This is a genomic window from Methylobacterium sp. NPDC080182 (assembly GCF_050281105.1).
Taxonomy (GTDB): domain Bacteria; phylum Pseudomonadota; class Alphaproteobacteria; order Rhizobiales; family Beijerinckiaceae; genus Methylobacterium.
The window spans coordinates 1-111,410 of sequence record NZ_JBNNWO010000008.1 but is presented as its reverse complement, the minus strand read 5'-3'; the positions used below and the strand labels follow the sequence as shown (position 1 = coordinate 111,410).

Annotated in this window: 101 protein-coding genes, 1 tRNA gene and 1 pseudogene (1 of these 103 running past the window's edge); 41 read left to right on the top strand and 62 right to left on the bottom strand. The window is 71.0% G+C overall.

Translation table 11 applies throughout. From position 1 onward, the window contains the following. From ACQKQD_RS15465 to ACQKQD_RS15440, 6 genes and pseudogenes are all read right to left on the bottom strand, one after another. A protein-coding gene (locus ACQKQD_RS15465; RefSeq protein WP_427508789.1) for a LysR substrate-binding domain-containing protein crosses the window boundary here: on the bottom strand, window positions 1-83 show its 5' end (the start). The gene continues 805 nt to the left of window position 1, outside the view; the window shows 83 of its 888 coding nt (coding positions 1-83); its start codon is at window positions 81-83; its stop codon lies beyond the left edge, outside the window. 34 nt (window positions 84-117) lie between these two features. Continuing rightward, entirely contained in the window at window positions 118-1,335 is a 1,218-nt protein-coding gene (locus ACQKQD_RS15460; RefSeq protein WP_427508788.1) for an MFS transporter, read from the bottom strand. A gap of 302 nt (window positions 1,336-1,637) precedes the next feature. After that, window positions 1,638-1,734: pseudogene (locus ACQKQD_RS15455) on the bottom strand (isocitrate lyase/phosphoenolpyruvate mutase family protein); the annotation flags it as partial. A 174-nt stretch (window positions 1,735-1,908) separates the two neighbouring features. Continuing rightward, complete coding sequence (locus ACQKQD_RS15450) at window positions 1,909-2,643, bottom strand: ABC transporter ATP-binding protein (protein WP_103984763.1); 735 nt, start codon at window positions 2,641-2,643, stop codon at window positions 1,909-1,911. Next, window positions 2,624-3,361 (bottom strand): ABC transporter permease, encoded by a 738-nt coding sequence (locus ACQKQD_RS15445; RefSeq protein WP_427508787.1) that lies wholly within the window; start codon window positions 3,359-3,361, stop codon window positions 2,624-2,626. The genes ACQKQD_RS15450 and ACQKQD_RS15445 overlap by 20 nt, the downstream gene beginning before the upstream one ends. A gap of 60 nt (window positions 3,362-3,421) precedes the next feature. Then, on the bottom strand, window positions 3,422-4,402 hold the full coding sequence (locus ACQKQD_RS15440; protein WP_100251230.1) for an ABC transporter substrate-binding protein: 981 nt from the start codon (window positions 4,400-4,402) through the stop codon (window positions 3,422-3,424). A gap of 184 nt (window positions 4,403-4,586) precedes the next feature. Between ACQKQD_RS15440 and ACQKQD_RS15435 the strand changes: the two genes are divergently transcribed. Further along, a complete protein-coding gene (locus ACQKQD_RS15435; RefSeq protein ID WP_020092026.1) occupies window positions 4,587-4,964 on the top strand; it encodes a 4a-hydroxytetrahydrobiopterin dehydratase in 378 nt (125 codons plus the stop codon). 15 nt (window positions 4,965-4,979) lie between these two features. Here ACQKQD_RS15435 and ACQKQD_RS15430 read toward each other — a convergent pair whose 3' ends face one another. The 4 genes from ACQKQD_RS15430 to ACQKQD_RS15415 all read right to left on the bottom strand — a co-directional run bounded on the left by ACQKQD_RS15430 (window position 4,980) and on the right by ACQKQD_RS15415 (window position 10,665). Then, window positions 4,980-5,201, bottom strand: coding sequence for a hypothetical protein (locus ACQKQD_RS15430; RefSeq protein WP_012319732.1), 222 nt, complete (start codon window positions 5,199-5,201; stop codon window positions 4,980-4,982). A 178-nt stretch (window positions 5,202-5,379) separates the two neighbouring features. Next, the gene (locus ACQKQD_RS15425; RefSeq protein WP_020092024.1) at window positions 5,380-8,445 is read right to left on the bottom strand and encodes an efflux RND transporter permease subunit; all 3,066 of its coding nucleotides are present in this window, start codon (window positions 8,443-8,445) and stop codon (window positions 5,380-5,382) included. 22 nt (window positions 8,446-8,467) lie between these two features. Continuing rightward, a complete protein-coding gene (locus ACQKQD_RS15420) occupies window positions 8,468-9,565 on the bottom strand; it encodes an efflux RND transporter periplasmic adaptor subunit (protein WP_427508786.1) in 1,098 nt (365 codons plus the stop codon). Next, window positions 9,562-10,665, bottom strand: coding sequence for an efflux RND transporter periplasmic adaptor subunit (locus ACQKQD_RS15415; protein ID WP_427508785.1), 1,104 nt, complete (start codon window positions 10,663-10,665; stop codon window positions 9,562-9,564). The genes ACQKQD_RS15420 and ACQKQD_RS15415 overlap by 4 nt, the downstream gene beginning before the upstream one ends. Window positions 10,666-10,762: 97 nt before the next feature. Between ACQKQD_RS15415 and ACQKQD_RS15410 the strand changes: the two genes are divergently transcribed. After that, the gene (locus ACQKQD_RS15410) at window positions 10,763-11,326 is read left to right on the top strand and encodes a TetR/AcrR family transcriptional regulator (RefSeq protein WP_020092021.1); all 564 of its coding nucleotides are present in this window, start codon (window positions 10,763-10,765) and stop codon (window positions 11,324-11,326) included. A gap of 10 nt (window positions 11,327-11,336) precedes the next feature. Here ACQKQD_RS15410 and ACQKQD_RS15405 read toward each other — a convergent pair whose 3' ends face one another. The 3 genes from ACQKQD_RS15405 to ACQKQD_RS15395 are packed head-to-tail and all read right to left on the bottom strand — an operon-like array spanning window position 11,337 to window position 14,730. Next, a complete protein-coding gene (locus ACQKQD_RS15405; RefSeq protein ID WP_020092020.1) occupies window positions 11,337-12,401 on the bottom strand; it encodes a sensor histidine kinase in 1,065 nt (354 codons plus the stop codon). Next, entirely contained in the window at window positions 12,398-12,850 is a 453-nt protein-coding gene (locus tag ACQKQD_RS15400; RefSeq protein WP_427508784.1) for a response regulator, read from the bottom strand. The genes ACQKQD_RS15405 and ACQKQD_RS15400 overlap by 4 nt, the downstream gene beginning before the upstream one ends. Further along, complete coding sequence (locus ACQKQD_RS15395; RefSeq protein ID WP_427508783.1) at window positions 12,850-14,730, bottom strand: MHYT domain-containing protein; 1,881 nt, start codon at window positions 14,728-14,730, stop codon at window positions 12,850-12,852. Before ACQKQD_RS15395 ends, ACQKQD_RS15400 begins: the two co-directional genes overlap by 1 nt. 438 nt (window positions 14,731-15,168) lie before the next feature. Here ACQKQD_RS15395 and ACQKQD_RS15390 point away from each other — a divergent pair, with 438 nt between their 5' ends. Beyond that, entirely contained in the window at window positions 15,169-15,861 is a 693-nt protein-coding gene (locus ACQKQD_RS15390) for a hypothetical protein (RefSeq protein ID WP_020092017.1), read from the top strand. A gap of 5 nt (window positions 15,862-15,866) precedes the next feature. On the opposite strand, the gene ACQKQD_RS15385 is transcribed toward ACQKQD_RS15390, so the two are convergent. Next, window positions 15,867-16,145: a hypothetical protein gene (locus ACQKQD_RS15385; protein WP_012319741.1), complete on the bottom strand. Its 279-nt coding sequence runs from the start codon at window positions 16,143-16,145 to the stop codon at window positions 15,867-15,869. A 468-nt stretch (window positions 16,146-16,613) separates the two neighbouring features. Between ACQKQD_RS15385 and frc the strand changes: the two genes are divergently transcribed. Both frc and ACQKQD_RS15375 read left to right on the top strand, forming a co-directional pair. Beyond that, a complete protein-coding gene (gene frc, locus ACQKQD_RS15380; RefSeq protein ID WP_020092016.1) occupies window positions 16,614-17,891 on the top strand; it encodes a formyl-CoA transferase in 1,278 nt (425 codons plus the stop codon). Between the two features lie 189 nt (window positions 17,892-18,080). Then, window positions 18,081-19,013 carry a methionyl-tRNA formyltransferase gene (locus tag ACQKQD_RS15375; protein WP_427508782.1) on the top strand — a complete coding sequence of 311 codons (933 nt, stop codon included), beginning with the start codon at window positions 18,081-18,083 and terminating at the stop codon, window positions 19,011-19,013. A gap of 12 nt (window positions 19,014-19,025) precedes the next feature. On the opposite strand, the gene ACQKQD_RS15370 is transcribed toward ACQKQD_RS15375, so the two are convergent. Further along, window positions 19,026-19,697, bottom strand: coding sequence for a class II aldolase/adducin family protein (locus ACQKQD_RS15370; RefSeq protein WP_427508781.1), 672 nt, complete (start codon window positions 19,695-19,697; stop codon window positions 19,026-19,028). A gap of 105 nt (window positions 19,698-19,802) precedes the next feature. Beyond that, a complete protein-coding gene (gene oxlT, locus ACQKQD_RS15365) occupies window positions 19,803-21,080 on the bottom strand; it encodes an oxalate/formate MFS antiporter (RefSeq protein ID WP_427508780.1) in 1,278 nt (425 codons plus the stop codon). Window positions 21,081-21,558: 478 nt separating this feature from the next. Here oxlT and ACQKQD_RS15360 point away from each other — a divergent pair, with 478 nt between their 5' ends. The 4 genes from ACQKQD_RS15360 (at window position 21,559) to ACQKQD_RS15345 (ending at window position 24,627) form a co-directional block, all read left to right on the top strand. After that, window positions 21,559-22,251 carry a GntR family transcriptional regulator gene (locus ACQKQD_RS15360; protein WP_020092012.1) on the top strand — a complete coding sequence of 231 codons (693 nt, stop codon included), beginning with the start codon at window positions 21,559-21,561 and terminating at the stop codon, window positions 22,249-22,251. Window positions 22,252-22,649: 398 nt separating this feature from the next. Further along, complete coding sequence (locus tag ACQKQD_RS15355; protein WP_020092011.1) at window positions 22,650-22,796, top strand: hypothetical protein; 147 nt, start codon at window positions 22,650-22,652, stop codon at window positions 22,794-22,796. A gap of 109 nt (window positions 22,797-22,905) precedes the next feature. Continuing rightward, a complete protein-coding gene (locus tag ACQKQD_RS15350) occupies window positions 22,906-23,979 on the top strand; it encodes an HD-GYP domain-containing protein (RefSeq protein ID WP_427508779.1) in 1,074 nt (357 codons plus the stop codon). A gap of 153 nt (window positions 23,980-24,132) precedes the next feature. Further along, complete coding sequence (locus ACQKQD_RS15345; RefSeq protein WP_056528692.1) at window positions 24,133-24,627, top strand: CAP domain-containing protein; 495 nt, start codon at window positions 24,133-24,135, stop codon at window positions 24,625-24,627. A gap of 12 nt (window positions 24,628-24,639) precedes the next feature. Here the strand turns inward: ACQKQD_RS15345 and recJ are convergent, their stop codons facing one another. The 7 genes from recJ to ACQKQD_RS15310 all read right to left on the bottom strand — a co-directional run bounded on the left by recJ (window position 24,640) and on the right by ACQKQD_RS15310 (window position 33,665). Continuing rightward, entirely contained in the window at window positions 24,640-26,457 is a 1,818-nt protein-coding gene (gene recJ, locus ACQKQD_RS15340; RefSeq protein ID WP_427508778.1) for a single-stranded-DNA-specific exonuclease RecJ, read from the bottom strand. A gap of 131 nt (window positions 26,458-26,588) precedes the next feature. Continuing rightward, window positions 26,589-27,986 carry an NAD(P)(+) transhydrogenase (Re/Si-specific) subunit beta gene (locus tag ACQKQD_RS15335; protein ID WP_020092007.1) on the bottom strand — a complete coding sequence of 466 codons (1,398 nt, stop codon included), beginning with the start codon at window positions 27,984-27,986 and terminating at the stop codon, window positions 26,589-26,591. A gap of 4 nt (window positions 27,987-27,990) precedes the next feature. Further along, window positions 27,991-28,446 carry a proton-translocating transhydrogenase family protein gene (locus ACQKQD_RS15330; protein ID WP_020092006.1) on the bottom strand — a complete coding sequence of 152 codons (456 nt, stop codon included), beginning with the start codon at window positions 28,444-28,446 and terminating at the stop codon, window positions 27,991-27,993. Between the two features lie 24 nt (window positions 28,447-28,470). Then, window positions 28,471-29,700 carry a Re/Si-specific NAD(P)(+) transhydrogenase subunit alpha gene (locus ACQKQD_RS15325; RefSeq protein WP_427508777.1) on the bottom strand — a complete coding sequence of 410 codons (1,230 nt, stop codon included), beginning with the start codon at window positions 29,698-29,700 and terminating at the stop codon, window positions 28,471-28,473. Between the two features lie 207 nt (window positions 29,701-29,907). Continuing rightward, the gene (locus tag ACQKQD_RS15320) at window positions 29,908-30,201 is read right to left on the bottom strand and encodes an aa3-type cytochrome c oxidase subunit IV (protein WP_020092004.1); all 294 of its coding nucleotides are present in this window, start codon (window positions 30,199-30,201) and stop codon (window positions 29,908-29,910) included. Between the two features lie 122 nt (window positions 30,202-30,323). Continuing rightward, a complete protein-coding gene (locus ACQKQD_RS15315; protein WP_020092003.1) occupies window positions 30,324-31,685 on the bottom strand; it encodes an ABC1 kinase family protein in 1,362 nt (453 codons plus the stop codon). A 108-nt stretch (window positions 31,686-31,793) separates the two neighbouring features. Next, on the bottom strand, window positions 31,794-33,665 hold the full coding sequence (locus ACQKQD_RS15310) for a M3 family oligoendopeptidase (RefSeq protein ID WP_427508776.1): 1,872 nt from the start codon (window positions 33,663-33,665) through the stop codon (window positions 31,794-31,796). A 250-nt stretch (window positions 33,666-33,915) separates the two neighbouring features. Between ACQKQD_RS15310 and ACQKQD_RS15305 the strand changes: the two genes are divergently transcribed. The 3 genes from ACQKQD_RS15305 to ACQKQD_RS15295 all read left to right on the top strand — a co-directional run bounded on the left by ACQKQD_RS15305 (window position 33,916) and on the right by ACQKQD_RS15295 (window position 39,328). Next, window positions 33,916-35,400 (top strand): sigma-54-dependent transcriptional regulator, encoded by a 1,485-nt coding sequence (locus ACQKQD_RS15305; protein ID WP_020092001.1) that lies wholly within the window; start codon window positions 33,916-33,918, stop codon window positions 35,398-35,400. 246 nt (window positions 35,401-35,646) lie between these two features. Continuing rightward, window positions 35,647-37,671 carry a L,D-transpeptidase family protein gene (locus ACQKQD_RS15300; RefSeq protein ID WP_427508775.1) on the top strand — a complete coding sequence of 675 codons (2,025 nt, stop codon included), beginning with the start codon at window positions 35,647-35,649 and terminating at the stop codon, window positions 37,669-37,671. A 142-nt stretch (window positions 37,672-37,813) separates the two neighbouring features. Beyond that, window positions 37,814-39,328, top strand: a complete 1,515-nt coding sequence (locus tag ACQKQD_RS15295) for a DUF882 domain-containing protein (protein WP_427508774.1) — start codon at window positions 37,814-37,816, stop codon at window positions 39,326-39,328. An 82-nt stretch (window positions 39,329-39,410) separates the two neighbouring features. Here the strand turns inward: ACQKQD_RS15295 and ACQKQD_RS15290 are convergent, their stop codons facing one another. The 15 genes from ACQKQD_RS15290 to ACQKQD_RS15220 form a co-directional block, all read right to left on the bottom strand. Further along, window positions 39,411-39,662: a hypothetical protein gene (locus ACQKQD_RS15290; RefSeq protein ID WP_020091998.1), complete on the bottom strand. Its 252-nt coding sequence runs from the start codon at window positions 39,660-39,662 to the stop codon at window positions 39,411-39,413. 192 nt (window positions 39,663-39,854) lie between these two features. Further along, complete coding sequence (gene ppdK, locus ACQKQD_RS15285) at window positions 39,855-42,545, bottom strand: pyruvate, phosphate dikinase (protein ID WP_427508773.1); 2,691 nt, start codon at window positions 42,543-42,545, stop codon at window positions 39,855-39,857. 165 nt (window positions 42,546-42,710) lie between these two features. Beyond that, on the bottom strand, window positions 42,711-42,854 hold the full coding sequence (locus ACQKQD_RS15280) for a DUF3096 domain-containing protein (protein WP_012319762.1): 144 nt from the start codon (window positions 42,852-42,854) through the stop codon (window positions 42,711-42,713). A 109-nt stretch (window positions 42,855-42,963) separates the two neighbouring features. Then, a complete protein-coding gene (gene pufC, locus ACQKQD_RS15275) occupies window positions 42,964-44,067 on the bottom strand; it encodes a photosynthetic reaction center cytochrome PufC (protein WP_056528659.1) in 1,104 nt (367 codons plus the stop codon). 10 nt (window positions 44,068-44,077) lie between these two features. Continuing rightward, a complete protein-coding gene (pufM, locus tag ACQKQD_RS15270) occupies window positions 44,078-45,058 on the bottom strand; it encodes a photosynthetic reaction center subunit M (protein ID WP_427508772.1) in 981 nt (326 codons plus the stop codon). Between the two features lie 80 nt (window positions 45,059-45,138). Beyond that, window positions 45,139-45,963 (bottom strand): photosynthetic reaction center subunit L, encoded by an 825-nt coding sequence (gene pufL / locus ACQKQD_RS15265; protein WP_427508771.1) that lies wholly within the window; start codon window positions 45,961-45,963, stop codon window positions 45,139-45,141. An 80-nt stretch (window positions 45,964-46,043) separates the two neighbouring features. Further along, window positions 46,044-46,235 (bottom strand): light-harvesting antenna LH1, alpha subunit, encoded by a 192-nt coding sequence (pufA, locus tag ACQKQD_RS15260; RefSeq protein WP_020091993.1) that lies wholly within the window; start codon window positions 46,233-46,235, stop codon window positions 46,044-46,046. A gap of 10 nt (window positions 46,236-46,245) precedes the next feature. Then, entirely contained in the window at window positions 46,246-46,482 is a 237-nt protein-coding gene (pufB, locus tag ACQKQD_RS15255; RefSeq protein WP_012319767.1) for a light-harvesting antenna LH1, beta subunit, read from the bottom strand. Between the two features lie 127 nt (window positions 46,483-46,609). After that, window positions 46,610-46,831: a hypothetical protein gene (locus ACQKQD_RS15250; RefSeq protein ID WP_170868014.1), complete on the bottom strand. Its 222-nt coding sequence runs from the start codon at window positions 46,829-46,831 to the stop codon at window positions 46,610-46,612. Window positions 46,832-46,866: 35 nt separating this feature from the next. After that, window positions 46,867-48,333 (bottom strand): chlorophyllide a reductase subunit Z, encoded by a 1,467-nt coding sequence (gene bchZ / locus ACQKQD_RS15245; protein ID WP_427508770.1) that lies wholly within the window; start codon window positions 48,331-48,333, stop codon window positions 46,867-46,869. After that, window positions 48,333-49,862 (bottom strand): chlorophyllide a reductase subunit Y, encoded by a 1,530-nt coding sequence (gene bchY, locus ACQKQD_RS15240; protein WP_427508769.1) that lies wholly within the window; start codon window positions 49,860-49,862, stop codon window positions 48,333-48,335. The genes bchZ and bchY overlap by 1 nt, the downstream gene beginning before the upstream one ends. A 5-nt stretch (window positions 49,863-49,867) precedes the next feature. After that, window positions 49,868-50,872: a chlorophyllide a reductase iron protein subunit X gene (locus ACQKQD_RS15235; protein ID WP_020091989.1), complete on the bottom strand. Its 1,005-nt coding sequence runs from the start codon at window positions 50,870-50,872 to the stop codon at window positions 49,868-49,870. Further along, window positions 50,869-51,807: a chlorophyll synthesis pathway protein BchC gene (gene bchC / locus ACQKQD_RS15230; RefSeq protein ID WP_091976542.1), complete on the bottom strand. Its 939-nt coding sequence runs from the start codon at window positions 51,805-51,807 to the stop codon at window positions 50,869-50,871. The genes ACQKQD_RS15235 and bchC overlap by 4 nt, the downstream gene beginning before the upstream one ends. Window positions 51,808-51,901: 94 nt before the next feature. After that, complete coding sequence (locus ACQKQD_RS15225; protein WP_427508768.1) at window positions 51,902-53,029, bottom strand: methyltransferase; 1,128 nt, start codon at window positions 53,027-53,029, stop codon at window positions 51,902-51,904. 29 nt (window positions 53,030-53,058) lie between these two features. Then, on the bottom strand, window positions 53,059-53,928 hold the full coding sequence (locus ACQKQD_RS15220; protein ID WP_091926646.1) for a polyprenyl synthetase family protein: 870 nt from the start codon (window positions 53,926-53,928) through the stop codon (window positions 53,059-53,061). Window positions 53,929-54,034: 106 nt separating this feature from the next. On the opposite strand from ACQKQD_RS15220, the gene crtD reads away from it, so the two are divergent. Both crtD and ACQKQD_RS15210 read left to right on the top strand, forming a co-directional pair. Further along, window positions 54,035-55,570, top strand: a complete 1,536-nt coding sequence (gene crtD, locus ACQKQD_RS15215; RefSeq protein WP_427508888.1) for a 1-hydroxycarotenoid 3,4-desaturase CrtD — start codon at window positions 54,035-54,037, stop codon at window positions 55,568-55,570. Then, window positions 55,567-56,427: a carotenoid 1,2-hydratase gene (locus ACQKQD_RS15210; RefSeq protein ID WP_020091984.1), complete on the top strand. Its 861-nt coding sequence runs from the start codon at window positions 55,567-55,569 to the stop codon at window positions 56,425-56,427. Before crtD ends, ACQKQD_RS15210 begins: the two co-directional genes overlap by 4 nt. Here the strand turns inward: ACQKQD_RS15210 and ACQKQD_RS15205 are convergent. After that, complete coding sequence (locus ACQKQD_RS15205) at window positions 56,387-57,715, bottom strand: glycosyltransferase family 87 protein (RefSeq protein WP_427508767.1); 1,329 nt, start codon at window positions 57,713-57,715, stop codon at window positions 56,387-56,389. The genes ACQKQD_RS15210 and ACQKQD_RS15205 overlap by 41 nt on opposite strands. A gap of 148 nt (window positions 57,716-57,863) precedes the next feature. Between ACQKQD_RS15205 and ACQKQD_RS15200 the strand changes: the two genes are divergently transcribed. From ACQKQD_RS15200 to ACQKQD_RS15165, 8 genes are read left to right on the top strand one after another with little or no spacing between them, the layout of a single operon-like run. After that, on the top strand, window positions 57,864-59,114 hold the full coding sequence (locus tag ACQKQD_RS15200; RefSeq protein ID WP_427508766.1) for a glycosyltransferase family protein: 1,251 nt from the start codon (window positions 57,864-57,866) through the stop codon (window positions 59,112-59,114). Further along, entirely contained in the window at window positions 59,111-60,391 is a 1,281-nt protein-coding gene (locus tag ACQKQD_RS15195; protein ID WP_427508765.1) for a glycosyltransferase family 4 protein, read from the top strand. Before ACQKQD_RS15200 ends, ACQKQD_RS15195 begins: the two co-directional genes overlap by 4 nt. Then, window positions 60,379-62,331, top strand: a complete 1,953-nt coding sequence (locus ACQKQD_RS15190) for a glycosyltransferase (protein ID WP_427508764.1) — start codon at window positions 60,379-60,381, stop codon at window positions 62,329-62,331. The genes ACQKQD_RS15195 and ACQKQD_RS15190 overlap by 13 nt, the downstream gene beginning before the upstream one ends. After that, window positions 62,328-64,169, top strand: coding sequence for an ABC transporter ATP-binding protein (locus tag ACQKQD_RS15185; RefSeq protein ID WP_427508763.1), 1,842 nt, complete (start codon window positions 62,328-62,330; stop codon window positions 64,167-64,169). Before ACQKQD_RS15190 ends, ACQKQD_RS15185 begins: the two co-directional genes overlap by 4 nt. Then, window positions 64,169-65,035 carry a hypothetical protein gene (locus tag ACQKQD_RS15180; protein ID WP_427508762.1) on the top strand — a complete coding sequence of 289 codons (867 nt, stop codon included), beginning with the start codon at window positions 64,169-64,171 and terminating at the stop codon, window positions 65,033-65,035. The genes ACQKQD_RS15185 and ACQKQD_RS15180 overlap by 1 nt, the downstream gene beginning before the upstream one ends. Further along, window positions 65,032-66,999, top strand: coding sequence for an ABC transporter substrate-binding protein (locus ACQKQD_RS15175; protein ID WP_100251207.1), 1,968 nt, complete (start codon window positions 65,032-65,034; stop codon window positions 66,997-66,999). The genes ACQKQD_RS15180 and ACQKQD_RS15175 overlap by 4 nt, the downstream gene beginning before the upstream one ends. Then, window positions 66,996-68,012: an ABC transporter permease gene (locus ACQKQD_RS15170; RefSeq protein ID WP_056528616.1), complete on the top strand. Its 1,017-nt coding sequence runs from the start codon at window positions 66,996-66,998 to the stop codon at window positions 68,010-68,012. Before ACQKQD_RS15175 ends, ACQKQD_RS15170 begins: the two co-directional genes overlap by 4 nt. 11 nt (window positions 68,013-68,023) lie before the next feature. Continuing rightward, window positions 68,024-69,172, top strand: a complete 1,149-nt coding sequence (locus ACQKQD_RS15165) for an ABC transporter permease (protein WP_020091975.1) — start codon at window positions 68,024-68,026, stop codon at window positions 69,170-69,172. 24 nt (window positions 69,173-69,196) lie between these two features. Here ACQKQD_RS15165 and ACQKQD_RS15160 read toward each other — a convergent pair whose 3' ends face one another. Beyond that, on the bottom strand, window positions 69,197-71,413 hold the full coding sequence (locus ACQKQD_RS15160) for a sensor histidine kinase (RefSeq protein ID WP_427508761.1): 2,217 nt from the start codon (window positions 71,411-71,413) through the stop codon (window positions 69,197-69,199). Between the two features lie 55 nt (window positions 71,414-71,468). Next, window positions 71,469-71,810, bottom strand: coding sequence for a SelT/SelW/SelH family protein (locus ACQKQD_RS15155; RefSeq protein WP_234082982.1), 342 nt, complete (start codon window positions 71,808-71,810; stop codon window positions 71,469-71,471). Between the two features lie 258 nt (window positions 71,811-72,068). On the opposite strand from ACQKQD_RS15155, the gene ACQKQD_RS15150 reads away from it, so the two are divergent. Both ACQKQD_RS15150 and ACQKQD_RS15145 read left to right on the top strand, forming a co-directional pair. Continuing rightward, window positions 72,069-72,143 (top strand) — tRNA-Val (locus tag ACQKQD_RS15150). Between the two features lie 156 nt (window positions 72,144-72,299). Then, window positions 72,300-73,832 (top strand): acyl-CoA carboxylase subunit beta, encoded by a 1,533-nt coding sequence (locus ACQKQD_RS15145; protein WP_020091972.1) that lies wholly within the window; start codon window positions 72,300-72,302, stop codon window positions 73,830-73,832. Between the two features lie 43 nt (window positions 73,833-73,875). On the opposite strand, the gene ACQKQD_RS15140 is transcribed toward ACQKQD_RS15145, so the two are convergent. The 3 genes from ACQKQD_RS15140 to ACQKQD_RS15130 form a co-directional block, all read right to left on the bottom strand. After that, a complete protein-coding gene (locus ACQKQD_RS15140) occupies window positions 73,876-74,337 on the bottom strand; it encodes an ABC transporter ATPase (RefSeq protein WP_427508760.1) in 462 nt (153 codons plus the stop codon). A 77-nt stretch (window positions 74,338-74,414) separates the two neighbouring features. Beyond that, the gene (locus tag ACQKQD_RS15135; RefSeq protein WP_091976565.1) at window positions 74,415-74,969 is read right to left on the bottom strand and encodes a TerB family tellurite resistance protein; all 555 of its coding nucleotides are present in this window, start codon (window positions 74,967-74,969) and stop codon (window positions 74,415-74,417) included. Between the two features lie 191 nt (window positions 74,970-75,160). Continuing rightward, on the bottom strand, window positions 75,161-76,081 hold the full coding sequence (locus ACQKQD_RS15130) for a metallophosphoesterase (protein WP_427508759.1): 921 nt from the start codon (window positions 76,079-76,081) through the stop codon (window positions 75,161-75,163). Window positions 76,082-76,264: 183 nt separating this feature from the next. Between ACQKQD_RS15130 and hemC the strand changes: the two genes are divergently transcribed. Further along, a complete protein-coding gene (hemC, locus tag ACQKQD_RS15125; protein ID WP_427508758.1) occupies window positions 76,265-77,188 on the top strand; it encodes a hydroxymethylbilane synthase in 924 nt (307 codons plus the stop codon). Between the two features lie 10 nt (window positions 77,189-77,198). Then, a complete protein-coding gene (locus ACQKQD_RS15120; RefSeq protein ID WP_427508757.1) occupies window positions 77,199-78,110 on the top strand; it encodes a PhzF family phenazine biosynthesis protein in 912 nt (303 codons plus the stop codon). A gap of 50 nt (window positions 78,111-78,160) precedes the next feature. Here the strand turns inward: ACQKQD_RS15120 and ACQKQD_RS15115 are convergent, their stop codons facing one another. The 4 genes from ACQKQD_RS15115 to ACQKQD_RS15100 form a co-directional block, all read right to left on the bottom strand. Beyond that, the gene (locus ACQKQD_RS15115; RefSeq protein ID WP_427508756.1) at window positions 78,161-78,289 is read right to left on the bottom strand and encodes a hypothetical protein; all 129 of its coding nucleotides are present in this window, start codon (window positions 78,287-78,289) and stop codon (window positions 78,161-78,163) included. 22 nt (window positions 78,290-78,311) lie between these two features. Then, window positions 78,312-79,382, bottom strand: coding sequence for a phytoene/squalene synthase family protein (locus ACQKQD_RS15110; protein WP_427508755.1), 1,071 nt, complete (start codon window positions 79,380-79,382; stop codon window positions 78,312-78,314). Further along, complete coding sequence (locus tag ACQKQD_RS15105; RefSeq protein ID WP_427508754.1) at window positions 79,363-80,886, bottom strand: phytoene desaturase; 1,524 nt, start codon at window positions 80,884-80,886, stop codon at window positions 79,363-79,365. Before ACQKQD_RS15105 ends, ACQKQD_RS15110 begins: the two co-directional genes overlap by 20 nt. 74 nt (window positions 80,887-80,960) lie before the next feature. After that, window positions 80,961-82,520, bottom strand: a complete 1,560-nt coding sequence (locus tag ACQKQD_RS15100) for a hypothetical protein (RefSeq protein WP_427508753.1) — start codon at window positions 82,518-82,520, stop codon at window positions 80,961-80,963. 321 nt (window positions 82,521-82,841) lie between these two features. On the opposite strand from ACQKQD_RS15100, the gene fcl reads away from it, so the two are divergent. The 3 genes from fcl (at window position 82,842) to ACQKQD_RS15085 (ending at window position 85,615) form a co-directional block, all read left to right on the top strand. Next, window positions 82,842-83,813, top strand: a complete 972-nt coding sequence (fcl, locus tag ACQKQD_RS15095) for a GDP-L-fucose synthase (RefSeq protein ID WP_427508752.1) — start codon at window positions 82,842-82,844, stop codon at window positions 83,811-83,813. Window positions 83,814-83,890: 77 nt separating this feature from the next. Beyond that, window positions 83,891-84,913, top strand: a complete 1,023-nt coding sequence (locus tag ACQKQD_RS15090) for an SGNH/GDSL hydrolase family protein (RefSeq protein WP_427508751.1) — start codon at window positions 83,891-83,893, stop codon at window positions 84,911-84,913. Between the two features lie 3 nt (window positions 84,914-84,916). Then, the gene (locus ACQKQD_RS15085; protein ID WP_427508750.1) at window positions 84,917-85,615 is read left to right on the top strand and encodes a GDSL-type esterase/lipase family protein; all 699 of its coding nucleotides are present in this window, start codon (window positions 84,917-84,919) and stop codon (window positions 85,613-85,615) included. Here the strand turns inward: ACQKQD_RS15085 and ilvD are convergent, their stop codons facing one another. Continuing rightward, the gene (gene ilvD, locus ACQKQD_RS15080) at window positions 85,616-87,445 is read right to left on the bottom strand and encodes a dihydroxy-acid dehydratase (protein WP_427508749.1); all 1,830 of its coding nucleotides are present in this window, start codon (window positions 87,443-87,445) and stop codon (window positions 85,616-85,618) included. A gap of 127 nt (window positions 87,446-87,572) precedes the next feature. Here ilvD and ade point away from each other — a divergent pair, with 127 nt between their 5' ends. Beyond that, window positions 87,573-89,294 (top strand): adenine deaminase, encoded by a 1,722-nt coding sequence (gene ade / locus ACQKQD_RS15075; RefSeq protein WP_427508748.1) that lies wholly within the window; start codon window positions 87,573-87,575, stop codon window positions 89,292-89,294. Between the two features lie 104 nt (window positions 89,295-89,398). Next, a complete protein-coding gene (locus tag ACQKQD_RS15070; protein WP_020091957.1) occupies window positions 89,399-89,824 on the top strand; it encodes an organic hydroperoxide resistance protein in 426 nt (141 codons plus the stop codon). A 114-nt stretch (window positions 89,825-89,938) separates the two neighbouring features. Here the strand turns inward: ACQKQD_RS15070 and ACQKQD_RS15065 are convergent, their stop codons facing one another. The 6 genes from ACQKQD_RS15065 to ACQKQD_RS15040 form a co-directional block, all read right to left on the bottom strand. Continuing rightward, the gene (locus ACQKQD_RS15065; protein WP_427508747.1) at window positions 89,939-90,772 is read right to left on the bottom strand and encodes an FAS1-like dehydratase domain-containing protein; all 834 of its coding nucleotides are present in this window, start codon (window positions 90,770-90,772) and stop codon (window positions 89,939-89,941) included. A 1-nt stretch (window position 90,773) separates the two neighbouring features. Then, the gene (locus ACQKQD_RS15060) at window positions 90,774-91,922 is read right to left on the bottom strand and encodes an acyl-CoA dehydrogenase family protein (protein WP_427508746.1); all 1,149 of its coding nucleotides are present in this window, start codon (window positions 91,920-91,922) and stop codon (window positions 90,774-90,776) included. 10 nt (window positions 91,923-91,932) lie between these two features. After that, window positions 91,933-92,682 (bottom strand): SDR family oxidoreductase, encoded by a 750-nt coding sequence (locus tag ACQKQD_RS15055; protein ID WP_427508745.1) that lies wholly within the window; start codon window positions 92,680-92,682, stop codon window positions 91,933-91,935. A gap of 34 nt (window positions 92,683-92,716) precedes the next feature. Continuing rightward, window positions 92,717-93,862 carry a CaiB/BaiF CoA transferase family protein gene (locus ACQKQD_RS15050; RefSeq protein WP_427508744.1) on the bottom strand — a complete coding sequence of 382 codons (1,146 nt, stop codon included), beginning with the start codon at window positions 93,860-93,862 and terminating at the stop codon, window positions 92,717-92,719. Between the two features lie 236 nt (window positions 93,863-94,098). Then, the gene (locus ACQKQD_RS15045) at window positions 94,099-97,263 is read right to left on the bottom strand and encodes an efflux RND transporter permease subunit (RefSeq protein ID WP_427508743.1); all 3,165 of its coding nucleotides are present in this window, start codon (window positions 97,261-97,263) and stop codon (window positions 94,099-94,101) included. Between the two features lie 49 nt (window positions 97,264-97,312). Then, a complete protein-coding gene (locus ACQKQD_RS15040) occupies window positions 97,313-98,566 on the bottom strand; it encodes an efflux RND transporter periplasmic adaptor subunit (RefSeq protein WP_427508742.1) in 1,254 nt (417 codons plus the stop codon). A 255-nt stretch (window positions 98,567-98,821) separates the two neighbouring features. Between ACQKQD_RS15040 and ACQKQD_RS15035 the strand changes: the two genes are divergently transcribed. Together ACQKQD_RS15035 and ACQKQD_RS15030 are read left to right on the top strand one after the other, a co-directional pair. After that, entirely contained in the window at window positions 98,822-99,049 is a 228-nt protein-coding gene (locus ACQKQD_RS15035; RefSeq protein ID WP_042673504.1) for a hypothetical protein, read from the top strand. A 242-nt stretch (window positions 99,050-99,291) separates the two neighbouring features. Continuing rightward, window positions 99,292-99,678, top strand: a complete 387-nt coding sequence (locus tag ACQKQD_RS15030) for a hypothetical protein (RefSeq protein WP_427508741.1) — start codon at window positions 99,292-99,294, stop codon at window positions 99,676-99,678. On the opposite strand, the gene ACQKQD_RS15025 is transcribed toward ACQKQD_RS15030, so the two are convergent. Genes ACQKQD_RS15025 through ACQKQD_RS15015 form a run of 3 tightly spaced genes read right to left on the bottom strand, consistent with a single transcriptional unit; the run spans window position 99,679 to window position 101,748 of the window. Beyond that, window positions 99,679-99,834: a hypothetical protein gene (locus ACQKQD_RS15025; protein WP_020091948.1), complete on the bottom strand. Its 156-nt coding sequence runs from the start codon at window positions 99,832-99,834 to the stop codon at window positions 99,679-99,681. It lies immediately after the preceding gene. A gap of 49 nt (window positions 99,835-99,883) precedes the next feature. Further along, entirely contained in the window at window positions 99,884-100,498 is a 615-nt protein-coding gene (locus ACQKQD_RS15020) for a cysteine hydrolase family protein (RefSeq protein ID WP_427508740.1), read from the bottom strand. Further along, the gene (locus ACQKQD_RS15015; RefSeq protein WP_427508739.1) at window positions 100,495-101,748 is read right to left on the bottom strand and encodes a GNAT family N-acetyltransferase; all 1,254 of its coding nucleotides are present in this window, start codon (window positions 101,746-101,748) and stop codon (window positions 100,495-100,497) included. Before ACQKQD_RS15015 ends, ACQKQD_RS15020 begins: the two co-directional genes overlap by 4 nt. 97 nt (window positions 101,749-101,845) lie before the next feature. On the opposite strand from ACQKQD_RS15015, the gene ACQKQD_RS15010 reads away from it, so the two are divergent. The 6 genes from ACQKQD_RS15010 (at window position 101,846) to ureG (ending at window position 107,143) form a co-directional block, all read left to right on the top strand. Then, complete coding sequence (locus ACQKQD_RS15010) at window positions 101,846-102,859, top strand: LysR family transcriptional regulator (RefSeq protein WP_331300016.1); 1,014 nt, start codon at window positions 101,846-101,848, stop codon at window positions 102,857-102,859. A gap of 123 nt (window positions 102,860-102,982) precedes the next feature. Continuing rightward, on the top strand, window positions 102,983-103,603 hold the full coding sequence (locus ACQKQD_RS15005) for an urease subunit gamma (RefSeq protein ID WP_056528547.1): 621 nt from the start codon (window positions 102,983-102,985) through the stop codon (window positions 103,601-103,603). Between the two features lie 2 nt (window positions 103,604-103,605). After that, window positions 103,606-105,333 (top strand): urease subunit alpha, encoded by a 1,728-nt coding sequence (ureC, locus tag ACQKQD_RS15000; protein ID WP_042673511.1) that lies wholly within the window; start codon window positions 103,606-103,608, stop codon window positions 105,331-105,333. A 12-nt stretch (window positions 105,334-105,345) separates the two neighbouring features. Then, window positions 105,346-105,840, top strand: coding sequence for an urease accessory protein UreE (locus tag ACQKQD_RS14995; protein ID WP_427508738.1), 495 nt, complete (start codon window positions 105,346-105,348; stop codon window positions 105,838-105,840). Next, window positions 105,806-106,516 (top strand): urease accessory protein UreF, encoded by a 711-nt coding sequence (locus tag ACQKQD_RS14990; RefSeq protein ID WP_042673515.1) that lies wholly within the window; start codon window positions 105,806-105,808, stop codon window positions 106,514-106,516. The genes ACQKQD_RS14995 and ACQKQD_RS14990 overlap by 35 nt, the downstream gene beginning before the upstream one ends. A 9-nt stretch (window positions 106,517-106,525) precedes the next feature. Next, window positions 106,526-107,143: an urease accessory protein UreG gene (gene ureG / locus ACQKQD_RS14985; RefSeq protein WP_020091939.1), complete on the top strand. Its 618-nt coding sequence runs from the start codon at window positions 106,526-106,528 to the stop codon at window positions 107,141-107,143. A gap of 39 nt (window positions 107,144-107,182) precedes the next feature. On the opposite strand, the gene ACQKQD_RS14980 is transcribed toward ureG, so the two are convergent. Then, window positions 107,183-107,413 carry a hypothetical protein gene (locus ACQKQD_RS14980; RefSeq protein ID WP_056528533.1) on the bottom strand — a complete coding sequence of 77 codons (231 nt, stop codon included), beginning with the start codon at window positions 107,411-107,413 and terminating at the stop codon, window positions 107,183-107,185. A 198-nt stretch (window positions 107,414-107,611) separates the two neighbouring features. Here ACQKQD_RS14980 and ACQKQD_RS14975 point away from each other — a divergent pair, with 198 nt between their 5' ends. Further along, window positions 107,612-107,815, top strand: a complete 204-nt coding sequence (locus ACQKQD_RS14975) for a DUF3311 domain-containing protein (protein WP_042673517.1) — start codon at window positions 107,612-107,614, stop codon at window positions 107,813-107,815. Next, window positions 107,812-109,272, top strand: a complete 1,461-nt coding sequence (locus tag ACQKQD_RS14970) for a sodium:solute symporter family protein (RefSeq protein ID WP_100251184.1) — start codon at window positions 107,812-107,814, stop codon at window positions 109,270-109,272. Before ACQKQD_RS14975 ends, ACQKQD_RS14970 begins: the two co-directional genes overlap by 4 nt. A 6-nt stretch (window positions 109,273-109,278) precedes the next feature. Here ACQKQD_RS14970 and ACQKQD_RS14965 read toward each other — a convergent pair whose 3' ends face one another. From ACQKQD_RS14965 to ACQKQD_RS14955, 3 genes are all read right to left on the bottom strand, one after another. After that, a complete protein-coding gene (locus ACQKQD_RS14965) occupies window positions 109,279-110,052 on the bottom strand; it encodes an ABC transporter permease subunit (protein ID WP_042673520.1) in 774 nt (257 codons plus the stop codon). Continuing rightward, complete coding sequence (locus ACQKQD_RS14960) at window positions 110,049-111,020, bottom strand: ABC transporter permease (RefSeq protein WP_427508737.1); 972 nt, start codon at window positions 111,018-111,020, stop codon at window positions 110,049-110,051. The genes ACQKQD_RS14965 and ACQKQD_RS14960 overlap by 4 nt, the downstream gene beginning before the upstream one ends. Continuing rightward, window positions 111,017-111,410: TOBE domain-containing protein (locus tag ACQKQD_RS14955; RefSeq protein WP_427508736.1), on the bottom strand; the 394-nt coding region annotated here is incomplete at its 5' end. The genes ACQKQD_RS14960 and ACQKQD_RS14955, both read right to left, overlap by 4 nt.

Sequence of the window (111,410 nt, the reverse complement as noted above, 5' to 3'; positions counted from 1 at the left end):
ACGATGTTCAAGGCCTCGGCCGCGCGGGTGACGTGCTGACGCTCGGCGACCGCCACGAAGATGCGCAACTGATCGAGGGTCATCGACAGGCTCTGCGACCGCGAGGGGCGATCCAGGCTACCACGCCTTCGCGCCGCGCCCTGTCGTGAGCGCGAGCGCCGTCGCGGCCAGCGCCAAGGGCGCGAAGGACACCCAGAGAACCGTGTCCCAGCCGTAGCTCGTCAGCAGGCCCCCCGACGAGAACGAACCGACCGCCACCATTCCGAACACGATGAAGTCGTTGATCGACTGCACCCGCGTCCGCTCCTCCGGGCGATGACAGTCCAGCACCATCGCGGAGGCGCCGACGAAGCCGAAATTCCAGCCGACGCCGAGGAGGATGAGGGACAGCCAGAAATGCCCGACGTCCGCGCCCGCGAGTCCGACGAGCGCGGCCGCACCCGTCAAGGTGAGGCCGGTCGCCACCACGCGGGACGCGCCGAAGCGCGTGATCAGCCGCCCGGTGAAGAAGCTCGGGCCGTACATGGCGATGACGTGCCACTGCAGGCCCAGATTGGCATCCTCCTGCGCGTGGCCGCACAGGCGCATGGCCAGCGGGGCGGCCGTCATGACGAAGTTCATCAGGAGGTAGGACACGGCCCCGCAGATCACCGCGATCACGAAGCGCGGCTGCGCGAGGATGACGGCCAGCGGTCGTCCGCCCGAGACGGACCCGGCGGCCGGCCGCGGCAGGCGAACGCCCGCCAGGATCAGGGCGGCCGCGGCGGCGACGGCGGCCTGGGCCAGGAAGGTGGCGGCGAACAGGTAGGGTGGCCACAGGTTCATGGTGTGGGTGACGAGCTGCGGCCCGATCACCCCGCCGAAGACGCCGCCGGCCATGACGGCCGACAGCGCCCGTGGGCGGCGCTCGGCCGGAACGCAGTCCGCGGCGGCGAAGCGGAACGAGAAGACCACGGCCGCGTAGGCGCCCCCGAGGAACATCGCCGCGCAGAACAGCCAGAAACTGGCCGCGACGATCGCCCAGGCCGAGAGCAGGCCGACGAGCACGCCGCACCCGGTGCCGACCATGAAGGCGGTGCGGCGCCCGTGGCGCTTGGCGATGCTGCCGGTCGGAAGGGCGCAGGCGGCCATCCCAACCACGAAGATCGAGATCGGCAATGTGGCCATGACCTTGCTGGGCGCGAGCATGTTGCCGACGACCGCGCCCGTCGCGAACACGACGGTCGAGTTCGCGCCGGCGAGGGCCTGCGCGACGGCCAGCCTGACCACATTGCCGGTGCCCGACCGGTCGGCGACGGGCGCGCGGTCGATGGCCGAGGGGGACGTGCGGGACATCGGGACGCTCTGGATTCGACAAGGCTCCGCGGCCGGCCGGTCCGGCGTTCATCGCGGCGCGGGGCCGACCTCGGGTGGGCCGGTTCGACGAGGGCACCGGTATAGCGGCGGCGTTCTCGTCCGTATCGCGACGCGATGACAAACCGTGCCGCCCGGTCCTTCGCCGCAACTCGCGTATCCGGGTCGATCGGTGCATGCTCGCCGCAGGATCGCCCGCCGTGCGGCAGCGATCCCGAGCGGTCGCGCCTGCCGCGGCTCTTCAGCCCTGTAGGCTTTCGCCCCGCTGCCCGACACGGCCTCCGCCGCGTCGCTGAAGGTGCCGCGTTCCAGCACCGCCCGCGCCGCGTGCGCGAGACCGCCGAGGACCGCCCGCGCGAACGACCCGCCGATACTGATCCGCACCTCCCTCGGGTGCCCCTACGCCAATCGGGTCCCGCGGGGGGATGGCCTGCCTGGCCGGGGATCGTCCGAGTTTGAGATGGAGGGCGGTTCAACGATCCGTTCGGGAGGTGCGCTGAACGCAGTGGCCGACCTGGACCGATGGCATCGGCCGAACGGCCGGCGCGACACGCGTCACTGCGCGATGATCTCCGGATGCTGCGCGGCGAGGTTCGCCCGCGTCGCCTCGGCCCAGGCGCGGTCGCGTTCCCGGCGCGGCCGGTCGAGGCGGACGTCGGCGATGAGACTGGCCGGGCGCCGCGACACGAGGAGCAGCCGGTCTGCGATCCCGATCGCCTCGGCGACGTTGTGCGTCACCATCAGCACGCTCATGCCGGCCCGGTCCACCGTGTCCACCACGAGGCCGCGCAGCTCCGCGGCGGCGGCGTCGTCGAGGGACACGAACGGTTCGTCGAGGACGAGGACGCGCGGGCCGTCGGCCAGGGCGCGCGCCAGCGCCACGCGCCGCTGCATGCCCAGCGACAGGGCCTTCGGGTAGCGCGTCCGCCACGCCGTCAGGCCGAGCCGCGCGAACAGATCGTCGAGATCGCGCCCGCGCCGTGCCCGGGGCAGGCCGAGGCGGACGTTGTGCTCGACGCTGCGCCAGGGCAGGAGCCGCGGCTCCTGGAACACGATGCCCGCCCGGTCCGCGCCGGAGACGCGGCCCTCGAAGGCGGTGTCGAGGCCGAGCAGGATCCGCAGGGTGGTGGTCTTGCCGGCGCCCGACGGCCCGATCAGGCAGACGATCTCCCCGGCGCCGACGCCGAAGGTCAGGTTCCGGACGGCCTCGACCGCCTCGGCCCGGGCTGGCCGGTACCATTTCGACGCGATCGCGACCTGGAGGACGGGCTCAGCGCCAGCGACGGACATAGGCTTCGAGCCGCTGGAGGAGGAGGACGTCGATGCCGATCATCACGGCCATGAAGACGAGGCTGTAGCCGATGATGGCCGCCACGTCGGTGCTCTGGACGAAGTAATAGTTGATCGCGAAGCCGACCCCGTCCGGGCGCCCGAGCAGCTCCACGACCAGCACGATCTTCCAGGCGAGCGAGAGGCCCGACCGCGCCGCCGTGACCATGTAGGGCTGGAGCTGCGGGATCAGGATGTCGCGGGCCCAGCTGCGCCGGTCGAGCCGGTAGGCGCGGGCCATCTCGTCGAGCCCGGGATCGAGATTCCGCGCGCCCTCGCGCACGATCACCGCGACGTTCGGCAGCTTGTTGAGCACCACCGCCAGGATCGCGGCGGTCTCGGTGAGGCCGACCCAGACATAGGCCAGGACCGTGATCACCAGGGCGGGCGTGTTCAGGAGGACGAGCAGCGGCGTGTCGAGGGTGAGGTCGGCGGCCTTGGACCGTCCGAGCGCGACGCCGAGGAGGACGCCGAGGACCATCGCCACCGTGAAGGAGATCGCCACGCGGAGCAGCGTCATGCCCACGTTGTGCGCGAGGTCGCCGCGCTCCGCCTCCTGAACGATGAAGCGCAGCACCGCGAGGGGCACCGGCAGCAGGCGGGAGCCCGCCTCCATCGCGGCGAACTGCCAGGCGGCGAGGAGCACGGCCAGGGACGCGATACGGGTCAGCGCGCCCATGCGGTCCCGATGATCCTGATAGTCTTGACGGTCGACACGCGCGCCCGCCGGGCGGCCGCCTCAACCATTGCGGCCGGTGTAGTAGAGGTCCGGCGGGAGCGCGTTGCCCTTTCCGACGAGGCGGGCGCCGCCGAGCCGCGCCATCACCGCGTAGAGCTTCTCGGCGTCGGCGCGCTCCTCCGCGATGGAGCGGCGCGGAATGCCGGCCAGGAAATCGTGCTTCAGGGCCTCGAAGGTCGCCTCGTCCTCCGCCGCCATCAGCGGGCGCACGATCTCCCACGTGCTCGGGTCGGAGGCGAGCATGTCCTTGGCGGCGCGCGAGGCCCGGGCGAAGGCCGCCACGGCCGCGGGCTTCTCCTTCACGGTGGCGTCCTGGAACAGGTAGCCGATCAGCGCCACGTCGCCCGGGACCCCGAGGGCGTGCATGATGTCCTCGGCCCCGACCAGCTGCCGATAGCCCTTGGCCTTGAGGCGGGCGCAGTAGGTCCAGTAGGTCAGCGCCGCGTCGAGGGCGCCCTGCTCCAGCTTCAGCGTGATCAGCGGCGGGGCGCCGTAGGCGATCTCGGCGGCCTGCTCGAGGTCGATACCGGCCGCGTCCTTGGCCTGTGCCCGGAGGAGGAGCCAGTTCTTGTCCAGGGGGCCGCCCGCCACCCCGAGGCGCTTGCCCGCGAGATCCTTGAGGCTCTTCACCGGGCTGCCGCCCGGTACCATCACGCCACCCTCGGAGGTCGAGTACGGTATGAAGCGGACCGCCTGGCCGTCGTTGCCGAGGCGCGCGGCCCAGAGCAGGTCGCCGATGATCGTGTCGACCTGCCCGCCGATGAAGCTGATCCGGGCCGCGTCGTTGCCGGCGAGCTTGACCGCGTCGAGCTCGAAGCCGTTGGCCGTGTCGAGGCCGCGGGCCTTGATCACCGCCGCCTCCCAGGTGGACGTGCCGAAGGGCAGGCTGCCGAGGCGGATCGTCGGCACGTCGGCGCGCGCCGCCCGCAGGCCGAGGCCACCGAGCAGGCCCCCGGCGAGCATCGCGCGCCGTGACAGCATCACGCCTTCTCCCATCGTATTGCGCAGTCTTCAGCGGCGGCAGACTGGAGTGCCGATCGAGCCGGACGCCATTGCCAAAAGGTCATAGGGCTCACACTGGTTTCCGTCCACCGCGGCAAACACGCTTGCGCGCAACCGGCCGCGGCGGCACCCTCGGCAGCGACGGTTTCATCGGAGATGGATCATGAGCGAGCGACGCGAGGGCGCACTGGACGACGCGACCGTGGAGGCGCGGCTGAAGGCCGAGCTGCCCGCCTGGCGGCTGGAGGACGGGTGGATCCGGCGCACCTACAAGACGTCCGGCTGGAAGAGCACCCTGATGGTGATCAACACGGTCGGCCACCTCGCCGAGGCGGCGTGGCACCATCCGGACATCACGGCCTCCTACGCCTGGGTCGAGGTCCGGCTGATGAACCACGCGGCCAAGGGCATCACCGACAAGGATTTCGCCCTCGCCCGGAAGATCGAGGAGGTCGTCTCCTGGCAGCCGGGCCTGGAGGGACAGGGGCTCGAAGGCACCCCGACCGATCCGCGCTTCGCCTACATCAAGTACGAGAAGTAGCGGCCGCCGCGTGCGTCACCGCGGCTCCTTCACCCGGCGGCACTCCGTCTTCAGGTAGGCGGTCTTACCGATCTCCTCGCGCAGCTCGGTGCGGGCGATGATCTCCTGCCAGCCGGTGGCGCAGCCGAGTTCGTTGGCGACCCGGACCTTGCGGACCTCGAGCGCCTGGGCGTCCGTGCAGGAATCCTGGGCGATCCCGTTGGCGCAGACCAGGACGACGGCGATGAAGGCGTTCATGGGCGGGACGGTCCTCGTTTCCGTCGCACCCTACGCGCCGGAACACCGTCGGGTTTCCGGCGGTGTGGCCCCGCTCGCGTGAAATATCGTCACGGTCGGCCCGCCCTGAGGGGGCGGAGGGGCGGGCCGACCGTTTCTCGCAGCGCCCGCGGGCGCCGCGATCGCGTGAGCCGGCCGATCAGCCGGCGTGGGCCGCCGGCGCGCCGCCCGTCTCCGGGCGGATACGGTAGCAGCCGACGTAGAGCGCGGGCAGGAACAGGAGCGTCAGGAAGGTCGCCGCCAGGATCCCGCCGATCATCGCGAAGGCCATCGGCCCCCAGAACACCTCCCGGGCGATGGGGATCAGGCCCAGGCTCGCCGCGGCGGCGGTCAGGAGGATCGGCCGCATGCGGTGGTGGGTCGCCTCGAAGACCGCCTGCCAGGGCGCCATCCCCTCGGCCCGGAACTCCTCGATCTGGCTCACCAGGATCACCGCGTTGCGGATGATGATCCCGATGAGCGCCAGGATGCCCAGGATGGCGACGAAGCCCATCGGCTTGTCGAACAGGAGCAGCGCCGGCACCACGCCGATCAGGCCGAGCGGTGCCACGGTGAAGACGAGGAGCATCCGGCCGAAGCTCTGGAGCTGCATCATCAGCAGGAACGCCATGGCCAGCAGCATGACCGGGACCACGGCCGCGATCGGGCCCTGGCCCTTGGCGGATTCCTCGACGGCGCCGCCGGTCTGGACCGTGTAGCCCTCCGGGAGCGCCTTGATGAAGGCGTCGAGACCGGGCTGCAGGGCGGCCACGATGGTGGCCGGCTGGGTCGCGTCGTGGATCGTGGCGCGCACCGTCACGGTCGGGAGGCGGTCGCGGCGCCAGACGATCGGCTGCTCGAGATCGTAGCCGATCCGCGCGAAGGCGAGCACCGGCACCACCGTGCCATTCGCGAGACCGACCTGCAGCGACTGCAGGGTGTCCAGCGACGACCGCTCGGCGGCGCGGGCGCGGCCGACGACGTTGACGAGGTAGATCGAGTCCCGGACCTGCGTGATCGCCTGCCCGCCCTCGATCCCGTTCAGGATGCCGGCGACGTCCTGGCTGGTCACGCCGAGCTGGCGCGCCTTGTCCTGGAGGATCTCGACGCGCAGCACCTTGCCGGGCTCGTTCCAGTCGAAGGTCGGCACGTCGAGGCGCTTGTCGGCCGCCACCACGTTGGCGAGGTCGAGCGACAGGCGGCGCACCGTCTCCATGTTCGGGCCGCTGAGGCGGTACTGCACCGGCCGACCCACGGGCGGCCCGAGGCTCAGGGGCTGCACCAGCACGTCGGTGCCGACGAAGTCGCGCAGGCCGATCGTCTGCAGGCGCGCCATCACGCGGTCGCGCACCTCCAGCGACTTCGTGACGATGACGATCTGGCCAAAGAAGGCGTTGGCGAGCTGCTGATCGAGCGGGAGGTAGAAGCGCACCGCGCCCTCGCCGACGTAGGACGACCAGCTCGTCACGTCCGGATCGTCCTTCAGGTTCGCCTCGAACCGGTCCATCTGCGCCCGGGTCTCGGCGATGGTGGCGTTCTGCGGAAGGGTCAGGTCGACAAGCACCTCGGACCGGTCCGAGGACGGGAAGAACTGCTGCTGCACGTGACCCATCCCGACGATGGCCGCCGCCATCAGCCCGAGGCAGACCACCACCGTCGTCCAGTGCCAGCGCATGGCGAGACGCAGCGCCCAGACGAACAGGCGCGTGAAGATCCCCTCCTTCTCCGTGTGGTGCTTCATGGTCTTCGGCAGGAGCGTGACGCCGACGAGCGGCGCGAACAGGACCGCCACGACCCAGGAGACCAGCAGTGAGGCCGCGATCACCACGAACAGCGAGTAGGTGTACTCGCCGGCGCCGGAGCCGTTGAAGCCGATCGGCAGGAAGCCCGCCACCGTCACGAGCGTCCCGGTCAGCATCGGGAACGCCGTCGACGTGTAGGCGAAGGTGGCGGCCTTCCGCAGCGTGTCGCCCCGCTCCAGGCGGGCCACCATCATCTCGACGGTGATCATGGCGTCGTCGACGAGGAGGCCGAGCGCGATGATCAGCGCGCCGAGGGAGATGCGCTGGAGGGTGACGTCCATGATCTGCATGACGACGAAGACGATCGCCAGCACGAGCGGGATCGACACGGAGACGACGAGGCCGGCCCGGACGCCGAGGCTCACGAAGCTCACCCCCAGCACGATGATGACGGCCTCGACCAGCGCCTGGGTGAAGCCGCCGACCGCGTGCTCGACCTGCTTGGGCTGGTCCGACACGAGATGGACGCCGACACCGAGCGGCAGGGTGGCCTCGATGGCGCGCATGCGCTCCTTCAGCGCCTCTCCGAAATGCAGCAGGTTGGCGCCCGGACGCATCGCGATGGCGAGGCCGATCGCGGGCTTGCCGTCCACCCGGAACAGCGGTGCGGGCGGATCCTCGTAGCCGCGGCTGATCTCGGCGATGTCGGCGAGGCGGAAGAAGCGGTCATTGACCCGCAGGTTGAAGTCCTGGAGCGAGGCCTCGGAGGCGAAGGAGCCGCTGACCCGCAGCGAGATGCGCTCCGGCCCGGCCTGCACCACGCCGGAGGCCGAGACCGCGTTCTGCGCCTGCAGGGCCTTGATCAGGGCCTGGAAATCGATGCCGTAGCCGGCGAGCTTGCGGGTGGAAAAATCGAGGTAGATCGTCTCGTCCTGCGTGCCGATCAGCTGGGTCTTGCCGATGTTGGGCACCCGCAGGACCTCGGTGCGGATGCCCTCGACGTAGTCGCGCAGCTGCCGGTGCGTCAGGCCGTCGGCCGTGAACGCGTAGATATTGCCGTAGACGTCGCCGAACTCGTCGTTGAAGAACGGACCCTGCACGCCCTCCGGGAACTGACCCTTGATGTCCCCGAGCCGCTTGCGGACCTGGTAGAAGGCCGGCTGGATCTCGTTCTTCTTCAGCGTGTCGCGGAACTGGACGAAGACTGTCGACGATCCGGGCGTCGTGTAGCTGCGGACGAAGTCGAGGCCGTTGAGCTGCTGGAGCTCCTTCTCGACCCGGTCGGTGACCTGATCGAGGGTGTCCTTGATGGTCGCGCCCGGCCACGTGGTCTGCACCACCATGGTCTTGATGGTGAAGGGCGGATCCTCCTCACGGCCGAGGCGGGTGTAAGCCATCAGGCCCGCGATCAGCGAGACCAGCATGAGGAACCAGACGAACGAGCGGTGCCCGAGCGCCCAGTCGGAAAGGTTGAAGTCCTTCACGCGAAAACCCCGTGCGGCCGGATCAGACGGCGCCGTCGGTCAGGCGCACGGCCTGGCCTTCCTTGATGACGTGGACGCCCGCGACCACGACGCGCTCGCCGGCCTTCAGGCCGGCGACGACCGCGACGCGGCCGTCCTCGGCGTTGTCCCGCGCCGCCACGGTGACGTCGCGGCGCGCTACCGACTTCCCGTCGGGCGAGACGACCCAGACCGAGCGGCGGTCACCGTCCTCGAGCAGCGCCGAGGCGGGCAGAAGGACGGTGGGCGCGACCTTGCGCATGAGCGACACGTTGATGGTCGCGCCGAGCCGGAAGGCCGGGCCGGGATCGTCCAGGGTGATCCGGATGCGCTTGGACCGCGTCCCCGACTCGGCGAGGGGCGCGATCTCGCGGACGCGCCCGCGCGCCGTCAGCTCCGGCGCGCTCTGGAGCGCGACGGTGAACACGCCGTCCGACGGCAGAGCCCCGACATGGGCCTCGGGAATGTCGACCACCGCCTCGCGGACGTCGGGCCGCGCCACGGTCACGACGCCCTGGCCGGCGCTGAGCACTTGGCCGACCTCGGCGAGGCGCTGGGTCACGACACCGTCGAACTCGGCCTTCAGCTCGGTGTAGCCCATCTGGTCGCGGGCCTTCTGGAGGCTCGCCATCGCCTGATCCACCCGGGCCCGGGCGGTCTCGCGCTTGGCGACAGCCTGGTCGAGCGTCGCCTGGGAGACGGCGTTGCCGGTCATCAGGCGCCGGGTCCGCGACTCCGCGGCCTCGGCGTTCTCGGCCTGCGCCTTCGCGTCGGCCAGGTCGGCCTCGGCGCGGGTCAGGTCGAAACGGGTCACGATGGTGTCGAGGGCCGCGAGGCGCTGTCCGCGGGTGACGAGGTCGCCGATCGTCACGTCCCGCGCGACCATGCGCCCGGGGATCTGGAAGCCGAGCTGCGCCTGGTAGCGCGGCTCGATCGTGCCGGCGAACGGCCCGAACGTGACGGTGTCGCTCGGTACGACAACCTGCGTCAGCACCGGACGGACCGGGGCCGCCGCGGCCTCGCCCCCCTCCTCGCCGTGACCGTTGCACCCGGCCAGTGCCGTCGCGAAAAGTCCCAGGACGAGATACGCGCGCGCCGTCATGGGCGGTCTCCGATCTCGGCGGCCGCGACCGTCTGGCCGGGACGCAGGAACTGGATGCCGGCGACGACCACGCGCTCGCCCGGCTCGACGCCGCGCTTCAGCGCGATGATATCGGGGCCGAAGCGATCGATCTCCACCGCGCGGACCGAGACGGTCTTCCGGTCCGGATCGTAGACCCACACCGAGGGCTTCCCGTCGTAGCGGTAGAGCGCCGACCAGGGCAGGATCACCGATTCGTGCGGCGCGAAGCGCCCGCGGCCGATCACGACGGCGCCGAGCCCCATGGCGGCGGGCGTCGACTTAAGGCCGATCTTGACCCGCACCGTGCCGCTGGCGGCATCCACGGTGGGAGAGATCTCCCGCACGGTCCCGACCGCGGTGACGGACGGGTCCGACTGCAGCGCCACCGCGACGGTGTCGCCGGCCGGCGGCTGGGCCAGCAGCGATTCGTAGACGTTGAAGACCGCGTCGCGGGGCCCGTCCTGCGCGACGACCAGCACGGTCTGGCCCGACTGGACCACTTGGCCGACCTCGAAGCTGCGGCTCGTCACCACGCCGGACACGCCCGCGCGCAGCTCGGTATAGGAGAACTGCTCCTGCGCGGTTCCCAGCGCCGCCTTGGCCGAGTCGACCGCCGCCTGCGTGGTGCGCAGCTCCTGCTCGGCGTTGTCGTAGGTCGAGCGGGTCGTGAAGCCGCCGGCCAGGAGCTGCTTCTGGCGCTCGTACGACATCTTCGCCTGCGTCAGCAGCGCCTCGGCCGAAGCCAGGGCGGCCTTGGCGTTGTCGAGATTCGCCTGCTGCGTCAGGGGTTCGAGGACGGCGAGGACCTGATTGGCCGTGACGTGGTCGCCGACCTCGACGCGCCGCTCGGCGACCTTCCCGTTCGTCCGGAACGAGACGTTGACCTGCGCCTGGGCCTGGACGTCGCCGGTCACCACCACGTCGAGCGCCATCGGTGTGCGGCGCGCCTGCACGACCCGCACGCGCGCCACGGCGGAGTCGAGCGCCGTCTCGGGCGCGGCCTGGGCGCACCCGATCGACCCGAGCGCGGTTAACATCAGCAGCGCGGATGCCGATGGAAGGAAGGCGATGCGGTTCATGCGATCGACCGTGTCGGCGCGACTCGTGCGAATTGCGTGGCGCGTTCCTACGCCATCCGTTACATACCGTCCAGACGGTTTTTAGTGCAGGTCCGTGATGCAGGCGAAGCGACAGCGACTGGCGGCGCGCCCCGAGATCATCCTGGAGGCGGCCGCGGCCGTTCTCCTGAAGGGAGGCGTCCGCGGGCTGACCATCGACGCGGTCGCAGCCGAGGCCGGGCTGAGCAAAGGCGGCGTCCTGCACCATTACGCGTCGAAGGACGCCCTGGTGGGCGCGCTGGTCGCCCGCAAGCTCGCGGACGTGCGTGCGGAGATCGACGCCTGCGCGCGGGAGATACCGGCCGGCCCGTCGCAGCTTCCCAGGGCGATGGTGGCGCATATCCGCGGGCACTACTGCGACGACAACGAAGCGGCGCGCGCACTCCTCCTGGCATCGATGGAGTCACCGGAGGCGCAGAAAGACTTTCAGGCGTTCGTCGCGGATCAGCTAGACCAGCTCGGACGGATCGAGGGCGCTCCCCCGGGCGAGGGCTCCGTCCTGTACTTCGCCATCCTCGGTCTGTTCATGAGCCGGGCGCTGGGCTTCCAGCAACTCGACGAGGACGCCCTGGCGCCGATGCTCGAGGCCCTCGACCGCATCGCCGGGCGAGCCGGCGGCTAGATCCGGACGCTCAGGCCTGGAACGCGAGGACGGCGCGCGTCCCGGCGCTTCGGGGGGCATACGACAGGGCCGAGCGCAGGTTCGACGCCATGGCGCGCACGATGCGCGACCCGAGACCGGTGCCGCGGACCTCGCCCTCCCCGGTCCAGCCGATACCGTCATCCTCGACGGCGAGCAGCACGGTGTCGGCGGCGTCCCGCTCGACCGCGACGCGGATCTCGCCCGACGTGCCGACCGGGTAGGCGTATTTGTAGGCGTTGGTCACGAGTTCGGTCACGACAACGCCGACCGACACGGCCTTGTCGGTCGAGAGCCGCACCGGCGCGGCACGAAGGCGGATCGCGTGGTCGCGCCCGCTCGCCCGCATGGCGGCCTGCAACTCCTCGACCAGGCTCTGCAGGTAGGCGTCGAGCTCGACGGATTCGACGTCGTCGGACGTGTAGAGGCGGCGGTGGATGCCGGCGATCGCCGAGATCCGGGCCTGCATCTCGTCGAGCGCCGCCTTGGCGGCCGGGTCCGTGACGGCGTTGCGCTGCATGTGCGCCAGGGCGGCGACGAGGGCCAGGGAGTTGGCCACGCGGTGGTTGACCTCGCGCAGCAGCAGCTCGGCGCGGTCGCGCGCCTCGCGCATCTCGGCCTCGGCCCGCTCCTTGTCGCGCCGCAGGCTCTCCTGCCGGAGGGCGGTGGCGACGGCCTCGCCGAGCAGCTCGCGGAACTGACCCTGGACGTCCTTCCAGACGTAGTCCACCGCTCCGGCCTTCAGGGCCGCCACGGCGACGCGGCTGTCCTCGGAGCCGGTCACGTAGATGACCGGCGGCGCCTCGGGCAGCGCCCGGATCTCGGGCAGCAGGTCGAGGCCCGTCTGTCCCGGCATGTGGTGGTCGAGGGCGACGGCGTCGATCCCGCCTTGGGCGAGCCGCGCCAGCCCCGCCGCGCCGTCGGGACAGAGCTCGACCGCGTAGCCGCGCGCCTCGAGGGCGCGCCGGACCAGGCGGCCGAGGCCGGGATCGTCGTCGATGTAGAGGATGCGTGCCGCCGCGGCGGTGCCGTCCCCGCTGGCACGCCGAGCGGTCATAAGTTCTGCGGAACCTGCATGACCGAGAAGAACAGCCCGAGCTGGCGGATCGCGTTCGCGAAGCCGTCGTAGCTCACCGGCTTAGTGATGTAGACGTTGGCCCCGAGGTCGTAGCAGCGCTGGATCTCGCGGCTGTCGTCCGTCGTGGTCAGGACCACCACCGGGGACCGACGCGTGTGCGGGTTCGCCTTCACCTTCTCGAGGATGTCGAGGCCGGTCATGTCCGGCAGGTTGAGGTCGAGCAGGATCAGCAGGTGCCTTCGGGCGCTCGCCTCGCCGGAGCCGTCCGGCCCGAGCAGATAGTCCAGCGCCGAAGTGCCATTGCGGAACGGCACGATGTCGTTGTTGACGCCGGCGCGTCGGATGTTGCGCTCGATCAGGCGCGCATGGCCCTCGTCATCCTCGATCATCACGATGCTGACGGGGTGCACGGGCCGCTCCACGCTCATTAGGCGGCGATGGGCGCCGGTTCGGGGTCGATCCGGACCGCTGTAGCCGTCCCGTGCGGCAAGGTCACGTCGAACGTCGTGCCCACACCGAGTTCTGAACGGATCTCGATCCGGCCCCCGAACGAGCGCACCAGCGCCTTCACGTGGGCGAGACCGATCCCCTCGCCCGGGCGGTCCTGGGCGCCCGATCGGCGGAAGAGTTCGAAGACGCGGGCATGGTCCCGCGCGGCGATCCCCCGGCCGTTGTCGGCGACGGAGAAGCAGACGCCGCGTTCGCCCACGGCCTTGGCCGTGACGGTGATCCGTCCGGGCCGGCTCGGGTCGAGGTATTTCACGGCGTTGTCCAGCAGGTTGCCGAAGACCTGCTCGATCGCGAGCCGGTCGGCGACGATCTCGGGCAGGTCGCGGGCGATCGTCACCGTGGCCCCGACCGCCTCCGCCTGATGCCGCTGGGCGTCGGCCACGCCGCGGAGCACGCTCGTCATGTCGAGGGCCTCGGGCGAGAATTGTCGCCGGCCCTCTCGCGAGAGCTTCAGGATGGCGGCGATCAGACCCTCCATCCGGTTCACCGCCGCCTTGATGAAGCCGAGCGCCTCGCCGAAATCGGCGTCGAGCCGCTCTGCAGCCGGGTGATCCCGGAGGGCCGCGGCGACCTCGCTCCGGGTCGCCTCCAGCTCGCTCGTGAATCCCATCACGTTGACCAACGGCGCGCGCAGGTCGTGGCTGACGATGTAGGCGTAGCGCTGGATCTCCTCGTTGGACTCGCGCAGATCGGCTTCGGCCTGACGCTGCTCGGTGATGTCCGTGTGGACGCCGACCCACTCGCGGATCTCGCCCCGCGCGTCGAGGACCGGGATGGCGCGGATCGCGAAGTGTCGCCACGTCCCGTCGCGGACCCGGACCCGGTGCTCGTGGACGTAGGTGCGCCGCGCCCGGACGGTCGCGTTCCACGTCTCGACGGAGGCCTCCATGTCGTCGGGATGGACCGCGTCGGCCCAGCCGTAACCCTGATACTCCGCCCGCGTCTGACCGGTGATCGCGCTCCAGCCCGGCTGCTCGCCGAGCATCCGGCCCGTCGCATCGTTGGTCCAGAGCACGCCGCGCACGGCCTGCACGGCGGCCCGGAACCGCGCCTCGCTCGCCTGGAGCTCGCGCTGCACGCGCTGCTGGTCCAGCGACGAGGCGAGCATCGCCAGGAACAGGATGAGGAACGTGGCACCGGCGACGTAGAGGGCGAGGTTCTGCTGAGCCGGGGCGCCGGTCACCGCGTGGGCGGTGTGGGCGCCGCCCGCCTCGGCGGTGATCGTCGCCGCCGCCATGCCGGTGTAGTGCATGCCCGCCACCGCGAGGCCCATCACGCAGGCCGCGACGAGCTTCTGCCAGACGCCGTGTTGCCGGAAGGAGAGCCACAGGGCGGCGGTCGCCGCGGTCACGGCGATCGCCACCGAGAGCGCGATGATCGCCGGGCTATAGGCGAGGTCGCCGGGGATCCGCAGCGCCGCCATGCCGGTGTAGTGCATGCCGGCAACGCCCAGGCCCATCAGCGGGCCGGCGACGAGAAGGCTGCCGGTCCCCTCGCCGACGCGCGCCACCCACAGGAAGGCGGCGCCGGTCGCCGCGACGGCGATCGCGAGGGACAGGAGCGTGAGCCCGGTATCGTAGGCGGCCGGCAGGCCCATCTCGAAGGCCAGCATGCCGATGAAGTGCATCGACCAGATGCCCCCGCCCATGGCGAGGGCGGCGCCGGCGATCCACGGCCAGCGCGGTCCCGCGACGGGCCCGCGGATCCGCGCGCCCAGGTCCAGCGCGGTGTAGGACGCGAAGACCGCGAGGCCGATCGACAGGGCGACCAGCGCCGGATTGTAGCCAGTATGGACCATCGACTGCGATCGACGCGTGAAGGAGCCTCCTCGCGATGTATCCCGGGTGATCCGTCGGCGCTATCGCGATTCCGAGACGCATGAAGCTCGCGAACATCGAGCCGCGTCGGCGAGCTCCGAGACCGGCGCCGGGACCAGAGCGGATCGGCCATCGCGATCGGCATCCCGGTGCGCGCCACACAGGCTCAGGCAAGCAGGGTCAGCGATGATGCACCGCGACTCCCGTCAGACGAGACCGGCAGACAGGATGCGCGCCAGAGGCTGGATGACGGCGACGCTGGCATCCCGGCCGGAATGCCTCGGTGGACAGGCGCGTATCGCCGCCGCCGCGCGGCCGAGCCGCGTCGAAAAAAAACGCGTTCGTCACACAGCGACGGTCTCTCCCGGCGGTCGCGCGCGTTCTAGGTTCTGTCGATCGCTCAACGCGAATGCAGGTTCATGAACGGACACGCCGCGGCACGATTTCCGGACGACCTGCGCGAAGCCCTGGCGCAGGCTCTGTACGATTGCGAGCGGACGGACGGGGAGGATCGCGCCGCCTGGACCGACACGGACCTTGAGGCCCGCCACCCGGGCCTGCGCGAGCGCTATCGCCGATCCGCCGACGCCCTGGCGGCCGGTCCGCTCGCGGACCTGATGGCCGCCCGCCATGCCGACGAGGAGGAGCTGCGGGTGCTGCGCCGGCAACGGATGTCGCCCGAGCGCGAGCGGGAGCTGCTTGAGGCGAACAACCGCCTCGTCGCCCGCGCCGAGGCCGCCGAGACGGCGCGGCACACCGCGGAGGAAGCGCTCGCGACGCTGCGCCGCGAGCGGGATGTCGCGCGGGAAGCCGAGGCGTTCTGGCAGCAATTCGCCTTCGACGCCGACGATCTCGCGACCCGGCGCCTCATCGAGCAGACCGACGCCCGCGCCGAGGCCGAGCGGCGGGCGATCGAGGAGCGTTGCCGACGGGAGCGCGCGGAGGCGGCGCTGCGCCTGTTCGCCGACCGGGCCGACGTCATGCCCAAGGAGGGATGGGCGTCGGAACTGGCGAAGGCCAATCGCGACATCCCGCTCTGGTGGTTCCACGCGGCCCGCGTCGCCCTCGAGCCGCCGGACCTGTCCCGACCGACCGAGGGCGGCGAGGCCTGAACGCCTCAGGCCGCCGCGGGCTGCTTCGCGGGCGTGTCGCGGAACAGAGCCGTACAGCCGGAGCCGCGATGCATGCTCAGGATCGACGCGCGGTCGATCTCCGGGTGCGTCTTGAGCACCTTCTGAACGCAAGCGAGCACCCGCTCGTACTGCGCGGCGTCGTAATTCGGTTCGAGCGGGCTGACGGCGATGTAGGTCTCGACCACCAACACGCGCTCGGCGCGGTCGTGGGCGACGTCGACGGCGATCCAGGACGACTTGATCAGGCTGGTGCTGGCGAGCATGGGCGTTCCTCGTGCAGCGTTACATCGTTTCACCCACGGCCGCGACGCGTTTTTCATCCCGCGGCTGGGGCAATTTTGGCGAAATCATGGACCGCCTGTCGGCGAATGCCAAGGGGTCGCCCCGGACCCCCTGCACGCTGTGCAGCGTGTTGAGCGCGAGCCCGCACCGGCTTACGGTCGGCCATCGGCTGGTGCCGGAGGTGTCCACAATAGGCACTCGCATCCGGCAAATGGCATGTGGTATACAAATTGGCGGACTCGTCACCCCGGGTCCGCGTGACGGTGTCGCGATACGACGGGACCGCGCTGTGGGAGGGAGAACAGACATGATCCGTTCGAGGATGGAAGGCCTCTGCTCCTCAGTCGCGGCACGCGCGACACGGGCCCGTGCAGGCATCGAACCGATATCCCGCGCGGCCTGAGCCGCCCTCCGACATCCCCAAATCGACTCCAGCTCCGAGACCGATCATGACCAAGGCCCTCGAAGGCGTCCGCATCCTGGACTTCACCCACGTTCAATCCGGCCCGACCTGTACGCAGCTCCTGGCTTGGTTCGGCGCCGACGTCATCAAGGTCGAGCGGCCGGGCGCGGGGGACGCCACGCGTCAGCAGCTTCAGGACATCCCGGACGTGGACAGCCTCTATTTCACGATGCTGAACCACAACAAGCGGTCGATCACGCTCGACTCGAAGAACCCGAAGGGCAAGGAGGTTCTCTGGCGGCTGATCAAGGAATGCGACGTCCTGGTCGAGAATTTCGCGCCCGGCGCCCTCGCCCGCATGGGCCTGACCTGGGAGAAGATCCACGAGGTCAACCCGCGGATGATCCTGGCCTCAGTGAAGGGCTTCGGTCCGGGCCGCTACGAGGATTGCAAGGTCTACGAGAACGTCGCGCAGTGCGCCGGCGGCTCCGCGTCGACGACGGGCTTCCGCGACGGAATCCCGATGGTGACGGGCGCGCAGATCGGCGATTCCGGCACCGGCCTGCACCTCGCCCTCGGCATCGTCACGGCGCTCTACCACCGGACCCAGAGCGGCCTCGGCCAGAAGGTCGACTGCGCCATGCAGGACGGCGTGCTCAACCTCTGCCGGGTGAAGCTGCGCGACCAGCAGCGTCTCGCGCACGGGCCTCTCAGGGAGTACAGCCAGTTCGGCGAGGGCATCCCGTTCGGCGAGGCGACCCCGCGTGCGGGCAACGATTCCGGTGGCGGCCAGCCGGGCCGGATCCTGCGCTGCAAGGGCTGGGAGCAGGACCCGAACTCCTACATCTACGTCATCACCCAGGCCGCCGTCTGGGAGCCGATCTGCGACATCATCGGTGAGCCGGATTGGAAGACCGATCCGAACTACGCGACCCCGAAGGCCCGCCTGCCGCATCTCAACGAGATCTTCACGCGGATCGAGGCGTGGACGATGAAGGTCTCGAAGTTCGAGGTGATGGACACCCTGAACAAGTACGACATCCCGTGCGGCCCGATCCTGTCGATGAAGGAGATCGCCGAGGACGAGTCCCTGCGGAAGACCGGCACCATCGTGGAGGTCGATCACCCGACCCGCGGCAAGTACCTGACGGTCGGCAACCCCATCAAGCTGTCGGCGAGCCCGAGCGAGGTCACCCGCTCGCCGCTCCTCGGCGAGCACACCGACGAGATCCTGCGCTCCGTGCTCGGCTACTCCGAGGCCGAGGTCGGTGAGATCGCCGAATCTGGCGCGATCGGCGCGGTGCAGAAGATCGCGGCGGAGTGATCGGTCTCCGGCGATCCGGGGGCGAGATCCCGGATCGCCGATGTTACAATCCGGGGGCGTGCGTGAAGCGCGGCCCCGGATTCCGGGTGACGCCGTTCGACAGCCGGGGCACGGTCGCGCCGCCGAGCCCGCGTTCGGTTTGTTTCTCCCCGGCCCTGCTCAGGGTCCGGATGACACCCAGGAGCCTGCATGCGCATCGCCTTCATCGGTCAACAGGATTTCGGAAAAGCGGTCCTGGAGGCGTTCCTCAAACGAGGCGATGAGGTTGCGGCGGTGTTCTGCGCGCCCGAGAAGCCCGGCGCCAAGCCGGATGTCCTCAAGACGGCGGCCGTCGAGAAGGGGCTGACGGTCTACCAGTTCCCCAGCCTGAAGAGCCCCGAGGCCGAGGACGCGATGCGCGGCCTGAACGCCGATATCGGCATCATGGCCTATGTGCTCCAGTTCGCGCCGCAGAGCTTCGTCAACATCCCGAAGCACGGCACCATCCAGTATCATCCGAGCCTGCTGCCGCGTTACCGGGGCCCCTCCTCGATCAACTGGCCGATCGCCCGGGGCGAGTTGCAGACCGGCCTGACGATCTTCCGGCCCACCGACGGCCTCGACGAGGGGCCGGTGATCCTGCAGAAATCCTGCCCGATCGGCGCCGACGCGACCCTGGGCGACGTCTACTTCGACAACCTGTTCCCGATGGGCGTCGAGGCCATGCTCGAGGCGGCCGACCTCGTCGTGGCCGGCCAGCATGTCGAGATCGATCAGGACGAGGACGCCGCGAGCTACGAGGGTTGGTTCCGCGGCGCCGAGGCGGAGATCCACTGGTCGGCCCACGCCGAGCAGATCTACAACCTGATCCGCGCGGCGAACCCGGCACCCGGTGCCTGGACCACGCACGACGGCAAGAAGCTCCAGATCTTCGACTGCGGCCTGCATCGGATCCGCAAGCTCGCCGACGTCGTCGGCAAGCCCGGCGAGGTGATCGCCGTCGACGACGAGGGCTTCAGCGTCTGCGCGCAGGGCGGGCGGCTCGAGATCCGCAAGGTCAAGGCGGAGGGCGGCAAGAAGGTCGCGGCCGCCGAGTACGCCCAGGAGGCCGGGCTGGCGGTCGGTCAGTTTCTCGGGCGCTAGGTCAGCCGCGCCTCAGGTCGTCTCCGGCGCGGTCGGCCGCGCCGCATTCAGACCGTAGCCGCGGAAGCGCTCGACCGTCGTGCCGATCTCGTCGTCGGACAGGATGATCGGCGTCCCGATCTGCCGCGCGACGGCGTATTGCTGGCAGAGCGTCTCCAGCTCGACGGAGAGCCACAGGGCCTTCTCCAGGCTCGCCCCGGCCGCGATCATCCCGTGATTGGCGAGGAGGCAGACGTTGCGGTCGACGAGCGCCGCGAGGGCGAGGTCCGAGAGTTCCGCGGTGCCGTAGGGCGCGTAGGGCGCGCAGCGTACCGTCGGGCCGCCGAAAGCCGCGATCATGTAGTGGACCGCCGGGATGGCCTCTCCGCACATCGCGAAGGCGGTGCAGTAGACCGGATGCGCGTGGACCACCGCGTGGAATTCCGGACGGGACGCGAGGATGTCTCGGTGGAAGCGCCATTCCGATGACGGCTTCCGATCCGGCGCGTGGGTGCCGTCGAGACCCATCCGGACCACGTCGTCCGGTCCGATCCGTTCGGTGGGCACGCCCGACGGGGTGATCAGGAGCCCGTCGCGGAAGCGCACCGAGACATTGCCCGACGTGCCGCGGTTCAGCCCCTGTGCGTCGAGTGCCCGCGCCGCCGCCACGACGCCCTCGCGCGCGATCCGCTCGTCCCTGTCCATGCCCGATCTCCGGAAGGCCCGGTTCCCGGTATGCAGGAAGCCCGGCGCCGTAAAGACGGCGCCGGGCTCACTCGCGTCTGTGCGGCGCCGGACGATCGGAGCCCGCTACTGCGCCAGCACCGGCGCGAGGCCCGCCTCGGGCTTCTTGGTGTAGGCGGCGCGCATCGGCTTGAGGACGAACAGCGCCAGCAGGGCCGCGAGGATGTTGAGGGCCGCGGCCGCAAGGAACACCGTGTGCCAGCTCCCGGTCATGGTCGTGAGCACGCTGGTGTAGGGAACGATCAGCGCCGCGGTGCCCTTGGCCGTGTAGAGCAGCCCGGCATTGGTCGCCGCGTACTTCGAGCCAAACGTGTCGCCGCAGGTCGCCGGGAACAGCGAGTAGATCTCGCCCCACGCGAAGAACACGAGACCGGTCAGCAGCACGAAGGCGATCGGATTCTGGCCGAATTGGCTCAGCGCGTAGATGCCCAGGCCCTCGATCGCGAAGGACAGGAACATCGTGTTCTCACGGCCGATATGGTCGGAGACCCAGCCGAAGAACGGGCGCGTCACGCCGTTGAGAACCCGGTCGAGCGTGGCCGCGAAGGTCAGCGCCGGCAGCGTGATCCCCAGGAGCGAGACCGGGACGTCGGCGATCTTGAAGTCCTTGGCGATCGGGCCGAGCTGCGCGGTGGCCATCAGGCCGCCGGCGGCCATCATGACGAACATCGCGTACATGACCCAGAAGATCGGGGTGCGGACCATCTCGGAGGGCTTGTAGTCCCGCTTCGACTGGCTGACCCGGGCGACTTCCGGAACCTGGCCCTTGGCCGGCGCGCGCAGGAACAGGGCGATCAGCATGACGAGCACGCCCTGCCCGATCCCGAAGTAGAAGAAGGCCGCCTCGTAGCCCTGGGACTTGATCATCGCCTGGATCGGCACGACCGTGAGTGCCGAACCCGCGCCGAAGCCCATGGCGGTGATGCCGGCGGCCAGGCCGCGGCGGTCGGGGAACCACTTCAGCGAGTTGCCCACGCAGGTCCCGTAAACCGCGCCTGCACCGGTGCCGCCGATCGCGGCCGCGATATAAAGCACGGTGAGCGAGTCCGCGTAGGAATTGATCACCCACGCGACGGCGCAGAGCAGGCCGCCGAACAGCGTGACGATGCGCGGACCGTACTTATCCACGAACCAGCCCTCGATCGGGACCAGCCACGTCTCGGTGACGACGAACAGCGTGAACGCCACCTGGATCGCCGCGCGATCCCAGCCGTGCCGCTCCTGCATCGGGCTCACGAAGAAGGTCCAGCCGTACTGCATATTGGCAATCATGCACATGCAGACGACGCCGAAGGCGAGTTGCAGCCAGCGGCCGCGCCCAACCGGTTTGACGATCTCGGACATACCGTTCCCTCTTGGCAGTATTCTTGTCGGCGTTCGCGCTCGAGCCGGGCTTATGCCCTGCCACGGCGCAGCTTGTCAGAACAACGTGATCGGAATTCTTCGAAAAATTCTTGGCCCGCAGACAAATAATCTCTGCAGTACAGCAGCATCCGGCGCCGAGTCGGCCTTGATGTCCGATGGTCGACGGTATGCCAGCAAGATGGTGCTGATTTAATCCCGGGGTGTCAATCAAAGCTGCAAAAAAACACAGGTTCGGGACCGGGGATTAAATCGCCTTCCCGAACGTGTCTCGATAGGCGACGGGCGATGGTCGCGCCGCGGCCAATTTTTCAGGTGCCGAGCGCCGGCAATGGTCACAGGTCTGTGGGACCGCTCCGCGATCGACTAGGATCTCGCAAAGGTTTGGGTTAGGTCGTTTGAGAGCGCACGACAGAGAATGCGTGCGAGACATCATGCGTGTGAGCTGACTGGACGAGGGATGTCGAATTCCGAACCGCTGAGCGTGAAGCCCATCGTCGCCAGCTCCAGTCTCCGGACATTGGCCTACGAGGCGCTCAAGACGGCCATCACCAACATGGACATCTACGGGCGTCCGGACGAGGTGCGGCTCGACGAGCGCAAGCTGTCGCAGGATCTCGGTGTCAGCCGCACCCCGGTGCGGGAAGCCCTGACGGTTCTGGAGCAGGAAGGCTTCGTCCGCTCCGAGGCCCGGCGCGGCGTCTTCGTGATCAAGAAGAACAAGCGCGAGATCGTCAGCATGATCCACGCCTGGACGGCGCTGGAGAGCATGGCGGCACGCCTCGCCTGCGCGCGCGCCACCGACGGCCAGCTCCGCTCGCTGCGCGAATCCTTCCCCGAGTTCTTCGAGGGCCAGCCGTCCGAACACATGGACGAGTATTCGGACGCGAACATCCGATTCCATCAGCGGATCATCGCGCTGGGTCACTGCGAGGCGATCGCCGATCTGACCAGCAATTTGCTCATGCACGTGCGCGGCATCCGCAGCACCGCGCTCCGGCAGGGCGATCGGGCGGAGCGCTCCATCCGGGAGCACGTCGCCATCATCTCGGCGCTCGAAGCCCGTGATGCCGATCTGGCCGAGAGACTCGTGCGCGAGCACGGTCTGGGTCTCGCGCAGCACGTCGACACCTACGGCGATTATCTGGATTGAGCGACCGTTCAGTCCTCGCCTGACGGATCGCCCGGCCCGGACGACACCTCGTGCCTGTGCGGCATGATGATGGGCCAAGGGCGCGAGCGGCGCTCGGGGGGAACCCTCGTTTGCCGCGCCGGCTATCACACAAGCTCAGCACGCGCCTGAATATAAATCGCGCGCAAGCGTTGATGCACTGCAGAACATGTTCGGCGAGGCCACAACCTTTCAAAGCTGATCGGTTGTGCATTTTTATGCATGACTGGGCAACAATCCGAACTTTGTGGGCTCGATCTGCGCGCCCCATGCATGTTCGACATAATCGGTATTCGTAATCTGGCATACCAAGTTGCGCAGCAGCATGGCACGCATTGCGTCGCAACATGAGGCGGTTCCAGACCGCGCCGGAGAATCCGATGATCGCCAGCTTCCTCGCCATCTTTGTCGCCTTCGCCGCCTGCCAGGCGCTGCTCACCGTCAAGTTCGCGGACTTCCTCTCCGCCGACCGTGCCCGGAACACTGTCGAGCCGACCGCCGACGTCGCGAACGCCAAGCTCGCCTGAAGTCAGAGCTGGATCCGCGATACCAGAGAGTGCGTAGGGGTAACGCTTTCCTCAAATTTTACGCGTAGGGTGAACCGATCGTTGACCGTGCGGGCGAGGAGCTACCGCGTTGGCCCTCGGCGCAGCCTCGGTTTTCTCGGACGGCCCCTTCGTCCTCCTCGTATCGGACCGCCCGTCCGAACGATCGGCCCTCGAGCGTGCCATCGCGCTCGTGATGAACTGCTGGTCGATCCCGCCCGGCGCGCCGCTACCGTCAGGCCGCCCGCACCTCGTCATCCTCGACCTGCCGCCGGCCCAGACCGCCAGAGTGCAGTCGACCCTCCCCCACCACGGACCGCCGGTTCCGCGCCTCGTCCTCGTGCGCGGCGAACCCATGCCGGCTACCCGCTATCTGCGTCAGCTGCCGGCAGCCTCGCCCCGGCAACTCGTTCTGGCGAACGTCTTCGCCATGATCGAGGAGGCGACGCGGTCCGCAGAGCTGCGGCAGCGCCGGCTCCTGGAGCGCGTCTCGGGCGCGACCGCCGTCGTCGCCGAGATCTTCGACAGCGCCGCTCTCGGGGCCCGGCTGCAGCGCGCCGACGCGGATCGCGGGACCGAGTTCGTTCTGGCGGCCATCTCCGAGGTCGGGATCTCCGAGTGGCTTGCCGAGGTCTGGCGCCACGAGATCGGCGTCTATCAGCACACCCTCGGCGTCGCGGGCCATGCCGCCACGTTCGGCTCGCAGATCGGGCTCGGTCAGACCGATCTCGCACTGCTGGTGCGGTCGGCGCTCCTGCACGACATCGGCAAGGCGCGCATCCCCGTGGAGATCCTCAACAAGCCGGGACCGCTCAACGCCGAGGAATTGCGGCTGATGCAGCGCCATCCCGACATCGGCGCCGATCTGCTCCGGGCGCACGGCGATTTCGAGGACGCGGTGATCGACGTGGTCCGCCACCACCACGAGCGTCTGGACGGGAAAGGATATCCCGATCGGCTGTCCGGCCCCGCGATCTCCGACCTCGTGCGGATCGTGACGATCTGCGACGTGTTCTCCGCGCTGACCGAGCGGCGGACCTATCGGCAGCCCGCCTCGCCCGCCGAGGCGCTGTCGATCATGACGGACAGCGCCGGGCATCTGGATCCGGATCTCCTGCGGGCCTTCGCGCCCTCCATGCTCAAAGGCAGCGCCCTGGCGGCCTGAATCCGCAGCGTGAATTCGCGGCCTGATCCGCGGCCGGGCGTGGCTCTGGCGCCACGCCGGTCGGCGGGATCCTGCCGGCGCGCCGCGCGCCGCGCTTTCGCCGCAACCGCGCCGGAGGGAAGCGATCCCGTCTCACGCAACGCCGTCCGGACCGTGCCCAAACTCAGTCGCGCCATCGCCGCCGCCCTCCTGCTGGCCCTCACCGGGTGCGGCGGTCTCTCGGTCCTTCCCGAGTCCTCTGTCGAGAACGCGACGCACACCGCCGTGCTCGACGAGGTCGCGGCCGCCGCGGCGATCTCGGCCTACCGGGTTCAGCACGGCCTGAGCCCGGTCGTGGTCGATCCGGCTCTCGTGAAGGCGGCCGCCTTCCAGGCCGGCAACAACGCCCGCCGCGGCCAGCTCAGCCACGATGTCGGCGGCAGCTTCACCTCGCGCATGGCGTCGGCCGGTCTCGCGAGATCCTGGGCGGCCGAGAATCTCAGCGCCGGCTCCGAGACCCTGGAACAGGTGCTCGCCCGCTGGAAGGCGAGCCCCGAGCACAACAAGAACATGCTGCTCCCGCAGATCCGCAGGATCGGGATCGCCCGGGTCGATGCCCCCACGACGCGGTACAAGCGCTTCTGGGCGCTCGTGATGGCCGGGACCTGACGCCGGGGCGTCTCAGGGTTCGGACGGCGCGAGATCGACGATCCGGAGCTGGGCCCGCTCGGCGCCGCGCCAGCGGTCGCAGGACAGGGTCCCGGCCACGTGCATCTCCCGGCCGATCCCGTTCAGGAGGGCCAGGCCGAGCGGCCGTTCGGCCGCGCGGAAGCAGATCGCCCCGACCACCTGACCGTCGCGGCTGCGCAGTCGCGCCCTGACATGGTTCGAGCCGACCACGCCGGCATCGACGAGGCGATGCCGGCCCAGCGCGAAGAGCGGCTCGGGCGCGCCCTGGCCGAACGGGCCGGCCTGCTGCAGCAGCCGGACCGTCTTTGCGGTGGCGCCGCCGGCGCTGAGGCCGCCGTCGATCAGCAGGGCGTCGGCCGCGCGGGCCACCGCGACGCTCGCCCCGAGCAGCATCGCCAGGTGCGCCTCGAAGCGCGGGATGTCGTCGGCCCGCACGGTGACGCCGGCCGCCATGGCGTGGCCGCCGCCCTTGCTGGCGAGCCGGGCCTCGACGCAGGCGCGGACCGCGAGCCCGAGATCCGCGCCCGGGATCGAGCGCCCAGAGCCCGTGGCGGTGCCGTCCGGGCGGATCGCGAACGCGAAGGCCGGGCGGTTGAAGCGCTCCTTCAACCGCGAGGCGATCAGGCCGACTATGCCGGGGTGCCACTCGGCGCTGGCGGTCACCAGCACGGTGCGGGCCGGATCCAGCGTCAGCGCCCGGTCCATCTCGGCCTCGGCCTCCTGGACGGCCTGCGCCTCGATCGCCTGGCGCTCGCGGTTCAGCCGATCGAGGTCGGCGGCGATCCGGGCCGCCTCGCTCGGGTCCGCCGTGGTCAGCAGGCGGGCGCCCAGTGCCGAATCGCCGATGCGGCCCCCGGCATTGATGCGCGGCCCGAGGACGAAGCCGAGGTGCCAGGCTTCCGGCGGCTCGCCGAGCGAGGCGGCGTCCAGCAGCGCCGCGAGCCCGGTGCGGCCGCGATGGCGCATCACCGTAAGGCCCTGGGTCACGAAGGCCCGGTTGAGGCCCGTGAGGGGCACGACGTCGGCAACGGTCGCCAGGGCGACGAGATCGAGGGCGTCGGTGAGCTGCGGTTCGGGACGATGGCCGCCGAAGAAGCCGTCCTGCCGCAGGGCGCGGTTCAGCGCGACCAGGGTCAGGAACACGATGCCGGCGGCACAGAGATGGCCGAGGCCCGAGAGGTCGTCGAGGCGATTCGGGTTGACCACGGCGCGGGCCGGCGGGAGCACCTCGGAGGCCGCGTGGTGGTCGAGGACGATGACGTCCAGGCCGGATTTCTCGGCCTCCTCCAGGGGCGCGTGGCCGCTCGTCCCACAATCGACGCAGACGAGGAGCGTCGCGCCCTCGGCCGCGAGCGCGGTGATCGCCGCGATGTTGGGTCCGTAGCCCTCGGTGATCCGGTCGGGAATGTGGATCGGCGCGCGCAAACCCAGCTCGCGGAGGTATCCGGCGAGCAGGGCCGCGCTTGCGGCGCCGTCGACGTCGTAATCGCCGAAAACCGCCACGGTCTCCCCGCGCTTCACCGCCCGAACGAGTCGGCGGATGGCCGCCTCCATGTCGAGCAGCGTGTCCGGATCCGGCATCAGGTCCCGCAGGCGAGGGGCGAGGTGGCGGGGCGCCGCCTCCGGTACGATCCCGCGTCCCGCGAGCACGCGGGCCAGCAGTTCCGGCAGGCCGTGGGCCTGGACCATCTTGGCGATGTGATTCTGGACGGCCGCGCCGCCGCAGCGCTCCTGCCAGCGCCGGCCGGTCACGGAGGCGGCCACACCCAGGAAGGGCGGCAATTCGGCGAGGAGCGGAGCGGACGACACGGGCGCCACCCTACACCGGCCGGCGCGGGGAATCTTGCGCCCCGCCGCAACAGCGACGGCGAACCCGATCGCCACAACGAGAAAGGGCGGGCATCGCTGCCCGCCCCTCGACGCTGCCGGAGACCTGGGTCTCAGAGCGACTTCAGCACGCTGTCCACGACCTTCTTGGCGTCGCCGAACAGCATCATGGTGTTGTCGCGGAAGAACACCTCGTTCTCGACACCCGCGTAGCCGGAGCCCATGCCGCGCTTGATGAACAGCACGGTCTTGGCCTTCTCCACGTCGAGGATCGGCATGCCGTAGATCGGCGAGGCCTTGTCGGTCTTGGCGGCCGGGTTGGTGACGTCGTTGGCGCCGATCACGAAGGCGACGTCCGCCTGCGGGAACTCACCGTTGATGTCCTCCAGTTCGAAGACCTCGTCGTAGGGCACGTTGGCCTCGGCGAGCAGCACGTTCATGTGCCCTGGCATGCGGCCCGCCACCGGGTGGATGGCGTACTTCACGTCGACGCCCTCCTTCTTCAGCATGTCGGCCATCTCGCGCAGGGAGTGCTGCGCCTGGGCGACCGCCATGCCGTAGCCCGGGACGATGATGACCCGCTCGGCGTTCTTCATGATGTAGGCCGCGTCGTCGGCCGAACCCTGCTTCACGGGCCGGGTCTCGACCTGGCCGGTACCGGCCGCGGCGGTGTCGCCACCGAAGCCGCCGAGGATCACCGAGATGAACGACCGGTTCATCGCGTGGCACATGATGTAGGACAGGATCGCGCCCGAGGACCCGACCAGCGAGCCGGTGATGATCAGCGCGAGGTTGCCCAGGGTGAAGCCGATCCCGGCCGCCGCCCAGCCCGAGTACGAGTTGAGCATCGACACGACCACCGGCATATCGGCGCCGCCGATCGGGATGATGATCAGGCCGCCGAGCACCAGCGAGGCGATGACGATCAGCCAGAAGATCGCCTTCGACTCGGTGCCGATGAACAGGGCGATCAGCAGCACGAGGCCGGCGGCCAGCAGCGCGTTGATGAGGTGGCGCTGAGGCAGCATGATCGGCTTGCCGGACATGCGCCCGTCGAGCTTGGCGAAGGCGATCACCGAGCCGGTGAAGGTGATGGCGCCGATGGCCACGCCGAGACCCATCTCGAACAGCGACTGCTTGTGGAAGTGCCCGTTCTCGATGATGCCGAATGCCTGCGGTGCGTAGAGGGCGCCCGCGGCCACGAAGACGGCCGCGAGGCCGACCAGCGAGTGGAAGGCCGCCACGAGCTGCGGCATCGCGGTCATCGGCACGCGCTTGGCGATCACCGCGCCGGCGCCGCCGCCGAGCCCTAAGCCCAGCAGGACGAGGATCCAGGCGCCGGCACCCGCCGGCGGGTGGCCGACCAGCGTGGTCAGGATGGCGAGCCCCATGCCGACCATGCCGTACAGGTTGCCCTGCCGGGAGGTCGTGGGGTGCGAGAGCCCCCGCAGCGCCATGATGAACAGGACGCCGGCGACGATATAGAGAAGGGAGGAGACGTTCTCTGACACCGGCTCAGCCCTTCTTCTTGTACATGCCGAGCATGCGCTGCGTGACGAGGAAGCCGCCGAAGATGTTCACGCTGGCGAGCACGATGCCGATGAAGCCGAAGAACCGGGCGAGGCCCGTGCCCTTCTCGATCAGCGGAACGCCGACCGCCAGGATCGCGCCGACGATGATCACCGACGAGATCGCGTTGGTCACCGACATGAGCGGGGTGTGCAGGGCCGGGGTCACCGACCAGACCACGTAGTAGCCGACGAAGATCGCCAGCACGAAGATCGCGAGCCGGAACACGGTCGGATCGACCGCGCCGCCGGTGGCGGCGCTGAGCCCGTGGCCCATGCCGTCGGCGATGACCTGCGCCTGGTCGGCGGCGTTGCGCGCCACCGCGGCCGCGGCGCGCGCGGCGTCGGCCAGCACGCGGGCCTGATCGGCCGCCTGATCGGGAGGGACGATGACGTTTGCCATTCTGCTACTCCTCTCGGCCAGGCTTCACTGCGCGCCTGCCGGGGTGGCCGCACCGGACGCCTTGCTGGCCTCCGACTTGGCCAGCCCCACGGAGGCGGCTTCCGAGGCTGCGCCATCGGTCTTGGGCTGGAAGGATGCGTGGACGACCGAGCCGTCTCGGGTGAGGTTCGTGGCCTTCACCAGCTCGTCGTCCCAGTTGATGGCCAGCGCCTTCGATTCCTTGTCGATCAGGGTCTCGACGAAGGCGTAGAGGTTGCGCGCGTAGAGGCTCGACGAGGTGGCGGCGAGCCGCCCCGGCACGTTGACGTGGCCGACGATCTTCACGCCGCGATCGTTCGTGACGACCTCGCCAGCCTTGGCGCCGGCGACGTTGCCGCCGCGCTCCACCGCAAGATCGACGAGGACCGAACCCGGCTTCATCGACGCCACCATCTCCTCGGAGACCAGCTTCGGCGCCGGCCGGCCCGGGATCAGTGCGGTGGTGATGACGATGTCCTGCTTGGCGATGTGGCCCTTGACCAGCTCCGCCTGCTTCTTCTGGTACTCGGCTGACATCTCCTTGGCGTAACCGCCGGCCGTCTCGGCCTGCTTGAATTCGTCGTCCTCGACGGCGACGAATTTGGCGCCGAGCGATTCGACCTGCTCCTTGGTGGCGGGCCGGACGTCGGTGGCGGTGACGACCGCGCCGAGCCGGCGGGCTGTCGCGATGGCCTGGAGGCCGGCCACGCCGACGCCCATGACGAAGACGCGGGCGGCCGGCACGGTGCCGGCGGCGGTCATCATCATCGGCATGGCCCGCCCGTACTCGGCGGCGCCGTCGACGACCGCGCGGTAGCCGGCGAGATTCGCCTGCGAGGACAGGACGTCCATCACCTGCGCGCGGGTGATGCGGGGCATCAGCTCCATGGCGAAGCCGTCGATCCCCGCCTCGGCCATCGCCTTGAGGGCGTCCTCGTTGCCGTAGGGGTCCATGATCGCGATCACGGTGGCGCCGCGCTTCAGCTGCGGCAGCTCCTCGGCGCTCGGGCGCCGGACCTTGAGCACGAGGTCGGCATCCCCGGCAGCATCGGCGGCGCTCCCAGCGATGCTGGCGCCGGCGGCCTCGTACTCGGAGTCCAGGATTCCGGCCTTCTGACCGGCCCCGGACTGCACCACGACTTCGGCACCGAGAGTCTTGAACTTCTTGACGGTCTCAGGAACCGCGGCGACGCGCGGCTCCGCGGAGTCCGTCTCGGACAGCACAGCAATGCGCATGCGAGGGTTCCCCTGGAAAAGCTCGGCCTTTCGAATGCGCGAACCGGCGCAGCTTTTCGAGAGGCGGATCTACGATACCGCGATGGATGCGGCCGGAATGTAACTTGCGCCCAATTTAATTGCCAACAATGTGTCAGCGTCCCGCTCGGCGAACGCGAGCGGGTTCGTCATCCGCGGCGACGCTCGACGCCGCCGCCCACGGCCCTCTCAGGCGAAGAACAGGTAGAGGACCAGGAGAATGCCGACGACCAGCGGGGCCTTCCACCCCACGGCCGGCGCGAGGGCGCCCACCGCGCCCGCGGCTCCGGAGGCGATCACGCCGACGATGGCCAGCAGCCACGCCTCGCGGATCCCGCCGATGGCGAGGGCCAGCACCCAGCAGATGACGACGCCAGTGGCGATTTCGACGAACCGGACAAATCCGCGATAGGTCTGCTCGTGCGTCGTCGCGTCCATCGCCGGGCTGTAGGTGTGCCCGGCCACCGTGTCACTCTCGGCCATCGTGCGCTCGTTTCCCTAAGACGCGACTTCTTGCGGTCGCGGTCGGATGTAGCTCAAGCGTTTACCTGCCGCAATCGGACGCACGCAAGTTGATCGCTCTCCCGGTGGATCTTCGCGTCGAATCAAGCCGGTTTCGGCAGACCGGCTTCGGTGAGCGCCCGGCCCTGGCGTTTCGTGAGTTCGTCCAGCGAGAAATGCTCGATCTCGGCCTCGAACAACCGGTGGTAGTTGAGCTCAGATCTGAGGTGGAGGAACACGGCGCCCAGCCCTACGGCCGCGCGATCCATGAAGACGAATTCCTGCGGGACAGTCACGGGCCCGCGCTCCTTCAGGGCCTGATGGACCTGGAAGGCCTGTCGGCGACCGTACTCCCCCGGCTTCACGCCGTCGGCGACGGTGCGGGTACGGTCTTCGAGCAGCGGCCCGTAGATGAAGCGGGCCCAGATGTTCAGGATCTCGATCTTCTCCTTGTCGAGATCCTTGAATCCCCAGACCTCGTAGGCGTGGACGATGCGGGCATCGTCGTTCTCCAACAGGCCGCGGTAGAGATCCACGACGCCGCCGACGAAGCGCGGATGGAAGATCCGGACGCAGCCGTAGTCCAGCAGGTTGATTCCCGCGGCCTCGCCGGCGTCCGAGAACACGGTGTAATTGCCCAGATGCGGGTCGCCGTGGATCACCGCTGCCCGGCTGAACGGGTGCCACCACGCCTTGAACATCGCCTGGGCGATCCGGTTGCGCACCTCGACCGGCTCGTCGGCGAAGCCCAGGATCTTGTCCCCGTCGAGCCAGCCGAGCGTGAGCAGACGCTTCGTCGAGAGCTCCGGAAAGACGCGCGGCACGCGCACCGCCGCGATGTCCTTCAGCACGGCCCCGTAGAGCGCCGCGTGCTTGGCCTCGCGCTCGTAGTCGAGCTCCTCGCGCACCCGGGCGCCGATCTCCTTCGCGATCTCGCGCGTGTCGAGCCACGTGTTCATCCGGCGGTGCAGCGCGAACGCGACCTCCAGCTGCTTCAGGTCGGCCTCCACGGCCGACTGCATGTCCGGGTACTGGAGCTTGCAGGCGAGACGTTCCCCGTCCTTGGTGGTCGCGCGATGGACTTGGCCCAGCGAGGCCGCCGCCGCGGGTTTGAGGTCGAAGCTGCCGAAGCGCTCCTGCCAGCCGGCGCCGAGCTCCGACTGCATCCGGCGCCGGACGAAGGCCGCGCCCATCGGCGGGGCGTCCGCCTGAAGCTTCTGCAGCTCGGTCGCGTATTCGGGCGGGAGCAGGTCCGGAACGGTGGCCAGCAGCTGGGCCACCTTCATGATCGGGCCCTTCAGGCCGCCCAGCGCCTGCGCCAGGGCGGCGGCGTTGGTGGTGCCCTCCTTTCCGAACAGCCGTGCCACGGCCATCCGGGCGGCGACGCCGCCGACGTTGGCGCCCACGCTGGCGTAGCGCCCGGCGCGGGCGGAGAAGCGGTTGGCTTCGCGGTCGGTCTCGGCCATCACTCGATCTGCTTGTCTGACGATGATGCGCAGATAAGCCGCCCCCGGCCGCGAACCAGGGGCGTGGGTCCCTGCGCCGCGGGGCCGACGAGGTCCGCGGCGCTCGGCTCAGGCCTGTCCTTCCATGCTCTCGAGCTCGACGATCATGCTCTCGATCATGCCGAGCCCGATCTGCCAGAAGCCCGGGTCCTTGGCGTCGAGGCCGAAGGGCGCGAGCAGCTCGCCGTAGGGTTTCGAGCCGCCGGCCGCGAGCAACGCGAAGTAGCGGTCCACGAAGCCGTCCTCCGCCCGGGCGTAGACGCCGTAGAGCGAGTTCACCAGGCAGTCGCCGAACGCGTAGGCGTAGACGTAGAACGGCGAGTGGATGAAGTGCGGGATGTAGGCCCAGAACGGCTCGTAGCCGGAATCCAGCGTGATGGCCGGACCGAGCGATTCTGCCTGGACGGACAGCCACAGCGCGTTGATCTGATCTGTGGTCAGCTCGCCCTTGGCGCGGGCGAGATGAACCTTCCGCTCGAACGAGTAGAAGGCGATCTGGCGCACCACCGTGTTGATCATGTCCTCGACCTTGGCGGCGAGCATGGCCCGACGCTGGGTCGTGTCCGTGGTCGCGGCGAGGAGCCGACGGAAGGTCAGCATCTCGCCGAAGACGCTCGCCGTCTCGGCCAGCGTCAGGGGCGTCGGCGCCATGAGGGCGCCGTTCGGCCCGGCGAGCACCTGGTGGACGCCGTGGCCCAACTCGTGCGCCAGCGTCATCACGTCCCGCGGCTTGCCCTGGTAGTTGACCAGCACATAGGGGTGGACGGAGGGCACGGTCGGATGCGCGAAGGCGCCCGGCGCCTTGCCGGGACGGGTCGGTGCGTCGATCCAGCGCTCGTCGAAGAAGCGCCGCGCGATCCCCGCCATCTTCGGCGAGAAGGCGTCGTAGGCGGACAGCACCGTGTCGCGGGCCTCCGTCCACGGGATCGTGCGCTGCTCGACGCGGGGCAGCGGCGCGTTGCGGTCCCAGTAGGGCAGCGCCTCCTGCCCGAACCACTTCGCCTTGAGCGTGTAGTAGCGGTGGGACAGGCGGGGATAGGCCGCCCGCACGGCGTCGACGAGGGCTTCCACCACGTCGGGCTCGACCCGGTTCGACAGGTGGCGCGCGTCTGCGACGTCCTTGAACCCGCGCCAGCGGTCGCTGATCTCCTTGTCCTTCGCCAGCGTGTTGGTGATGAGCGTGAACACCCGCAGCTGACCGCGCAGGACCGCGCTGATCGCGCCGGCCGCCTCCTTGCGGACCGCGCCGTCCGGATCCTGAAGCTTGTTGAGCGTCGGCTCCAGCGGCATCTCCTCGCCCTGCACGGTGAAGCGCAGCGCGGCGATCGTTTCGTTGAACAGCCGGTCCCAGGCGGCGTTCGACGTGACCGACTTCTCGAGGAACAGCTTCTCGGTGCGATCGTCGAGCTGGTGCGGCTTCTCCCGCCGCAGGTCCTCGATCCACGGGGCGTAGTGGGCGAGCGGCCCTTCGGCCATCGCGGCGTTCATGGCCGTATCGTCGACGCGGTTCAGCTCCAGGGCGAAGAAGAGGAGATCCGCCGAGGCGCTGGTCAGCCGCTCGCGGGTGTCGCCGTAGAACTTGGCGCGCGCCTCGTCGGTGGTGTCGCCGGAATAGACGAGACCCGCGAAGGACATGAGCTTGCCCAGCAGGTCCTCGATGCCCTCGTAGGCGCGCACCGCCTCGGCCAGCCGCGCGGACGCGTCCGGGCCCGCGGCGAGCTCCGCGATCCGGCCGGCGTAGGTCTCGGAGAAGCGGCGGCACTCCTCCTCGGCGCGGGTCATGTCGCCGGAGAAGTTCGGATCATCGAGGCCGGAATAGAGATCCGTGAGGTCCCATTCCGGAAGATGGCCGAGGTCGGCAGCCTTCGCAGCGGCGCGCGCGGCACTCACGCCCTCCGGCAGGCGGACAGTCACCGGCGAGGCGGTGTGGCTCGGCATCATGGTGTGCGATCCTCTCCAAGGGCTCCGGCCCCGTACCCTGATATCGAGCGTGCCGCCACGCGTTCAACGCGGAGGGACCGTCGGACCGGCGCGCGATCGGTGACGACGCGGCGCAAACGTCGTTAAGCGGCACTTTACGACTGTCGGTCACCCTACGGCTCGAAACGAAACAGTCGCCGAATCGGAAGGCCGCGACCGGGTCGAGCCCGCGTCGCGTGTCCGGCCTTCGCGCGCCGTTCAGGGAGCCGCCATGTCCGCCACCGTGCTCATCGTGGATGACGATCCGGTCCAGCGGCGCCTGGCCGAGGCGGCCGTGCGCCGTTTCGGCTTCGAGGCGCGGATCGCCGAGACCGGTGCGGACGCGCTGACCCTACTGCGATCCGAGGGTGCGGATGTCGTGCTCCTCGACCTCGTGATGCCGGGGCTCGACGGGCTCGGTGTCCTGGCCGAGATGCGCAAGAGCGGCCTCGCCACGCCGGTCATCGTCCAGACCTCCAACGGCTCCATCGACACGGTGGTCAGCGCCATGCGGGCCGGCGCCGTGGATTTCGTGGTCAAACCGGCGGGCGCGGAGCGGCTCCAGGTCTCGATCAAGAATGCCCTGCGGGTCGACACGCTCGAGGAGGAGGTGCGCCGAATGCGCCGCCGCGCCTCCGGGGCGCTCACCTTCAAGGATCTCACCTCGAAGAGCCCCGACATGGAGCGGGTGATCCGTCTCGCCGAGCGGGCGGCGAAGTCGAACATCCCCGTTCTGATCGAGGGCGAGTCCGGCGTCGGCAAGGAGGTCCTGGCCCGGGCGATCCAGGGGTCCGGCGACCGGCGCGGCAAGCCGTTCGTGACCGTCAATTGCGGGGCGATCCCGGAGAACCTGGTGGAATCCACCCTGTTCGGTCACGAGAAGGGGGCGTTCACCGGCGCCACCGAGAAGCACGCCGGCAAGTTCGTCGAGGCCTCGGGCGGGACCCTGTTCCTGGACGAGATCGGCGAGTTGCCCCTCGACGCGCAGGTGAAGCTGCTCCGGGCCCTCCAGGAGGGCGAGGTCGATCCCGTCGGCGGCAAGCGCTCGGTGCGGGTGGACATCCGGCTCGTCTCGGCGACGAACCGGTCGCTGCTCGACCTCGTGAAGCAGGGCAAGTTCCGCGAGGATCTCTACTACCGCCTGAACGTCTTCCCGATGACGCTGCCGCCCCTGCGGGCGCGCCGCGAGGACATCCCGGACCTCGTCCGCTCGTTCTGCGCGCGGTTCTCGGCCGAGGAAGGCAAGCGCGTGCGGGCGATCAGCCCGGAGGCCATGGCCCTGCTCACGCGCTATCCCTGGCCGGGCAACGTCCGGCAGCTGGAGAACGCCCTGTTCCGCGCCGTCGTGCTGGCGGACGGCGACGAGCTGACCGTCTCCGAATTCCCCCAGATCGCCGCGCAGGTCGAGGGCTTCGACGTGCGGATCCCGGCAGCGCCGGTCCAGCCGCAGATGCCGGCCTACGCCCCCGAACCGGTGCGGGAGATCGTCCGCGTCGAGGTCCGCGACCCGCACGCCATGTCGCTCGTCGCCGAGGAGACCGGCGAGATGAAGCCGATGGACGTCCTGGAGGCGGAGATCATCCGCTTCGCGCTCCAGTTCTACCGGCAGCGGATGTCCGAGGTCTCGCGCCGCCTCGGCATCGGACGCTCCACCCTCTACCGCAAGCTCAAGGATCTGGGGCTGGAGGAGGACGATAAAACCGAGGACGCGGCCTGATCGAGCGCGGCGTGCGCTAGCGCACCGCGCGCATTCGTTTCGGCCACGGTCGCTGAAATTCTCGGCCCTGCTGCATCGCGCCGGCAGATGATTGAGCGGATCGTAAGCTGAGCAGCATTAGAAATGACACATTCATCTGCAGGACCGAGCCTCTATTCGCGATAACTGCGGTTGCTCAAAGCCACGCTTGCGCGGATAATCACAATCTGAGCGTGCGGTCCTGCCGCCGCGCCCCGGGAGATCACGATGCGCGTCCCGCGCTCCAGCCTCATCGCGCTGGCCGCCCTTCTCGGCGGCACGCTGGCACCGGCCGGCTCCCTCCGCGCCGCGACGGCCGCGCTGGACCAGCCGGCCACCGATGTCCCCGCGACCCCGCCCGCTGCCGCGCCGGGGCCGGCGGCGCCCGCGCCGGCGGACCCGTCGGCGCCCGCCGCGACCGCCCTTCCCGACTACAAGCCTGAGGCGCCGGCGGCCGAGCCGTCCCCGGCTCCCGCCGCGGCGGCCCCGGTCGCCCCGACGGACCCGCTCGGCGCCGCAATCTTCGCCCGGTTCGCGGATGCCGCGCCCCTGCTGCTCCGCCTCGCCGGCAAGGACCGCGACGCGATCCGGAGCTTCTACGAGGCCCGCAGCTTCAAGCCGCTCTGGATCTCCGGCGGGGCCTGGACCGACGCCGCGAAGGCGGTGTCGGCGCGGCTGGCGGCCGCCGCCGAGGACGGGCTCGACCCCCGCGCCTACACGGTCCCGGCGCTCGCCGACAAACCGGACGAGAAGGTGGTCGCCGACGCCGATCTGCGCCTGTCCGCGGCGGCGGTTCTCTATGCCCGGGACGCCCGCGGCGGCCGGATCAACCTGGCCTCGATCTCGCGGCTGATCACCCCGCACCTCGATCTGCCGGCCGGCAACGACGTCCTGGCGAAGCTCGACGAGGCCGGCGCGAAAGCCGGCGAGGCACTGCAGGCCTACAACCCGGCGACTCCGGGCTATCTCGCGCTGAAGGCGCGGCTCGCCAGCCTGCGGGGGCCTGCGCCGACCGCGGTGAAGCCGCTGCGCCTCCCGGCCGGGCCGGCCCTGCGCGTCGGCATGCGCGATGCCCGCGTCCCGCTGCTGCGGACACATTTCAACCTCGAAAGCCGTCCGGCCGCGACCCTGGACAAGGGGCCCGGCGAGCCGGAGGAGTACGATTCCGTGGTCGCCGACGCGGTGGCCAAGTTCCAGCGCGGCCGCGGTCTCCCTGGGAACGGCGTCCTGAACGTCCAGACGGTGCTCGCCCTCGCCGATGCCGGCCGCACGGCGCGCCCGACGGGCGGTGAGGCCGAACTCATCGTCAACATGGAGCGGTGGCGCTGGCTCCCGGGCGATCTGGGGCCGGATTACATCCTCGTCAACGTGCCGGAGTATCGCCTGCGCGCCTACCGGGGCGGTGTGATGCGCGACGAGGCGCGGGTCATCGTCGGCAAGCCGGAATCGCGCACGCCGCTGTTCTCCGGGATGATGGAGTACGCGGTCGTAAACCCGTCCTGGTACGTCCCGCCGTCGATCCTGAAGACGATGGCGCCGAAGCTCGCCGGCTACGGCGGCAAGACCTGGGGCGGCTACGAGGTCGTCCGTCGCGGCGGGCACATCTCGCTGCGCCAGCCCCCGGGGGAGCGCAACGCGCTCGGCTTCATCAAGTTCATGTTCCCGAACCAGCACGCGGTCTACCTGCACGACACGCCGAACCGCTCGCTGTTCTCAGCCGCGAAGCGCGATTTTAGCCACGGCTGCGTCCGCGTCGACGACCCGTTCCGCCTCGCCGACGCGGTGCTGCCGAACTGGTCCGCGGATCGGCTGAAGAAGCTGATCGGCAAGGGCGAGCGCACCATCCGGCTGCCGGAGAAGCTGCCGGTCCACCTCGCCTACTTCACCGCCTTCGTGGACGACGGCGGCGCCTACCGCACCCTGCCGGATCTCTACGGCTACGACGCGCCGATGCGCGCGGCCCTCGGGCTGCCCGGCGGCGGCGGGCCGGCGATCGCGCGGCTCCCGGACGAGCCGCCGCGGCGCAAGGCCGAGCGCGCCCCGAAGCCGCCCGCGCCCCGGACCGTCCATCGCCGCGCGCCCGAGCGGCCGGTCGCGGATGCCGACGCGTGGCCGGGCGGGCGCTACGAGGAGGCGGAGACGCCGCGCCGCGCCCAGCGTCGCGCCGCCCGTGCCGACAGCGCGCCGGAATACGGCGAGCCCGGCCTCTGGACGCCCGCGCCGCAGCAGGCGGCGCCGCGCGGGTGGTGGTAGCCCACCCGCGCCACCAGCAACTTTCAGGTGCGCGGCCGCACAGCCGGGCACGATTTCGCCACGGTCGAGCCTTAGCCGTTTCGGTCGCAAACCCGGTTCAACAGGCGTCGGGTCAGGCTGTCGGGAGAGGATCAGGACCGTCGTGCCCAGTCTCCCGCGCGCCCTTCGCCACGTCACCCTCGCCCTGTCCGGCCTCGCGCTCGGACTGATCGCCGGGACGGCCGAGACCGAGGACGCGGTCGCCAACGGCGACACCCGCTCCCTGTCGATCTACCACACCCACACGCAGGAGAGTGCGACCATCACGTTTAAGCGCGATGGGCGCTACGACCGCGCGGCCCTCGAGCAGCTGAACTGGCTCCTGCGCGACTGGCGGGTCAACGAGCCGACCAAGATGGACCCGCGGCTGTTCGATACGGTCTGGGAGGCTTATCGCCAGGTCGGCGCGACGCAGCCGATCCACGTCGTGTCGGCCTACCGCTCCCCGGGCACCAACGCGATGCTGCGCCGCCGCTCCAGGATGGTGGCCGAGTACAGCCAGCACATGCTCGGCAAGGCGATGGACTTCTTCCTGCCGGACGTGTCGATCGACCGGATCCGGGAGGTCGGTCTCCGGATGCAGCGCGGCGGCGTCGGCTGGTACCCCCATGCCGGAACGCCGTTCGTGCACCTCGACGTGGGCTCGGTGCGGATGTGGCCGCGCATGACCCACGATCAGCTCGCCCGCCTCTTCCCGGACGGCAAGACCGTCCTGCTCCCGAGCGACAACCGCCCCTTCCCCCGCTACGAGGAGGCCAAGGCCGAGATCCTGGCCCGCGGCGGCACCGTGGCGGGCCTCACGACGCAGATGGCCAGCGGCGAGGAGGAGGACGGGCCCGGCCTGTTCGGCTTCCTGGCCAGCCTGTTCGGCGGCGGCCGGTCGGCACCGGAACCCGCGCCGGTGCCGGCCCCGGTGGAGACGGCGCGGAAGTCGCGCCGCGCGCCCGTCGTCGCCGTGGCGAGCGCCGATCCGCAGGATCCGGCGGGCGCGCGCGCGGCCCTCGCCTACGCGGCGCCCGCGGCCGACGACGCCCTGCGCGGCTCGCTGGCCGAGCGGGCGCAGGCGAAAGGCGCCGAGACCAAGCCCTCCGACACCAGGCCCGCCGACGCCAAGGCGCTCCTGACCGCCAGTCAGCCGGTCGCCGTCGACGATACCGTGACCGCCGTCACGGCACCGCTCCCGCCGCGGCGCCCCGCCGATATGGCCGCCGTCGCGGCGAGCCTGAACATGCCCCTGCCGCCACCCCGCCCTGTGCAGTTCGCGGCGCTGGAGCGCGGGATGGCCAACCTCGCGCCGGCGGCCGAGATCCGCGCCCTCGACAGGCTGGCGGCGGCGGTTCCGGCTCGCGCCCGCTCCCTCGTGGCTCCGGACGCGGATGCCAAGGCGCAACTGCGCGCCCTGTTCGACTCCGTATCGGCCGGCCCGGGCGCTGCCCCGGCGAGCCGCGCCACGCCCGTGCACGTGGCCGCCACGCGCCTGCGCGGAGCCGCGCCCGACGCGGTGGTCGGCGCCGCGCCCGATCGGGTCACCTCGCGCTTCAGTCCCCGCAGCCCCGGCGACGACCTGCCGACCCGTTTCACCGGCTCGGCCGCGCGGGCCGTGTCGGGGGCGCGGTGATTCGACCGTCGTCGTCAGGACGTCCGCATCGGAGCCGCGCAGTGGATAGGGCCACCCGGGGCGGTCGACGCCGGATACGCGCTCAGCGCAGAGGCTTGGACAGGTTGACCGCCAGCGCGCCGACCAGCGTGGTCGCGTAGCTGTCTTCCTGCGTCGCCGAGATGCGCTCCGCCTCGCTGCCGCTGTTGGCCGCGACCGACATCATCAGCATCACGGCCGTGACGACACCGCCGAGACCGGCGACGAGAGCGAGATAGGCGCGGACGGCGACGCTCGGGACAGCCGCGACCGCTTCGGTCTCGGCGAGGCACAGCGGCGATGGGCTGTGGGACATGGTGGCGGCCGCTTCTGACGGGCGATGCTGAACCCGACGCGGGCCGATTAGGCACACGTCGGGCGTACCCGTTCAATCGAAGAACGCCTCAAAAAGAGGCGAGTTCGACCGAAAGGCGAATTTTTCCACTGATCCTCATACGGACGGTTGATAGCCGAAAGGGGGACGTGCTCGGCGTCCCCCGGACCGGTCTCAGCCTTCCTTGCCGGCGACCTTGCCGAGCGCCGCCTGGGCGGCCGCCAGCCGGGCAATCGGCACCCGGTAGGGCGAGCAGGACACGTAATCGAGTCCCACCTCCTGGCAGAAGCCGACCGAGGCGGGATCGCCGCCGTGCTCGCCGCAGATGCCGAGCTTGATGTCCGGCCGGGTCTTGCGGCCGCGCTCGACGCCGATGCGCACCAGCTCGCCCACGCCTTCCTGGTCGATCGTGATGAACGGGTCGGCCGGCAGGATGCCCTTCTGGGTGTAGGGGCCCAGGAAGGTGGCGGCGTCGTCGCGGGAGATGCCCAGCGCCGTCTGGGTGAGGTCGTTGGTGCCGAAGGAGAAGAACTCCGCGGTCTCGGCGATCTCGTTGGCCTTGAGGGCCGCGCGCGGCAGCTCGATCATCGTGCCGACCTGATAGTCGAGGGTCGCGCCCTTCTCCTCGGCCACGGCCTTCGCCATGGCGTCGATCCGGGCCTTCACGATGTCGAACTCGGCGCGGGTGAAGACCAGCGGCACCATCACTTCGGGCGTCACCGCCTTGCCGGTATCGGCGGCCGCCTGGACCGCGGCCTCGAAGATCGCGCGGGCCTGCATCTCGGCGATCTCCGGGAAGGCGATCGCGAGGCGGCAGCCCCGGAAGCCGAGCATCGGGTTGTGCTCGGACAGCTCGCGCGTCCGGTGCCGGATCTTCTCCTCGGAGACGCCCGTCGCCTTCACGACCTCGGCGACCTCGGCGTCGGTGTGCGGCAGGAACTCGTGGAGCGGCGGGTCGAGGAGGCGGATCGTGACCGGCAGGCCGGACATGATCGTAAACAGCTCGACAAAGTCCTGCCGCTGGTAGGGCAGGATCTTCGCCAACGCCGTCCGTCGGCCCTCGGCGTCGTCGGCGAGGATCATCTCGCGGACCGCGATGATGCGGTCACCCTCGAAGAACATGTGCTCGGTGCGGCAGAGGCCGATGCCCTCGGCGCCGAAGTTGCGCGCGGTCCGGGCGTCGGTCGGCGTGTCGGCGTTGGCGCGGACCTTCATGCCGCGGATCGCGTCGGCCCACTCCATCAGCGTGGCGAAGTCGCCCGACAGCTCGGGCTCCAGCATCTTCACCTCGCCCTGGATCACCTGCCCCGTGGAGCCGTCGATGGTGATCCGGTCGCCGGCCTTCAGCGTCGCGCCGCCGACCGTCAGGGTCTGCGCCTTGTAGTCGATCCGGATCGAGCCAACGCCGGAGACGCAGGGCTTGCCCATGCCGCGGGCCACCACGGCCGCGTGGCTGGTCATGCCGCCGCGGGTGGTGAGGATGCCCTCGGCGGCGTGCATGCCGTGGATGTCCTCGGGCGAGGTCTCGATCCGGACGAGGATGCACTTGCGCTCGGCCTTGCGGTGGGCCTCCGCGTCCTCGGAATTGAACACGATCTCGCCGGTCGCCGCGCCGGGCGAGGCCGGCAGGCCGGAGGCGATGACCTTGCGGTCGGCCTTCGGGTCGATGGTCGGGTGCAGGAGTTGGTCGAGGGCGCCGGGCTCGACGCGGCCGATCGCCTCCTCGCGGGAGATCAGCCCCTCGCCCGCCAGATCAACGGCGATGCGCAGGGCGGCCTTGGCCGTGCGCTTGCCGTTGCGGGTCTGGAGCATCCAGAGTTTCCCCTTCTCGATAGTGAATTCCATGTCCTGCATGTCGCGGTAGTGCGACTCCAGGATCCCGTAGATCCGGGTCAGCTCCGCGAAGCTCTCGGGCATGGCCTTCTCCATGGAAGGCTTGTCGCTCTCCGCCTCTTCCCGCGCCTTCTCGGTGATGTTCTGCGGCGTGCGGATGCCCGCCACGACGTCCTCGCCCTGCGCATTGATCAGGAACTCGCCGTAGAGCGCCTTCTCGCCGGTGGAGGGGTTGCGGGTGAAGGCGACGCCGGTGGCCGAGGTGTCGCCCATGTTGCCGAAGACCATGGCCTGCACGTTGACGGCCGTGCCCCAGCTCTCCGGGATGTTGTTCAGCTCCCGGTACTTCTTCGCGCGGGGGATCATCCACGAATTGAACACGGCGCCGATCGCGCCCCAGAGCTGGTCGTCCGCGCCCTGCGGGAAGTCCGAGCCGTGCTCATCGCGCACGATCTTCTTGTAGGTCTGGATGAGGGTCTTCCAGTCGCCGGCGCCGAGCTCGGTGTCGAGGTCGAAGCCCTTGCCCTCCTTGTACTGCTCCAGCGCCTCCTCGAAGGCGTGGTGCTCAACGCCGAGCACCACGTTCGAGTACATCGTGATGAAGCGGCGGTACGAATCGTAGGCGAAGCGCTCGTCGTCGGCCTCCTTGGCGAGGGCCAGGACGGTCTCGTCGTTGAGGCCGAGATTGAGAACCGTGTCCATCATGCCGGGCATCGAGGCGCGCGCACCCGAGCGGACCGACACGAGCAGCGGGTTCGTCGCGTCGCCGAACTTGCGGCCGGTGAGCTTGCCCACCTGGGCGAGCGCTTCCGCGACCTGATCCTTGAGCTCCGGCGGATAGGATTTGCCGTGATCGTAGAAGTAGGTGCAGACCTCGGTGGTGATCGTGAAGCCCGGCGGGACCGGAAGGCCCAGGTTGGACATTTCGGCGAGGTTGGCGCCCTTGCCGCCGAGCAGGTCGCGCATCTGCGACTTGCCCTCCGCCTTGCCGTCGCCGAAGGCATAGACCCACTTCGCGCTGCCGGTCGCCATGTCGATCCCGTCCGTATCTGGTGCCCGGCGCCGGCCGAGCTGATGGGCGGGGTTGGACCATCCCGCAGCGCAACGCAAGATGAACGCGCGATGGCCCTGTGCGTGCGCGGCTGACGGCTCGAGCGGTCTGTCAGGTCCGCGCCGTCGCGGCGCGGGCGCGGCCCGTCAATGCAGGATTCCGAGCCCGATCACGCCGACGACGATCAGGTAGATCGCGACGATGTAGTTGAGCAGCCGCGGCATCACCAGGATCAGGATTCCGGCGAGGATCGCGATCAGCGGCTGGAGGTTCGAGATGGTGATGGTCACGGACGCCTCCTGAGGGCCGAGCTTGGCCGCCGATATCGACGCCTCTACCCCACGGAGGTTCCCTGTAGCTTGGGCGGGGCGGCCGGTGGTCCGGCCGCCCCGGGGCGGATCAGGGCTTCGGCGTCGGGGTCTCGGTCCCGGGGATCGGGTCCTTGGCCTCGCCGGTCGGCAGGCTCACGGCGATCGTCGGGTGCGACAGCTCCGGATAGGGCTCGATCACGTTGGCGCCGTTGAGCGGCTTGTTGGCGCCGTTGTGACAGGTGGCGCAGTTGATCTTCGGCACGTCGCCCAGGATCCCGAGCCGGTTCCGCGGGAACGTCGATTTCAGCGGCTCCATATAATCCTGGTTCAGGTCACGCACCATGCGGATGCCGTACCAGGCATGGACGCGGTTGGGCGTGCTGGTGTCCCACTGCGCCACCGACCGGGTGTTGTGGCAGAAGGTGCAGTTGACCCCGAGAGACTGCGACATGCTGATCATGATCGCGAAGGTCTTCTCGGCGTCCTGGATCGGCTTGCCCTTGGTCTCCGGCAGCGCCGTGGTGGCGTTGACCCGGACCGCGTCCTCAGACGTCTCCTTGTGCTGATAGAAGGCCTGATAGACGTCGTAGGGCAGCGAGGTGTTGCCGACTTCTGCGGAGGCGAGGTTCTGGCTGTTGTTGCGCGGGATGAAGCGCCCCGCCCCCTGAACCGGATGATCGAACCAGATATTGGCCGGCACCGGATTGCCGCGGTGACAGGTGTAGCAGGTCACGCCCGCCTGATGGACGTGGTTCTCCTTCCAGGACGAGTTGATGTACTGGGTCATCTGGAGCATCCGCCGGGCGACGCGCTTCTGGTAGAGCTCGTCGGACGCCATGTTCTCGGTGCTGTGGCAGTAGGTGCAGCCCTGCTGCGGGGCCACCCACTCGGTGATCGACACCATCAGCCGGTTGAACTGCTCGGCCGAAAGATCGCCCAGAACCTGGACGTTCTGGTAGACGGCCGAGGCCTTGTCGCCGCCCGCATCGGCCGGATCGGCCGGGGTCGGGGCGACGTTCGCGGCGGCCAGCGCCTCGTTGCCGGCGCGGGTGCGGATCAGGTCCATGCCCGTCCCGCGGAAGCCGGTCTGCTTGTTCGCCATCGGCGGGTGGGTCCAGCCGGCGCCGCCGAACATCGCGATGGTGAGGAAGAGGGCCAGTGCGCCGCCGGCCACCGCCAGAATCGTCTTCATGACGGCCTCCTCACGGCTTCATGCCGGGTGCGAGATGGGCGGGATCCACGATCGGGCCGTAGACCTGCGGGTACGAGGGCGCGACGCCGTGCTTGACCGCCCAGAGGTACCAGTTGTCGACCACGGTCCCGGTGAGCAGGATGCCGATGCCACCGGTCAGCGTCGTCAGCACGGCGAACCACCACGCCCAGCGGTGGACCGACTCCATCGTGGCGTTGAAGCCCATGGTCCAGCGCCAGAACAGGGCGGCGCGCTCGGTGGCCGTGCCGCGGTCGACGATCTGGTCGATCTCGCGCTCCGCGCCGTAGCGCGAACAGGCCAGGATCGTGCCCCCGTGCATCGCGAACAGCAGCGTCGACCCGTAGAGGAACGTGATCGAGAGCATGTGGAACGGGTTGTAGAAGAGGTTCCCGTAGCGGAGCGAGAAGGCCGCGGTCCAGTCGAGGTGCGGGAAGATGCCGAACGGCACGGCTTCCGACCACGAGCCCATCAGCACCGGCCGGATGAAGCCGAGGACGAGGTAGAGCCAGATCGCCGACGCGAAGGCCCACGGCACGTGCAGGCCGAGGCCGAGCGCCCGCGCCCGCTTGTAGAGATGGACCCACCACAGCAGGATCGCGGCCGTCAGGAAGAAGCCGGCGATGAGCCACCACCCGCCCTCGTTCAGGGGCGGAAGGACCTTCAGGCCGTACTTCGGGAGGGGTGGCTCGAGGGCGAGCCACGGCAATTGCCGGACGAACTGGACCGGATCCCAGTTCACCGAGGCCCACATATTGAGCCCGATGATCTCAAAGGCGATCACCCCGCAGGTGATCGATAGGGCCGCGATGTAGCCGATGTAGATGGGCCCGACCTGGCTGTTGCCGATCAGCCCGAACAGGTAGCTGTTGAACGGCTTGCCGACCCGCTCGTCGACCGCGACCGGAACGCCCTGATCCGGCACGAGCGGGCGCACCTGAACCTGCGTGAAGATGTTCTGGTAATAGGCCATGGCCTGCCCTCCCCCGGAGTGCCGCGCGCTGGGCGGCGGTGACCCGCGTTAGTCCCCTCGTTCCGATCGCGTCCGACCCGTCACCGCCAGACCGGCAGGTTGAGCCACCAGCCCCACCATTGCGGCCAGCCCTGCGTCCAGAATGGCCCGCTGATGACGATGCAGACCGCGCTCCAGAACCCTGCAGAGAGGGCCAGGAACAGGCCGAGGCGGTGGATGCCGAGCGTGCCGATCGAGTAGCCGATCGTGTCGCGGAAGAAGGTGTCCTCGTGCTCGGGCGTCTTGACGGTCTCGCCCTTCTTCGGGTTGGTCGCCGACAGGATCAGGCCGCCGTGCATCGCGAGGGCCAGCGTCGTCGTGAAGAAGAACGTCACGGCCAGCATGTGGGCCGGATTATAGTGGAAGTGGAGATACTGGTATCCGGTGTTGGACACCCAATCGAGATGGCTGAGGATGCCGTACGGGAAGCCGTAGCCCCACGCGCCCATCAGCAGCGGCCGGATCACCACAAGGGTGATGTAGGCGAAGATCGCCATCCCGAAGGCCGCCGGGACGTGGTAGCCGATCCCGAGCTTGCGGCAGATCTCGACCTCGCGCAGCGCCCAGGAGACGAACGAGCCGAGCGCGCACATGGTGATGATCTGCCAGAGCCCGCCATCCTTCAGCGGTGCGAGTCTCAGGCCGTAGCTGACATCGGGCGGCGCGATGTTGATCTGCCAGATGTTCCAGGTTGGTCCGATCGCGGCGCCGTAGATGACGAGCGCGGTGCCCAGCACCGTGAAGAACATGCCGACGACGCCGAAGAAACCGACGAAGAACGGCCCGACCCAGAAGTCGAACAGGTCGCCTCCGAGCAAGGTGCCGCCGCGAACCCTGTATTTGCGCTCGAAGCTCAGCATCGCCATGGCGGCTGCTCCTCAGTCAGGCCGGAGAAGAAGAAAATTGGTGGACCGCGGCCCTCGCGCGCCGCGGTCCGGACCGGCGGTCAGGCCGGCATCTGCGGCAGCGCGAGCGTGATGGTGTTCTGGGCCGCCTTGTTGTTCCTCGGGCCGTCCAGCCAGTTGAACCGGTCGGTCGAGAGCAGGATGAAGTGGATCAGCAGCGCCAGGATAAAGAGGAAGGTGAACAGAGCCACCAGCGTGCGCCGCGGATCGAAGAGCAACCAAACCTTGTGCATCCGATCCTCCTCAGCCGATCATCGTGACGAGGGCGTGGGCCGCATCGCGAACGCCCTCGAGAGAGGCGTAGCCCTGCGGTCCGGGGAGCCACGGACGCCACAGCCAGACGAGGATGTGAGCGACCACGGCGATCGCCGTGAAGATGAGGAAGCTCGTCAGGAAGATCGCGTGGAACTCCTTGGCTTCCGGTTCCGTCAGCCCGGACAGGCTGCTCGGTCTTTCTGTTGTGACGGGTCCACTCGCCATCGTTCAGACCTCCGTGTGTTGGCCGCGCCTCTGGCGAGGCGCGACGGGTTCAGCCGCGATGCCTTTCGGCTGTCACGGCCCGACTTCCCCCGCGTGACCGGACGGAAGCGTCTCGCTCAGGGGCGTTTCAGCCCATGAAGGCGAAGGGGATCGCCTGAACCGCCATGGCGCGGGCTTCGCCGAAGACCGAGCGGCGCGCCGGCGCCAGGCCCGGGCGGGCCGTCTCGCGGCTGGGCCGGAACCGGTTCAGCGCCGCGGCGGCGAGGAAGAACGGGTAGGTCGCCGTCAGGATCAGCCGGAACTGAAACGCTTCTTGGTGCTGGCGGCCGGTCGGGACCATCGTTCGCATCGTCAGGTCTCCTCTGGGTGAAACGGAAAGGCGGCTCATGCGGGCACTCCTCCCGCGAGGGCGGCCCGGGCCCGCGCCACGTGGGCGGGCGCTACGGCGGCGGCCTCGGTGTCCCGGGCAGCCCGCTCGGCGGCGTCGCGCAGGCGCTTGGCCGCGGAGATCCGGGCGAGCACCGGCTGGGCCTCGACGAGAGCGTCGAGTGCCTGCCGGGCGGCCTCGTCCCACGGCAGCTCGGCGTGGCGCCGCGTGGGAGTTGCCTCGACCTTGTCCATGTCGCGGGCGAGCGGCAGGATGTGGAAGAGGGTGTCGAACAGGGCGTTGCAGACCTCCTGGACCAGGTAGGTCGCCCCGGCGTATCCCATGAACGGCGTGCCGGTGTGCCGCCGGATGATCGCGCCGGGGAACGAGGCCGGTACGTAGGTCGCTCGGGCGCCGCACTCGGCGAGGTACATCCGCTCGTTGAACGAGCCGAAGAGCACCAGCGGCGGCTTGGCCGCGACGGCGGCGCGGACGACCGCGTTGTCGGGCTTCAGACCGGCCGAGCGCCCGAAGGCGAAGTGGCAGGGCAGGCCCATCTCGTCTTCGAGGAAGTGGCGCACGCCGCGCGCGTAGGTCTCGGTCGCGACGATGCCGAAGCTCGCGGTCCCGAAGAAGTCCTGCGTCACCGAGCGCCAGAGGTCCCAGACCGGCTTGATCGTGGTGTGCCGCTCCCGCTCGATGAACGGCTCGGGATCGAGGCCCAGGATCTCGCCGAGCGAGCGCAGGAACTTGGTCGTGGACAGGATGCCGATCGGCGCCTGCAGGTACGGGCGCTCCAGATCCTCGCAGAGCAGCCGCCCGAACTCCCGGTAGAGGCAGATATTTGCGTCGGCGTTGACCAGCTTCGGCACGTCGGCGAGGTGGGCGCCCAGCGGGAAGGTGAGGTTCACCTCGGCGCCGATCCCCTCGACCAGCCGCCGGATCTCCGCGAGGTCGGACGGCATGTTGAAGGTGCCGTAGGCCGGGCCGATGAGGTTCACCCGCGGCTTCTCGCCGGCCTTCTTCTCCGGCCGGGCCGGGATGCCCTTCTTGGCGAACTTCTTCGCCCCGTATTCCTGCCAGAGCCAGCGCATCGCCCGGTCGGCGGCCTGCCACTGGTCCTCGTCGATCGTGCGCGGCAGGAAGCGCTGGAGCCCCGTGCCCTCCGGCGTCACGCCTCCGCCGATCATCTCGGCGATGGAGCCGGTGACCACGACGCTGGGCTGGCCCGGATCGAGGGTCGCGTGGGCGCGCTTCATGGCGCCCTCGGTGCCGTGCCGGCCGAGTTCCTCCTCGGCGAGCCCGGTGACCACGATCGGCAGCTCGTGCGGCGGCAGCGCGTCGGTGTAGTGCAGCACCGAGGTGACCGGCAGATTCTCGCAGCCCACGGGGCCGTCGATGACGACCTGCAGGCCCTTGATCGCCGTGAAGACGTAGACCGCGCCCCAGTAGCCGCCGGCCCTGTCGTGATCGAGGATGAGCATTAGGCCATCTCCCCGATCGGCTTCTTGGGGCCCTCGATCTTCGGTCCCTGGCGCTTCTGCGGCACCTCCTGCCAGACGCCCGCGGCGTGGCCGGTGCCGACGCCCTCGAAGAAGTCGCGCATGGCGTCGAACCGCGCCCTGTTGCCGAGGGCGGCGTTGATCACCGTGGCGAGCGACCCGGCGCCGGCCGCGCCCATCAGCGGGCGCGCCGAGATCAGGTTGGTGAAGTAGAGCGCCGGCGTGCCGCGCTCCTTGGCGCGCTGCACCACCGGCGTCGTGCCGATGGCGAGATCGGGCTTCAGCGCTTCGAAGGCGAACAGATCATCCTCGAGGGAGGCCCGGTAGCGGACCTCCGTTCCGCGAGACTCGAGCCAGTCGCGATCCGCCTCCGACCAGGGCGTGCGCGGGCAGGCGGTGCCGACATAGGGGACTTCGGCGCCGCTCTCGACGAGGAGGCGCGCCACGAGCAGCTCCGATCCCTCGTAGCCCGAGAGCGTGATCCGCCCCTTGATCGGCATCGCGCCGAGCGCGCCGCGGATACCGGGCAGGATCCGGTTCTTGGCCGCCTCGACGGTGGCGCGGGGCACGCCGCAGGCCTCGCCGATCCGGTCGAGCCAGTCGGCGGTCCCGTCGACGCCCACGGGAGCGGAGCCGACGATCGGGCGGCCGGCCGCCTCGAACTCGCGGATCGAGGCCGTGTAGAACGGGTGGATCGCCGCCACCGCCGCGCAGTCGAGGGCGGCGTAGAGCTCGCGCCATTCCCGGGTCGGCACGACCGGGCCTGCCGCCAGCCCCAGCGGCTCCAGGAGCGATCCGATCACCACCGGGTCGGCCGGGAAGACCTCGCCCAGCAGCGCGACGCTCGGGCGCTCGGAACGGCCACCGCGGGGGGCGGCGACGGGCCCCTGCTCGGCCTCCGCGCGGGCGACCTTGAGCATGGCGCCGGCGAGCACGTCCTTGGCCTCGGCGTGGGTCGGGACGCCGAAGCCCGGCACGTCGATCCCGATCACCCGGACGCCGTCGATCGCCTTCGGCAGCAGGCGCAGCGGCACACCGGAGGCCGTCGGAACGCAGAGGTTGATGACGACGACGGCGTCGTAATCCTCCGGCTTCGCAGTCGCGTGGACCGCCTCGCGGATGTCCTCGAACAGCTTGCCGGTGACGAGCGTCTCGGAGTTGAATGGCACGTAGCCGACGCTGCGCCGCGCCCCGTAGAAATGCGACGTGAAGGTCAGGCCGTACACGCAGCAGGCCGAGCCCGACAGGATCGTCGCCGTGCGGCGCATCCGCAGACCGACCCGCAGCGAGCCGAAGGCCGGGCACATGCTCTGCGGCTGGTCGTGCGGGCCCTGGGGATAATCCTCGCGCAGCTGTGCCAGGGTCTCCGATAGGCCGGCGGCTTCCGCGGCCGCCACCATCGCGTCCTTACCGGCGTGGCAACCCAGGCCGTCGCTCTGCGCCGCGGCGAGGTCGATGGTGGCCGGCGCCTTGCGGGCCCGCAGATCGGCGATGTCGAGGGAGACGGCCATGCGCGTCAGACCTCGTCGTACACGACTTCGAGGGACGGCTTGGACACGTGGGCGACGCCGCACATGTCCTCGTGGGTGGCCGGAACCAGCACGACGTCGCGGCCGGTGGTCTCGCTGGAGAACAGGCCGAGCAGCCCGTCCTGCGAGAGCGGCGTCGGGCGGTGCGGCGCGGCCTCCGCGACATTGGCGGCGAGGTCCGCGAACAGGGTGCCCCAGCGCCCGTCCGGCTTGCCGATGATCTCGTAATTCGCGCTCTTGCGGCGGATGTCCTCGTCGGCCGGGATCGAGGCCAGGACCGGGATGCCGGCCGCCTCCGCGAAGGCCTGGGCCTCGCCGGTGCCGTCGTCCTTGTTGATCACGAGGCCGCCGACGCCGACATTGCCCCCGAGCTTGCGGAAATACTCCACCGCCGAGCAGACGTTGTTGGCGACGTAGAGCGACTGCAGGTCGTTCGAGCCGACGACGATGACCTTCTGGCACATGTCCCGGGCGATCGGCAGGCCGAAGCCCCCGCAGACCACGTCGCCGAGGAAGTCGAGGAGGACGAAGTCGAAGCCCCACTCGTGGAAGCCCAGCTTCTCCAGAAGCTCGAAGCCGTGGATGATGCCGCGGCCGCCGCAGCCGCGCCCGACTTCGGGACCGCCGAGCTCCATGGCGTAGACGCCGTCGCGCTTGAAGCAGACGTCGCCGATCGCGACCGACTCGCCCGCGAGCTTCTTCCTGGTCGACGTCTCGATGATGGTCGGGCAGGCCTTGCCGCCGAAGAGGAGCGAGGTCGTATCGCTCTTCGGGTCGCAGCCGATCAGCAGGACCTTCTTGCCCTGCTGGGCCATCATGTAGCTGAGATTGGCGAGGGTGAACGACTTGCCGATGCCGCCCTTGCCGTAGATCGCGATGATCTGCGTTTCTTTCTTCGCCGGTGCGGTGGACACGGCATCGGGCTCGATCGCGGCCTCGGCGCGGAGCTGAGTCGCCTGGGACAGGGCAGCCTTGTTGAGCTGAACATTCACGCGGCGTCCCTCCAGTCGAGGATCATCTTCAGGCAGCCCGGATCCGCGAACGCGGTGCGGTAGGCGTCCTGGGCCTGTGCCGCCGGGGCACGGTGGGTAATCAGACCGTCGAGGGAGAGCCGGCCGCTCTCGATCATCCGCGTCACCGCCACCGTGTCCTCGGGCCTGAACTCGGCCGAGATCCGGATCCGGGCCTCGCGCATGAAGGCGGGCGGGAAAGCGAAGCTGAGGGGCGCCTCGTAGAACCCGGCGAGGACGATCTCGCCCCCCGGTGCGAGCCGGGCGATCAGGTCGTCGAGGCCGGCGGCGTTGCCGCTGACATCCGTGATCGTCGCGTAGTCGCGCCGGGGATCCGCGTCGGGCGCGACGACGGTGTATCCGTGCTCGCCGGCTGCGCGCACGGGGTCCGTCTCCCAGACGGTGGGCGCGGCGCCCGCAGCCAGGGTCAGCCGCGCGAGCAGCCGGCCGAGGACGCCGTGCCCGACGATGAGCGGAGCCGCGCCGGGGGCGAGGCGCCCGAGGGCGCGATGGGCAGTCGCCGCGAGGGCCAGGAGGCAGGCCTGCTCGCCGAGGGCCTCGTCCACCGGCACGAGGCGGGCGGCCGGTGCGACTAGATGGGACGCGGCGCCTCCGAACAGGCCGCGAACGGCGCCGAAGCAGCGGGCCCCCGGGACGTAGACGGTCTGGCCGACCCGGACCGAAGCGCCGGCATCCGCCTCCACGACCGTCCCGACGGATTCGTAGCCCGGCACCAGGGGGTAGCCCATGCCCGGGAAGGGCGGCATCCGCCCCGACCAGAGCAGGCGCTCGGTGCCGGTGCTGATCCCGCTCCAGGACACCGCCACGACCGCGTCCGCGTCAGTGGGCGGCGTCAGGGCCAGGCGCTGAACCGACAGGTGCTCCGGGTTTTCCAGAATGACGGCCAGAGCGTCCATGGCTGGAAGTGTCCACCCTTTGCGTTGCGACTCTCTCTGGTGCGAAGCCGCTTTGTGTCATCCTAGATAGACACAGGTCAGCGTCAAGTCACACTTACTTGGCTGGGCCTGTTTTTTGAGCTCTCAGCACCCGCGCGAGCAGGGGGCGACGTGTCGGATGCTCGTGCGTGGCGGTGAAACCTGCGGCCGCGAGCATCGCGCGCAGCTCCTCGGCCCGGCGCGGCCGGCCGGAGCCCATCGCCAGGAGGTAGAAGCCGAAATAGGCGTCGCCGACCGGCTCCGCGCCGGGCGTCCCGGCCATCGGCTCCGCGATGAGCAGCGTGCCGCCCGGCGGCAGCGCCGCGTAGGCCGCCCGCAGCAGTGCCTGGGCCGGCGCGTCGTCGTGATCGTGGACGATCCGCACCAGGGTGATCGTGTCGGCGCCCGCGGGCAGCCCGCCGTGGAAGTCGCCTCCGCGGCAGGCGATCCTGTCGCCGAGGCCGGATTGGTCGAGGCGCGCTCGGGCGCGGTCGGCGACGGCCGGCAGGTCGAACAGGGTCAGGCGGGGGCCGGCGTGCCGCGCCGCCACGGCCTGCAGGAAGGCGCCCTCGCCGCCGCCGACATCCATGAGGTGCCGGACGCGCGACAGGTCGCAGGCGTCGAGCACATCCTCGGCGATCAGCGCCTGCGAGGCACCCATCAGGCCGCTGTAGGGAGCCACCGTGCGCGCGTCGCCCGTCGCCCCGGCCGCGTAGGGCCAGTAGCCCGCGAGGCGGGTCGGCTGGGCCTGTCCGCGCAGCAGGGCGACCGGATCCGCGAGATCCGCGTAGAGCAGCGCGTGATGCTCGATCATGGCGGCGATGCCGGGATTGCCGACGAGGGCCGCGCCCAAGTCGGCGAGCCCGAATCGGTCATTCGACAGGGCGCGCAGCAGACCGAGGGATTCGGCGGCGCGCAGCAGGCGTCGTGCCGCGTCGGGCGTGAGGTCGAGCCGCCGCGCCAGCGCGTCGACCGTCTGCGGGCCCTCCGCGAGGATCGCGAACAGGTCCAGGCGGATGCAGGCGGTCAGGACCTGCGCGTAGACGAAGCCGGCACAGAGGTCGAACAGCGCGCGCGTGTTGCGCTGCGCGATGCGGCGCGTCAGCGGAAAACCCGCCGCCCAGCGCTGGAACCGGGGGCTGGCGACGAGGCGGTTGCGCCACGCGAGCCACCTGTCCGCCCACGCGGGCGGAACGGGCGGCACCGTGCCGGTTCCGGGGAGCGATCCGGCGCTCAGACCGCCACCGCGCGCAGGCTCGCGGGCAGGAACAGCCGCGCCTGCGCCTCGATCTCGGCGGTGAGCGTGGCCACGCCCGGACAGGGCGGGATCGCCGCGATCGCCTCGCGGGTCAGCCGGGACAGGCGCTCCATCGCGCCGCCGGTCCCCAGCAGGGCGGCGGCGTTGGGGCGGCCCAGCGTCGCGTCGCGCCCGGCGGGCTTGCCGATCTCCTCCTGCCGGCAGGCGACGTCGCGCAAGTCGTCGGCGACCTGATAGGCCTCGCCGAGGCACTCGCCGAGGCGGCGCCAGGGTTCCGGATCCGCGCCCGCCGCCGCGGCACCGGCCACGGTGGCGGCGGCGAACAGGGCGCCCGTCTTCGCCTGCTGATAGTCGCTGAGGCTGATATGCGCCTCTGATTCCCAGGCCTGCCCGGCCGCGATGCCGGACGGCGACCCCGCGGCGCGGCCGAGGAGTCCGACGAGGCGCCCGAGGCGCGCCGGATGAGGCCCGACGGACCGCGCGAGGGTCTCGAAGGCGAGGACGATCAGGGCGTCGCCGGTCAGGACGGCGATCGGCTCGCCGAAGGCGACGTGGACGGAGGGCTTCTGCCGCCGCATCGGCGCGTCGTCGAAGCACGGCAGGTCGTCGTGGACCAGCGAGGCGCAGTGCAGGAGCTCGATAGCGGCGGCGGCCGCCACGGACCCCGCCGGGTCGTCGTCGCCGCAGGCGCGGGCCACCGAGAGGCAGAGGCGCGGCCGGATCCGATGGCCGCCGGGAAACACCGCGTAGCGGAGAGCCTCCGCCAGAAGGGGCGGGGCGCCGGGCGCCTCCGCGTGCGCAACGGCGCGATCCAGCGCCATCTCGATCCGCCGACCGGACTCCATATCGTTGCCTCCCGTGTTGTATGCGGTTGTCAGCAACAGGTGTCATTTCTTATTGACACTTTGCGGAGGGGAGATCAATCCCGTGGTGGGGCAGTTCGGAGCGGCCGTGGCGCAGGAGCGCGTCGTCGTGATCGGTGCCGGGATCGGTGGCCTCGCCGCCGCCCTGCGGCTCGCCCATGCCGGTTTCGAGACGACAATCCTCGAGCGCGCGCCGCAGCCCGGCGGGAAGATGCGCGCCGTCCCGGTCGGGGACCGCGCCGTCGAGGCCGGTCCGACGGTCTTCACGATGCGCTGGGTTCTCGAGGAGCTGTTCGCCGAGTGCGGGACGGATCTCGGCGACCGGGTCGCCCTGTCACCCGCAAGGCTCCTCGCCCGTCACGCCTGGAGCCGGGACGAGCGTCTCGACCTCTTCGCCGATATCGACGCGTCGGCGGACGCGATCGCGGCCTTCGCGGGACCGCGCGAGGCGGACGGCTACCGGCGCTTCTGCGCCCGCTCCGCAGAGGTCTACCGCACCCTCGAAGGGCCCTTCATCCGCGAGGGCCGGACGGGTCCCGCCGGCCTCGCGCAGCGGGTCGGGCTCTCGGGCCTCGGCGATCTCTGGCGAATCCAGCCCTTCACGACGCTCTGGTCGGCGCTGGGGGCGTACTTTCGCGACCCGCGGCTGCTCCAGCTGTTCGGCCGCTACGCCACCTATTGCGGCGCCTCGCCCTTCACGGCACCGGCGACGCTGATGCTCGTCGCCCACGTGGAGCAGGCCGGCGTCTGGACCGTCGCGGGAGGGCTCAGCGGCCTCGCGCGGGCGGTGGCCGATCTGGCGGCGGAGCGCGGCGCGACCTTCCGGTACGGCGCGGAGGTCGCGCGAATCCTCGCGGACGGCGGCCGCGTCACCGGCGTGCGCCTGAGCGACGGCACGACTGTGGCCGCCGACTACGTCGTCTGCAACGCGGACTGCGCGGCCCTGGGGGCGGGGCTGCTCGGGCCCGATGCGGCCGCCGCCGGCGAGCGGCTCGCGCCCGGCGAGCGCTCGCTCTCCGCGGTCACGCTCTGCGCGGAGGCGGTGCCGGCGGGTTTCCCGCTGGCGCACCACACGGTGTTCTTCTCGCGCGACTACCGGGCCGAGTTCGACGCGCTCCTGCGCGCCCGCCGCCTGCCCGACGACCCGACCGTCTACGTCTGTGCCCAGGACCGGGACGCGGCGGGCGCCGCGCCGCGGGGGCCGGAACGCCTGCTCCTGCTCGTCAACGCTCCGGCGGATGGCCGGGAGCGCCCCCTTCAGCCGCCGGAGATCGAGAGATGCGAGAGGAACCTGATCCGCCGGCTGGAGGCCTGCGGGCTCACCCTGGACTTCACGTCGTCGGCGGTCACGACGACGCCGCGGGACTTCGACGCCCTCTTCCCCGGGACGGGCGGAGCCCTCTACGGTCGGGCGGCGCAGGGATGGGCGACGACCTTCAAGCGCGCGGGCGCGCGGACGGCGGTGCCGGGCCTCTATCTCGCGGGGGGCTCGATCCATCCCGGCCCGGGCGTGCCGATGGCGGCGCAGTCGGGGCGGCTGGCAGCGGCAGCGATCCTGGACGACCGCGATTCGATGGCGCGGTCGCGCGGGGCGGCTACGCGTGGTGGTACGTCGATGCGGTGAGCGACGACGGCCGCCAGGGCCTCACGATCATCGCCTTCATCGGCAGCGTGTTCTCGCCCTACTACGCCTGGAGCGCCGAGAAGGACCCCTTCGCCCACTGCGCCATGAACGTGGTGCTCTACGGCGACCGCGGCCGCTTCGCCATGACCGAGCGCCGCGCAACCAGCCTGTCGCGCAGCGCCGACCACATCGCCGTCGGACCCAGCGCCATGCACTGGGACGGCACGGCGCTGACGGTGCGGATCGACGAGCGCGGCGCGCCCCTGCCCCGGAGGATCCGCGGCACCGTGCGTCTCGAGCCGCGCGGGTTCACGGGCGGCCCGTTCCATCTCGACCGGGCCGGGCGCCACCGCTGGTGGCCGATGTCGCCGTCCTCGCGGGTCGAGGTGGATTTCGACGCGCCGGACCTTCGCTGGAGCGGGAGCGGCTACTTCGACACCAACGACGGCGACGAACCGCTGGAGGCCGCCTTCTCGCGGTGGACATGGTGCCGGGCCGACCTGCCGGACGGCGCGGCGATCCTCTACGACGTCCATCACCGCGACGGCGGCGGCCAGAACCTGTCGCTCCGGTTTTCCGCGGACGGCAGCCGCCGCGAGATCCGGCCGCCGCCCGGCGCGGCGCTCCCGGCGACGCGCTTCTGGCGGATGCCGCGCGAGACCCGCAGCGACGGCGGCCGCTCGCGGGTGCTCGCGACCTACGAGGACACGCCGTTCTACGCCCGCTCGCTGCTCGCCTCGACTCTGGGCGGCGAGCCGGTCCGGGCCGTGCACGAGAGCCTGTCGCTCGACCGGTTCCGCAACCCGATGGTGCGACTCATGCTGCCCTTCCGGATCCCGCGGCCGCTGGCTCCGTGAGGGCCTCGGCGCCCCCCGTCCCGGATCGCCGTCGGCTCGGGGTGACGCTTTGCGGCATGACGCGCCCCGCGATGCAGGCGAAGGTCGCCATGCTCAGCACGAGGCCGAGGGGGAAGCCGGTCAGCGCGGCCGATTCCCGGACGACCGCGAAGAGCGGCACCGCGCAGAGCAGGGCCCGCTCGCGCGGCCGCAGGCCGCCCGCGCGGTGCGCGGCGAGCGCCAGGAGGAGCACGGCCGGTACGAGGGGCGCCAGGTCGTAGACCGGGAGGTACGGCGACAGCAGCGGCGCGGAGACGAGGAGCGCGGCCGCGCGCAGCGTCGGGTCGGTGGGCCGGGACCAGGCGCGGAAGGCGAGGCCGAGCGCCAGTACGGCGACGAGACCCTGCGCCGTCCAGGCGGCGGCCATCGAGCCGCCGAGCAGGCGCACCGCGCCGAACGCGCTGGCGTTGAGGTTGAGGCTCGCCGCCGCGTTCTGCAGGATGATCCGGTTCGTGTCCCCGAGCGTGCCGAGAAAGCCGTTCCAGGGCGGCGTCCCGAACAGCGCCAGCGACGCGAGGCAGAGGGCCAGCACCGTCGACGCGCAGGCGGCCAGGCACGCGCGCCGTCCCGTCACCAGCAGGAGCAGGGGGGCGAGCGCCGCGAAGTGCGGCTTGTAGGCCAGCAGGCCGAAGCAGAGCCCGGCGAGCCACGGTCGGCGATCGACGAGCACCGCGCCGAGGGTGAGCAGCGACGCGGTGAACAGGCCGTTCTGGCCGTAGACGAGGTTGCAGAGCACGAGCGGGTGCGCGAGCGCGACGAGGGCCGCGTCCCGCCGGCCGGCCGCGACCCGCATCGCGAGCGCGAACAGGGCGAGGGAGAGCGCGGTCCAGAGCAGGTAGGCCGGCTGCAGATCCAGCAGTGCCATCGCGGCCGCCGGCAGGAGGAACACCGGGGGATAGTGCCACGCGAACCGGCACGCCTGCCCGCAGGCCGCCTTCAGGTTCGCCAGGTGCACCGGCAGGTTGTAGGGGTCCGCCCCCCGCCCCTCCAGCGCCGACCGGCCCGCCACCCAGACCTGGACGAAGTCGTTGCCGAGGGGGTCGCCGTACCAGTTGCGCCGCGGGTCCGGGCCGGTCCCGTAGACGAGGAGGACCATGGCGAGGCCGAGCGGCAGCAGCACCCAGGCCGCCCGCCTGCCGAAGGCGAACAGCCGGTCATCGCTGCTCAGGAGATGCGCGAGATCCGACCGGAGCGCGGCGGCGCGTGCTGTCGGTGAGCCCGGCACGCGGGTCTCGATGGGCGCTGGCATGACGGAGGATTTCCGCGTCCGGATTCCGCGGCAGCCTAGGCGCGCGCGGTTCCGGGCCCGTTAACAGGGGTGTTTGCGACCCGGCCCGGCTTGTGCAAGAGGGCGGCGGCTGCGATCCTCGCGCCGTCAAACCGGGGCGATCACATCGATGCGACTGGACGAGGCGTCTCCGGCCCCGCGCGTCCTGATCTACAGCCACGATACCTTCGGGCTCGGCCATCTGCGCCGCTCGCGGGCGATCGCCAACGCGATCGTGGCGTGCAACCGCGGCGCCCGGGCGATGATCGTCTCGGGCTCCCCGGTGGTCGACCGCTTCGCCTTCGCGGCGGGCGTCCGGACGGTCAGGCTGCCGCCGGTGACCAAGTTCGCCGACGGCGGCTACGCCAGCCTCGACGGCGCGACCCCGCTGGCGCGCACCGTCGCGCAGCGTTCCGCGATCATCGCCCAGGCCTGCGACGCCTTCCGGCCCGACCTGATCATCGTCGACAAGGAGCCGGGCGGCTTCCACGGCGAGCTGCTGCCGGTGCTGGAGAAGGCCGCGGCCCGCGACATCCGCCTCGTCCTGGGCCTGCGCGACGTCCTCGACGACGCCGACCGCCTCGTCCCCGAATGGGAGCGCAAGGGCGCGGCCGAGACGATGGCGCGCTTCTACGACGAGATCTGGGTGTACGGGCTGAGCCGGATCCACGAGCCCCTGGCGGCGCTGCCGATGGAGCCCGAGATGGCCGCCCGCATCGACGGGCGCCTGATCTACACCGGCTATCTCCGCCGCGACCTCCCGGAGCGCCGCGCCGGCCGCGAGGAGCCCCCGATCGCGAACGGCCCCTTCATCCTGGTGACGCCGGGCGGCGGCGGCGACGGGGCGGCCCTGATCGACTGGGTGATCGCCGCCTACGAGGCCGATCCCGCGATCCCCCTGCCCGCGCTCATCGCCTTCGGTCCCTTCCTCGATGCCGGCATCCGCGACGGGTTCATGGCGCGCATCCGCCGCCTCGGTGACCGGATCGCGGCCATCACCTTCGACAGCGAGATCGAGTTCCTGATGCGCAAGGCGGCCGGCGTCGTCGCCATGGGGGGCTACAACACGTTCTGCGAGATCCTGTCCTTCGACCGCCGGGCGATCCTCGTGCCCCGGACCGAGCCGCGGCGGGAACAGGCGATCCGGGCGCTGGCGGCCGAGCGGCTCGGCCTCGCGCGGGTGCTGATGGAGGCGGAAGGCCGGGCGCCCGGGCGCATGGCGGCGGCGCTCCGCGACCTGCCGGGACAGGACCCGCCGTCGCGGGTTCTGGTGCCGGGTCTCCTCGACGGCCTCGACGCGGTCGCGCGTCGCGTCCGGGCGCTGACCGCCCGCGGCGGCGCGGACGTCGCGGCCCGGCCGTACCTGCAGGCCTATTCGTGAGCACCAAGCGGGTCGCCGTGGTGCTGAAGGGCTATCCGCGGCTCTCCGAGACCTTCATCGCGCAGGAGTTGCTGGCGCTGGAACGGTGCGGCCTGGCTCTCGAGATCTGGTCCCTCCGGCGCCCGACTGATCGGGCCCGCCATCCGATGCACGCGCAGATCCGCGCGGAGGCCGCCTACCTGCCCGAGTACCTGCGCGACGCGCCGCTGCGGGTGCTCCGGGGCGTCGGCGCCGCGCTCCGGCGGCCGAACCTGCCCGCGCTCCTGGCGCTGTTCGCCCGCGATCTCCGGCGCGACCCGACGGCGTCGCGGCTGCGGCGCCTCGGGCAGGCCCTGGTCCTCGCCCGGGAATTGCCGGCCGAGGTCGCCCATATCCACGTGCACTTCCTGCACACGCCGGCCAGCGTCGCCCGCTACGCCGCGCTCCTGACCGGGCGCCGGTGGAGCTTCTCGGCGCACGCCAAGGACATCTGGACCACGCCCGACTGGGAACTGTCCGAGAAGCTGCGCGACGCCGAATGGGGCGTGACCTGCACCCGTGACGGCCTCGCCCGGCTCGACAGCCTCGCCCCGGGCCGGACGCTGCTCGCCTATCACGGGCTCGATCTCGCCCGGTTCCCCGACGCGCCGCCGCCGCGCGAGCCGCGCGACGGAACGGACCCGGACCGCCCCCTCCGGCTCCTCTGTGTCGGCCGGCTCGTCGCCAAGAAGGGGCACGACGACCTCATCGACGCCCTCGCCGCCCTGCCCGCGCACCTGCACTGGCGGCTCGACCTGATCGGCAGCGGCGAGCGGCGCGAAGCCCTGGAGGCCCGTGTCGCTGCCTGCGGCCTGGCGGAGCGGGTCCGCTTCCGCGGCGCCCTGGCGCAGCCCGCGGTGGTCGAGGCCATGCGCGCGGCGGACCTCTTCGTCCTGCCGACGAAGCCCGCCCCCGGCGGCGATCGCGACGGCCTGCCGAACGTGCTGATGGAGGCCGCGAGCCAGGCGCTCCCGATCCTGGCAACCGCCTTCGCCGGCACGCCGGAATTCATCACCGACGGTGTCCACGGCGTCCTGACGCCGCCCGGCGAGCCGGCGGCGCTGGCCGAGGCCCTGGTCCGTCTCGCGGGCGATCCGGGCCTCCGTCAGCGGCTCGGCGCGGCTGCCCTGGCCCGGCTCGTGCAGGACTTCTCCGAGGAAGCGGCGATCGCGCTGATCGCCGGCCGGCTGCGCGCGTCCGCGGGTCTGCCGCAGGGCGCGGTCGCCCGCGAATCGGAGTTGTCCGCGTGCGCGTCCTGATCGCGGTCACGCATCTGCTCGGCGCGGGGCACCTCACCCGCGCGGCCGCCATCGCCCGCGCCTTCGCGGCGGCCGGCCACGAGACGATGCTGGTCTCGGGCGGCGTCCCGGCACCGATGGTCCGACAGGACGGGTTGCGCCGCGTTCAGCTGCCGCCGCTCCGGATCGCCGGCACGGACTTCTCGACGCTGCTGGACCCCGACGGACGCCCGGCCGGGCCGGCGCTCCTCGAACGCCGCCGAGCCCTGATGGTCGACACCCTGGCGGCCTTCGAGCCTGACGCGGTGATCACCGAGCTGTTCCCGTTCGGCCGGCGCGCCCTGGCGGCCGAGTTCCTCGCCCTGGTGGACGCGGCCCGCGCCCGGCGGCCGCGCCCGCTCGTCCTCGCCTCCGTGCGCGACGTCCTCGTGGCCTCGACCAAGCCGGAGCGGATCGCCGAGGCGCACGCGCGTGTGGCGGACCTCTACGACGCCGTGCTGGTGCACGGCGACCCGGCCCTGATCCCCCTCGAGGCCTCGTGGCCCCTCGACGCGGCCACCGCCGCGAAGGTGCGTTACACCGGCTACGTGGACGAGGGGACCGTGCCCGCGCCGGCCTCGCGCCGCTCCGGCGTGGTGGTCGCCGCCGGATCCGGACCGGCCGGGCTGGTCCTGCTGCGCGCGGCCGCAGGCGCGGCCCGGCTTCGGCCGGATCTCGGCTGGCGGATCCTGGCCGGCCACGGCGTCCCCGAGGCCGAGCTGTCCGAGATCGGTCACGGTCTCGCGCCCGGCATCCTCGGTCGCGCCCAGCCGGACTATCGCGCGCTCCTGGCCGGCGCCGCCCTTTCGGTCAGCCAGTGCGGCTACAACACGGCCGTCGATCTCCTCGCCACCGGCACACCCGCTGTCCTCGTGCCCTTCGAGGCCGGCGGCGAGACCGAGCAGCGCCTGCGCGCCGAGCGCCTCGCAGCCCGGGGACTCGCCCGGGTGCTGCCGGAATCGGAGCTGACGCCCGGGACCCTGGTGGAGGCCATCGCGTCGCGGGGCGTCCTCCCCGCGCCCGGCGATTCCGGGATCGATCGGGACGGCGCAGCGCGCACGGTCGCGCTGGTCGAATCCCTCCGCGGGGGCGAGCGATCGCGCCCCGTCCGGGCTAAGCCGGCCGAGCCGGCCCTCGACGCTCTCCGTCGTGCTCTCGACGCCGTCGCGGCGCGGGGCCTGCGCGTGCCGCTGTTCTGGCGCGACGACGACGCGGTCGCGGGCGGTCCGGACCTCGACCGCCTCATCGGTCTCGCCGAGCACCACGGCGTCCCGCTGCTCCTCGCCGCGATCCCGGCCGGCATCGACGCCTCGCTGCCGCGGCGGCTCGAAGCGGCTGCCGGTGTATCCGTCGCCGTCCACGGCCTCGCCCACCACAACCACGCTCCGCCGGGCGAGAAGCGGGCCGAGTTCGGCGCGCACCGCCCTCTCGACACCCTGGTCGCCGACGCCGCTGCCGGCCTCCGGATCGCCCGGCAGCGTCTGCCGGAAGGCTCGCTGCTGCCTGTCTTCGTACCGCCGTGGAACCGCGTCGCGCCGGAACTCGCCGCCGCCCTGCCGGATCTCGGCTATCGCGGCCTCTCGGCCGTGCCCGGCCCGTCGATCCCGGTTTTGCGCCGGCTCGATGCCACCCTCGATCCGATCGACTGGCGGGGCAGCCGGTCCCTGCGCGATCCGGAAGCCCTGCTGCGCGGCCTCGCCGCCGACATCGCGGGCGCGCCGGAGCGGTCGCTCGGCCTTCTGACGCACCACCGCGTCCACGACGAGGCCGTCTGGGATTTCGTCGGCGCGCTGGTGGCCAACCTCCTGCGGCACCCGGCGATACAGGTCGTGGATGTTCGGGCGCACTTCGGCGCGTCCGCGATGGACAAGGGGCCGGCGGCATCTAAGTCTCAGGTCTCACAGATCGCGAGGACGGGTTGAGCCCGCTATTGTCCATCCGCGACCTCGCGGTCGCGTTCCGCACGGAGAGCGGTCCGTTCGAGGCGCTGCACGGCCTGTCCCTCGACGTTCACCGCGGCCGCACCCTCGCCCTGGTCGGCGAGTCCGGTTCGGGCAAGTCGGTGACCGCCCAGGCGATTCTGCGGATCCTGCCGCCCTCCGCCGCCATCACCCGCGGTCAGATCCTGTTCCGGGACGGCGAAGTCGAGGCCGACATCGCGCGGCTCCCCTCCGAGGGCGAGGCGATGCGGGCGATCCGTGGCCAGCGCATCGCCATGATCTTCCAGGAGCCCATGACCTGCCTGTCACCGCTCCACACGGTGGGCGACCAGATCGGCGAGGCGCTGCGCATCCACACCGGGGCCGACCGCAAGGAGGCCGATGCCCGGACCGAGGGGGCGCTGGCCCGGGTCGGCTTCCCGGACCCGCACCGCGCCCTGCGGACCTACCCGTTCGAGCTGTCCGGCGGCCTGCGCCAGCGCGCCATGATCGCCATGGCGCTGATCCTGAAACCCGCCCTCCTCGTCGCCGACGAGCCGACCACCGCGCTGGACGTCACCACCCAGGCCCAGATCCTCGCCCTGCTGGCCCGGCTCCAGGAGGAGACCGGGATGGCGATCCTGCTGATCACCCACGACCTCGGCGTGGTCGCCAACATCGCCCACGACGTCGCCGTCCTCTATCGCGGACGCCTCGTCGAGGCGGGCCCGCGCGACACGGTGATGCGCGCGCCGGGCCACGCCTACCTCCGCGCGCTCCTCCACGCGGTGCCGCGCTTCGACATGGCGCCCGGCGAGCGGCTCACGCCGATCCGCCCGGCCAAGGCCGAGATCCCGCCCGGCCAGGCGCCCGCGCCCCTGGGCGGGCCGATCCTCCAGGTGGAGGGGGTGAGTAAGAGCTTCACACTGCGCGCCGGTCGGCTGTGGCAGAAGCCGCGGATCGTCCACGCCGTGTCCGACGTCTCCTTGAGTTTGGCGGCGGGCCAGACGCTGGGGCTCGTCGGCGAGTCCGGGTCGGGCAAGACCACGGTCTCGAAGATGATCATGCGGGCGCTCCGGCCGGATTCCGGGCGGATCCTGTTCGACGACGGCAGCGGCCCGCGGGACGTCCACGGCCTGAGCGGCGACGCCCTCTTCGCCTATCGCCGCACGGTCCAGTTCGTGTTCCAGGACCCCTACGCGTCCCTCGATCCGCGCATGACCGTCCGGCAGATCCTGTCGGAGCCCATGGAGATCCACGGCGTCCCGGCGGCGGAGCGGCGGGAGCGCTGCCGCGCCCTGATGGCCATGGTCGGCCTGGAGCCGAGCTTCCTCGGCCGGTACCCGCACGCCTTCTCGGGCGGGCAGCGGCAGCGCATCGGGATCGCCCGGGCGCTGGCCCCGAAGCCGCGGCTGCTGGTGCTCGACGAACCGGTCTCGGCCCTCGACGTCTCGGTCCAGGCGCAGATCCTGAACCTGCTCAAGGATCTCCAGGCCGCCCTGGGCCTCTCCTACCTCATCGTTTCCCACAATCTGGCAGTGATCGACTACATGGCGGACACGATCAGCGTGATGTGCCGGGGCCGCATCGTCGAGGAGGCGCCCCGCGCGGCCCTGTTCCGCCGGCCCGTCCATCCCTACACGCGGGCGCTGCTCGCCGCCGTGCCCGATCCGAGCCTGGACCATCCCCTCGACTTCGCGGCCGTCGCCTCCGACCGCAACGACCCGACCCGCTGGGAGGAGCCGTTCCGCCTGGCCCCCGACGAGGCCGGGGCGATGCGCCCGGTCGAGACCGGACACCGGGTGCGCTTCAGCGCCGCCCACAGCGCGGAGGCCGCGTGATGCAGGCCCGGCCGCCCGTGATGCTGGAGCGCCTGCGCCGCAAGGTGCTTTCGCCGTTCTTCGACCGCCTGGGCTACGACCTCGTCCCGGCCGCCCCCGACTGGACCCACCGGCCGACCTCGCCGCGGGAAGTCGCCACCCTGCTCGAATCGGCCGCCGCCATCCTGGAACGCGATCTCGCCGCCGCCGGCCTCATCCCCGACGGCAACGTGCTGGAGCAGGTCCGGGCGTTCTGGGCGCTGATACCCACCGCCCCCGTCCGGCAGCGGCGCGGCGGCAGCGGCTTCAACGGCGCGCTGCAGCTCTACGTCGCCATGCGGGCGCTGAAGCCCGACTTCGTGATCGAATCGGGCGTCTTCCGCGGGCTCACGACCTGGGTGATCCGGCAGGCCCGCCCGCAGGCGCAGATCTTCTGCCACGATCCGGACCTGTCGGGCCTGCAGTACCGCGACCGGCAGGCCCGCTACAGCACGGCGGATTGGTCGACCGCCGACTGGTGCATGCTCGACCCGGCGCGGACGGTGGCGTTCTTCGACGACCACGTCGCCCAGGGCCGGCGGGTCGTGGAGGCGCGGGCGCGCGGTCTGACCCGGCTGCTGTTCGACGACGACGCGGCCGGGCACCGGATCCACGCCCATGGCGGCCCCGCGCACCCGACCATCGCGATGATCACCGGGCCCGAGCGCAGCCCGGAGCCGATCCGGTGGACGCGGAACGGCCGCCATTTCGAGCAGCCGGCCGACGACGCCCTGGTGCGGCAGGCCGCCGGGTTGATCGCCCGGTCCCACGCCTTCGACGACCTGCACAGGGCGACCGGCTACTCGCCCGCCCGGCTCACCTCCGTGACGTTGCGGGGCAGCTCATGAAGGCCTGGGACATCCGGGACGGCACCCCGTCCGCTCTCCCGCTGCGGGGCGGGAACGACAGCACCGTGTCCCGCCGCGCCCTGCTCGCCGGGCTCGGCGCCAGCCTGATCTGGTCGCGCGCGCCGTCGCGGGCCTTCGCCGACACCCCGCCGGCCGACGCGCCCGGCCCGCCGACCACCCCCTACGTGGCCGACCTCGCCGCCCACGGACGCCGGCTCGGCAGCGCGGGCGGCACGATCCGCACCCTGATCGCCAAGGCGCGGGACGTCCGCTACCTGTCGGTCTACGGCTACACCCGCCTCGTCGGCTACGATGCCGACCTCAACCTGCGGCCCGACGTGCTGGAGCGCGTCGACGTCGAGGGCGGCCGCTTCACGTTCACGCTCCGCCAGGGCCACCGCTGGTCGGACGGTCACCCGTTCACCGCGGAGGATTTCCGCTACTACTGGGAGGATGTCGCCAACGAGAAGGCCCTGAGCCCCGACGGGCCCGCGGCCTTCTTCCGGGTCGACGGCAAGCTCCCGGAGGTGGAATTCCTCGATCCGGTCACCGTCCGCTACAGCTGGGACCGGCCGAACCCGATGTTCCTGCCGGCCCTGGCGGCGCCGCGCGACCCGCTGATCTACCGGCCGTCGCACTATCTCAAGCCGTACCACGCCCGCTACGTCGGCAAGGAGGTGGCCGACGCGAAGGCCAAGGCGCTGAAGCTCCGCAGCTGGGCGGCCCTGCACAATCGCCTCGACGACAATTACGAGCTCAACAACCCGGACTGCCCGACCCTGCAGGGCTGGGTCCCGCGGACCCGCTCGCCGGCCACCCGGTTCCGGTTCGAGCGCAACCGCAGCTACCACCGGGTCGACACGGCCGGCACGCAGCTCCCCTACGTCGATTCCATCGTGATGGACGTGGCCTCGCAGGGCCTCCTGGTCGCCAAGACCAATGCCGGCGAGGCCGACCTGATGTTCCGCGGCCTGATGATGCCCGACATCCCGAGCCTCAAGGAGGGTGAGGCGGCGCATCGCTACCGCACCAACCTGTGGCCCGTGGCCCGCGGCTCGGAGATCGCGCTCTACCCGAACCTGACCACGACGGATCCGGCGTGGCGGCAGCTCAACCGCGACGTGCGTTACCGGCACGCCCTGTCGCTCGCCATCGATCGGCGCACCCTGAACAACACGCTCCTGTTCGGCCTGGGCACCGAGGGCAACGACACGATCGTGCCCGAGAGCGCGCTGTTCGAGCCCGAGATGCGGACCCTCAACGCCGCCTACGACCCGGCCCGGGCTGCCAAGCTTCTGGACGAGATCGGGCTGACGGCCCGCGACGGTTCCGGCACGCGGCTGCTCCCCGGCGGTCGCGCCCTGGAACTGGTGGTGGAGAGCGACGGCGAGGCCGAGATGGTCCTCGACGCGCTGCTGCTCATCACGGAGTTCTGGCGCGAGGTCGGGATCCGCCTGATCACCAAGCCGCAGGAGCGCACGAACCTGCACCGGCGCTCGATCGCGGGCGTGACCGTCATGGTCGCCGCCCAGGGCCTCGACCTTGCCGTCCCGACCGCGATCATGCCCCCGACCGAGCTGAGCCCGGCCCAGCCGGAGCATTATTCCTGGCCGCTGTGGAGCATGAACGTCGAGAGCCGCGGCAAGAGCGGCGAGCCCTGCGACGTACCGGAGGTCCAGCGCCTCATCGAGCTCGACCGGGAGTGGCGCCACACCGACGATGCCGGCCGGCAGGCCGCGATCTGGCGCGAGATGCTGATGAACCACGCGCACAACACCTGGGTGATCGGCACGGTGGCGGGCGCGCTCCAGCCGGTGGTCGGCGCCGATCGCCTGATCAACCTCCCGAAGCGCGCCCTCTATTCCTGGGAGCCCACCGCGATGATCGGCGTGCAGCGCCTCGACGAGCTGTTCTGGGACAAGGGCACCGAAACCGGCGCCGACAAGCGCGCGGAGGCCCGGTGATCGTCCAGATCCTCCGCCGCGTCGTCACGATGGCGGTGACGCTGCTGGTCATCTCGGCGCTCGTCTTCGTGATCATCAAGCTGCCGCCGGGCGACTACCTGACCAACCGGATCATGGAGCTGCGGGCCACCGGCGACGCGAGCTCCGTGGCGAAGGCGGAGCTGCTCATCAAGCAGTACGGGCTCGATCGGCCGGTCTGGCAGCAGTACCTGATGTGGATCGGCGTGCTGCCCGGATCGGTCGGGTTCTCCGGGCTGCTCCAGGGCGACTGGGGCTGGTCGTTCGAGTACGACAAGCCGGTGGCGGACGTCGTCGGCGACGCCCTGTGGCTGACCCTGCTGATCAATCTGACGGCGGTGGTGTTCGTCCACCTCGTGGCGATCCCGGCGGCGATCTACTCCGCGACGCACCGGAACACGCTCGGCGACGCCGTCGTCACCCTGCTGGGCTATGTCGGCCTCGCCGTGCCGGGCTTCCTGCTCGCCCTGATCCTGTTGTTCTACGCCAACCGGTGGTTCGGGCTGTCGATCGGCGGCCTCTACGATTCGGCTCTCACCAACCAGCCCTGGACCTGGGAGAAGGTCCGCTCGCTCCTGGCGCACCTGATCGTGCCGACGCTGGTGATCGGTCTCGGCGGCACCGCGGCCATGATCCGGCGCATGCGCGCCAACCTGCTCGACGAGCTGGCCAAGCCCTACACGGTGACCGCCCGCGCCAAAGGCCTGCCGCCCCTGCAGGCGCTGCTGAAATACCCGTTCCGGATGTCGCTCAACCCGTTCGTCGCGGATATCGGCAACCTGCTCCCGCACCTCGTCTCGGGGTCGGTGCTGGTCTCCCTGGTGCTCAGCCTGCCGACCGTCGGGCCGCTGCTCCTCGAGGCCCTGCGCAGCCAGGACCAGTTCATGGCCGGGTTCATCCTGATGTTCGTCGCGGCCCTCACCCTCGTCGGCATGCTGATCTCGGACCTGATCCTGGTCTGGCTCGATCCGCGCATCCGCATGGGCCTGCGATGACTCGCCCCGCGATGACCGACGCGCTGCCCGCATCCGGACACTTCGTCGATCCGGCGCCCTTCGAGCCGGAGGCCCGGACCGAGAGCCCGGTCGCCACGGCCTCCGCGTGGCGGCTCATCCTCCGCAAGTTCCTGCGCCACCGCCTCGCCGTGGCCTCGGCCCTGATCCTGCTCGCGCTCTACGCGACCGTGCCGTTCGTCGAGCAGCTCGCGCCCTATGGACAGGCCCGCCGCAACGGCGACTTCCTCTACGCGCCGCCACAGGGCGTGCACCTGTTCCACGAGGGCCGCTTCGTCGGGCCGTTCGTCTATCCCTACCGGGCCCATCTCGACCTCGACACGTTCCGCCGGGACTACAAGGTGGACGCCGCCGCCCCGCAGCCGCTGCGCTTCCTCTGCCGGGGCGACGGCTACGACTGGCTGGGGCTCGTCCGCACCGACCTGCACCTCGTCTGCCCGCCGGAGAACGGCACGCTGTTCCTCCTCGGCACCGACAAGCTCGGGCGTGACCTGTTCTCGCGCATGATCTACGGGGCCCGGATCTCCCTCACCATCGGCCTCGTGGGCGTCGCCATCTCGTTCGCGCTCGGGCTCTTCTTCGGCGGGATCGCGGGCTATTTCGGCGGCGTCGTCGATGCCGGGGTGCAGCGGCTGATCGAGGTGGTGCGCTCCCTGCCGGAGCTGCCGCTCTGGCTCGCCCTGTCGGCGGCGCTGCCGCCGAACTGGAGCCCGCTGCTGATCTTCTTCGGCATCACGGTGATCCTCGGCCTGCTCGACTGGCCGGGGCTCGCGCGGGCGGTGCGCGGGAAGCTCCTGGCGCTGCGGGAGGAGGATTTCGTCCAGGCCGCCGAGCTGATGGGCGCCTCGCCGACCCGGGTTATCGGCCGTCACCTGATCCCGAACTTCATGAGCCACCTGATCGCGTCGGCGACGCTGTCGATCCCAACCATGATCCTCGGCGAGACCGCCCTGTCGTTCCTGGGCCTCGGACTCAGACCGCCGGTGACCAGCTGGGGCGTGCTGCTCAACGAGGCGCAGAATCTCGCGGCGGTGCAGCTCTACCCCTGGCTGCTTCTGCCGGTCCTGCCCGTGCTGGTGACGGTGCTCGCCTTCAACTTCATGGGTGACGGCCTGCGCGACGCTGCCGATCCGTACCACTGAGGGGCGCGCGCCGCGCCGTGTGGCCTACCCGGCGAGCGGCAGCGGCGCGATCCGCGTCGGGGCGGCGACGCCCTTGCGCTCGAGCAGGCCCGGCGGCGGCACCGGGGCGTCGATGGTGCACACCACGCCGGTCGGCTCGTAGTTCAGCACCACCTCGCCGGCGAGCTCGCGCGCCAGACTGCGCTCGATCAGGCGCGAGCCGAATCCGGTCCGCGTCGGCTTCTTCACCGGCGGGCCGCCGCGCTCGGACCAGCGGAGCGAGAGCTGCATCTCATCCAGGCGCCGCACCGTCCAGGAGATCTCGACCGTGCCGCCCTCGGTCGAGAGCGCGCCGTACTTCACGGCGTTTGTGCCGAGCTCGTGCAGGGCCATGGCGATGGACAGCGCGAGCCGCGGCGGCAGCCGCAGGGCCGGTCCCTGAACCTGGAACCGCGAGGCCCGGCCGTCGCCGGCCTCCAGCGGCCGGATCGCGTCCGCCACGACGGCGGAGAGTTCCGCTCCCTCCCAGCTCTCCCGGGTCAGCACGTCGTGCACCCGCGCCAGGGCGAGGAGGCGCGCCTCGAAGGCGGCGCGCGCCGCGTCGGCCTCGGCGCCTTCCAGCCCGCGCAGCGACTGGGCCGCGATCGACTGCACCGTCGCCAGGGTGTTCTTCACCCGGTGGTTCAACTCGTGGATCAAGAGCAGGAGGTGCTCCTCGGCGTTCTTCGTGTCGGTGATGTCGATGTTGCAGCCGGTGTAGCCCAGGAAGTTCTGGGCGTCGTCGAGCCGCGGCACGCCCTCGCACTGGAGCCAGCGCACCGCGCCCGTCCGGTCGATCACCCGCGCCTCCGTGCGGAACGGGATCCGGGCCTCGAACGCCTCCGTGAAGGCGCTGCGGAAATTCTCCAGGTCGTCGGGATGCACGATCTGGTGCCAGCCGTCGTCGTTGAACCGTGCGGCCGGCAGCCCGAACAGGTGCTCGAAATGGAGGTTGGCGAAGCTGACCGCGCCGGTCTCGTCGGTCATCCAGATCAGGGCCGGCGCCGAATCGGCCATGTGCCGGAAGCGCGCCTCGGATTCGCTCAGGGCGCTCAGGCCGCGCTTTGTCTCGGCGAGCGCCCGGTCGCGCTCCTCCTCCCGGGTGCGCAGCCGGAGAGACGCCTCCGACAGCACGACGCCGAGCCGCTGGATCTCGTGGACCGGCGACGACACGCGCGGGATCGCCTCGCCCCGGGCCAGGGCAGGCCCCGAAGCGGCCAGCAGCCGGAGGGGGCGCGAGACCCGCGACCAGAGGTTCACCGCCAGGAGCGACGAGGTGGCCAGCACCAGCAGGCCGAAGCCCGCGAAGGCCCAGATCCAGCGCCGCACCCGCGCGTCGACGAGAGCCTGCGGGATGCTGGTCGCGACCATCCAGCCGGTGAGCCGCGAGCGCGCCTCGATCACCACCACCGGCTTGTGCTGGCGATCCTGGCCTTCCCAGACCCCGGGCGTCGACGACTGCACCTGGCGGAGGCTGGCGAGGCGCTGCTTGCCGACCACCGCCTCGGGATCGGGCAGGCGCGCCAGGACGATGCCCGACCTGTCGCTGATCCCCGTCGTCCAGCCCGGGACGACTTCCCGGGATAGGATGCCCTGCAGGCGTGACAGGGGAACGGTGAAGCTCAGGATGTAGCCGACCTCGCCGTCGACCATGACGGGCACGCCGACCGCGTAGGTGGCCTCGCTCGGCATCGGGCCCGGCACGTAGCCGCTCACCATGGCGCGCTGCGTGCCGCGGGCCAGATCCTGGTCGAAGGGTAGCGTCACGACCGGCATCGGCGCGCCGCGCGGCACGCCGGTATTCACCATCTCCTGCCCGTTGGGCCGGCGCAGGAGCACGTCCAGGTCGATCGATTCGCGGACGAGGCGCGCCTGGGCGTCGAACGCCTCGAAGTCGCCCTGCCGGATCCGCGGTGAGGTCGCCAGAGTCTGCAGCACCGACACGAGACCGGCAGTGTCGCGGTCCAGGGACAGGCCGATGCCGCGCACGTTCTCGCGGGCGTCCTGCTCGAACCGTGCCCGCTCGGCGGAGGCGTAGCGCATCAGCAGGATGCTGGTGAACAGCAGGCCGGGGCCGATCAGCGCGATCACCAGCGCGATCAGGTAGACCTGAGTCGAGAAGCCGTTTCGCCCGAAGCGGTGCAGCCGCCGCGACAGCCAGGAACGGCGCGCGGGAATCACCGCGGGGACGCCCGCGCCCTCGGCGTGATGGTCCGGACTCAAGCGGGGTCCGTCCCCGGCCCGCGGTGCCACGCGGGCTCGTCGCCGTTCCCTCGCCTCATGACCGGTCGATATGACCGAGATCGCGTGTCGGGTCGAGGTGGTCGCGCACGCGCTGCTTCAGCGCCTTCACGTCCGGGAAACCGCCGTCGCGCACCCGTTCCCACAGGAGCACCCCGTCCAGTTGGATGTTGAAAGCGCCCCCCGTGGCCGGGACGAGGGCGACCTCGCCCAGATCATCGCGAAACGTCGAGAGGAGTTCCTGCGCCATCCAGGCGGAGCGCAGCAGCCAGTTGCATTGGGTGCAGTACGTGATCGCGACGCGCGGCCGTCCTGGCCTCGCCGCGCCCTCCACCGTCACGTCGCTGCCGGGCTTCGCGCCCGCTGGCCCATCGTGCATGCCCGCACAGCGCACCCGGCCGGCGCCCTTGTCAACCTCACGCACGCGCACGTCGGCGTGCCCCGGGCCGGCGACGGCGGCGCTCCGCCGAGTGCGGTGCGTATCTGGACGCCTGCTCGAACGCTCGTCCGGCTGTCAGCCAACATCGCCGGCCGCGCTTGACGTCGCGGCCCGCCGCGCTCTAGAAGGCCCGCCACCGGGTCGCGGCGCCCCCACGGGCGAGCGGCGATGGCGTGCGCTCAGGCAGCACGCCGGTACGGACGGTTAGCACAGCGGTAGTGCGTTCCCTTCACACGGGAAAGGTCGCAGGTTCGATCCCTGCACCGTCCACCATCATCCCTATCCCCCGAAGGTCTGATCCCGCGGCTCCCCGCGTCGGTTTGCCACCCGAAAAGCGCGTGCTAAGGGCGCTCGATCGGTGAACGCATAAGCTTGGACCCGGCCCGATCCGGGTCGCAGGTCACAGGCAGGGGAAGGGCGGGAACAGCCATGAAGGACATCCTCGACAAGCTCGAAGAGCGGCGGGCGCAGGCCCGGCTCGGCGGCGGTGAGAAGCGCGTCGAGGCCCAGCACAAGCGCGGCAAGCTCACGGCGCGCGAGCGCATCGAACTCCTCCTCGACCACGGGTCGTTCGAGGAGTTCGACATGTTCGTGCAGCACCGCTCCACCGATTTCGGCATGGAGAAGCAGAAGATCCCCGGCGACGGCGTCGTGACCGGCTGGGGCACGATCAACGGCCGCACGGTCTTCCTCTTCTCGAAGGACTTCACGGTGTTCGGCGGCTCGCTGTCCGAGGCGCATGCCCAGAAGATCGTGAAGGTTCAGGACATGGCGCTGAAGATGCGCGCCCCGATCATCGGTATCTTCGACGCCGGCGGCGCGCGCATCCAGGAGGGCGTCGCGGCGCTCGGCGGCTACGGCGAGGTGTTCCGCCGCAACGTCATGGCCTCGGGCGTCATCCCGCAGATCTCGGTGATCATGGGTCCCTGCGCGGGCGGCGACGTCTACTCGCCGGCCATGACCGACTTCATCTTCATGGTTCGCGACACGAGCTACATGTTCGTGACCGGCCCCGACGTGGTGAAGACCGTCACCAACGAGGTCGTGACCGCCGAGGAACTCGGCGGCGCCAAGGTCCACACGACCAAGTCGTCGATCGCCGACGGGTCCTTCGAGAACGACGTCGAGGCGATCCTCCAGATCCGCCGCCTCCTCGACTTCCTCCCGGCGAACAACATCGACGGCGTGCCGGAGCTCGAGAGCTTCGACGACGTCAACCGGATCGACGCGTCCCTCGACACGCTGATCCCCGACAACCCGAACAAGCCCTACGACATGGGCGAGCTGATCCGCCGCGTGGTGGACGAGGGCGACTTCTTCGAGATCCAGTCCGCCTACGCGCGCAACATCATCACCGGGTTCGGCCGGATCGAGGGCCGGACCGTCGGCTTCGTGGCCAACCAGCCGCTGGTGCTCGCGGGCGTGCTCGATTCGGACGCCTCGCGGAAAGCCGCGCGCTTCGTGCGCTACTGCGACGCCTTCGGCATCCCGATCGTCACCTTCGTGGACGTGCCGGGCTTCCTGCCGGGCACGGCGCAGGAATACGGCGGCCTGATCAAGCACGGCGCCAAGCTGCTCTTCGCCTACTCGCAGGCGACGGTGCCGCTGGTCACGATCATCACCCGCAAGGCCTTCGGCGGCGCCTACGACGTCATGGCGTCGAAGCACGTCGGCGCGGACGTGAACTACGCGTGGCCGACGGCGCAGATCGCCGTGATGGGCGCGAAGGGCGCGGTCGAGATCATCTTCCGCAGTGAGATCGGCGACCCGGAGAAGATCGCGGCGCGCACCGGCGAGTACGAGGACCGGTTCCTCTCGCCCTTCGTGGCGGCCGAGCGCGGCTACATCGACGAGGTGATCATGCCGCACTCGACCCGCCGCCGGATCGCCAAGGCCCTCGGGATGCTCCGCACCAAGAAGATGGAGCAGCCCTGGAAGAAGCACGACAACATCCCGCTCTGATCTGAGGCGGGCGCACGGGCCGGCGGCCGCGCCGCCGCCGGTCTCAGCTGCGGTTGCTGTTCTCGATCACCGCGCACAGCGTCAGCGGGCCCTTGTCGGGTGACACCATCGCTGAGCAGGTGACCCGGGCCCCGCCGAGATCGACGTTGCTGTGCCTGAGCTTCGTGGCCGTCGCCTGGGCCCGGTGCGCGGCCTCGGTGATCACGGCGGCGTCGATGCCGGTCACCGCGTGCCCGGCCTGACCGAACAGGTCGTAGTAGCGGTCGGGCGGGTTCGCGCCGCGAAACTGCGCGCCCACAGAGGACAGGTTTGGCCCGCCGCAGGCCAGCGTCAGGGTCATGTCCGGACCGGCCGTGAAGCTCGCGTAGTCGCTCCGGCGCTCGGCCGTCTTGGCCGCCGTCTCGGCCGTGACCTTGTCGACCAGCGCGTCGCAGGACTGTGCCCGGGCGGGGCCGGCGCCGGCCGAGAGGACGGTGAAGACGAGGAGAGGCAGGAGCGCGCGCATGCCCGCGAGGTAGCGCGGCGGTCCGGAAAGGCGAGCGGCGCGGCGTTCCGGCGCGCCTCGCCCCACCCCGATGCGGATCAGGCGGATTCGCCCCGTCCCCTGACCAGGACGGGTCCCTCGCCGACGAGGAGGCGCCGCTTGAGGCGGGCGATGCCCTCGCGCTGCAACTCGCTGGGCGGGGAATGCGCGCTGGCCACCTGGGTCAGCATCGCGATCAGCTCGCCCCGCTCGGACACCGTCAGCGCGTCGCGCAGCAGCGGCGCCAGGGCGTCGGCGACCTGCGAGAACGGGAGACGCGCCTGCGTGTAGCCCCAGGCCCGCTCGAAGGCGGCCGAGATCCGATCCACCTCGAGCGGACGCTCCATGTATTCGAGGATCCGCGTCTTCTCGCTGGCGGTGAGGGGGCTGCCGGTCCGGACCAGCTGGATCATCAGGATCACCGCCGCCAGGCGCGGGTCGCGGACGCGCTGCAACGGCGTCCCCACGAGGTTCTGGAAGGTCGAGACGGCGCGGCGCTGAAGCCCCTTCGTGTCCCGGTTGACCTCCTGCAGGCCCTTGACGGTCCCGTGCGTCCGCAAGATCCAGAACAGTCCCGCGACGATGATCCCGATGAGGCCGAGCAGGATCGGCATGAGCGTCCCCAGATCGAATCGACGCGGGACGCTCTCACGCACATCTCGGTGTGTCAAACCCGCGTCAATGCCTGCGAATGACCGCTCTGACTTGCGGGATCGCGCACGCCGGCGACACATCCATTGCGCGCGACCTGGATCTACTTCACCGATGCGGCGACCGTCGGCGTCCGCGTGACGCTCTCGCGCGCTCAGCTTGCGGTCGCGGACGCGTCCGACGTGCCGAGCTCGAGGAGGACGATCTCCGGAGGGACGCCCATCCGCACGGGGATCCGGCTCATCCCGAAACCGCCCGAGACGATCATGTGGCGGCCGTCCTGGACGATGTGGCCGTAGGAGTAATCGTGGCCGCGCACCTTCCGGATCGCGGGGGCGTGGCCGAACAGCCGGACCTGGCCGCCATGGGTGTGGCCGGCGAGGGTCAGCGAGACGCGGTCAGGCACGGAGACGAAGATGTCGGGTTCGTGGGCCATCAGGATCACGGGCGCCGAGTCCGTGACCGATCGCAGCGTTCGCGGCAGGTCGGCCAGGCTGAACGTGCTCCACGCGTTGAGGAACGGCAGCTGGTCGCCGAGCCCGGCCAGCCAGAACGGCCGCCCGTCCTTCACGAGGCGCACGGCCTGATTCTCCAGAACCGGGATGCCCTGCGCCTCCAGCAGGCGCCGCACCGCCGGAACGCCGCGGCCGGCCCGCTGGACGGCGTGGTCGTCCCACCAATCGTGGTTGCCGAGGATCGCGTGCGTGCCGAGGGGCGCCTTCAGCTCGGTCATCATCCGGGCGAACTGGTCGAGCGGCAGCTTGCGCCACGCGATGCGCCCGGCCGGGTAGTCGCCGAGCAGCAGGACCAGATCGGGCGCGAGGGCGTTGGTGGCCGCGACGATCTCCGCCACCCGGTCGAACGGCATGTACGGCTCGCAGATGTGGAAATCCGCCAGCACCGCCACCCGCAGGCGCAGCGCCGGATCCCAGCGCGGCAGGGACGGCGCGTAGGACGTGACCACGAGCCGGTGCAGCGGCTCGACGTCGAAGGCGTAGACGCCCGTCGCGGCGGTGAGGCCGGCGCCCACGCCGAGCCCGGTCAGGAACTGCCGGCGGCTCGGCATGATCAGCATCGCGATAAGACCTGTAGGCTCCAGAACCCGCCGGGGTCCCGCTAGGCGCGCAGTCCGGCGAAAGCGGGGCGGCCCGCCTTCACGGCCGCGAGACCCTGGCCCGAAACCGGTTGACGGAATGTGGCCTGCCGCCGCGCTCGGTCTATAAGGCAGTGTCTCGTCCAGCGAAGCGATCCGGAACAGATGTTGAACCGCCCCCTGCGCATCGGCACCCGCGGCTCTCCGATGGCGCTCGCGCAGACCGGGATGGTGCGCGACCGGATCGTGGCGGCCAATCCGGGCCTCGAGACCGAGCTGGTGGTCGTGACCACCGTGGCCGACAAGATCCTGGACCGGCCCCTGTCCGAGATCGGCGGCAAGGGCCTGTTCACCAAGGAACTCGAGCAGGCCCTGTTCGCCGGCGAGGTCGACGTCGCCGTGCATTCGATGAAGGACGTGGAGACCTGGCTCCCCGACGGCCTCGCCATCGCCTGCATCCTCGCGCGCGACGACCCGCGGGACGCGTTCCTGTCGCCGCACGCCGACGGCCTGTCCGGGCTGCCGGCCGGCGCCCGGGTCGGGACCTCGTCGCTCCGCCGCGGCGCGCAGGTGCTGATGCGGCGGCCCGATCTCCGAGTGGTCCCGCTGCGGGGCAACGCCAACACCCGGATGCGCAAGCTGGAGGCCGGCGAGTGCGACGCGACGCTCCTCGCCATCGCGGGCCTGGAGCGCCTCGGCCTGGAGAGCATGGCGCGCAGCGTCCTGCCGGTCGAGGAGATGCTGCCGGCCGTTGCGCAGGGCGCCCTGGGCATCGAGTGCCGCTCGGACGACGCGGCGATCCGCGACCTCCTGGCGCCCATCGCCTGCGCGCGGACCACCATCGCGGTCTCGGCCGAGCGGGCGCTGCTCGCGGAACTCGACGGGTCCTGCCGGACGCCCATCGCCGCCCTGGCGCAGATCGACGGGGACACTCTGCGGATCGACGGGCTGCTCTTCCTGCCCGACGGCAGCCGCCACTGGGCGGCGTCCCGGCAGGGGCCCGTCGCGGAGGCGGAGCGGATCGGCCGCGAGGCGGGCGCGGCCCTCAAGGCGGCGGCCGGCGACACCTATACCCGTCACCTCCAGTGAGGGCCGGCCGATGCCGCCCGTGACTGTGGTCGACGTCTTCACGCACGCCGGCACGGGCGGCAATCCCTGTCCCGTCGTCTCCGACGCGCGGGCCCTCGACGCGGAGGCCATGCGGGGCGTCGCCCGGCGGTACGGCCACGAATCGGGCTTCGCGCTGCCGGCCGATGACCCGGCCCACGATCTGCACCTCCGCTTCTTCGTGCCGAACCACGAGATGGAGATGTGCGCCCACGCCACGATCGGCGTCCTGTGGGTGCTCGCCCGCGAGGGGCGCCTCCCGGAGGGGTCGGTCCGCATCGCCACCGGCAGCGGTTCCGTAACGGGGTTCGTCAGCCCGCGCGGCGCGGATGCTTGGAGCGTCGCGATCACGCAGTCGGTCGGCCGCGTGCGGCCCCTGACGGACGAGCAGAGCGCCGCAGTTCAAGCGGCGCTCGGAATCGGGCGCGACGCCCTCGCTGCGCGGCCGGTCCACAACGCTGTGACGTCGCGGGTCAAGACGCTCGTGCCGATGCGCGACGCGGCGGCGCTGAACGCCCTCGCGCCCGCCAGCGATGCCGTCGAGGCTGCCTGCACGCGGATCGGGTCGACCGGCCTCTATCCCTACGCCGTGCTGGACGGCCCGGCCCGGCTGTTCGAGGCGCGGCAGTTTCCCCGCGCCTCCGGCTATCCCGAGGACGCCGCCACGGGCATCGCGGCCGCAGCCCTGGCCTTCGGGCTGTTGCAGGACGGCCTCATCGAGCCGGACGACCGTCCGATCCGGATCCTGCAGGGTCGGGCTATGGGCCGCCTGTCCGAGATCCGGGTGCGGCTCGGCTTCGTGGACGGCCGCCCGGTCGGGTGCCTGCTGGAGGGCGACGTCGCGCTCGCCGGATCCGCCGACCGCGTGACCGCGACGGATGAGGGCGGCCGGATCGCGGGGTAGTGGCTCACCCCGCCGTCACGGCCCGGAGGCCGCCGTCGGTAACCGTGGCCTCAATCCACCTTGCCGTCCCGGTCGCGGCGGATGCTGCGGCGGACCGCGATGAGCTGCAAGACCCCGACACCCAGCGCCAGGGCGAAGACGAGTCCGATATCGAGGGCGGCGAACAGCCCGTCGCGCACCGATGAGCCTCCGCCGCGTCGATCAGGACGGTGCGGAGCGGCCGAACGCCTCGCGCTCGCGCATCCGCTCGATCAGATCGAGGACGTGCACGACCCGGCCGCCGACGTCCCACCAGGGCCGCAGCGCCGGGCGCGCGCGCATCGGCAGGACCGGCTCGGCCGCCACGGCCTCGATCAGGAACGCCGTCTCGGGAAGCGGGGCCGCGCCGAGGCCGGCCGCGTCCGCGGGCGTTCGGATCGCGCGGACGATCAGGGCGAGCTTCCGCGCCGTCGTGACCCGGGCGCGGTGGCGGACCGAATCGTAGCCCTGCGCCGCAACGACCCGGCCGATCTCGGCGTAGATCAGCCCCGCCGCCCGGATCGAGGGCCGGCAGCCGCGTGGCAGCACCGCGATGCCCGCCTCGGCGCGCGCGTAGAGGCTGTCCGCCTCGGCGAGGAGGCGAGCCACCACGCCGGCCAGGACCGGGCTCGGCCGCGGATCGGCGAGGAACGCGTCCGGATCGAGCCCCGCCTCCCGCATCCAGTCCAGCGGCAGGTAGAGGCGGCCCATCCGCGCGTCCTCGCCGACGTCGCGCGCGATGTTGGTGAGCTGCATCGCGGCGCCGAGATCGCAGGCGCGGGCCAGCGCGTCGGGACAGCGGGTCCCCATGATCAGGGCCATCATCGCCCCGACCGAGCCCGCGACCCGGGCAGCGTAGGCGTGGAGCGCCCCGAGATCGGCGTAGCGCCGGTCCTCGGCGTCCCAGGCGAAGCCCTCGATCAGCGCGCGCGGCAGCGCTTCCGGGATCGCGTGGGCCGCGACGATCTCCGCGAAGGCGCGGTCCGCCGGGGCGTCGGCGGGACGGCCCGCGTAGGCCTGGCCGATCCGGGCCTCGAGACGCGCCACGGCGCCGCGCCGGTCGGCCGGGCTCGCCGCATCGTCGACGAGATCGTCGGACAGCCGGCAGAAGGCGTAGAGGCCGTAAGCCGCCTCGCGCATGTCGGCCGGCAGCAGCTGGCCGGCCGCGAAGAAGCTCTTCGAGCCGGCCCGGATCGCCATCCGGCAGGCGGTCCGGTCGGCCGCGGCGGCGAATTCAGGCGGAAACGCGGGCATCGGGGACCACGCTGTCGAGGATGCGGGCGGAGGACAGCACCCCGGGGAGGCCGGCCCCCGGATGCGTGCCGGCCCCCACAAGGTAGAGGTTGCGGACTGCGCTCGACCGGTTGTGCGGACGGAACCAGGCCGATTGCGTCAGCACCGGCTCCAGGCCGAATCCGGAGCCCCGGTAGCTCAGGAAATCGTCCTGGAAATCCAGCGGCGTCGTCACCTTCGAGGTCACGATGGCCTCCGACAGGCCGGGCATCACGCTCGCCTCGAGCAGGGCGGCGATCCGGCGCCGGTACGGTTCGGCGAGGGTCTGCCAATCCTGGCCGCCGGCGAGGTTCGGCACCGGCGCCAGCACGTAGAAGGCGTCGCATCCCGGTGGGGCGAGGCTCGGATCGGTGGCGGTCGGACGGTGCAGGTAGAGGCTCGCGTCCTCGGCCAGCACCTTGCGGTCGAAGATGTCGGCGAGCAGGCCGCGGTATCGGGGCCCGAGCAGGATCGTGTGGTGATCCACCGCCGGGTAGAGCCGCTTGGTGCCGAAGTACCAGACGAACAGTCCCATCGACGAGCGGGCCCGCTGGAACCGCCCCGGGCTCCAGCGCTGCGCCTCCGGAAGCAGGCGCGCGTGCGTCACGGCCGAATCGGCGTTGGACACCACGACGTCGGCCGCGATCGTCTCGCCGCCGGTCAGGTCGACGCCGGTGGCCGCCCCCGCCTCGACCCGGATGCGCGCGACCTCGACGCCGAGGCGCAGGCGGCCGCCCTGCGACCGGATCAGCCGCACCAGCCCGTCGACCAGCTGCCCCGTACCGCCCATCGCGAAGTGAACGCCCCAGCGCCGCTCGAGGTCGGCGATCAGGCAGTAGATGGCGCTGGCCCGGAACGGGTTGCCGCCGATCAGGAGCGGATGGAAGCTGAAGACCGTGCGCAGCCGCTCGTCGCGGATGAAGCGCGCCACCACGTCGTGCACCGAGCGGTGTCCCGAGAGGCGCAGCAGGTCGGGCGCGATCTTGAGCATCGCGCCGACGCTGCCGAACGGCACGTGTCCGAGCTGCTCGAACCCGATCCGGCAGACGGCGCGGCTGTGCGCCATGAAGCGCTCGTACCCCGCGACGTCGTCCGGCGCGAAGCGGGCCACCTCGGCGCGCATCCGGTCCACGTCGCCGCTGTAGGCGAAGGACGTGCCGTCGGCGAAGCGGATCCGGTAGAACGGATCCATCGGCACCAGCGTCACGTCGTCAGCGAGCCTGCGGCCGGCCAGCTGCCACAACTTCTCGAAGAGCTGGGGCGCGGTGACGATGGTCGGACCGGCGTCGAAGGTGAAGCCGTCCTGCCGGTGGACGCGGGCCCGTCCCCCGGGCTGCGCGAGGCGCTCCAGCACGGTGACCCGATAGCCGCGCGCGCCCAGCCGGACCGCCGCGGCGAGACCGCCGAAGCCCGAGCCGACCACGACGGCGTGCGGGCGCCGATCGATCTCTTGCGCAACCCGATGGTCGACCGCGAGTGTCAGCATTGCTTGACACTATCGCGGTCCTTTCCCGCCGCGCAAGGACGAAATCGTGCGCGTCCCTGGCGATGATGGCCGTGTCAGAATTCGCCCGCGAGGCCGGCGCGGACACCGACGGCGTTGTCGCCGCCGTAGGCCACGCCGGCGGTCACCGCGATCGGGACGCAGCAGGTCGGCAACCGGTGCGCCACAGCGAGGCCGCCCGCCCACTCGCCCCGGTAGGTCGCCCCGTTGGTGGCCCAGGTCGTCTTGCCCGGCGCCGACGGCATCGGCGCGGTCGCCATCGCGATGGCCATGGCGACGCCCTGCCGGGCCTCCTTGCGGGTCTGGATGGCGTAGCGCTGGACCGAGTCGGTCTTGGCTTCCAAATTGTTGACCTGCGCCTGCACCGAATCGATCCGGTTGCCGAGTCCGGCGATCGTCGACGGTCCGTAGGCCGAGGCCGCGAGGTTACCGTTCGCGTCCGTAGTCACGAAGGCCGTCGCTCCGCTCTGGGCGGCGGCGCTCGCCTGCGAGGCGATGCCGGCCAGCGTGTAGGTGTTCGCGGAATTGCCGATCGCCACCTGGTTGGCCTGGGTCGTCTTCACGTTCGCGCCGATCGCGATCGTGTTGGCCTGATTGGCGGCCGCCCCGTTGCCGAGCGCGACGCTGTTGTTGCCGGCCGCCGAGGCGGCCGCACCGACGGCGGTCGAGCCGGTTCCGGTCGCGCCGGCGACGAAGCCCAGAGCGGTGCTGCCGGCTCCGGACGCCGCGGAGGCCGTGCCGATCGCCGTTCCGCCGAGTCCCTGTGCACTCGCCGCGTAGCCGAGGGCGACGCTGCCGGTGTTGGCCGCGCTGGCGCCCGTGCCGACGGCTGTCGAGGCCGTCCCGGCCGCGCTCGAACCGTAGCCCACCGCCAGCGCGTCGCTGCCGACGGCGATCGGCGCGGCCTGGTTGCTGGTGTTGTTCGCGGCGACGCCCGTGACGCTCGTGAGCTGCGAGAGCCTCAGCTCGTTGATGACGGTCTGCCCCTGGGACTGCGTCACGTTGCCGGTGATGATGTAGATGCCCTGATTGGACCCGCCACCAGTACCACCACCACCGGTTCCGCCCCCGCCGGTCCCACCCCCGCCGGTGCCGCCGCATGTGCCGCAGCCGCCCGTTCCGGTCCCTCCCGCGGTTCCCAGGGTCAGACCGGTGCCGAGCAGCCCGTCTCCCGGACCGGTCGTGCCGACGAGCACGCCGGTCCCGAGCACACCCCCGCCGGTGGTCCCGACGTTGAGCCCCGTTCCGAGGACGCCGGTCCCGGGAGCGGTGGTGCCGACCGTCACGCCGGTGCCGAGCACGCTGCCGCCGGTCGTGGTCCCGACATTGACGCCGGTCCCGAGGACGCCGGTCCCGGGATTGGTGGTGCCGACCGTGACGCCCGTGCCGAGAAGCCCGCCATTGGTCGTCCCGACATTGAGGCCGGTTCCGAGCACGCCGCTGCCGGGGCTGCTCGTGCCGATCGTGAGCCCGGTGCCGAGGATGCCATTCGTGGTTGTATCCAGCGCGCCGCGCAGGAGCTGCGCCTGGGCGGGCGTCGCCAGGGCCGTGCAGAGCAGGAGCCCGGCCGCGATCGGGATCGCGCGGGCGGCGCCCGGACGGATGACAGCGATCATCGCAGTCCGCGGCGTAACCGGGACGACGGTCAAGGGACGCATCTGGAACTCCATTGCTGCGCGGCCGGGGAGCGATTCCGATCCGGCCCTGCAACCCGTTGGTCGGCAAGCAGGAACGAGATGCAGCTTCTGGTAGAATGATTAACGCTAACTTTCAGTTGTATTTGGTTTCGTCGTTTCCCGTACAATGACGCGGTTCGCGGAGGCCGGCGCGCGCCCCGTGGCCCGCCTCAGAAAACGCGTGTTTGCGCGGCGATATCGCGCCGCAAAGGGGCTATAGGGGCTTGGAAATCCGAGCTTTCGGCAGGGAACGGACGCGTGATGGACGGTCGAGGTCAGACCATTTTCGTGGCGGGCCATCGCGGCATGGTGGGCTCGGCGATCGTGCGTCGCCTGCGTGAGCGCGGTCACGAGCGGATCCTCACGGCCGACCGCCGGACCCTCGACCTCCTCGATCAGGCCGCGGTCCGGCGCTTCTTCGCCGAGAACCGCATCGACCAAGTCTACCTCGCCGCCGCGCGCGTCGGCGGCATCCACGCCAACAACACCTACCCGGCCGAGTTCATCCACGAGAACCTGCTGATCCAGTCGAACCTGATCGACGCCGCGCACACGCACGGCGTCGACCGGCTGCTGTTCCTGGGCTCGTCCTGCATCTACCCGAAGCTCGCGCCCCAGCCGATGCGCGAGGACGCCCTGCTGACCGGGCTGCTCGAGCCGACCAACGAGCCCTACGCGATCGCCAAGATCGCGGGGATCAAGATGTGCGAGAGCTACAACCGGCAGTACGGGCGCCGCTATCGCAGCGTGATGCCGACCAACCTCTACGGCCCGAACGACAACTTCCATCCCGAGAACGCCCACGTGCTGCCGGCGCTGATGCGCCGCTTCCACGAGGCGAAGCGGGACGGTCTGGCGAAGGTCACGGTCTGGGGCACCGGCCGGGCGATGCGCGAGTTCCTGCACGTCGACGACATGGCACGGGCCAGCGTCTACGTGATGGAGATGGACGACGCGGTCTACGCCGCGAACACGCGCCCCGACCTCTCGCACATCAACGTCGGGACGGGTGAGGACTGCACCATCCGTCAGCTCGCCGAGGCGCTCGCGCGGGTGATCGGCTACGCGGGCGAGCTGGCGTTCGACGCGACCAAGCCGGACGGCACGCCGCGCAAGCTGATGGACGTGTCGCGGCTGCGGGCGATGGGCTGGCGGCCGGAGATCGCCCTCGAGGACGGCCTGCGCCAGACCTACGGCTGGTTCCTGGAGAACCACGCGACGCTGCGGAGCTGAGCGGGCCCGCCGTCGCGCCGCCCGGCTCACCGACCATCGCACAGCCACCGGGCATCCGCCCGGCGAGGAGACGGACCATGGCCCACCGGCCGCCCGACGACAGCGCGGACGCGCGACGGCGGAAGTTCCTGCAGAGCTTCCAGAATTTCGACGCGAACAGCCGGTTTCCCGCGCCCTACGCGCAGTTCGCCGGGAAGCCGCTGACCGAGGCGTCCGGTCAGGGCTGGCGCTACGACGCCCTCGGGTATCGCAACGACGCGCACGCGGACGCGCGGCCGCCCTCCGAGACGCTGCGGGTCTTCGTCGTCGGCGACAGTACGCTGATCGACGGCCAGGTCTTCGCCGACACCGTGCCCGGACGGCTGGAGACCGGGCTGAAGCAGGCGCACGGGCCCGGCGCGCGGGTCTACAATTTCGGCGCGGTCTCGGCCTGTCTCAACCAGATGATCGCCCTGATCACGACGCGGCTGATGGACCTGCAGCCCGACGTCATCCTGGTCGTCGGCGGCGCGACCGACATCTTCCAGCCGTGGAGCTTCGATCCGCGGGCCGGCGTTCCCTACAATCACTTCGCGAACGAGAGCCTCTACGACTACTTCTTCGACCCGAGGAAATCCGCCGAGGACGCGGAGGACCTGTCGTATGACGGCCTGCAGGCGATGATCTTCAATCGCCTCGAGAACCTGCGCGCGCTCACGAACTGGCAGTCCGACATCTGGGAATGGGAGGTGGTGCGGCAGTTCGAGCTGGCGCTCAGGCGCCTCGCGCGGCTCGCGCCCGGGATCGGCGCGCCGGTCCGGTTTCTCCTGCAGCCGACGGTCGTCCGCAAGGGGACGCTCGCGGGTGCGGAGGCCGGCGCCGCGTCCGGCGCGTTCCTCGCCTATCTCGACCGCCAGTACGAGCGCTTCGAGAATGTCCTCGGGCGGCTGGACACGGCCGACCGGGCCTTCGCGGCGCGGAACCTGAGCCGGCTGTTCGAGGCCGACACCCGCGCCCTGTTCACCGACATCGTCCACGTGACTTCGGAGGGGCGCCAAGTGATGGCCGACCGTCTCCAGGCGGAGGTGGTCGAGACGGTCGGGGCGGCGACGGCCGCCTGAGCCATGGCCGAACCGATCGTCTTCGTGGGCGACTCGATCACGGAGCTCTGGGGCTTCCACCGGGCCGGCACTTTCGAGGCCTACGGCCTCATCCCCCGTGGCGGCTCCGGGCAGACGGCGCGCTGGATCACCATGCGGTTCGCCCGCGACCTCGCGGAGACCGGCGCCCGGGGCGTGCATCTCCTGTGCGGCGTCAACGATATCGGCCGCAACGAGGGTGTCTTCGTCCCGGTCGAGGAGATCTGCCGCACGCTCGCCGGCATGCTCGACGAGGCCCGCGCCCTGGGCGTGAAGGCCTGGATCGGCTCGCTCACGCCGGTGGACGGCATCCCGTGGAACCCGGAGGTGTGGGACGCCCCCGCCATGATCGCGGCGGTCAACGCGTGGCTCCGGGACCACGCCCACGAGCACGGCGCGACGTTCATCGATTACCACGCCGTGCTGGTGTCCGAGTCCGGCGGGCTCCGGCCGGATTACGGGACGGACGGGCTCCACCTGAGCCCGGCCGGATACGCGGCGATCGAACCGTTGATGCTCCGGGCGCTGGGGCGCATCCCGGATGCCCCATCCGCCCCTGCCCTGTCGGTGAACGGTGCGCCCGCGAACACGGCCCGGTCCGTCCGCGCGCGCCTCATCGGCGCCGCGGTGGCGGCGGCGGCCCTGCTGGCCGCCATCGCCGCCCTGGTCCTCGAGCTCCGCTGATCAGACCCGGCGCACCGCGCCGTGCGCCGCGCTCGTCGTGAGCATGGCGTAGGCGCGCAGGGCCGCGCTCACCTTCCGCTTGCGCGGCTTCGCCGGCTGCCAGCCCGCCGCCTCCTGAGCGGCCCGCCGCTGGTCGAGCTCCGCCGTCTCGACATCGAGGTGGATGCGCCGGTTCGGGATGTCAATGGCGATCCGGTCGCCGTCGCGCACGAGGCCGATGAGGCCGCCCTCGGCCGCCTCGGGCGAGACGTGCCCGATGGACAGGCCCGACGACCCGCCGGAGAATCGTCCGTCGGTGACGAGAGCGCAGGCCTTACCCAGACCCTTCGATTTCAGGTAGCTCGTCGGGTAGAGCATCTCCTGCATGCCGGGGCCGCCGCGGGGGCCCTCGTAGCGGATCAGCACCACTTCGCCGGCCGTGACCTTGCCGTTGAGGATGCCGTCGACGGCCGCGTCCTGGCTCTCGAACACGCGGGCGGTGCCCGTGAAGGTCAGGATCGAGGCGTCGACGCCCGCGGTCTTCACGATGCAGCCCTGCTCGGCGAGATTGCCGTAGAGCACGGCGAGGCCGCCATCCTGCGAGTAGGCGTGCGCCGCGTCGCGGATGACGCCGCCCTCCCGGTCGAGGTCGAGCGCGTCGAAGCGCGATTCCTGGCTGAACGCCACCTGGGTCGGCACGCCGCCCGGGGCCGCGCGGTAGAAGGTCTGGACCGAGGCGGCCGGTTCGCCGCGCACGTCCCAGCGGGCGAGCGCCCCGCCGAGCGTTCCGGCCGAGACGTTGCCGACGCCGGTGTCGATCAGGCCGGCCCGGTCGAGCTCGCCCAGGATCCCCATGATGCCGCCCGCCCGGTGGACGTCCTCCATGTGGACGTTGGCCACCGCCGGGGCGACCTTGCACAGCACCGGCACCCGCCGGGACAGCCGGTCGATATCGGCCATGGTGAAGGGCACCTCGCCCTCGTGGGCGGCGGCCAGCAGGTGCAGCACCGTATTGGTCGAGCCGCCCATGGCGATGTCGAGGGTCATGGCGTTCTCGAACGCCTGGAAGCTCGCGACCGCGCGCGGCAGCACGCTGGTGTCGTCCTGCTCGTAGTGGCGGCGGGCCAGATCGACGATCAGATGGCCGGCCTCGACGAAGAGGCGCTTGCGGTCGGCGTGGGTGGCGAGCACCGAGCCGTTGCCCGGCAGGGCCAACCCGAGGGCCTCGGTGAGGCAGTTCATCGAGTTTGCCGTGAACATGCCCGAGCAGGAGCCGCAGGTCGGGCAGGCGGAGCGCTCGATGACGGCGACGTCCTCGTCGGAAATCCGGTCGTCGGCCGCCGCGATCATCGCGTCGACGAGGTCGACCTTCCTCGCGATGCCCGGCAGCTGGACCTTGCCGGCCTCCATCGGGCCGCCCGAGACGAAGACGGTCGGGATGTTGAGGCGCAGCGTCGCCATCAGCATGCCGGGGGTGATCTTGTCGCAGTTCGAGATGCACACCATCGCGTCGGCGCAGTGCGCGTTGACCATGTACTCGACGGAATCGGCGATCAGCTCGCGGGACGGCAGCGAGTACAGCATCCCATCGTGGCCCATCGCGATCCCGTCATCGACCGCGATGGTGTTGAACTCCTTGGCGACGCCGCCGGCCGCCTCGATCTCCCGGGCGACGAGCTGGCCGAGGTCCTTGAGGTGAACGTGGCCCGGCACGAACTGCGTGAAGGAGTTCACCACCGCGATGATCGGCTTGCCGAAATCCGAATCCTTCATGCCGGTGGCGCGCCAGAGGCCGCGGGCACCGGCCATGTTGCGGCCGTGGGTGGTGGTGCGTGAGCGATAGGCAGGCATCGAGAGCTTCGACTGGTTCAAAGGTGAAGGGCTTCTGCGCCCGCGCCCGCGCATCCGCAAGCGTCGCCGGGAGACCGGCACCCGTGGCATGCTTCTGGCGGATGGCAGGAGGGAGGGGCGGATCGCGATGACACAGGTGGATTTCCTCCGGCGCGCGATCGCGCAGGGTCAGGGCCGAGCCGAAGCCGATCTGGTCCTGAAGGGCGGCCACTTCCTCGACCTCGTCACCGGCGATCTGGTGGCCTCCGACATCGCGATCTGCGGCGACCGGATCGTCGGGACATTCGGAGCGTATAGCGGCACCCGGGAGATCGACGTGTCCGGCAAGGTCGTGGTGCCGGGCTTCATCGACACGCATTTCCACGTCGAGTCGTCGCTGATGCCGCCGCAGGAATACGAGCGGTGCGTCCTGCCGCACGGCGTCACCACCGGGATCTGCGACCCGCACGAGATGGCCAACGTGCTCGGCACCGACGCCTTCACGTGGTTCCTCAGATCCTCCGAGACGCTGGCGATGGATCTGCGGGTGCAGCTCTCGTCCTGCGTGCCGGCCACCGACCACCTGGAGACCTCGGGCGCCCGGATCGAGGCGCAGGATCTCCTGCCCTTCGCGACGCACCCCAAGGTGATCGGCCTCGCCGAGTTCATGAACTTCCCGGGCGTGCTGGCGGGCGACCCGGGCGTGCTGGACAAGCTCGCGGCCTTCCAGGGGCGGCACATCGACGGGCACGCGCCGCTCCTGCGCGGCCTCGGCCTCAACGGCTACATCGCGGCGGACATCCGCACCGAGCACGAGGCGACATCGCCCGAGGAGGCCCGCGAGAAGCTGTCCAAGGGCATGACCGTGCTGATCCGCGAGGGCTCGGTGTGCAAGGACCTGCACGCCCTCGCGCCGATCCTGACCGAGCGGACGGCGCCGTTCCTGGCCTTCTGCACCGACGATCGGAATCCCCTCGACATCGCCGAGGAGGGGCACCTCGACTTCGTCATCCGCACGGCCATCGCCCTCGGCGTGCCGCCGCTGGCCGCCTACCGGGCGGCCTCCTGGTCGGCGGCCCGCGCCTTCGGGCTGCACGACCGGGGCCTCGTCGCGCCCGGCCAGCGCGCCGACCTCGTGGTGCTCGACGATCTCGCCGCCTGTGCCGTGTCGCAAGTCCTCAGCGCGGGCCGGCCGGTGGACGCGGCGCTCTTCGACGCGCGCGCGTCGATCGAGCCGATCGGCCGCCGGAGCGTGCGGGCGCGGCACGTGACGGCCGCCGACTTCGCCGCTCCGGGCTCCGGGCCGTCGACGCCGGTGATCGGCGTCGTGCCCGGCAAGATCATCACCCTGCGGCACGACCTGACCCTGCCCTATTCCGGCGGCGAGCGCCGGATCGACCTCGACCAGGACGTCATCAAGGTCGCGGTGGTCGAGCGCCACGGCCGGACACAGCCGGGCGCGCGCGGCGTCGGCGTCGCGTTCGTGAAGGGCTTCGGCCTCAAGCGCGGCGCCATCGCCTCGTCGGTCGGGCACGACAGCCACAACATCACGGTGGTCGGGGCGGACGACGCCGACATGGCCGTGGCGGTGAACCGGCTCGGCGCGATCGAGGGCGGCTTCGTGGTGGTCGAGGGCGGCCGGGTGCTGGCCGAGATCGCGCTGCCGGTCGCCGGGCTCATGAGTCTCATGCCGTTCGACGCCATCCGCCGGTCGCTCGTGACCCTGCGCGACGCGGCGCGAAGCCTGGAGGTCGTCCTCCCGGAACCCTTCCTGCAGGTGGCCTTCCTGCCCCTGCCGGTGATCCCCCACCTGAAGATCACCGATCGAGGGCTCGTCGATGTCGACCGCTTCGCGCTGATCGACCCTTGAAACGCTGTTTGATCCTTGAAATTAGATTGTGCGCAATCTAAATGGGCTGTGCGGAGGCGAGTCGGCGCCTACATGCCGGCGGCATCCCCAAACCGGAGAGTCCCATGCCCGTAGACGTGAAGTACCGTACCACCGCCACGGCCACCGGCGGCCGCGACGGCGCCGCCCGGACTGCCGACGGCAGCTTCGAGGTCAAGCTCTCGACCCCGAAGGAGCTCGGCGGCGCGGGCGGTCCGGGCGCGAACCCGGAGCAGCTCTTCGCGTCCGGCTACTCGGCCTGCTTCCTCGGCGCCATGAAGGCCGTCGCGCCGTCGCTGCAGCTGAAGGTCCCGGCCGAGACCACCGTGACCGCCGACGTCGGAATCGGCCCGCGTTCCGAGGGCGGCTTCGGCATCACCGCCGACCTGACCATCAGCCTCCCGGGCCTGGACCGCGCCGACGCGCAGAAGCTCGTCGACGCCGCCCATCAGGTCTGCCCGTACTCCAACGCGACCCGCGGCAACGTCAACGTCGGCCTGAAGCTGGCCTGATCCCGCCCGGGGCCGGCCCGCGGACGCGTCCGCGGGCCGCTTTTTTCGCGCGCGGCGCGACGGCGGTGCCGATCCCGTCCCAATCTCGGATGCGGACCGAGCGTCCGCGGCCGCTCACCCGTCGGCCCGGGCCCGCATGCAGACATGGCCCCCCGCGTCGAGGGTCACGCCCTCGAACGCCGTCCCGGCGACCCGCCCGCAGACCCGAAACACCTGGTTCGCCGTCATCGGCGCGACCCCACGATACGTGAACGTCCGCGGCACGCGTCCGAGGAGCGTCGCGGCGAGGTTCATCAGTAGCGTCGCCTGCATCGGGCCGTGCACGACGAGGTCGGCGTAGCCTTCCACCCGCGTCGCGTAGGGCTGGTCGTAGTGGAAGCGGTGGCCGTTGAATGTCATCGCCGAGTAGCGGAACAGCAGCGTCGGCGTCGCCGGCACCTCCCAGATCACCGCGTAGGATTCGGAACCGTCGCGCTCGGGCGCGGCGCCGGTTCCCGTCTGTGCGCCCGCCGCCTCGCGGTAGACGATATCCTGCCGCTCGCGGATCGCGACGCCCCGTTCTGTCGAGACCGTGTGGTCGACGGTGACGAAGCACAGGCTCCCGCTCCGCCCGCTCTTGAAGGCGACGTCCCGCACGGTCTCGGTGCGCGTGACCGTGTCCCCCGCGCGCAGGTCCGAGAGCGTCTCGATCTCGCCCCCCGCCCACATCCGCCGGGGCAGCGGCACCGGGGGCAGGAAGCCGCCCTTGGCGGCATGGCCGTCGGGCCCGAGGGAGTCGGCCGGCGGCGTCTCGGGCGCGAGGCACCAGTGCAGGGCCGGCGGCGCGATTCCATCGGCGACCGGCGCCAGGTGCGGCGCGAAGGTCGCGCGGAACTCGGCGAGGAGGCGCGGGGTGACGAGGTCGGACGCCGCCCGCGTCCGGCCGATCCAGGCGCTGAGATCGGTCATGTCAGTACGAGCGCGGCAGGCCGAGCACGTGCTCGGACAGGTAGGCGAGGATCAGGTTCGTGGAGATCGGCGCGACCTGATAGAGGCGCGTCTCGCGGAACTTGCGCTCCACGTCGTACTCCTCGGCGAATCCGAAGCCGCCATGGGTCTGGATGCAGGCGTTCGCCGCCTCGAAGGACGCGTCGGCGGCGAGCATCTTGGCCATGTTGGCCTCGGCCCCGGGATTGGCCCCGCCCTCGTAGACGGTCAGCGCCTCGCGGACCATGAGCTCGGCCGCGCGCATGTTCGCGTAGGCCTTCGCGATGGGGAACTGCACGCCCTGGTTGGCACCGATCGGCCGCCCGAAGACGGAGCGCTCGCCGGCATAGGCCCGGGCCCTGTCGATGAACCACTTGGCGTCGCCGACGCACTCGGCGGCGATCAGGATCCGCTCCGCGTTCATGCCGGACAGGATGTAGCGGAAGCCCCTGCCCTCCTCGCCGATGAGGTTCTGCGCCGGAACGCGGAGATTGTCGAAGAACACCTCCGTGGTGGCGTGGTTCATCATCGTGCGGATCGGCCGGATCGTCAGGCCGTTGCCCTTGGCCGCGCGCATGTCGACGAGCAGCACCGAGAGCCCGTCGGTGCGCTTCATGCCCTCGGCCCACGGCGTGGTGCGGGCGAGGAGCAGCATCAGGTCCGAATGCTCGGCGCGGCTGGTCCAGATCTTCTGGCCGTTGACGACGTAGTGGTCGCCCTCCAGGCGGGCCGTCGTCTTCAGGCTGCCCGTGTCGGTGCCGGAGGTGGGCTCGGTCACGCCGAAGGCCTGGAGCCGCAGGCGACCCTCCGCGATGCCCGGCAGGTACTCGGCCTTCTGCGCCTCCGAGCCGTGCCGCAGCAGCGTGCCCATCGTGTACATCTGGGCGTGGCAGGCGCCGCCGTTGCAGCCCGCCCGCTGCACCTCCTCGAGGATCGCGGCGGCCGCCGAGAGCGGCAGGCCGGAGCCGCCGTACGCCTCGGGGATCAGCACCGAAAGGTAGCCGCTCTCGGTGAGCGCGTTCACGAACTCGGTCGGGTAGGCCATCTCCCGGTCGAGGGCCCGCCAGTACGGTCCCGGGAAGCCGGCGCAGAGCTTGGCGACCGCCTCGCGGATCTCGGTATAGGCTTCCATCGGGGGCTCCTCAGGCCGTGCGGCCGCCGTCGACGGGGAGATCGACGCCGGTGATGAACGCCGCCTCGTCGGAGGCGAGGAACAGGGCGGCGGCGGCGATGTCGCTCGCCTCCGACAGGCGCCCGAGCGGGATCGTGGCGATGAAGCGGTCGCGGTTCTCGGGCGTGTCGAGGACGCCCATGAAGTGCTCGAGGAGCCCCGTGGCGCCCATGACCGGGCAGAGGGCGTTCACCCGGATCTTCCAGGGCGCCAATTCCAGGGCCAGCGACTTCGAGGCGAGGCTCGCCGCGCCCTTGGAGGCGTTGTACCACGTCAGACCCGGGCGCGGCCGCAGCGCCGCCGTCGAGCTGACGTTGAGGATCGCGCCGCCGCCCGCGTCGCGCATCAGCGGGGCGACTTCCCGGATGTAGTGGAAGATCGACTTCACGTTGACCCGGAAGACCCGGTCGAAATCCTCCTCCGTCACCTCCATCAGCGGCTTGTTGCGGTGGGTAGTGCCGGCGTTGTTGACGAGAATGCTCGGCACGCCGAAGCGCTGCCGCGTCTCGGCGACGCTGGCGGCGACGTCAGCGGCCAGCCCGACATCGGCGGCGATCGCGATGGCGTTGTCGCCGAGCGCCGCCGCGACGCGCCCGGCCGCCGCGCCGTCGATGTCCACGCAGGCCACCTTGGCGCCCTCCGCGGCGAAGCGCTGGGCGATCCCGGCCCCGAAGCCGCTGCCGGCCCCCGTCACGAGCGCGATCTTGCCGTCCAGTCTCATCGTCTCCTCCCGCCCGTTCCGATGCGCTGTCAGATCACTGTCCTCGAGCCCGGGGCGCGAATTCCGCGCGGATCCGCGCCCCGTGCTCGTCGATGGCCGGGACCGGTCCGAGGGCGCGGACCGCGCCGTCGATCAGCACCGGCGGCGCCACGATCCGGGCCCGCCCCGAAGGCGTCCGGACCTCCGCGCGGATCAGCGCGGGGTGCGTGGCGAGGTCCGCCAGAGTGTTGACGAAACCGTAGGCGGTGCCCGCCGCCTTCAGCCGGGCGGCGGCCGCGTCGCGGGTCAGCCGCACCAGCGCGGCGCCGATGCGCAGGTCGACCGCGGCGCGGTTGGCCACACGGGCGTTGTTCGACGCGAAGCCCTCGGCCCGGGCGAGCTCCGGCTCGCCGAGCACGCCGGCGCAGAAATTCGCCCACTCGCGCTCGTTCTGGATCGAGATCAGCACGAGGCTGCCGTCGGCCGTGGGGAAGGCGCCGTAGGGGCAGATCGACGGGTGCGCGAGGCCGACCCGCTGGGGCGCCTTGCCGGTCCCCTCGAAGTAGAGCAGCGGGACGTTCATCCAGTCGGCGGCGCCGCTGAACAGGCTGACCTCCAGGGCGCAGCCCTGCCCGGTGATCCCGCGGGCGATCAGCGCCTCGAGGACCGCGGCGTGGGCGTCCATCCCGCAGGCGACGTCGCAGACGGAGACGCCGACGCGGCCGGGCCCCGCCGGGTGGCCGGTGATCCCGGCGAGCCCGCTCTCGGCCTGGACCAGCAGGTCGTAGGCCTTCATGTCGCTGTAGGCGTTTCCGGCGCCGTAGCCGGAGATGTCGACGGTGATGAGTCGGGGGTAGCGCGCGCGCAACTCCGCCGAGCCGAAGCCCGCCCGGGCCGCCGCGCCGGGGGCGAGGTTCTGCACGAACACGTCGGCCTGAGCGAGGATCGCGTGCAGCAGGCGGGCGTCGGCCGGATCCTTGATGTCGGCGACGAGGCTTTCCTTGCCGCGGTTGAGCCAGACGAAGTAGCTCGCCAGCCCGTTGACCGCCGCGTCGTAGCCGCGGGCGAAATCCCCCTCCGGCCGCTCGATCTTGATGACCCGGGCCCCGGCATCGGCGAGCCGCGAGGTGCAGTAGGGCGCGGCGACGGCCTGCTCCAGGGCGAGCACGGTCAGCCCTCGCAGCGGCAGGTTCTGGCTCATCCGCATCCTTCGGCTTCCCGCGGTCTCAGAGGGCCGGTGCCGCATGAACTGGAACGGCGAGAAGCCCCGCCAAGCGGGCCGCGGTGACAGGGCTGCCCGGCCATTGGCTTCGGGACGTCGCTTTCGCCGCGCTCAGCGTCTTTGCGAGCGGAGCGAAGCAATCCAGGGAAGCGCGACGTCGGCGAGCGCGGCGTATCTGGATCGCTTCGCTCCGCTCGCAGAGACGGCGGTCGGCCTCACTCCGCCGCGCGCAGCGTTGGCGGGCCGCGGACCTCCTCCACCGGCTCGGGGTCATCGAGCGCCCCGTCCACCGCCCGCGGCTTGTCGCGGAACGAGAAGCGGTGCGCCAGCCGGTCGAGGTAGATGTAGATCACCGGCGTGGTGAACAGCGTCAGCACCTGGCTGACCGCGAGGCCGCCCACCATGGCGTAGCCCAAGGGCTGCCGGATTTCCGAGCCGGTCCCGGTGGCGACCATCAGCGGGATGCCGCCGAGCAGGGCCGCCATCGTGGTCATGAGGATCGGCCGGAAGCGCAGCAGCGCGGCTTTCCGGATCGCAACCTCGGGCGAGAGGCCCTCCTCCCGCTCGGCGACGATGGCGAAGTCGACCAGCATGATGCCGTTCTTCTTCACGATGCCGATGAGGAGGATGATGCCGATCAGCGCGATCAGGCTGAAGTCGAACCCCGCCCACATCAGCACCGCCAGGGCGCCGACGCCGGCCGAGGGCAGCGTCGACAGGATGGTGATCGGGTGGATGAAACTCTCGTAGAGGATGCCGAGGATCAGGTAGACCACGAACAGGGCCGCCAGGATCAGCAGCGGCACCGTCGAGAGCGATTGCTGGAAGGCCTGGGCGGTGCCCTGGAAGCCGCTCACCACGGTCGGCGGGACCTGCAGCTCCCGCATCGCCCGGCCGATCGCCTCCGTGGCCTGCCCGAGGGCGACGTCGGGGGCGAGGTTGAAGCTGATCGTCACCGCCGGGAACTGCCCCTGGTGGTTCACGGCCAGCGGCGCCACCGGAACCGTCGTCCAGCGGGCGAAGGCCGCGAGCGGCACCTGCCCGCCGCCGATCGGCGCCTTGATGTAGATCTTGTCGAGGCTCTCGACGCTGCCCTGCAGCGCCGGCAGCACCTCCAGGACGACGTGGTAGCTGTTGAGCTGCGTGAAGTACTGCGCGATCTGGCGCTGGCCGAACGCGTCGTAGAGCGTGTCGTCGATGAGCTGGGGCGTGATGCCGTAGCGCGAGGCGGCGTCGCGGTCAATCGAAAGCGTCAGCGTCGTGCCGCGGGTCTGCTGGTCGGTGGCGACGTCGCGCAGCTCCGGCAGCGTCTTCATCTTGTCGAGGATGCGCGGCGCCCAGGTGTTCAGCTCGGCGAGGTCCGGGTCCTGGAGGGTGTACTCGAACTGCGTCCGCGAGGTGCGGCCGCCGGTGCGCACGTCCTGGGTCGCCTGGATGAAGGTCCGGATGCCCTCGACGCGCTCCAGCTTGGGGCGCAGCCGGCCGATCACCTGGAAGGCGTTGACGTCGCGCTCGTCGCGGGGCTTGAGCGTGATGTACATGCGCCCGGAATTGAGCGCCTGGCCGTTGCCGCCGAGCGACATGCCGACGGTGGCGACCGCGGGATCGGCCTGGACGATCGCGCCGACCTTCTCCTGCAGCGCCTTCATCGCCGAGAAGGAGATGTCCTGCGACGCCTCGGTGACCCCGATCATGAAACCGGTGTCCTGCTGCGGGAAGAAGCCCTTCGGGATGGCGACGAACAGGTAGCCGGTCAGCGCCAGCGTGGCGAAGAAGACCAGCAGCGTGACGCGGCGGAAGCGCAGCGCGACGTCGAGGGCGTCGGCGTAGACCGCGAGCAGCCAGTCGAAGGCGGCCTCGCTCATGCGGTAGAGGCGGCCGTGGCGCTCGGCGTCGTGGGACTTCAGCAGCCGCGAGGCCATCATCGGGGTCAGCGTCAGCGACACGAAGGCCGAGACCGCGATGGTCATCGACAGCACCACGGCGAACTCGCGGAACAGCCTTCCGATGATGCCGCCCATCAGCAGGAGCGGGATCAGCACGGCGATCAGCGACACCGAGATCGACACGATGGTGAAGCCGATCTCGCCCGCGCCCTTGAAGGCGGCCTCCATGGGCCGCATCCCCTCCTCGACGTAGCGGCTGATGTTCTCCAGCACGACGATGGCGTCGTCGACCACGAAGCCGACCGAGATGGTGAGCGCCATCAGCGAGAGGTTGTCGAGGGTGTAGCCCGCCATCCACATCAGCGCGCAGGCGCCGAGCAGCGCGAGCGGCACGGTCACGCTCGGGATCACGGTCGCCCAGAAGCTGCGCAGGAAGACGAAGATCACCCCGACGACCAGCGCGATCGTCAGCAGCAGGGTGAACTGCACGTCCTCGACTGAGGCGCGGATGGTCTGCGTGCGGTCGCTCAGGATGCCGACCTTGATGGCGGCCGGCAGTGTGGCGGTCAGGCGGGGCAGCTGGGCCTTGATGCTGTCGACCGTGTCGATGACGTTGGCGCCGGGCTGCTTGAACACGACCAGGAAGATGCCGCGCTTGCCGTTGGTCCAGCCGGCCTGCTTGGTGTCCTCGGGGCCGGCGACCGCCTGTCCGATGTCGCGGACGCGCAGCGGCGCGCCGTCGCGATAGGCGACGATGACGTCGTTCCAGTTGTGCGCCGCGGTGAGCTGGTCGTTGGCGTAGATGGTGTAGCTGTGGCTGCCGCCGTCGATGCTGCCCTTCGGGTTGTTGACCGTGGTGAGGGTGAGCTGCGCGCGCACGTCCTCCAGCGACAGGCCCTTGGCCACGAGCTTGGCCGGGTCGATCTGGATCCGCACGGCGGGCTTCTGCTGGCCGCCGATGAAGACCTGCGCGACGCCCGAGATCTGGCTGATCCGCTGCGCGAGCTGGACGTCGACCGCGTCGTCGACGTCGATCAGCGGCATGCTGTCGGAGGTGGCCGAGAGCAGCAGGATCGGCGAATCGGCCGGATTGACCTTGCGGTAGGTCGGCGGGGTCGGGAGGTTCTTCGGGAGCTGGCCGCTGGCGGCGTTGATGGCCGCCTGGATGTCGCTCGCGGCGCCGTCGATGTTGCGGTTGAGGTCGAACTGGACCGTGACCGTCGAGATCCCCAGGGAACTCGTCGAGGTCATCTGCGACACGCCGGGAATCTGCGAGAACTGCCGCTCCAGAGGCTGCGCCACCGACGAGGCCATCGTCTCCGGGCTGGCCCCGGGGAGCTGCGCGGTCACCTGGATCGTCGGGAAATCCACCTGCGGCAGCGGCGCGACGCCCAGCAGCGGGTAGGCCACGATCCCGAGGAACAGGATGCCGACCATGATCAGCGTGGTCGCCACCGGGAACCGGATGAACGGTGCCGAGATGCCGCCCTTCATGGCCGGGCCCCGCGCGGGGACGCGCCCGCCGTGAGGCGTGCAGCGCGCGTCACTGGACCGCCTCCGCCTGCGCGGTGTGGGCCGCGTGCGGATCGGCCACGAGGCTGCCGTCCTGCACCTTGTACTGGCCGGCGACGATCACCCGCTCGCCGGGCCGGAGGTCGCCGCTGAGAACGCGCGTCCGCCCCGAATCCGAGCGGCCCGCCTTCAGCGCGCGCTGATGCGCCCGGCTGGCATCGTCCACCACGAAGGCGAACAGCCCGTCGGGCCCGTGCTGGATCGCGTCGTCCGGCACGGTCGTGGCGACCGCGACCGTGCCGACCCGCATCTTGGTCGAGACCGACAGGCCCGGCCACAGCGCGTGGTTCCTGTTCTCGTAGACGGCCTTGAGGCGGATCGTGCCCGTCGCGGTGTCGACCTGATTGTTGAACAGGGCGAGCTTGCCGTCGGCGAGCTTGGTCAGCCCGTCCGACGTCCAGGCCTCCACCGGCACGTCACCGGCCTTGAGGGCCGCAGTGATGGCGGGCAGCTGATCCTCCGGGGCCGTGAACACCACGAAGATCGGCTCGACCTGGGTGATCGTCACGATCGGGGTCTGGCCGGCCGCGTTGACGATGTTGCCGATATCGACCTGCCGGAAGCCCGTGACGCCGTCGATGGGCGCGCGGATCGTGGCGTAGCCGAGCTGCGTCGTGGCGTTGTCGATCGCCGCCTGGTCGGACGCCACCTGCGCCGTGAGCTGGGCGACCAGGGCCGTCTGCGTCTCGGTCTGCTGCCGGGAGGCGAAGGCGCCCAGCCCGGTGTAGCGGACGAGGTCCGCCTTCGCGTTGCCGAGGTTGGCCGTGTCCTGCTCCTTCTTGGCCTTCGCCTGATCCAGCGCCGCCTGGTAGGGCCGCGGGTCGATCTGCACGAGCACGTCGCCTTTGCGGACGGTCTGCCCCTCGCGGAACGCGACCTGCTGGATCTCGCCGTCGACGCGCGTGCGCACCTGGACGGTGTTGTACGCCTGGACGGTGCCGAGGCCGTTCGACACGAGGGCGAACGGCCCCTGCTCGACCGTGCCGAGGGTGACGGGCACCGGCAGCGCCGCCGCCGCCCGGGACTTCACCGCGGGCTGATTCAGGCGCGTGTAGCCGTAGGCGCCGCCGCCCGCGACGGCGAGCAGCAGGAGGATCAGGCCGGCCGCGCCCGAGCGCTTCTTCGCCGGTTTGGTCGCGGCGCGACGCGCGTCGCCGTGGCCCCGGTCCGCCACCGCCTCGTCCGCGCGGGACCCGTCGCGGTCGTGCACGTCCTCACTCAGCATGCGCCGCTATCCGCCCGTTGATCCGACCGCTTCGCGGGCCGGGATAATTTTGCATTCAATAGCATACAATGGCCGCGCCGGACATCGCGGCGCTCCCCGGATCGCGGCAATGTTCCGTGAGCGGAAAGCGTGCTACCGCCGCCGAGAGTGGGCCGCGCCGCGGGGCCGGACGCCCCGCGCGGACGACAGGCGCCCGGCGTGCCCGCGCGGGATGGCCGCCGACGCCGCGCCGAGGATGTGAGACCGGGACGCCGCATGGCCTCGACCCTGGAACTGGACGGCCTGAACGAACTGCGCGACGCGCTGATCGAGGAGCGGCAGGTCATCGTCGCGTCGGTGCGCAAGCTGCGCGACGCGCGGCGGCAGAAGGGCACCTTCGTGCTGGGCGACGGCGCGGATGCCGGGCCGCGGCTGGTCGCCGTGCAGGAGCAGATCGTGGTGGTCGAATCCATCATCGCCGCGCTGACGCGATCCCGGGCCTGAGGTGCTCGCGGTCCGATCGGACGTACCCGCGCGGCGCCCGGGCCCTGGCCGATACCGGTCGGGATTGTCACAGTTCGGTGTCCGAGATGTTTCTGAGGGCTCGCGGCGTGCACGGCCCTGGGGCGGACACTGTTCGAGGCGGCGGGCTGTGTGGCCGGTCGCGTATTCAACGATTATCGTCAATAGATTATTGAATTCATGTCCCGGCAGGCGCCGGAACAGCGGCTCCGGATGCAACTCGGTTGAACCGGATCATCGCCCCGGTCGATCGGCCGCCGTCAGCACCCCCATCCTCGCCGATCTACGATCCGGTGTTCGATTTGCCGGCGATGGATTGCGCCGCGCGTGACGATCCCGTCGGCTTGTACAGGATCTGCTCAACTTTCGGGCTGGACGATCGCGATCCTGTCCTGTTAGCGGACCGCATCTCAAGGCGCGGAACCTCGAACATGGACGCCTTCGATCACGCCAATATCGCGCGCGATACCGACGAAACCGTCGATTCGCCTGTCGCGGATGAGCTCGTCGTGCTCTGGCGGGCGCTCGCCGCGGACCGGCGCGCCCAGGACGAGCGGACCGCGCGCCTGCGCGCGATGCGCCTCATCGGCGGCGAGGACGGCGCCGACTGATCACGCGGTCTCCGGCGCGCCGCCCGGCAGCCGGCTCGCCAGCACGAAGCCGACCGCCATCGCCATGGCCTCGGCCTGCGCGATCAGCGTCGGCTCGCCGGCCTCGCGCGCCGCCTGCAGCAGCTCGATCGCGTGCCGGCCAAGGCGCAGGTCCACATCGTCGCCGGCCGGGACCCCCTCCGGAATCCCGTGATTCTGGCTTCGGTCAGTCATTGGCGTGCGTGGGTCTCGAAGCTGTGGGCAGGGGCCTGAAAGGCGCCGAGGCCGCGATCCAGGATTGCGTGTCGGTGACGTCGCCGAACACCCGCATCACCGCGCTCACCGACCGGTGGATCTCGTCGGCGGAGATCCCGTCGAGGTCGTGGCTCGCGGAGGCGTCGGACAGGAAGGTCACGTCCTGGCCGCGGTGGAAGCCGTCGATCGCCGTCGCGAGGCAGGACGACTCGCCGGCGAAGCCCGCGATGACGAGCGGCGGCGATCCCCGGTCCATCGCGTCCGCGAAGGCGGGGCTGGCGTAGCAGGACGGGCGGTCCCGGTCGAAGATCATGTCGCAGCCGTGCGGCTCGAACCCCTCGATCCAGCGGACGAAGCGGCTGCCCGCCTGGAACAGCGGCGCGCCGATCCAGCGGACGTAGACGACCTGCATGCCGCTCGCGCGGGCATGCGCGAGGGCGCGCCGGCAATTCGACAGAGCGGGCTTGATCCCCGCCAGGGCGAGCGGGCGGCCCGCGATCTCGTATTCCTGCTGCATGTCCACCAGCACCAAGGCCGGGACGCTGCGCGGCCGGCGATACAGCGCCGGGTTGATCGGCCGGTTCATCGCGCGGCCACCGCCCGGTCGACGGACGGGCGGGTCACGGCGCGGCTCCGCGAGCGGTCGAGGGCGCCCGCCCGGTGCCAGCGCCCCTCCGGCCGGATGATGACGTAGGGGTCGGCGCCGAGACTGATCGCCTGCGGGTGCGGCTCCGCCTCCATCAGCATCTCGACGTAGTCGAAATCCGAGAAGACCAGCTCCTGCGCGCCCTCGAAGACGCGGAAGCCGAAGCGGCTCCAGAAGCCGACGAGGCGCTTCTGGGCGTGGCCGTAGAGCCGCCGGTAGCCCTTGACCCGGGCCAGCTCGATCCCGGCGCGGACCAGCGCGAAGGACAGGCGCGTGTTGCGGAACTCGGCCCGGACCGCGAGGCGCTCGATCTTGGCGAAATCCGCGAAGAACCGGATGCGCAGGCAGCCCGCCGGCTCGTCGCCGACGTAGCCGATCAGGTGCGTCGCCGAGAGGTCGTTGCCGTCGAACTCCTCCTCGTACGGGCAGGCCTGCTCCGCCATGTAGACGGCGGCGCGCAGGGCGATCACGCGGGACAGGTCCTCCATGTTCCGCGCGACCGCGACGCTGATGCCGGTCCCGCCGGACCGGTGGGTGTCGTACGGGGGCGCCGGCTCCGCCTTCGGCGCGCGGGCGAAATGGTACAGGGCACCGCGGGCGGAGGTCTGCGCGGTGAAGCCGAGAGTCGTCAGGAGGTCGGCCCCCTCGGGGGTGGCCGCGCGGGCGTAGAAGTCGACGCCCCGGTAGGTCGGGCTCGACAGACGGTCGAAGACGAGGCCGACTCCGCCGGAGAGGCGCCGCCGTGCGTAGACGGCCCAGACGTAGATGCTCGCCGGGCGTTCGTGCTGGCCGGCCAGCATCGCGGCAGGCGGATCGGACGCGTCGAGCGTCCCGGCCTTGAGCGCCGCCAAGCCGTCGGCGTTCAGCATCAGGCAGGCCACGAACCCCTCGCCCCGCGGATCCGCGGCGTCGAACCGGTGGCGCTGGGCGATCGCCAGGACGCTGTCGGGATTGATCGACATCACCCGCTGGACGGTGCGCAGGGGCGCGAGATCGGGCAGATCCGCGCGCGCCGACGCGATCAGCCGCGCCAGATCGTCCGGGGTCGGCGTGAAGATGACGAGGTGCCTGGCAATTCGGCCGACCTCGAGCGCATTCAGCGCGTGCCGCGGCTCGGGAGAGACTGGCGCTGTACCGAGTTGATCGGCGTCCTTGGCCACGAACTGCGCGCGAGCAATGTGCACCGTCATCGGATGACCTGTCATTCGGGTACGGATTGACGGTTAAGCACTTCGCATCTAGCGCTCTGGCTGTATGTGCAAAATTTGAAACAGGGGTGTTCCGTCGATGGAACAGGCGGAGGCGATCCGGGACCCGATGCCCGACTGGCAGAGCATCCGGGTCTTCCTGGCGCTCCAGCGGTCCGGCAGCTTCCGCTCGGCGGCGACGAAGCTCGGCCTGTCGGTGAACTCGGTGCGGCGCCGGATCGACGACCTCGAGGCGCTGATCGGCGCGCCGCTGCTCACCCGCCACGTCGACGGCATCCGCCTCACCGCCGAGGGCCACGCGATCCTCGAGGCCGCCGGCCGCATGGAGGCGGCCGCCTTCAGCCTCGTGCGCACCGGCGAGGGCGCGCCCTTCGCCGAGACCGGCGAGGTGCGGATCGCCGTGACGGAGGGGCTGGGCGCCTTCTGGCTCGCGCCGCGGCTCGTCGAGTTCCAGCGTGCCAACCCGCGCCTCACCGTCGACCTGCGCTGCGCGATGGAATCCGCCGACGTCCTGCGGCTGGAGGCCGACGTCGCGATCCAGCTGACGCGGCCGACCAGCCCGGACCTGCGCATCGTCAAGCTCGGCCGGATCCACATGGTGCCCTACGCCGCGCGGAGCTACGAGGAGACCTACGGGCTCCCGGCGCGCCCCGAGGACCTGGAGCGCCACCGGATCGTGGTGCAGGACGGCGGCCAGACCGTCGCCCTGGAGGATTACGTGCGCACGGTGCCGGGCTTCCCCGCGAAGGTCCCGATCACCCTGAAGGTCAACGTCAGCAGCGCGTATTACTGGGCCATCGCCAAGGGGGCCGGGATCGGCCTGCTGCCGACCTATGCCAGCGCGATCGGCGCCCAGGTCGTCCCGGTGGACAATCTCGGCCGCTTCAGCGTCGACATCTGGCTGACCTATCACCCGGACGCCGAGCGGATCACCCGCGTGCGGCGGACGATCGACTGGCTGCGGGCGTCCTTCGATCCGAAGCGGTATCCCTGGTTCCGGGACGAGTTCATCCACCCCCGCGACCTGCCGGGTGCCGTGAAGGGCGCGGCCCTCCCCGACCTGTTCGCCGGCTTCATCGCCATGACGCCGTGACGCCTCCGTGATTCCGGCGGGCCGCGACGGCCGCTGGTCCGGGTCCTGCAACGGCCGACGCCCGCCCTTGACCGCGCCGCGCGCATGATCCTTGCTCCGGCCGCCGCGACGACGAGGTTGCCCGTGCTGCTGACGCCCCGTGAGAAGGACAAGTTGCTCATCGCCATGGCGGCGCAGGTGGCGCGCAACCGCCTCGCCCGCGGCGTGAAGCTCAACCATCCGGAATCGGTGGCGCTGATCACCGACTTCGTGGTCGAGGGCGCGCGGGACGGCCGCACCGTGGCCGACCTGATGCAGGCCGGCGCCACCGTGCTGACCGCCGATCAGGTCATGGAGGGCGTGCCCGAGATGATCCACGACATCCAGGTGGAGGCGACCTTCCCGGACGGCACCAAGCTCGTCACCGTGCATCACCCGATCCGGGGCGCGGCCTCGTCCGACATCCCCGGTGCGGTGACGACGCTGCCCGGCGAGATCGTGTTCAACCCCGGCGCCGAGCGGACCGTGGTCGAGGTCGCCAATGTCGGGGACCGGCCGATCCAGGTCGGCTCGCACTATCACTTCTTCGAGGTCAATCCGGGCCTCGTGTTCCCGCGGGAGCAGGCCCGGGGCAAGCGCCTCGACATCGCGCCGGGCACCGCCGTGCGGTTCGAGCCGGGATCGACGCGGGAAGTGGCGTTGGTGCCGCTCTCCGGCGGGCGCACCGTCTACGGGTTCCGCGGCGACGTGATGGGCAAGCTCTGACCATGGCCAACACGCCCAAGCCCGCCAGCCTGCCGCGCTCGGCCTACGCCGACATGTTCGGCCCGACCGTCGGCGACCGCATCAGGCTCGCGGACACGAGCCTGGAGATCACGGTCGAGCGCGACTTCACCACCTACGGCGAGGAGGTGAAGTTCGGCGGCGGCAAGGTCATCCGCGACGGCATGGGCCAGAGCCAGGCCACGAACGCCGACGGCGCCGTCGACACGGTGATCACCAACGCGGTGGTCCTCGACCACTGGGGCATCGTGAAGTGCGATGTCGGCATCGTGCGCGGCCGGATCTTCCGGCTCGGCAAGGCCGGCAACCCGGACGTGCAGCCCGGGGTCGACATCGTGGTCGGGCCGGGCACCGAGGTCATCGCCGGCGAGGGCAAGATCCTGACGGCGGGCGGCTTCGACAGTCACATCCACTTCATCTGCCCGCAGCAGATCGAGGAGGCGCTCTGCTCGGGGGTCACCACGATGCTCGGCGGCGGCACCGGCCCGGCGCACGGCACCTTCGCCACCACCTGCACGCCGGGCCCCTGGCACATCGCCCGGATGATCGAGGCGGCGGATTCCTTCCCGATGAACCTCGCCTTCGCCGGGAAGGGCAACGCGTCCCGTCCGGAGAGCCTCGTCGAGATGGTGCGGGCGGGTGCCTGCGCGCTGAAGCTGCACGAGGACTGGGGCACCACGCCCGCGGCGATCGATACCTGCCTGTCGGTGGCGGACGCCCACGACATCCAGGTCATGATCCACACCGACACGCTCAACGAATCGGGCTTCGTCGAGGACACGATCGCGGCCTTCAAGGGCCGGACCATCCACGCCTTCCACACCGAGGGCGCGGGCGGCGGCCACGCGCCGGACATCATCAAGGTGGCCGGGCTGCCGAATGTGCTGCCGTCTTCCACCAATCCGACGCGGCCCTACACGTGGAACACGATCGACGAGCATCTCGACATGCTCATGGTGTGCCACCACCTCGACCCGTCGATTCCCGAGGATCTCGCCTTCGCGGAGAGCCGGATCCGGCGCGAGACCATCGCGGCCGAGGACATCCTGCACGACATCGGCGCGCTCTCGATGATGTCCTCCGACAGCCAGGCGATGGGCCGGGTCGGCGAGGTCATCATCCGCACGTGGCAGACCGCCGACAAGATGAAGCGCCAGCGGGGCGCACTGCCGGGCGACGCGTCCGGCACCGACAACCTGCGGGCGCGCCGCTACGTCGCCAAGTACACGATCAACCCGGCCATCGCGCACGGCATCTCCCGGCACATCGGCTCGGTCGAGGCCGGCAAGCTGGCCGACCTCGTGCTGTGGACGCCGGCCTTCTTCGGCGTGAAGCCCGACCTCGTGCTGAAGGGCGGCAGCATCGCGGCCGCGCCCATGGGCGACCCGAACGCCTCGATCCCGACGCCGCAGCCGGTGCATTACCGGCCGATGTTCGGCGCCTACGGACGGGTCCCCTTCGCCACCGCCCTCACCTTCGTCTCAAGGGCGGCGGTGGAGGACGGCCTGCGGGAGCGGCTGGGCGTGCAGAAGGAGCTGGTCGCCGTTGAGAACGTCCGCGGCGGCATCTCGAAGAAGAGCATGGTGCTGAACGACGCCACGCCGGTCATCGAGGTCGATCCGGAGACCTACGACGTGCGCGCCGACGGCGAGCTGCTGGTCTGCGAGCCGGCCGAGGTGCTACCGATGGCGCAGCGCTACTTCCTGTTCTGAGCGCGGCCATCCATGATCCGCGCCACCCGCATTCTCCGCCGCGACGCCCTGTCGGGCGGCGAGATCGTCGACCGCGTCGTCCTCGATCACGGCGACCGCCACCGCCGCCGCGTCGCCATGCGCGGCGCCGGGGGCCTGGGCTTCCTGCTGGACCTTCCGGAGCCCGCGGTCCTGGAGGACGGCGACGCGCTCGTCCTCCAGGACGGGCGCCTCGTCTGGGTCGAGGCCGCGCCGGAGCGCCTGCTCGAGATCCGCGCTCCCAGCGATCACGCCCTCAAGCGCCTGATCTGGCACATCGGCAACCGGCACATCGCCGCCGAGATCGGCCCGGACGCGGTCTGGATCGCGCACGACCACGTCCTCGCCGAGATGGTCCGCGGCCTCGGCGGCACCGCCGAGCCGGTGGAGCGCCCGTTCCGGCCGGAGGGCGGCGCCTATTCCGGGGATCACGGCCACGGGCACGACCACCCGCATGGCGGCCACCAGCACCACCATGCCGCGGGCTGAGCCCCTGGAGGCGCTGCGCCTGATGGCGTGGCTGTCGCCCGGCTACCCGGTCGGGGCCTACGCCTACTCGCACGGGCTCGAATGGGCGGTCGAGGCGGGCGATGTCCGCGACGAGGCTAGCCTGACCGCGTGGCTCCGGGACGTCTGCGAGCGCGGCGCCCTGCGCAACGACCTGATCCTGGCGGCCCACGCCCACGCGGCGGCGCTGTCCGCGGACGGCGCCGCGCTGGTCGCCGTCAACGACCTCGCCCTGGCCCTGGCGCCGTCGCGGGAGCTGCACCTGGAGACGAGCCAGCAGGGCCGCAGCTTCCTCGATGCGACGCGCGGCGCGTGGCCCTGCGACGCCCTCGACGCCTTGGCCGAGCATCTGCCGGGGCCGGTCGCCTACCCGGTCGCGGTCGGCCTCGCGGCCGGCGCGCACGGCATGAATCCGGGGCCGGTGCTCGCCGCCTACGGCCTCGCCTTCCTCCAGAATCTCGTCTCTGCGGCCCTCCGGGCGGCGCCCGTGGGTCAGGCCGCCGGCACGCGGGTCGTGGCCGCCCTCGCGCCGCGCCTCGCCGGGCTCGCCGAGGCGGCCGCCGCGGCGGATCTCGACGCCCTCGGTGCCGCCACCTTCCGCCTGGATCTCGGCTCCTTCCGCCACGAGACCCAGTATTCCCGCATCTTCCGATCCTGAGCCCGCAGCATGACCTCCACGAACGGCCCCCTCCGCGTCGGCATCGGCGGACCTGTCGGTTCCGGCAAGACCGCCCTGATGGAGCAGCTCTGCAAGCGCTTCCGCGACCGCTACGAAATCTGCGCCATCACCAACGACATCTACACGAAGGAGGACGCGCGGATCCTCACCGTCGCGGGCGCCCTGCCGGAGGAGCGCATCCTCGGCGTCGAGACTGGGGGGTGCCCGCACACGGCGATCCGGGAGGATGCCTCGATCAATCTCGCCGCCGTCGCCGAGATGAGCCGGCGCTTCCCAAAGCTCGACCTCGTGCTGATCGAGTCCGGCGGCGACAACCTCGCGGCGACGTTCTCGCCGGAACTCGCCGACATCACGCTCTACGTGATCGACGTGGCCGGGGGCGAGAAGATCCCCCGCAAGGGCGGCCCGGGCATCACCCGGTCCGACCTGCTGATCGTCAACAAGACCGACCTCGCGCCGCTCGTCGGCGCCGACCTGTCGGTGATGGAATCCGACACGCAGCGGATGCGCGGCACCCGGCCGTACGTGTTCGCGTCCCTGCGCGAGGGCGCGGGCGCGGACGCGGTGGCGCGTTTCGTGGAGGAGGCGGGCGGCCTGGGCCGCTGAGTCGACGCGCCGGTCCGGGCGGCCGGCGCGTCACGTTTCCTAGCGGCCGGCCTCGGCCGAGCGCGCGCGAACCGACGACCTGCTCGGGGTGCCCATGAGCGCGTCCAGGCGGCTCATCCGCGCGTTGAAATCGTTCAGGACGGTCTGGCGCGCCTTGATCGCGGCGCTGGGCTGCGCCTTGGCGGGGGTGTGCCGCGGGCGGGCCTCCGCCTGGACCGCCGGAACGGCGAGGAGCGCGGCCAGCGCCGCGATGGTCAGAGTGCGGGTCATCGTGAAATCCTTCGGCGCACGCCGTGTCGGACGGCGCGACGCTGCGCTGAGGATATGCGCGCCCGGAGCGCGGCCGCGTGCGCGAGCGCACAGCACGCAGACGTGATCGGGATGAGCGCCGTTGGGCCATCGCGGCGTTGACAGCGGTTCGTGACTGATTCAACCCGCGATATCGGGGCCTTCTGAACGGTATCGCGCATGCGAAATCTGCGGTGGCTGGCCGCCCTTCCCTTCCTCGGCATCCTGGTCGGCCCGTTCTTCCTGAACCGGGTCGAGCCCTTCGTGTTCGGCTTGCCGCTGCTCCTCGCCTGGCTGGTGTTCTGCGTGATCGGAACCTCGGTCGTGATGGGGGTGATCTACCTGACCGACCCTCAGAACCGCGCGCCGGAGGATCCCCGATGAGCATCGCGCTCGTTATCGTGGCCGCCGGCTTCGCGCTGGCGATCGGCCTCGGACTCTACGCGCGGGTCGGCCGCGAGATGGGGCTGGAGCAGTGGACCGTCGGCGGCCGCGGCTTCGGCACCGCCCTGGTCTTCCTGCTGATGGCCGGGGAGATCTACACGACCTTCACGTTCCTCGGCGGCTCCGGCATCGCCTACGGCAAGGGCGGCCCCGCCTACTACATCCTCTGCTACCTGACGCTCGCCTACGTCACCTCGTACTGGCTGCTGCCCCCGGTCTGGCGCTACGCCAAGCAGCACAACCTCTACACGCAGCCCGACTTCTTCGCGCGCAAGTACGGCAGCCGCGCGCTCGGCATGCTGGTGGCGCTCGTGGGGATCGTCGCCCTCGTCCCCTACCTCGTGCTGCAGTTCAAGGGCCTCGGGATCATCGTCTCGACGGCGTCCTACGGCGCGATCTCGTCGACGACCGCGGTCTGGATCGGCGCGGCCGCGCTCACCGCCTACGTCGTGGTGTCGGGCGTGCACGGCTCCGCCTGGACGGCCGTGATCAAGGACACCAGCATCCTGTTCGTGGTGGTGTTCCTCGGGATCTACCTGCCGGTCCACTATTACGGCGGCTACGAGGGCCTGTTCACGGCGATCGAGGCGGCGAAGCCCGGCTTCCTGGCCCTGCCCGACCGCGGCCAGAGCCCGACCTGGTTCACCACCACGGTCCTGCTGACCGCGCTCGGCGGCTACATGTGGCCCCACACCTTCGCGTCGCTTTACACGGCGCGGGAGCCGGGCGCCTTCCGCCGCAACGCCGTGATCCTGCCGATCTACCAGCTGATCAACCTGTTCGTGTTCGTGATCGGCTTCACCGCCGTGATGCAGGTGCCGGGCCTGACGGGGCCCGACGTCGACCTCTCGCTGTTCAAGCTCTCCCTCGCGACCTTCCCGCCCTGGGTCATCGGGCTGATCGGCGCCACGGGGGTGCTGACCGCCCTCGTCCCGGGCTCCATGATCCTGATCGCGGGCGTCACCCTGGTGGCCAACAACCTCGTCCGGCCGCTGCGCCCCGGCATGGACGACGCCGCGACCGCGCGGCTGTGCAAGATCCTCGTGCCGGTGCTGGCGCTGGTCTGCGTCGGCTTCACCCTGTCGGGCGGCGACACGATCGTGCAGCTCCTGCTCATGGGCTACAACTTCGTGACGCAGCTCTTCCCCTGCTTCATCACCAGCCTGATGCGCCGCAATCCCCTCGACCGCCGCGCCGCCATCGCCGGGATCGTCGCGGGCGTGGCCACCGTGGCGGCGACGGTCCTCTCCGGGTTCAGCCTGGCGAAGCTGCCGGTCCTGGGACCGCTCCAGGACGTGAATGTCGGCATCGTGGCGCTGGTGGTGAACGTCGTCGTGACGGTCGCCGTGGCGCAGATGGTGCGCGGGGGCGCGACCGCCGCGCAGGCCGCGGAGTGACGCCGCTCAGCCCTGTCCGCGGCGGGCGGTCAGCCAGGACGCCAGCAGCACCGCGACGCTCACCAGCCCGACGAGGAGGGTCGAGGCCGCGTTGATCTCCGGATTCACGCCGAGGCGGACCTGGCTGTAGAGCCGCATCGGCAGGGTGGTGGAGCCTGGGCCGGAGACGAAGCTCGCGATCACCAAGTCGTCGAGCGACAGGGTGAAGGCGAGGAGCGCGCCGGCCGCGAGGGCGGGCGCGAGCAGCGGCAGCGTCACGGTCATCAGCACGCGCGCCGGCGCCGCCCCGAGGTCGGCCGCGGCCTCCTCGAGGGACCGGTCGAGGCCGCGCAGGCGCGCGCCGACCACCACCGCCACGAAGCCGGTGCAGAAGGTCGTGTGCGCGATGACGATCGTCAGGAGGCCGCGGTCCAGCCCGATCCCGATGAACATGAGCAGGAGCGACAGCCCGATCATCACCTCCGGCATCACGATCGGCCCGAAGACGAGACCCGTGAACAGGGCGCGACCGCGGAAGCGGCCCTGCCGCTCCAGGGCGAGCGCGGCCAGCGTCCCCAGGATCGTGGCGAGCAGGCTCGCGAGGAAAGCGACCTTCAGGGAGACCCAGGCGGCCGACAGGAGCGGCGCGTCGGCGAGCAGGGCGCCGTACCAGCGGGTCGAGAACCCGCCCCAGACCGTCACCATCGGCGAGGCGTTGAACGAGTAGACGATCAGCACCGCGATCGGCCCGTAGAGGAAGCCCAGGCCGGCCACCAGGGCGGTGCGGGTCACCCAGCTCACGGCGCCTCGCCCTCGCCCGCGCGCAGGCTGTCCCGGAACAGGACCACCGGTCCGATGACGATGGCGAGGATCAGCACGGCGACCGCCGCGGCCAGCGGCCAGTCGCGGTTCGAGAAGAACTCGCTCCAGAGCACCCGGCCGAGCATCAGCGTCTCCGACCCGCCGAGCAGGTCGGGGATCACGAACTCGCCGACCATCGGGATGAAGCAGAGCCCCGCGCCGGCAGCGATCCCGGGCAGGCTGAGCGGCACGGTCACGGTCCAGAACACCCGGCTCGGCGAGGCGCCGAGATCCGCCGCGGCCTCGCGCAGGGTCGGATCGAGGCGATTCATCACCGCGTAGAGCGGCAGCACCATGAAGGGCAGGTAGGCGTAGACGAGACCGACGATCACCGCCGCGTCGGTGTTGAGGATCGTCAGCGGCGCGTCGATCAGGCCGAGCCGGCGCAGGGCGAGATTGAGCAGGCCCTCGGGCTTCAGGATCGCGATCCAGGCGTAGATCCGGATCAGGAAGCTCGTCCAGAACGGCACGATCACCAGCGCCACGAGGAGCGGCTGCCAGCGGGCCGGCGCCCGCGCCAGGGCGTAGGCGAGCGGCGTCCCGAGGGCGACGAGGATCAGGCTGGCGACGCCCGCGTAGGTCAGGGAGCCCAGGGCGGCGTCGCGGTAGAGGGGGTCGGCGGCGAGCGTGCGGTAATTGTCGAAGTTCAGGGCCTCGAGGAAGGCCGACCAGCCGTCGAGCCCGCCGCGCCAGTCGAGCAGCGGCAGGTAGGGCGGGATCGCCGTCGCCGGCTCCGAGAGGCTGATCTTCAGGGTGATGACGAAGGGCAGCAGGAAGAACGCCGCCAGCCACAGGAAGGGCGGCAGGCGCGCCAGGCGGTCGAACATCCGGCCGCGCTTGCGGGGGCGCGCGGACCCGGCCTCCGTTCGCCCGGTCGCGCGGTCGGCCTCCGCTCCGGCGGCCCTCATGCCGGCAGGATCACGGCGACGTCGGCGGGGAAGCTGGCCCGTGCGTCCGAGCCCGGCGCCGCGGCGGCCTCCGCGGGCCGCCCGCTCGCCCGCAGCGTGGCGCCGTCGGGCAGGCGCAGCGTCCGGCGCACCCGGTCGCCCAGGAACACGGCGTCGGCGACGACCACCGGCAGCCCTTCCGCGCCCAGCACCACGTCCTCGGGCCGCACCGCCACCACGACCGCGGCCCCTTCCGCGAGCGCGGCCTCCGCGACGCCCCGCACGGGACCGTGCGCGGTCTCGACCGTGCGGACCGTGGGGGGGGCGGCCGGGCCGCCCCCGCCCGGGGGGGGGGTGGAAAGGCCGGGGCGGCCGGCGGCGGGGCCGCGGCCCCGGGGCCCGGTGGGGGTG

What these genes read in the sequence shown, in the direction of transcription:
- ACQKQD_RS15305 (WP_020092001.1), top strand. Translation starts at nt 33,916, where the DNA reads ATGTCCGCCACCGTGCTCATCGTGGATGACGATCCGGTCCAGCGGCGC.
- ACQKQD_RS15360 (WP_020092012.1), top strand. Translation starts at nt 21,559, where the DNA reads ATGTCGAATTCCGAACCGCTGAGCGTGAAGCCCATCGTCGCCAGCTCC.
- ACQKQD_RS15310 (WP_427508776.1), bottom strand. Translation starts at nt 33,665, where the DNA reads ATGATGCCGAGCCACACCGCCTCGCCGGTGACTGTCCGCCTGCCGGAG.
- ACQKQD_RS15220 (WP_091926646.1), bottom strand. Translation starts at nt 53,928, where the DNA reads ATGGAGTCCGGTCGGCGGATCGAGATGGCGCTGGATCGCGCCGTTGCG.
- ACQKQD_RS15140 (WP_427508760.1), bottom strand. Translation starts at nt 74,337, where the DNA reads ATGCGCGCGCTCCTGCCTCTCCTCGTCTTCACCGTCCTCTCGGCCGGC.
- ACQKQD_RS15445 (WP_427508787.1), bottom strand. Translation starts at nt 3,361, where the DNA reads ATGGGCGCGCTGACCCGTATCGCGTCCCTGGCCGTGCTCCTCGCCGCC.
- ACQKQD_RS14975 (WP_042673517.1), top strand. Translation starts at nt 107,612, where the DNA reads ATGCGAAATCTGCGGTGGCTGGCCGCCCTTCCCTTCCTCGGCATCCTG.
- ACQKQD_RS15010 (WP_331300016.1), top strand. Translation starts at nt 101,846, where the DNA reads ATGGAACAGGCGGAGGCGATCCGGGACCCGATGCCCGACTGGCAGAGC.
- ACQKQD_RS14970 (WP_100251184.1), top strand. Translation starts at nt 107,812, where the DNA reads ATGAGCATCGCGCTCGTTATCGTGGCCGCCGGCTTCGCGCTGGCGATC.
- ACQKQD_RS15205 (WP_427508767.1), bottom strand. Translation starts at nt 57,715, where the DNA reads ATGCCAGCGCCCATCGAGACCCGCGTGCCGGGCTCACCGACAGCACGC.
- ACQKQD_RS15460 (WP_427508788.1), bottom strand. Translation starts at nt 1,335, where the DNA reads ATGTCCCGCACGTCCCCCTCGGCCATCGACCGCGCGCCCGTCGCCGAC.
- ACQKQD_RS15325 (WP_427508777.1), bottom strand. Translation starts at nt 29,700, where the DNA reads ATGCGCATTGCTGTGCTGTCCGAGACGGACTCCGCGGAGCCGCGCGTC.
- ACQKQD_RS15110 (WP_427508755.1), bottom strand. Translation starts at nt 79,382, where the DNA reads ATGCCCGCGTTTCCGCCTGAATTCGCCGCCGCGGCCGACCGGACCGCC.
- frc (WP_020092016.1), top strand. Translation starts at nt 16,614, where the DNA reads ATGACCAAGGCCCTCGAAGGCGTCCGCATCCTGGACTTCACCCACGTT.
- ACQKQD_RS15405 (WP_020092020.1), bottom strand. Translation starts at nt 12,401, where the DNA reads ATGACCGCTCGGCGTGCCAGCGGGGACGGCACCGCCGCGGCGGCACGC.
- ACQKQD_RS15330 (WP_020092006.1), bottom strand. Translation starts at nt 28,446, where the DNA reads ATGGCAAACGTCATCGTCCCTCCCGATCAGGCGGCCGATCAGGCCCGC.
- pufL (WP_427508771.1), bottom strand. Translation starts at nt 45,963, where the DNA reads ATGGCGATGCTGAGCTTCGAGCGCAAATACAGGGTTCGCGGCGGCACC.
- ACQKQD_RS15320 (WP_020092004.1), bottom strand. Translation starts at nt 30,201, where the DNA reads ATGGCCGAGAGTGACACGGTGGCCGGGCACACCTACAGCCCGGCGATG.
- ACQKQD_RS15415 (WP_427508785.1), bottom strand. Translation starts at nt 10,665, where the DNA reads ATGAACCGCATCGCCTTCCTTCCATCGGCATCCGCGCTGCTGATGTTA.
- ACQKQD_RS14990 (WP_042673515.1), top strand. Translation starts at nt 105,806, where the DNA reads ATGGCGGCCACCAGCACCACCATGCCGCGGGCTGAGCCCCTGGAGGCG.
- bchY (WP_427508769.1), bottom strand. Translation starts at nt 49,862, where the DNA reads ATGGCCGTCTCCCTCGACATCGCCGATCTGCGGGCCCGCAAGGCGCCG.
- bchZ (WP_427508770.1), bottom strand. Translation starts at nt 48,333, where the DNA reads ATGCTCATCCTCGATCACGACAGGGCCGGCGGCTACTGGGGCGCGGTC.
- ade (WP_427508748.1), top strand. Translation starts at nt 87,573, where the DNA reads ATGACACAGGTGGATTTCCTCCGGCGCGCGATCGCGCAGGGTCAGGGC.
- ACQKQD_RS15370 (WP_427508781.1), bottom strand. Translation starts at nt 19,697, where the DNA reads ATGGACAGGGACGAGCGGATCGCGCGCGAGGGCGTCGTGGCGGCGGCG.
- pufM (WP_427508772.1), bottom strand. Translation starts at nt 45,058, where the DNA reads ATGGCCTATTACCAGAACATCTTCACGCAGGTTCAGGTGCGCCCGCTC.
- oxlT (WP_427508780.1), bottom strand. Translation starts at nt 21,080, where the DNA reads ATGTCCGAGATCGTCAAACCGGTTGGGCGCGGCCGCTGGCTGCAACTC.
- ACQKQD_RS15400 (WP_427508784.1), bottom strand. Translation starts at nt 12,850, where the DNA reads ATGAGCGTGGAGCGGCCCGTGCACCCCGTCAGCATCGTGATGATCGAG.
- fcl (WP_427508752.1), top strand. Translation starts at nt 82,842, where the DNA reads ATGGACGGTCGAGGTCAGACCATTTTCGTGGCGGGCCATCGCGGCATG.
- ACQKQD_RS15395 (WP_427508783.1), bottom strand. Translation starts at nt 14,730, where the DNA reads ATGGTCCATACTGGCTACAATCCGGCGCTGGTCGCCCTGTCGATCGGC.
- ACQKQD_RS15290 (WP_020091998.1), bottom strand. Translation starts at nt 39,662, where the DNA reads ATGTCCCACAGCCCATCGCCGCTGTGCCTCGCCGAGACCGAAGCGGTC.
- pufA (WP_020091993.1), bottom strand. Translation starts at nt 46,235, where the DNA reads ATGCACAAGGTTTGGTTGCTCTTCGATCCGCGGCGCACGCTGGTGGCT.
- ACQKQD_RS15390 (WP_020092017.1), top strand. Translation starts at nt 15,169, where the DNA reads ATGAACGGACACGCCGCGGCACGATTTCCGGACGACCTGCGCGAAGCC.
- ACQKQD_RS15440 (WP_100251230.1), bottom strand. Translation starts at nt 4,402, where the DNA reads ATGCTGTCACGGCGCGCGATGCTCGCCGGGGGCCTGCTCGGTGGCCTC.
- pufC (WP_056528659.1), bottom strand. Translation starts at nt 44,067, where the DNA reads ATGAAGACGATTCTGGCGGTGGCCGGCGGCGCACTGGCCCTCTTCCTC.
- ACQKQD_RS15175 (WP_100251207.1), top strand. Translation starts at nt 65,032, where the DNA reads ATGAAGGCCTGGGACATCCGGGACGGCACCCCGTCCGCTCTCCCGCTG.
- ACQKQD_RS15250 (WP_170868014.1), bottom strand. Translation starts at nt 46,831, where the DNA reads ATGCGAACGATGGTCCCGACCGGCCGCCAGCACCAAGAAGCGTTTCAG.
- ACQKQD_RS15315 (WP_020092003.1), bottom strand. Translation starts at nt 31,685, where the DNA reads ATGGCCGAGACCGACCGCGAAGCCAACCGCTTCTCCGCCCGCGCCGGG.
- ACQKQD_RS15015 (WP_427508739.1), bottom strand. Translation starts at nt 101,748, where the DNA reads ATGACGGTGCACATTGCTCGCGCGCAGTTCGTGGCCAAGGACGCCGAT.
- ACQKQD_RS14960 (WP_427508737.1), bottom strand. Translation starts at nt 111,020, where the DNA reads ATGAGGGCCGCCGGAGCGGAGGCCGACCGCGCGACCGGGCGAACGGAG.
- ACQKQD_RS15435 (WP_020092026.1), top strand. Translation starts at nt 4,587, where the DNA reads ATGAGCGAGCGACGCGAGGGCGCACTGGACGACGCGACCGTGGAGGCG.
- ACQKQD_RS15130 (WP_427508759.1), bottom strand. Translation starts at nt 76,081, where the DNA reads ATGCTGATCATGCCGAGCCGCCGGCAGTTCCTGACCGGGCTCGGCGTG.
- ACQKQD_RS15070 (WP_020091957.1), top strand. Translation starts at nt 89,399, where the DNA reads ATGCCCGTAGACGTGAAGTACCGTACCACCGCCACGGCCACCGGCGGC.
- ACQKQD_RS15100 (WP_427508753.1), bottom strand. Translation starts at nt 82,520, where the DNA reads ATGATCGCTGTCATCCGTCCGGGCGCCGCCCGCGCGATCCCGATCGCG.
- ACQKQD_RS15050 (WP_427508744.1), bottom strand. Translation starts at nt 93,862, where the DNA reads ATGAGCCAGAACCTGCCGCTGCGAGGGCTGACCGTGCTCGCCCTGGAG.
- ACQKQD_RS15430 (WP_012319732.1), bottom strand. Translation starts at nt 5,201, where the DNA reads ATGAACGCCTTCATCGCCGTCGTCCTGGTCTGCGCCAACGGGATCGCC.
- ACQKQD_RS15035 (WP_042673504.1), top strand. Translation starts at nt 98,822, where the DNA reads ATGGCCTCGACCCTGGAACTGGACGGCCTGAACGAACTGCGCGACGCG.
- ACQKQD_RS15410 (WP_020092021.1), top strand. Translation starts at nt 10,763, where the DNA reads ATGCAGGCGAAGCGACAGCGACTGGCGGCGCGCCCCGAGATCATCCTG.
- ACQKQD_RS15020 (WP_427508740.1), bottom strand. Translation starts at nt 100,498, where the DNA reads ATGAACCGGCCGATCAACCCGGCGCTGTATCGCCGGCCGCGCAGCGTC.
- pufB (WP_012319767.1), bottom strand. Translation starts at nt 46,482, where the DNA reads ATGGCGAGTGGACCCGTCACAACAGAAAGACCGAGCAGCCTGTCCGGG.
- ACQKQD_RS15055 (WP_427508745.1), bottom strand. Translation starts at nt 92,682, where the DNA reads ATGAGACTGGACGGCAAGATCGCGCTCGTGACGGGGGCCGGCAGCGGC.
- ACQKQD_RS15165 (WP_020091975.1), top strand. Translation starts at nt 68,024, where the DNA reads ATGACCGACGCGCTGCCCGCATCCGGACACTTCGTCGATCCGGCGCCC.
- ACQKQD_RS15180 (WP_427508762.1), top strand. Translation starts at nt 64,169, where the DNA reads ATGCAGGCCCGGCCGCCCGTGATGCTGGAGCGCCTGCGCCGCAAGGTG.
- ureC (WP_042673511.1), top strand. Translation starts at nt 103,606, where the DNA reads ATGGCCAACACGCCCAAGCCCGCCAGCCTGCCGCGCTCGGCCTACGCC.
- ACQKQD_RS15355 (WP_020092011.1), top strand. Translation starts at nt 22,650, where the DNA reads ATGATCGCCAGCTTCCTCGCCATCTTTGTCGCCTTCGCCGCCTGCCAG.
- ACQKQD_RS15145 (WP_020091972.1), top strand. Translation starts at nt 72,300, where the DNA reads ATGAAGGACATCCTCGACAAGCTCGAAGAGCGGCGGGCGCAGGCCCGG.
- ACQKQD_RS15375 (WP_427508782.1), top strand. Translation starts at nt 18,081, where the DNA reads ATGCGCATCGCCTTCATCGGTCAACAGGATTTCGGAAAAGCGGTCCTG.
- ACQKQD_RS14995 (WP_427508738.1), top strand. Translation starts at nt 105,346, where the DNA reads ATGATCCGCGCCACCCGCATTCTCCGCCGCGACGCCCTGTCGGGCGGC.
- bchC (WP_091976542.1), bottom strand. Translation starts at nt 51,807, where the DNA reads ATGGACGCTCTGGCCGTCATTCTGGAAAACCCGGAGCACCTGTCGGTT.
- ppdK (WP_427508773.1), bottom strand. Translation starts at nt 42,545, where the DNA reads ATGGCGACCGGCAGCGCGAAGTGGGTCTATGCCTTCGGCGACGGCAAG.
- ACQKQD_RS15450 (WP_103984763.1), bottom strand. Translation starts at nt 2,643, where the DNA reads ATGTCCGTCGCTGGCGCTGAGCCCGTCCTCCAGGTCGCGATCGCGTCG.
- ACQKQD_RS15300 (WP_427508775.1), top strand. Translation starts at nt 35,647, where the DNA reads ATGCGCGTCCCGCGCTCCAGCCTCATCGCGCTGGCCGCCCTTCTCGGC.
- ACQKQD_RS15060 (WP_427508746.1), bottom strand. Translation starts at nt 91,922, where the DNA reads ATGGAAGCCTATACCGAGATCCGCGAGGCGGTCGCCAAGCTCTGCGCC.
- ACQKQD_RS15200 (WP_427508766.1), top strand. Translation starts at nt 57,864, where the DNA reads ATGCGACTGGACGAGGCGTCTCCGGCCCCGCGCGTCCTGATCTACAGC.
- ACQKQD_RS15065 (WP_427508747.1), bottom strand. Translation starts at nt 90,772, where the DNA reads ATGACCGATCTCAGCGCCTGGATCGGCCGGACGCGGGCGGCGTCCGAC.
- ACQKQD_RS15420 (WP_427508786.1), bottom strand. Translation starts at nt 9,565, where the DNA reads ATGACGGCGCGCGCGTATCTCGTCCTGGGACTTTTCGCGACGGCACTG.
- ACQKQD_RS15385 (WP_012319741.1), bottom strand. Translation starts at nt 16,145, where the DNA reads ATGCTCGCCAGCACCAGCCTGATCAAGTCGTCCTGGATCGCCGTCGAC.
- ACQKQD_RS15155 (WP_234082982.1), bottom strand. Translation starts at nt 71,810, where the DNA reads ATGCACGATGGGCCAGCGGGCGCGAAGCCCGGCAGCGACGTGACGGTG.
- ACQKQD_RS14980 (WP_056528533.1), bottom strand. Translation starts at nt 107,413, where the DNA reads ATGACCCGCACTCTGACCATCGCGGCGCTGGCCGCGCTCCTCGCCGTT.
- ACQKQD_RS15085 (WP_427508750.1), top strand. Translation starts at nt 84,917, where the DNA reads ATGGCCGAACCGATCGTCTTCGTGGGCGACTCGATCACGGAGCTCTGG.
- ACQKQD_RS15120 (WP_427508757.1), top strand. Translation starts at nt 77,199, where the DNA reads ATGCCGCCCGTGACTGTGGTCGACGTCTTCACGCACGCCGGCACGGGC.
- ureG (WP_020091939.1), top strand. Translation starts at nt 106,526, where the DNA reads ATGACCTCCACGAACGGCCCCCTCCGCGTCGGCATCGGCGGACCTGTC.
- ACQKQD_RS15135 (WP_091976565.1), bottom strand. Translation starts at nt 74,969, where the DNA reads ATGCCGATCCTGCTCGGCCTCATCGGGATCATCGTCGCGGGACTGTTC.
- ilvD (WP_427508749.1), bottom strand. Translation starts at nt 87,445, where the DNA reads ATGCCTGCCTATCGCTCACGCACCACCACCCACGGCCGCAACATGGCC.
- ACQKQD_RS15040 (WP_427508742.1), bottom strand. Translation starts at nt 98,566, where the DNA reads ATGCTGAGTGAGGACGTGCACGACCGCGACGGGTCCCGCGCGGACGAG.
- hemC (WP_427508758.1), top strand. Translation starts at nt 76,265, where the DNA reads ATGTTGAACCGCCCCCTGCGCATCGGCACCCGCGGCTCTCCGATGGCG.
- ACQKQD_RS15045 (WP_427508743.1), bottom strand. Translation starts at nt 97,263, where the DNA reads ATGAAGGGCGGCATCTCGGCACCGTTCATCCGGTTCCCGGTGGCGACC.
- ACQKQD_RS15105 (WP_427508754.1), bottom strand. Translation starts at nt 80,886, where the DNA reads ATGCTGACACTCGCGGTCGACCATCGGGTTGCGCAAGAGATCGATCGG.
- ACQKQD_RS15090 (WP_427508751.1), top strand. Translation starts at nt 83,891, where the DNA reads ATGGCCCACCGGCCGCCCGACGACAGCGCGGACGCGCGACGGCGGAAG.